General features: G+C 45.1%; 98 protein-coding genes, 4 tRNA genes, 1 pseudogene and 1 riboswitch (1 of these 104 running past the window's edge). Of the genes and pseudogenes, 65 read left to right on the forward strand and 38 right to left on the reverse strand.

The window, feature by feature from the left end; genetic code table 11:
• From TW81_RS19480 to TW81_RS18950, 5 genes and pseudogenes are all read left to right on the forward strand, one after another.
• The coding region (locus TW81_RS19480; RefSeq protein ID WP_239424263.1) for a transposase at window positions 1-235 on the forward strand (235 nt) is incomplete at its 5' end.
• Between the two features lie 241 nt (window positions 236-476).
• On the forward strand, window positions 477-710 hold the full coding sequence (locus TW81_RS19485; RefSeq protein WP_239424264.1) for a hypothetical protein: 234 nt from the start codon (window positions 477-479) through the stop codon (window positions 708-710).
• Between the two features lie 345 nt (window positions 711-1,055).
• On the forward strand, window positions 1,056-1,664 hold the full coding sequence (locus TW81_RS00685; protein WP_156980878.1) for a methylamine utilization protein: 609 nt from the start codon (window positions 1,056-1,058) through the stop codon (window positions 1,662-1,664).
• Window positions 1,661-4,024, forward strand: a complete 2,364-nt coding sequence (locus tag TW81_RS00690; RefSeq protein WP_045953807.1) for a bifunctional diguanylate cyclase/phosphodiesterase — start codon at window positions 1,661-1,663, stop codon at window positions 4,022-4,024. Before TW81_RS00685 ends, TW81_RS00690 begins: the two co-directional genes overlap by 4 nt.
• Before the next feature lie 59 nt (window positions 4,025-4,083).
• Window positions 4,084-4,664 (forward strand): annotated as a pseudogene (locus TW81_RS18950) (IS5 family transposase); the annotation flags it as partial.
• Here TW81_RS18950 and TW81_RS19595 read toward each other — a convergent pair.
• Both TW81_RS19595 and TW81_RS00695 read right to left on the reverse strand, forming a co-directional pair.
• A complete protein-coding gene (locus TW81_RS19595) occupies window positions 4,632-4,757 on the reverse strand; it encodes a hypothetical protein (protein ID WP_275041432.1) in 126 nt (41 codons plus the stop codon). The pseudogene TW81_RS18950 and the gene TW81_RS19595 overlap by 33 nt on opposite strands.
• A 165-nt stretch (window positions 4,758-4,922) precedes the next feature.
• Window positions 4,923-4,998 (reverse strand) — tRNA-Asn (locus TW81_RS00695).
• Between the two features lie 547 nt (window positions 4,999-5,545).
• Here TW81_RS00695 and uvrB point away from each other — a divergent pair.
• From uvrB to luxU, 3 genes are all read left to right on the forward strand, one after another.
• On the forward strand, window positions 5,546-7,576 hold the full coding sequence (uvrB, locus tag TW81_RS00700; RefSeq protein WP_045953808.1) for an excinuclease ABC subunit UvrB: 2,031 nt from the start codon (window positions 5,546-5,548) through the stop codon (window positions 7,574-7,576).
• A gap of 268 nt (window positions 7,577-7,844) precedes the next feature.
• A complete protein-coding gene (luxO, locus tag TW81_RS00705) occupies window positions 7,845-9,239 on the forward strand; it encodes a quorum-sensing sigma-54 dependent transcriptional regulator LuxO (RefSeq protein ID WP_045953809.1) in 1,395 nt (464 codons plus the stop codon).
• Window positions 9,239-9,580, forward strand: coding sequence for a quorum-sensing phosphorelay protein LuxU (luxU, locus tag TW81_RS00710; protein ID WP_045953810.1), 342 nt, complete (start codon window positions 9,239-9,241; stop codon window positions 9,578-9,580). Before luxO ends, luxU begins: the two co-directional genes overlap by 1 nt.
• Here luxU and TW81_RS00715 read toward each other — a convergent pair.
• Window positions 9,566-10,453 (reverse strand): YvcK family protein, encoded by an 888-nt coding sequence (locus TW81_RS00715; protein ID WP_045953811.1) that lies wholly within the window; start codon window positions 10,451-10,453, stop codon window positions 9,566-9,568. The genes luxU and TW81_RS00715 overlap by 15 nt on opposite strands.
• Before the next feature lie 167 nt (window positions 10,454-10,620).
• Window positions 10,621-10,756: riboswitch (molybdenum cofactor riboswitch) on the forward strand.
• Between TW81_RS00715 and moaA the strand changes: the two genes are divergently transcribed.
• The 5 genes from moaA to moaE all read left to right on the forward strand — a co-directional run bounded on the left by moaA (window position 10,745) and on the right by moaE (window position 13,518).
• On the forward strand, window positions 10,745-11,734 hold the full coding sequence (gene moaA, locus TW81_RS00720) for a GTP 3',8-cyclase MoaA (protein WP_045953812.1): 990 nt from the start codon (window positions 10,745-10,747) through the stop codon (window positions 11,732-11,734). (Overlaps the previous riboswitch by 12 nt.)
• A 73-nt stretch (window positions 11,735-11,807) precedes the next feature.
• Window positions 11,808-12,320 (forward strand): molybdenum cofactor biosynthesis protein B, encoded by a 513-nt coding sequence (moaB, locus tag TW81_RS00725; protein ID WP_004748419.1) that lies wholly within the window; start codon window positions 11,808-11,810, stop codon window positions 12,318-12,320.
• 15 nt (window positions 12,321-12,335) lie between these two features.
• Complete coding sequence (gene moaC, locus TW81_RS00730) at window positions 12,336-12,815, forward strand: cyclic pyranopterin monophosphate synthase MoaC (RefSeq protein WP_045953813.1); 480 nt, start codon at window positions 12,336-12,338, stop codon at window positions 12,813-12,815.
• Entirely contained in the window at window positions 12,812-13,057 is a 246-nt protein-coding gene (gene moaD / locus TW81_RS00735) for a molybdopterin synthase sulfur carrier subunit (RefSeq protein WP_045953814.1), read from the forward strand. The genes moaC and moaD overlap by 4 nt, the downstream gene beginning before the upstream one ends.
• A 2-nt stretch (window positions 13,058-13,059) precedes the next feature.
• Window positions 13,060-13,518: a molybdopterin synthase catalytic subunit MoaE gene (gene moaE, locus TW81_RS00740; RefSeq protein WP_045953815.1), complete on the forward strand. Its 459-nt coding sequence runs from the start codon at window positions 13,060-13,062 to the stop codon at window positions 13,516-13,518.
• Window positions 13,519-13,541: 23 nt separating this feature from the next.
• Here moaE and TW81_RS00745 read toward each other — a convergent pair whose 3' ends face one another.
• Window positions 13,542-14,519 carry a sensor domain-containing diguanylate cyclase gene (locus tag TW81_RS00745; RefSeq protein WP_045953816.1) on the reverse strand — a complete coding sequence of 326 codons (978 nt, stop codon included), beginning with the start codon at window positions 14,517-14,519 and terminating at the stop codon, window positions 13,542-13,544.
• A 276-nt stretch (window positions 14,520-14,795) separates the two neighbouring features.
• Here TW81_RS00745 and TW81_RS00750 point away from each other — a divergent pair, with 276 nt between their 5' ends.
• The 3 genes from TW81_RS00750 to udp all read left to right on the forward strand — a co-directional run bounded on the left by TW81_RS00750 (window position 14,796) and on the right by udp (window position 18,593).
• Window positions 14,796-15,212 carry a CBS domain-containing protein gene (locus TW81_RS00750; RefSeq protein ID WP_045953817.1) on the forward strand — a complete coding sequence of 139 codons (417 nt, stop codon included), beginning with the start codon at window positions 14,796-14,798 and terminating at the stop codon, window positions 15,210-15,212.
• An 80-nt stretch (window positions 15,213-15,292) separates the two neighbouring features.
• Complete coding sequence (locus TW81_RS00755) at window positions 15,293-17,593, forward strand: zinc/cadmium/mercury/lead-transporting ATPase (RefSeq protein WP_045953818.1); 2,301 nt, start codon at window positions 15,293-15,295, stop codon at window positions 17,591-17,593.
• 241 nt (window positions 17,594-17,834) lie between these two features.
• Complete coding sequence (gene udp / locus TW81_RS00760; RefSeq protein WP_045953819.1) at window positions 17,835-18,593, forward strand: uridine phosphorylase; 759 nt, start codon at window positions 17,835-17,837, stop codon at window positions 18,591-18,593.
• A gap of 77 nt (window positions 18,594-18,670) precedes the next feature.
• Here udp and TW81_RS00765 read toward each other — a convergent pair whose 3' ends face one another.
• The 4 genes from TW81_RS00765 to metG all read right to left on the reverse strand — a co-directional run bounded on the left by TW81_RS00765 (window position 18,671) and on the right by metG (window position 24,372).
• The gene (locus TW81_RS00765) at window positions 18,671-19,870 is read right to left on the reverse strand and encodes a type III PLP-dependent enzyme (protein WP_045953820.1); all 1,200 of its coding nucleotides are present in this window, start codon (window positions 19,868-19,870) and stop codon (window positions 18,671-18,673) included.
• Between the two features lie 321 nt (window positions 19,871-20,191).
• Window positions 20,192-21,004, reverse strand: coding sequence for a hypothetical protein (locus tag TW81_RS00770; protein WP_045953821.1), 813 nt, complete (start codon window positions 21,002-21,004; stop codon window positions 20,192-20,194).
• A gap of 168 nt (window positions 21,005-21,172) precedes the next feature.
• Window positions 21,173-22,141 (reverse strand): hypothetical protein, encoded by a 969-nt coding sequence (locus TW81_RS00775; protein ID WP_045953822.1) that lies wholly within the window; start codon window positions 22,139-22,141, stop codon window positions 21,173-21,175.
• Window positions 22,142-22,311: 170 nt separating this feature from the next.
• Window positions 22,312-24,372, reverse strand: coding sequence for a methionine--tRNA ligase (gene metG / locus TW81_RS00780; protein ID WP_045953823.1), 2,061 nt, complete (start codon window positions 24,370-24,372; stop codon window positions 22,312-22,314).
• A 156-nt stretch (window positions 24,373-24,528) separates the two neighbouring features.
• Here metG and apbC point away from each other — a divergent pair, with 156 nt between their 5' ends.
• The 3 genes from apbC (at window position 24,529) to TW81_RS00795 (ending at window position 28,793) form a co-directional block, all read left to right on the forward strand.
• Window positions 24,529-25,602: an iron-sulfur cluster carrier protein ApbC gene (apbC, locus tag TW81_RS00785; protein ID WP_045953824.1), complete on the forward strand. Its 1,074-nt coding sequence runs from the start codon at window positions 24,529-24,531 to the stop codon at window positions 25,600-25,602.
• Between the two features lie 248 nt (window positions 25,603-25,850).
• The gene (gene udk / locus TW81_RS00790; protein ID WP_045953825.1) at window positions 25,851-26,492 is read left to right on the forward strand and encodes a uridine kinase; all 642 of its coding nucleotides are present in this window, start codon (window positions 25,851-25,853) and stop codon (window positions 26,490-26,492) included.
• A gap of 153 nt (window positions 26,493-26,645) precedes the next feature.
• Window positions 26,646-28,793, forward strand: coding sequence for an AsmA family protein (locus TW81_RS00795; RefSeq protein ID WP_045953826.1), 2,148 nt, complete (start codon window positions 26,646-26,648; stop codon window positions 28,791-28,793).
• 100 nt (window positions 28,794-28,893) lie between these two features.
• On the opposite strand, the gene cobO is transcribed toward TW81_RS00795, so the two are convergent.
• Window positions 28,894-29,499: a cob(I)yrinic acid a,c-diamide adenosyltransferase gene (gene cobO / locus TW81_RS00800; RefSeq protein ID WP_045953827.1), complete on the reverse strand. Its 606-nt coding sequence runs from the start codon at window positions 29,497-29,499 to the stop codon at window positions 28,894-28,896.
• Window positions 29,500-29,606: 107 nt separating this feature from the next.
• On the opposite strand from cobO, the gene TW81_RS00805 reads away from it, so the two are divergent.
• Window positions 29,607-30,056: a low molecular weight protein-tyrosine-phosphatase gene (locus tag TW81_RS00805; protein WP_045953828.1), complete on the forward strand. Its 450-nt coding sequence runs from the start codon at window positions 29,607-29,609 to the stop codon at window positions 30,054-30,056.
• 25 nt (window positions 30,057-30,081) lie between these two features.
• On the opposite strand, the gene TW81_RS00810 is transcribed toward TW81_RS00805, so the two are convergent.
• From TW81_RS00810 to sodB, 3 genes are all read right to left on the reverse strand, one after another.
• Window positions 30,082-30,744 (reverse strand): SDR family oxidoreductase, encoded by a 663-nt coding sequence (locus TW81_RS00810; protein WP_045953829.1) that lies wholly within the window; start codon window positions 30,742-30,744, stop codon window positions 30,082-30,084.
• 203 nt (window positions 30,745-30,947) lie between these two features.
• Window positions 30,948-31,451 (reverse strand): VC2046/SO_2500 family protein, encoded by a 504-nt coding sequence (locus TW81_RS00815; RefSeq protein ID WP_045953830.1) that lies wholly within the window; start codon window positions 31,449-31,451, stop codon window positions 30,948-30,950.
• 134 nt (window positions 31,452-31,585) lie between these two features.
• Window positions 31,586-32,170 (reverse strand): superoxide dismutase [Fe], encoded by a 585-nt coding sequence (gene sodB, locus TW81_RS00820; protein WP_045953831.1) that lies wholly within the window; start codon window positions 32,168-32,170, stop codon window positions 31,586-31,588.
• 295 nt (window positions 32,171-32,465) lie between these two features.
• Here sodB and TW81_RS00825 point away from each other — a divergent pair, with 295 nt between their 5' ends.
• Together TW81_RS00825 and TW81_RS00830 are read left to right on the forward strand one after the other, a co-directional pair.
• Entirely contained in the window at window positions 32,466-32,804 is a 339-nt protein-coding gene (locus TW81_RS00825) for a Grx4 family monothiol glutaredoxin (RefSeq protein WP_045953832.1), read from the forward strand.
• 87 nt (window positions 32,805-32,891) lie between these two features.
• Window positions 32,892-34,847 carry a DNA topoisomerase III gene (locus TW81_RS00830; RefSeq protein WP_045953833.1) on the forward strand — a complete coding sequence of 652 codons (1,956 nt, stop codon included), beginning with the start codon at window positions 32,892-32,894 and terminating at the stop codon, window positions 34,845-34,847.
• On the opposite strand, the gene TW81_RS00835 is transcribed toward TW81_RS00830, so the two are convergent.
• The 8 genes from TW81_RS00835 to TW81_RS00870 form a co-directional block, all read right to left on the reverse strand.
• Window positions 34,844-35,839: a DUF3080 domain-containing protein gene (locus TW81_RS00835; protein WP_204243967.1), complete on the reverse strand. Its 996-nt coding sequence runs from the start codon at window positions 35,837-35,839 to the stop codon at window positions 34,844-34,846. The genes TW81_RS00830 and TW81_RS00835 overlap by 4 nt on opposite strands.
• Window positions 35,840-35,843: 4 nt before the next feature.
• Window positions 35,844-36,860: a LacI family DNA-binding transcriptional regulator gene (locus TW81_RS00840; RefSeq protein WP_045953834.1), complete on the reverse strand. Its 1,017-nt coding sequence runs from the start codon at window positions 36,858-36,860 to the stop codon at window positions 35,844-35,846.
• Window positions 36,861-36,988: 128 nt separating this feature from the next.
• Window positions 36,989-38,083, reverse strand: a complete 1,095-nt coding sequence (locus TW81_RS00845; protein ID WP_045953835.1) for an ABC transporter ATP-binding protein — start codon at window positions 38,081-38,083, stop codon at window positions 36,989-36,991.
• On the reverse strand, window positions 38,083-39,432 hold the full coding sequence (locus tag TW81_RS00850; RefSeq protein ID WP_045953836.1) for a GH1 family beta-glucosidase: 1,350 nt from the start codon (window positions 39,430-39,432) through the stop codon (window positions 38,083-38,085). The genes TW81_RS00845 and TW81_RS00850 overlap by 1 nt, the downstream gene beginning before the upstream one ends.
• Window positions 39,433-39,446: 14 nt before the next feature.
• Window positions 39,447-40,328 carry a carbohydrate ABC transporter permease gene (locus tag TW81_RS00855; protein WP_045953837.1) on the reverse strand — a complete coding sequence of 294 codons (882 nt, stop codon included), beginning with the start codon at window positions 40,326-40,328 and terminating at the stop codon, window positions 39,447-39,449.
• A 1-nt stretch (window position 40,329) separates the two neighbouring features.
• Entirely contained in the window at window positions 40,330-41,319 is a 990-nt protein-coding gene (locus tag TW81_RS00860; RefSeq protein ID WP_045953838.1) for a carbohydrate ABC transporter permease, read from the reverse strand.
• 61 nt (window positions 41,320-41,380) lie between these two features.
• On the reverse strand, window positions 41,381-42,625 hold the full coding sequence (locus tag TW81_RS00865; protein ID WP_045953839.1) for an extracellular solute-binding protein: 1,245 nt from the start codon (window positions 42,623-42,625) through the stop codon (window positions 41,381-41,383).
• 10 nt (window positions 42,626-42,635) lie between these two features.
• Window positions 42,636-43,643: a LacI family DNA-binding transcriptional regulator gene (locus tag TW81_RS00870; protein ID WP_045953840.1), complete on the reverse strand. Its 1,008-nt coding sequence runs from the start codon at window positions 43,641-43,643 to the stop codon at window positions 42,636-42,638.
• 797 nt (window positions 43,644-44,440) lie between these two features.
• Here TW81_RS00870 and TW81_RS00875 point away from each other — a divergent pair.
• The 5 genes from TW81_RS00875 to TW81_RS00895 all read left to right on the forward strand — a co-directional run bounded on the left by TW81_RS00875 (window position 44,441) and on the right by TW81_RS00895 (window position 50,885).
• Window positions 44,441-45,364 carry a histone deacetylase family protein gene (locus tag TW81_RS00875; RefSeq protein WP_045953841.1) on the forward strand — a complete coding sequence of 308 codons (924 nt, stop codon included), beginning with the start codon at window positions 44,441-44,443 and terminating at the stop codon, window positions 45,362-45,364.
• Window positions 45,365-45,374: 10 nt separating this feature from the next.
• A complete protein-coding gene (locus TW81_RS00880; RefSeq protein WP_045953842.1) occupies window positions 45,375-45,857 on the forward strand; it encodes an NUDIX domain-containing protein in 483 nt (160 codons plus the stop codon).
• A 127-nt stretch (window positions 45,858-45,984) separates the two neighbouring features.
• Entirely contained in the window at window positions 45,985-46,335 is a 351-nt protein-coding gene (locus TW81_RS00885; RefSeq protein WP_045953843.1) for an EF-hand domain-containing protein, read from the forward strand.
• A 126-nt stretch (window positions 46,336-46,461) separates the two neighbouring features.
• Window positions 46,462-47,784 carry an efflux RND transporter periplasmic adaptor subunit gene (locus tag TW81_RS00890; RefSeq protein ID WP_045953844.1) on the forward strand — a complete coding sequence of 441 codons (1,323 nt, stop codon included), beginning with the start codon at window positions 46,462-46,464 and terminating at the stop codon, window positions 47,782-47,784.
• Complete coding sequence (locus tag TW81_RS00895; protein ID WP_045953845.1) at window positions 47,781-50,885, forward strand: efflux RND transporter permease subunit; 3,105 nt, start codon at window positions 47,781-47,783, stop codon at window positions 50,883-50,885. The genes TW81_RS00890 and TW81_RS00895 overlap by 4 nt, the downstream gene beginning before the upstream one ends.
• Before the next feature lie 123 nt (window positions 50,886-51,008).
• Here the strand turns inward: TW81_RS00895 and TW81_RS00900 are convergent.
• From TW81_RS00900 to TW81_RS00920, 5 genes are all read right to left on the reverse strand, one after another.
• Window positions 51,009-51,099: transfer RNA gene (locus tag TW81_RS00900), tRNA-Ser, on the reverse strand.
• A 98-nt stretch (window positions 51,100-51,197) separates the two neighbouring features.
• Entirely contained in the window at window positions 51,198-53,489 is a 2,292-nt protein-coding gene (locus TW81_RS00905) for an EAL domain-containing protein (RefSeq protein ID WP_052706111.1), read from the reverse strand.
• 504 nt (window positions 53,490-53,993) lie between these two features.
• Window positions 53,994-54,070: transfer RNA gene (locus TW81_RS00910), tRNA-Pro, on the reverse strand.
• 55 nt (window positions 54,071-54,125) lie between these two features.
• Entirely contained in the window at window positions 54,126-55,931 is a 1,806-nt protein-coding gene (locus tag TW81_RS00915) for a DUF3413 domain-containing protein (protein ID WP_045953846.1), read from the reverse strand.
• 27 nt (window positions 55,932-55,958) lie between these two features.
• Window positions 55,959-56,183, reverse strand: a complete 225-nt coding sequence (locus TW81_RS00920; RefSeq protein WP_045953847.1) for a YejL family protein — start codon at window positions 56,181-56,183, stop codon at window positions 55,959-55,961.
• A gap of 84 nt (window positions 56,184-56,267) precedes the next feature.
• On the opposite strand from TW81_RS00920, the gene yejK reads away from it, so the two are divergent.
• Both yejK and TW81_RS00930 read left to right on the forward strand, forming a co-directional pair.
• A complete protein-coding gene (yejK, locus tag TW81_RS00925; protein ID WP_045953848.1) occupies window positions 56,268-57,269 on the forward strand; it encodes a nucleoid-associated protein YejK in 1,002 nt (333 codons plus the stop codon).
• 105 nt (window positions 57,270-57,374) lie between these two features.
• Window positions 57,375-58,652 (forward strand): Hpt domain-containing protein, encoded by a 1,278-nt coding sequence (locus tag TW81_RS00930; RefSeq protein WP_045953849.1) that lies wholly within the window; start codon window positions 57,375-57,377, stop codon window positions 58,650-58,652.
• A 76-nt stretch (window positions 58,653-58,728) separates the two neighbouring features.
• Here TW81_RS00930 and nhaC read toward each other — a convergent pair whose 3' ends face one another.
• A complete protein-coding gene (nhaC, locus tag TW81_RS00935) occupies window positions 58,729-60,171 on the reverse strand; it encodes a Na+/H+ antiporter NhaC (RefSeq protein ID WP_045953850.1) in 1,443 nt (480 codons plus the stop codon).
• A gap of 445 nt (window positions 60,172-60,616) precedes the next feature.
• Here nhaC and asd point away from each other — a divergent pair, with 445 nt between their 5' ends.
• Complete coding sequence (asd, locus tag TW81_RS00940) at window positions 60,617-61,729, forward strand: aspartate-semialdehyde dehydrogenase (protein WP_045953851.1); 1,113 nt, start codon at window positions 60,617-60,619, stop codon at window positions 61,727-61,729.
• Between the two features lie 78 nt (window positions 61,730-61,807).
• Here asd and TW81_RS00945 read toward each other — a convergent pair whose 3' ends face one another.
• The gene (locus TW81_RS00945) at window positions 61,808-62,803 is read right to left on the reverse strand and encodes a PstS family phosphate ABC transporter substrate-binding protein (RefSeq protein WP_045953852.1); all 996 of its coding nucleotides are present in this window, start codon (window positions 62,801-62,803) and stop codon (window positions 61,808-61,810) included.
• Window positions 62,804-62,938: 135 nt separating this feature from the next.
• On the opposite strand from TW81_RS00945, the gene TW81_RS00950 reads away from it, so the two are divergent.
• A complete protein-coding gene (locus TW81_RS00950) occupies window positions 62,939-65,017 on the forward strand; it encodes a putative bifunctional diguanylate cyclase/phosphodiesterase (RefSeq protein ID WP_239424265.1) in 2,079 nt (692 codons plus the stop codon).
• Here TW81_RS00950 and TW81_RS00955 read toward each other — a convergent pair.
• The gene (locus TW81_RS00955; RefSeq protein WP_045953854.1) at window positions 65,010-65,867 is read right to left on the reverse strand and encodes an ion transporter; all 858 of its coding nucleotides are present in this window, start codon (window positions 65,865-65,867) and stop codon (window positions 65,010-65,012) included. The genes TW81_RS00950 and TW81_RS00955 overlap by 8 nt on opposite strands.
• 49 nt (window positions 65,868-65,916) lie before the next feature.
• Window positions 65,917-66,555 carry a YchE family NAAT transporter gene (locus TW81_RS00960; protein WP_045953855.1) on the reverse strand — a complete coding sequence of 213 codons (639 nt, stop codon included), beginning with the start codon at window positions 66,553-66,555 and terminating at the stop codon, window positions 65,917-65,919.
• A 607-nt stretch (window positions 66,556-67,162) separates the two neighbouring features.
• On the opposite strand from TW81_RS00960, the gene adhE reads away from it, so the two are divergent.
• A complete protein-coding gene (gene adhE, locus TW81_RS00965; protein ID WP_045953856.1) occupies window positions 67,163-69,853 on the forward strand; it encodes a bifunctional acetaldehyde-CoA/alcohol dehydrogenase in 2,691 nt (896 codons plus the stop codon).
• 155 nt (window positions 69,854-70,008) lie between these two features.
• On the opposite strand, the gene minE is transcribed toward adhE, so the two are convergent.
• From minE to minC, 3 genes are read right to left on the reverse strand one after another with little or no spacing between them, the layout of a single operon-like run.
• Window positions 70,009-70,272: a cell division topological specificity factor MinE gene (gene minE, locus TW81_RS00970; protein ID WP_045953857.1), complete on the reverse strand. Its 264-nt coding sequence runs from the start codon at window positions 70,270-70,272 to the stop codon at window positions 70,009-70,011.
• Window positions 70,273-71,085, reverse strand: coding sequence for a septum site-determining protein MinD (gene minD, locus TW81_RS00975; protein ID WP_045953858.1), 813 nt, complete (start codon window positions 71,083-71,085; stop codon window positions 70,273-70,275).
• A gap of 18 nt (window positions 71,086-71,103) precedes the next feature.
• Window positions 71,104-71,766, reverse strand: a complete 663-nt coding sequence (gene minC / locus TW81_RS00980) for a septum site-determining protein MinC (protein ID WP_045953859.1) — start codon at window positions 71,764-71,766, stop codon at window positions 71,104-71,106.
• Between the two features lie 161 nt (window positions 71,767-71,927).
• On the opposite strand from minC, the gene TW81_RS00985 reads away from it, so the two are divergent.
• From TW81_RS00985 to TW81_RS00995, 3 genes are all read left to right on the forward strand, one after another.
• Window positions 71,928-72,215, forward strand: a complete 288-nt coding sequence (locus TW81_RS00985) for a YcgL domain-containing protein (protein WP_045953860.1) — start codon at window positions 71,928-71,930, stop codon at window positions 72,213-72,215.
• Window positions 72,216-72,258: 43 nt separating this feature from the next.
• Window positions 72,259-73,230, forward strand: a complete 972-nt coding sequence (locus TW81_RS00990) for a lytic murein transglycosylase (RefSeq protein WP_045953861.1) — start codon at window positions 72,259-72,261, stop codon at window positions 73,228-73,230.
• Window positions 73,231-73,354: 124 nt separating this feature from the next.
• A complete protein-coding gene (locus tag TW81_RS00995; RefSeq protein ID WP_045953862.1) occupies window positions 73,355-74,440 on the forward strand; it encodes a GGDEF domain-containing protein in 1,086 nt (361 codons plus the stop codon).
• 26 nt (window positions 74,441-74,466) lie between these two features.
• Here the strand turns inward: TW81_RS00995 and folD are convergent, their stop codons facing one another.
• Window positions 74,467-75,327 carry a bifunctional methylenetetrahydrofolate dehydrogenase/methenyltetrahydrofolate cyclohydrolase FolD gene (gene folD, locus TW81_RS01000; RefSeq protein ID WP_045953863.1) on the reverse strand — a complete coding sequence of 287 codons (861 nt, stop codon included), beginning with the start codon at window positions 75,325-75,327 and terminating at the stop codon, window positions 74,467-74,469.
• 201 nt (window positions 75,328-75,528) lie between these two features.
• Between folD and TW81_RS01005 the strand changes: the two genes are divergently transcribed.
• Both TW81_RS01005 and TW81_RS01010 read left to right on the forward strand, forming a co-directional pair.
• A tRNA-Arg gene (locus TW81_RS01005) sits at window positions 75,529-75,605 on the forward strand.
• 366 nt (window positions 75,606-75,971) lie between these two features.
• Window positions 75,972-76,580, forward strand: coding sequence for a DUF2913 family protein (locus TW81_RS01010; protein WP_045953864.1), 609 nt, complete (start codon window positions 75,972-75,974; stop codon window positions 76,578-76,580).
• A 79-nt stretch (window positions 76,581-76,659) separates the two neighbouring features.
• On the opposite strand, the gene TW81_RS01015 is transcribed toward TW81_RS01010, so the two are convergent.
• Window positions 76,660-78,657 (reverse strand): methyl-accepting chemotaxis protein, encoded by a 1,998-nt coding sequence (locus TW81_RS01015; RefSeq protein ID WP_045953865.1) that lies wholly within the window; start codon window positions 78,655-78,657, stop codon window positions 76,660-76,662.
• A 461-nt stretch (window positions 78,658-79,118) separates the two neighbouring features.
• On the opposite strand from TW81_RS01015, the gene TW81_RS01020 reads away from it, so the two are divergent.
• The 10 genes from TW81_RS01020 (at window position 79,119) to TW81_RS01065 (ending at window position 90,883) form a co-directional block, all read left to right on the forward strand.
• Window positions 79,119-80,585 carry a protein adenylyltransferase SelO gene (locus TW81_RS01020; RefSeq protein ID WP_045953866.1) on the forward strand — a complete coding sequence of 489 codons (1,467 nt, stop codon included), beginning with the start codon at window positions 79,119-79,121 and terminating at the stop codon, window positions 80,583-80,585.
• A 135-nt stretch (window positions 80,586-80,720) separates the two neighbouring features.
• Window positions 80,721-81,443, forward strand: a complete 723-nt coding sequence (locus TW81_RS01025) for a response regulator (RefSeq protein WP_045953867.1) — start codon at window positions 80,721-80,723, stop codon at window positions 81,441-81,443.
• The gene (locus tag TW81_RS01030; protein WP_045953868.1) at window positions 81,433-82,893 is read left to right on the forward strand and encodes an ATP-binding protein; all 1,461 of its coding nucleotides are present in this window, start codon (window positions 81,433-81,435) and stop codon (window positions 82,891-82,893) included. Before TW81_RS01025 ends, TW81_RS01030 begins: the two co-directional genes overlap by 11 nt.
• Before the next feature lie 143 nt (window positions 82,894-83,036).
• The gene (locus TW81_RS01035) at window positions 83,037-84,284 is read left to right on the forward strand and encodes an ABC transporter substrate-binding protein (RefSeq protein WP_045953869.1); all 1,248 of its coding nucleotides are present in this window, start codon (window positions 83,037-83,039) and stop codon (window positions 84,282-84,284) included.
• Between the two features lie 159 nt (window positions 84,285-84,443).
• A complete protein-coding gene (locus TW81_RS01040; RefSeq protein ID WP_045953870.1) occupies window positions 84,444-85,367 on the forward strand; it encodes a carbohydrate ABC transporter permease in 924 nt (307 codons plus the stop codon).
• The gene (locus tag TW81_RS01045; protein WP_045953871.1) at window positions 85,364-86,221 is read left to right on the forward strand and encodes a carbohydrate ABC transporter permease; all 858 of its coding nucleotides are present in this window, start codon (window positions 85,364-85,366) and stop codon (window positions 86,219-86,221) included. The genes TW81_RS01040 and TW81_RS01045 overlap by 4 nt, the downstream gene beginning before the upstream one ends.
• A 5-nt stretch (window positions 86,222-86,226) precedes the next feature.
• Window positions 86,227-87,342, forward strand: a complete 1,116-nt coding sequence (locus TW81_RS01050; protein ID WP_045953872.1) for an ABC transporter ATP-binding protein — start codon at window positions 86,227-86,229, stop codon at window positions 87,340-87,342.
• A gap of 429 nt (window positions 87,343-87,771) precedes the next feature.
• Entirely contained in the window at window positions 87,772-88,770 is a 999-nt protein-coding gene (locus TW81_RS01055) for a TRAP transporter substrate-binding protein (RefSeq protein ID WP_045953873.1), read from the forward strand.
• Window positions 88,771-88,828: 58 nt separating this feature from the next.
• The gene (locus TW81_RS01060; protein WP_045953874.1) at window positions 88,829-89,518 is read left to right on the forward strand and encodes a TRAP transporter small permease; all 690 of its coding nucleotides are present in this window, start codon (window positions 88,829-88,831) and stop codon (window positions 89,516-89,518) included.
• Window positions 89,519-89,521: 3 nt separating this feature from the next.
• Window positions 89,522-90,883 (forward strand): TRAP transporter large permease, encoded by a 1,362-nt coding sequence (locus TW81_RS01065; protein ID WP_045953875.1) that lies wholly within the window; start codon window positions 89,522-89,524, stop codon window positions 90,881-90,883.
• 60 nt (window positions 90,884-90,943) lie between these two features.
• Here the strand turns inward: TW81_RS01065 and TW81_RS01070 are convergent, their stop codons facing one another.
• Window positions 90,944-92,287 (reverse strand): sigma-54-dependent transcriptional regulator, encoded by a 1,344-nt coding sequence (locus tag TW81_RS01070; RefSeq protein WP_045953876.1) that lies wholly within the window; start codon window positions 92,285-92,287, stop codon window positions 90,944-90,946.
• 12 nt (window positions 92,288-92,299) lie between these two features.
• Entirely contained in the window at window positions 92,300-94,078 is a 1,779-nt protein-coding gene (locus TW81_RS01075; protein ID WP_045953877.1) for a sensor histidine kinase, read from the reverse strand.
• 504 nt (window positions 94,079-94,582) lie between these two features.
• On the opposite strand from TW81_RS01075, the gene tig reads away from it, so the two are divergent.
• From tig to pyrF, 13 genes are all read left to right on the forward strand, one after another.
• Window positions 94,583-95,887, forward strand: coding sequence for a trigger factor (tig, locus tag TW81_RS01080; protein ID WP_045953878.1), 1,305 nt, complete (start codon window positions 94,583-94,585; stop codon window positions 95,885-95,887).
• A 105-nt stretch (window positions 95,888-95,992) separates the two neighbouring features.
• Complete coding sequence (gene clpP, locus TW81_RS01085) at window positions 95,993-96,619, forward strand: ATP-dependent Clp endopeptidase proteolytic subunit ClpP (RefSeq protein WP_045953879.1); 627 nt, start codon at window positions 95,993-95,995, stop codon at window positions 96,617-96,619.
• Between the two features lie 88 nt (window positions 96,620-96,707).
• Entirely contained in the window at window positions 96,708-97,991 is a 1,284-nt protein-coding gene (gene clpX, locus TW81_RS01090; protein ID WP_045953880.1) for an ATP-dependent protease ATP-binding subunit ClpX, read from the forward strand.
• Window positions 97,992-98,120: 129 nt separating this feature from the next.
• On the forward strand, window positions 98,121-100,472 hold the full coding sequence (lon, locus tag TW81_RS01095) for an endopeptidase La (RefSeq protein ID WP_045953881.1): 2,352 nt from the start codon (window positions 98,121-98,123) through the stop codon (window positions 100,470-100,472).
• Between the two features lie 193 nt (window positions 100,473-100,665).
• The gene (locus TW81_RS01100) at window positions 100,666-100,938 is read left to right on the forward strand and encodes an HU family DNA-binding protein (protein WP_004414742.1); all 273 of its coding nucleotides are present in this window, start codon (window positions 100,666-100,668) and stop codon (window positions 100,936-100,938) included.
• Window positions 100,939-101,108: 170 nt separating this feature from the next.
• Window positions 101,109-102,965, forward strand: coding sequence for a peptidylprolyl isomerase (ppiD, locus tag TW81_RS01105; protein WP_045953882.1), 1,857 nt, complete (start codon window positions 101,109-101,111; stop codon window positions 102,963-102,965).
• A gap of 135 nt (window positions 102,966-103,100) precedes the next feature.
• Window positions 103,101-103,394, forward strand: coding sequence for a ComEA family DNA-binding protein (locus TW81_RS01110; protein ID WP_045953883.1), 294 nt, complete (start codon window positions 103,101-103,103; stop codon window positions 103,392-103,394).
• 135 nt (window positions 103,395-103,529) lie between these two features.
• On the forward strand, window positions 103,530-104,210 hold the full coding sequence (cmk, locus tag TW81_RS01115) for a (d)CMP kinase (protein ID WP_045953884.1): 681 nt from the start codon (window positions 103,530-103,532) through the stop codon (window positions 104,208-104,210).
• A gap of 102 nt (window positions 104,211-104,312) precedes the next feature.
• The gene (rpsA, locus tag TW81_RS01120) at window positions 104,313-105,983 is read left to right on the forward strand and encodes a 30S ribosomal protein S1 (protein WP_045953885.1); all 1,671 of its coding nucleotides are present in this window, start codon (window positions 104,313-104,315) and stop codon (window positions 105,981-105,983) included.
• A 210-nt stretch (window positions 105,984-106,193) separates the two neighbouring features.
• A complete protein-coding gene (ihfB, locus tag TW81_RS01125; RefSeq protein WP_045953886.1) occupies window positions 106,194-106,475 on the forward strand; it encodes an integration host factor subunit beta in 282 nt (93 codons plus the stop codon).
• A 141-nt stretch (window positions 106,476-106,616) separates the two neighbouring features.
• The gene (locus TW81_RS01130; protein ID WP_045953887.1) at window positions 106,617-106,895 is read left to right on the forward strand and encodes a LapA family protein; all 279 of its coding nucleotides are present in this window, start codon (window positions 106,617-106,619) and stop codon (window positions 106,893-106,895) included.
• A 27-nt stretch (window positions 106,896-106,922) separates the two neighbouring features.
• A complete protein-coding gene (lapB, locus tag TW81_RS01135; protein WP_045953888.1) occupies window positions 106,923-108,092 on the forward strand; it encodes a lipopolysaccharide assembly protein LapB in 1,170 nt (389 codons plus the stop codon).
• Between the two features lie 85 nt (window positions 108,093-108,177).
• Window positions 108,178-108,873, forward strand: a complete 696-nt coding sequence (gene pyrF / locus TW81_RS01140) for an orotidine-5'-phosphate decarboxylase (protein ID WP_045953917.1) — start codon at window positions 108,178-108,180, stop codon at window positions 108,871-108,873.
• Window positions 108,874-108,933: 60 nt separating this feature from the next.
• Here pyrF and miaE read toward each other — a convergent pair whose 3' ends face one another.
• Both miaE and TW81_RS01150 read right to left on the reverse strand, forming a co-directional pair.
• The gene (miaE, locus tag TW81_RS01145; RefSeq protein ID WP_045953889.1) at window positions 108,934-109,713 is read right to left on the reverse strand and encodes a tRNA isopentenyl-2-thiomethyl-A-37 hydroxylase MiaE; all 780 of its coding nucleotides are present in this window, start codon (window positions 109,711-109,713) and stop codon (window positions 108,934-108,936) included.
• A 72-nt stretch (window positions 109,714-109,785) separates the two neighbouring features.
• Entirely contained in the window at window positions 109,786-110,550 is a 765-nt protein-coding gene (locus TW81_RS01150) for a hypothetical protein (RefSeq protein ID WP_045953890.1), read from the reverse strand.
• Window positions 110,551-110,847: 297 nt separating this feature from the next.
• Between TW81_RS01150 and cysB the strand changes: the two genes are divergently transcribed.
• The 5 genes from cysB to TW81_RS01175 all read left to right on the forward strand — a co-directional run.
• Window positions 110,848-111,822 (forward strand): HTH-type transcriptional regulator CysB, encoded by a 975-nt coding sequence (cysB, locus tag TW81_RS01155; protein ID WP_045953891.1) that lies wholly within the window; start codon window positions 110,848-110,850, stop codon window positions 111,820-111,822.
• A gap of 45 nt (window positions 111,823-111,867) precedes the next feature.
• On the forward strand, window positions 111,868-113,061 hold the full coding sequence (locus TW81_RS01160) for a methyltransferase (RefSeq protein ID WP_045953892.1): 1,194 nt from the start codon (window positions 111,868-111,870) through the stop codon (window positions 113,059-113,061).
• A gap of 224 nt (window positions 113,062-113,285) precedes the next feature.
• The gene (locus tag TW81_RS01165; protein WP_045953893.1) at window positions 113,286-114,251 is read left to right on the forward strand and encodes an ABC transporter substrate-binding protein; all 966 of its coding nucleotides are present in this window, start codon (window positions 113,286-113,288) and stop codon (window positions 114,249-114,251) included.
• Window positions 114,252-114,323: 72 nt separating this feature from the next.
• Window positions 114,324-115,262 carry an ABC transporter permease gene (locus TW81_RS01170; protein ID WP_045953894.1) on the forward strand — a complete coding sequence of 313 codons (939 nt, stop codon included), beginning with the start codon at window positions 114,324-114,326 and terminating at the stop codon, window positions 115,260-115,262.
• Window positions 115,259-115,343: the beginning of an ABC transporter ATP-binding protein gene (locus tag TW81_RS01175; protein ID WP_045953895.1), read on the forward strand. The gene runs 710 nt beyond the window's last position; only the first 85 of its 795 coding nucleotides appear in the window; its start codon is at window positions 115,259-115,261; its stop codon lies beyond the right edge, outside the window. The genes TW81_RS01170 and TW81_RS01175 overlap by 4 nt, the downstream gene beginning before the upstream one ends.

Genomic DNA, 115,343 nt, shown 5'->3' on the forward strand with positions numbered 1-115,343 from the left:
AAATTTAGTTGACCATTACAAGCAGGACTTTGAACTGTTTTTGGAAGTGCTATCGAAAGTTTTCGAACAGTTTAATTGGGTGTTGCATAGCTACTGCTTAATGACCAATCACTATCACTTGTTGGTAGACACTCCAGACGGAAACTTGAGTAAAGGTATGCGGCAGCTAAATGGAGTGTATACCCAAAGATTTAATTGCAAACATCAGCGAGTAGGTCATTTATATCGAGGCTGATACAAAGCTGCCTTGGTTGATAATCCTGAAGAATGCCAATGGAGCAGCTGGCACACAATCATGGGTAAAAAAGAAGCACCAGAGTGGTTGGCAGTTAATCAAACATTGCTACTCTTTGATAGCCAACTAAGTAAAGCGAGACGAAAGTATCACGACTTTTACTTTCAGGTATAGGCAAAGCGTTGTGGGATAATCTTAAACAACAAGTTTTTTGGGTAGTGAAGATTTCATCAATAGCCATATGGAAAGTTCAAACGTGATAGAGGGTGATATTGCAGAAATTCCTGCAAAACAGCGTCGCCCAAATCCGTTGTCGCTACAGCAATATGCAATTAATGCGAGTACGCGAGATGAAGCGATAACGATGGCATTCGCGAGCGGTGGCTACACTCGAAGACAGTTAGGTGATTTCTTTGGGCTACACTATTCGCGAATTAGTCGGATAGTGGCAAAAGGCAAGACCTGGCCCCTCTGATGCTAGTGGGTTTGATCTTTATAATCAGATCGGGTTAACTATTTTAAATAGAGGGAGATATACTATCAGGAGCATAGCCCAGCAGAATATCAATGGAGCAGACTTTATTGTCTGTTAATAGCATATTCTTTCCATCATTTTCATACATGGATGGTTTGATTTTTTTTTTATAACTATTCTACAGTTATAGGCAGACATGTAATTGTAGGCAGAAAGAAAAACGACAAACAATCAAGATGTTTCATTAGATATCAGCGATATCAAGAATGTTGCGATTGGCCACTTCCCTAGTGGTAAAACGATTATTGGCTTGGCGATTGAGCCCTAATTCTTATGAGGTGCCCCTTGTACAAAACAAAATGGTGGTTATCGTTGCTCTGCTTCGCAGTTAGCACTGTACACGCCGCTGATATTCGAGTAGAAGTGCGAAAAACAACGGGAGAACCGTTAGAAAATGCGGTTGTATTTCTAAAGTCAGATCGATTAAAGAGCCAGCTAAAACCGTTGAGCAACGTCGAAATGGCGCAGAAACATCGTGCATTTGTTCCCGGAGTGCTTGTTATTACCAAAGGAACTGCAGTTGATTTCCCCAATCGCGACACTGTTCGCCACCATGTTTACTCTTTTTCTCCAGCGAAAACGTTTGAACTCAAGCTCTACAACGACAAACCTGAACAACCAATTGTCTTTGATCAAGCAGGTGTAGTTGAACTCGGTTGTAACATCCACGACAGTATGCTGGCTTGGATATTGGTGTCAGAGACACCAGTCTATACACAAACCAATCAACAAGGTGAGGCTATTTTTCCTGATCAAATACCAGAGCACTATGAGATTGATGTGTGGCATGCCAGCTTACCGTATAGCTCACCGTTTGTGACTTCAAGTGTGACCGTCGATGCACAGCCTGTTTCACTTAGTATGACTATACCAGACTCTGGAGAGAGATTGTGAGTCTAAACTGGGCATTTTTCAAAGAGAGTCTATCCAAACGATTTATTTTTATCACTTTATTACTGCTGATTACTGTGCAAGCCATCAGCTTTACTTTAGTTAATATCACCGTGGACAAGTCTGTTCGCGAGGAAATCAGACAGTCATTAGAAGTATCAAAACGCGTTTGGAATCAATTGCTGACACAATCTAATTCTATGTTACAAGAGAGTGCAGAAGTGCTCGCTTCCGACTTTGGTTTTCGCTCCGCCGTCGCCACTCAAGATCAAAGCACCATTGCCTCCGCTTTGTTAAATAACGCTCAGCGCATCAACGCTTCCATTGCCATTTTGATTGATGCCAACTGGCAGCTAAAAGCTGCTTCTTCCGAAGCTATTTTGTTTGACGACCCTTCGGTATATAAAGATATTATCCAACGTTTTGACGAGCAAAAAAACTTTCAACTGATGATGTACAACGGCAAACCGACCCAGTTCGTACTGGCTCCGGTACGTGCTCCGAGAGTGATCGGCTACGTTTTGCTGGGCTTCGATATTGACCAAGAACGCATCATACAAGCCAGCCAGCTATCGGGGGTTGAAATAGCCCTTATCTCTTCATCAACAGGGACGAAAACCATCAAAGTAGTCGCCAGTTCAGAGGCAATTGCTGACTATTTTCTCTCGCAAAACAATACAATAGCAACAGACGAACACTCACTCCAGGACATTGTGATCAATCAAGAGGTTTTCATCAGTGGGTTATTAAGCGAGCAAACCTCGACACAACATTGGATTCATGTTGTTTTCCTTGAATCTTTGCCAAAGGCCAGCGAGAAATTTAATCAACTTTCAACTCAATATCTGACCGTAAGTGGCGCTGGCATTATTATCTTCACTTTGGCCATATTCGCCTTGTCTCACCGAACTTTAAAACCGCTAATCGTCCTCACCGAAGCAACCACAGAACTAGAAAAGGGGAATTTCTCTTCCGATATTGAAGGCACGGATCGCCCCGATGAGATCGGACAACTCGCGAGAGGGTTCGAGCAAATGCGTACTAGCATAGAGGACCAGAGAGAGACCATCACTCAACTGGCTTACTTCGATCCCCTGACCTCATTGCCCAATCGTCTCAATTTTAAACAAACACTGAGCGAAGCAATGGCGTCTAACACATTTGGGCAAATTTCCGTTGTCACATTTAATCTCGATCGCTTTAAGCAAGTGAATGATGTGCTCGGCTATGAAGTGGGCGACCGGGTGCTCAAAACCGTTGCAGAGCGTTTAAGTGACGCAGCACACCTCCCCTCTGCTATGATGACGGCTCATGTCAGTGGTGATGAGTTTTCAGTGATGCTGAACACTTCCAGCCAGCCACCTTTTGAGGCAGCACAACAGCTTAGGCGCAGTTTGGACGAAGCGTTTGAAATCGATGGAACGCACATTGATCTCAGTGTATCCATCGGCATTGCGTCTTGGCCAAAGGATTCCGCCGATCCTGACTCTCTAATTCATGCTTCACAAGTTGCCATGTACGCGGCGAAATCGAAAAAAGAGCAGATCGTACTCTACGACCAAGCCTTGGTTGCGGCGGCTCCACAAAACTTATCACTGCTTTCTGAGCTGCGCCGCGCGGTACGAGAAAGTGAACTGCGTGTTTTCCTACAAGCCAAAGTAGATGCAGAATCCTCGCTAGTAGCCGCTGCTGAAGCCTTGATTCGTTGGCAGCATCCCAGTAAAGGCATGATCGCACCCTATCACTTTGTCCCCTTTGCTGAACAGACCGGTTTTGTGCGTGAAATTACTAAATGGGTGATGAGAGAAGTCATTAGCCAATGGCACCATGTGCAACCGCTGAGAGGGCAAATGATAATTTCGATTAACTTGTCGACTTGGGATCTCATGACAGGTCAGTTACCTGCTTTCCTTGATTCCCTTCTGAGCGAATTCAAGGTGCCAGCAGCGGGTATCTGTCTAGAAATCACCGAAAGCGCTATCATGGAAGATCCGAAGATCGCCCAACAAACCTTAAATGAGCTTGCCGAAATGGGTTTTCACCTTTCCATCGACGATTTTGGTACAGGTTATTCGTCACTTGGCTATCTGAAACAGCTACCCGTTAATGAGCTCAAAGTCGATAAATCTTTTGTCCTCAATATGATAGAGAACAACAACGACAGAATTATCGTCAGCTCCACCATTGAACTGGCGCACAATTTAGGGTTGCGTGTTGTCGCTGAGGGAGTGGAAACCCGAGAGTTGTTTGATACGCTAGCGGCTCTGCAATGCGATGAAGTCCAAGGTTACTACATCAACAAACCAATGCCGATGGAGGAGTTTGTCGCTTGGCGTGACAAGTGGTACTCCCTGCATACTTAACCGCACGATATGCACCGATATCAACCCTTGTCACAATGCCCAAAAGAAAAACTCAGCCTGCGCTTAATGCCACTGGTCTCAAGGTTTATGGCGAAGGTGAATGGAAGGTCAAGAAGTACGGTGCTGACGGAAGTGCAGAGTCTGGCGTAAGCTGCATATCGCAGTAGATACAAGCATCCAAGAACTAGTTGAAGCAGAGCTTATCTAACGTAACCGATGCTGAAGTGCTCCCCAATTGACTCAAGCAGACACGTAGTAAAATCATTGAGATATAAGATGATGGCGCTTATGACACAAGGATTTGCCATGATGCTTTACGGATCGTTCCGCTTATCCCGCCATGAGATGGGGCTGCCTTCTGGGAGCAGGGACGCAATTTAGCAGTAGGTTGTCAGAAGCTCTGCGGCTCCAACAAGAAGTGGAATAAGCGGTATGACTATCACAAGCATTCGCTATCAGAGACAGCAATGTATCGAGTGAAACTGTTGTTAGGTGGGAAATTAAGCCTGAGAACCTACAACGCTCAAGTTGGCGAGACTTACGCTAGGATCAAAGCGCTGAATAAGCTTACGGGTTAAGTATGCCAGAAACTCATAAGAATCAAGCACTATGGGACAGGCATGTCTTCTCTTTGAATTAAGCGACTAAGCCCATCAAAGAGTGTGTACTCTTTATCTTGTGGCTTAGCGTTAAAGATTTGCTTATCTGTTAAAGATTTAGTTGTTCTTGCCATGATTGATACACCGTAAATTGGAACATACGGACAATGTACCTATTTGTGTACCTAAACTTCTAAGCTAGTACTAGTCAGTAAAAGAAGTTAAGAGAATACAATCCCTTGAAATAGCTAGGTTTAGATACAAAAAAAGACGTCCTAGGACGTCTTTTTTCTGGAATTTGGCTCCCCCTGCGGGACTCGAACCTGCGACATACGGATTAACAGTCCGCCGTTCTACCAACTGAACTAAGGGGGAATTGCATTAAGCGAGGCGAATCTTAGCGAGCTGCTTAAGTAGTGTCAATACACTAAATGCGATTTCAATTAAAAAATGCACATAAAAAAAACTTTACTTTTCTGCAGCCCTTATCGAGTAAAGGGTAGGTTTACTTATCCACTAAAATTGTGGATAAGTGTGTGTGTTAAAATTGAGTAAGTCAGGAAAGTCTCAAAACCGAAATAATTGTCATGATCATGAAATTAGAATGATGGACTGTAACGTCTTGTAGCACAATGATTTGTCGGCTTCTTGATAATAAATGCAATAAAATGATGAGCACTTAAGAAAAGTGGTTCTAACGAAGTTTTCAGGAAAAATGTGTATAAGCTGTGAGTTGAATTGAGCTGATTTTAGAGGTAGATCTCTAGCAAGGCGAAAGATAGTATCAGGATTAACGGCAATGATCTAGCGTCTCTATGTCACTTTATGCAAAACAGTGATTAATTTTTTCGTTAAGACTTGAGGCTGTATACATATACAGTCACAATATAACCTCCTCCTCATGATGAGACAGAGTTGAAGTATGAGCAAAGTTTTTGATTTAGTATCTGATTATAAGCCTTCAGGCGATCAGCCAACGGCTATTGAGCAATTACTTGAAGGCCTAGATTCTGGCTTGGCGCACCAAACGCTACTCGGTGTAACAGGTTCAGGTAAGACTTTTACCTTGGCGAATGTCATTGCTAATGCGCAAAGACCTGCAATTTTATTGGCACCGAATAAAACTCTGGCAGCTCAGCTTTATGGGGAAATGAAATCTTTCTTTCCCAATAATGCCGTTGAGTACTTCGTCTCTTACTATGATTACTACCAACCGGAAGCTTATGTGCCGACCACTGATACGTTTATTGAAAAAGACGCGTCGGTGAATGCACATATTGAACAAATGCGCCTATCTGCTACTAAAGCGCTTCTAGAGCGTAAAGATGCGATTATTGTCGCCTCTGTTTCTGCAATCTACGGTCTGGGTGACCCTGAATCTTATTTACAAATGATGCTGCATATTCGCCGTGGAGATGTGATGGATCAGCGCGATATTTTGCGTCGACTCGCTGAGCTTCAATACAGTCGTAATGATGTGGCATTTGAGCGAGGGCAATTTCGAGTTCGCGGCGAGGTGATTGATATTTTCCCTGCAGAATCAGACCAAGACGCCGTGCGTATTGAAATGTTTGACGATGAGATTGATTGCATTAGTGTCTTTGATCCTTTGACTGGTGCTATCAAGCAGCGTGACTTAGCGCGTTACACCATCTATCCCAAAACACACTATGTTACGCCGCGAGAGCGAATTCTGGGTGCGATAGAAAATATCAAACTCGAGCTCGAAGTTCGTAAGAAGTATCTATTAGAAAACAATAAACTGCTTGAAGAACAACGTATTTCACAACGTACTCAGTTTGATATTGAGATGATGAACGAGCTGGGGTTCTGTTCAGGCATTGAAAACTATTCTCGCTACCTCAGTGGGCGTAATGAAGGTGAGCCGCCACCGACCTTGTTTGACTACCTACCTCATGATGGGTTGCTGATCATTGATGAGTCCCATGTAACGGTTCCCCAGATTGGCGCTATGTTCAAAGGTGATCGCTCGCGCAAAGAGACGCTGGTGGAATTTGGCTTCCGTCTGCCTTCTGCGCTCGATAACCGCCCACTCAAGTTTGAAGAATTTGAATCTCTTGCGCCGCAGACCATTTTTGTTTCTGCCACGCCGGGTAATTATGAGTTGGAAAAATCAGACGGTGAAGTCGCAGACCAAGTGGTTCGTCCGACAGGCCTACTTGATCCGGTGCTAGAAGTACGTCCTGTAGCCACTCAGGTAGATGATCTTCTCTCAGAGATACGCATTCGAGCAGCAAAAGATGAACGGGTATTGGTCACCACCTTGACCAAACGCATGGCGGAAGACTTAACCGAATATCTTACCGAGCATGACGTTAAAGTGCGTTATCTACACTCAGATATTGATACCGTGGAAAGGGTTGAGATTATTCGCGATTTGCGCCTAGGGGAATTTGACGTATTAGTTGGGATCAACCTGTTGCGAGAAGGTCTTGATATGCCAGAGGTTTCTTTAGTCGCTATTCTTGATGCGGATAAAGAAGGCTTCTTGCGCTCTGAGCGTTCGCTGATCCAGACCATAGGTCGTGCGGCACGTAATATCTCGGGCAAAGCGATTCTGTACGCGGACAGAATTACCAAATCGATGGAAAAAGCGATGGGTGAAACCAATCGCCGCCGCGAAAAGCAACAAGCTTACAATGAGAAAATGGGCATTGAGCCGCAAGCGTTGAAACGTAATATTAAAGATATTATGGAGCTCGGTGATATTACTAAGAGCAAGAAGCAACGGACGAGTAAAGCGGTACCTTTGTCCAAGGTCGCTGAGCCGTCACAAAGCTATGATGTGATGACACCTCAACAGCTAGACAAAGAAATAAGTAAACTTGAAGCGCAAATGTATCAGCATGCCCAAGATTTGGAGTTTGAGTTAGCGGCAGAGAAACGTGATCAAATTGATAAGCTACGTCAGCAGTTTATTGTTAACAGCTAGTGCTATTGTGTCAGACAGGCAGGTAAAAAAAAGCCAGCAGAAATAAGTTCTACTGGCTGTAATTTGTGAATACTAAATTCACTAACAACGTCAGTTGGCTAGGTGACCCATGAGGGTCAGTTAAAATTTTGCATATAGCATGCCAAGCGTTTTAGCAGAAAAACAGGCTGTTTTTGATCTTATTTGGCTAGGTATAGGCTTTTTATTTGCATAATGCAAAGCGCAATGCGATTATTTGTATAAATGCGACAAATGCCTTGGCTGGGTTATGCAATTTAATACACAAGAAAAAAACAGCAAATATTTGCTGATGGTTGAAGATACAGCATCGGTTGCGGCGTTGTATCGCTCCTACCTTACTCCTCTGCAAATTGATATCAATATCGTCGGCACTGGCCGTGATGCTATTGAGAGCCTCAATTTTAGAACGCCAGACCTAATCTTGCTCGACCTACGTCTTCCTGATATGACGGGGATGGATGTTTTGCACGCGGTAAAAGAAAAAAATCCCACGGTTCCGGTTATCTTTATGACCGCGCATGGTTCAATTGATACCGCAGTAGAGGCAATGCGTCATGGCGCACAAGACTTTCTAATTAAACCTTGTGAAGCTGACCGCCTGCGCGTAACCGTGAACAATGCGCTGCGCAAAGCAAGTAAGCTCAAGCTGGGAGGCGACAGCCCAGCCAGTCAGGGCTATCAAGGATTCATCGGCAGTAGCCAAACAATGCAAGCGGTCTATCGCACCATCGACTCTGCGGCGAGCAGTAAAGCTAGCATTTTTATCACAGGGGAAAGTGGTACGGGTAAAGAGGTGTGCGCAGAAGCAATCCATGCTACCAGTAAGCGCGGTGATAAGCCTTTTATCGCCATCAACTGCGCCGCAATTCCTAAAGATCTGATTGAGAGTGAGCTATTTGGTCACGTCAAAGGCGCGTTTACTGGTGCCGCGACAGATCGCCAAGGGGCAGCGGAATTGGCGGATGGTGGTACCTTATTCCTTGATGAATTGTGCGAAATGGATCTAGATTTGCAAACAAAGTTGCTGCGCTTCATTCAGACCGGGACCTTTCAAAAGGTAGGTTCGTCGAAGATGAAAAGCGTGGATGTGCGATTTGTCTGTGCCACCAACAAAGATCCCTGGACTGAAGTAGAGGAAGGCCGTTTTCGCGAAGATTTGTACTATCGTTTGTATGTTATCCCGCTTCATCTGCCGCCATTGCGCGAACGTGGTGACGATATCATTGAGATCGCGTACTCGCTGCTAGGGTTTATGTCTAAAGAAGAGGGCAAAGACTTCATACGTCTGGCTCCGGAAGTTGTCGATAGATTTTCTCGTTATGAATGGCCGGGCAACGTGCGCCAACTGCAAAATGTATTGCGTAATGTGGTTGTGCTTAATAATGGTCGTGAGATTGATTTAGCCATGTTGCCACCGCCGCTCAATCAGCCGCCAACAAATGATATTCGGCTGACGCGTCCACAAAATGAGACAGTCTCAGTTCATGAGATATTCCCTTTGTGGTTAACTGAAAAAAATGCCATTGAGCAAGCGATCAAAGCGTGTGATGGCAATATCCCTAAAGCGGCGGGCTACTTAGATGTCAGTCCTTCGACGATATACAGAAAGCTGCAAGCTTGGAATGCAAAGGAAGTGCAATAGTGGAACTATTAGATCAAAGTAAAATTGACCGATTAGCCGAAGAAATAGGGGCTGAGAATGTCCCGTTATTGCTTGAGATATTTTTGGGTGAATTGCAAACCTACATCACCAAGCTTTCTCAGTTGGAAGGTCAAGAGCAAGCTTTGTACCTAAAGGAAATTAGTCATGCGTTAAAAAGCAGCGCTGCCAGTTTTGGTGCAGAGGCGCTTAGAGCCCACTCTGCTGACGTCGATTCCAGTGCTAAATCGGGAGGAATGCTGGACTCCACTGACCATAAGCAGCAAATGTTATCTCTACTGAGCGATACTCAGCAGAGATACCAAGGTTTATACGACCAATAAACGCTCAATCGCCTGCTGAAGCTTCGCTCTGTCATGACGCCAGTCACGGTTAGGCGAAGCGAGCGGAGTTGTTACGCAATTCCAATCCGTCAATTCTGGGTGTGGTTCTTCGCCTAGAACAACATCAATCTTACGCCCTTGGCACGAGCGTTCACACCATTCCAGCTTTTCTTTTAGCGTCATTTTCCCTGCTGGGCCGTACTCGGGGGAAAGGTTTTCGACAAACACCAATTTTGCTGTGACATTGGTGGCGATGGCGCGTCCGACTTCGGCTAAAAGCAGTGGCGGCATAATACTGGTAAGAAAGCTGCCCGGTCCGAGCACGATAATGTCGGCTTGTTCAATCGCCATAACGCCTTCTTTGGTCGCAGGAACCTCGGGATCCAAATCGAGTCGAACCAGTTTCTCTAGCATCTCATCAACACTGGTTTCTCCTGTGACCCACTTACCGTTAGGTGCCAACGCTTTTAAATCGGAAGGGTGTTCAGACATAGGGATGATATTGACATCGACCTTGAGCATATTGCGAATCAGGTTGGTTGCATCTAACGGGCGAACCGAAAGGTTATCGAGCGCCGTTAGCATCAGGTTGCCTAGATTGTGACCGTCGAGTTCTCCGGCGCCTTTAAAGCGATATTCGAACATCATGGAGCTGATCGATGGGTCGGTGATCAACTGATTAATGCAGTTACGTGTATCACCCCAAGCAATACCGCCTTGGCAGTGTCTAATACGACCTGTCGAGCCGCCGTTATCTGTTGTCGCCACTATGCCAGTAGCGTTTGAGCCGAAATCTTTGAGTGCCGCAAGCATACGTCCCAGGCCGTGGCCTCCGCCAATCGCGACCACTTTATTGCTAGCGTAAATTGTCATGCTGAGCTTCTTTTTGTTCATAACCAACTACAATTTAGATTATTGCATTAACAACCAATACTCAATAATAGGTAAATTGGGCTCCAAGCACGATTTTTTCTCCAACAGGGTAGAATCACACACAGTTATTAAGTATTTTAGTCAGCAGCACTACCCGAATCGCTAGGTAGTTGCCATAACTCCGAGCTCTATAAGCTAAGTCGATAAAGATAAGCGTATAGAGCCAGTGACATGTTGTCACAAGGGCATATTTGGAAATGAGTATGCCTCCCGTGTTTGGAAAGGTGTTCCGTGGCGCAACAATTCGAAGATAGATTTCATCGCAAGTTCTATTACTTGCGACTTTCCGTTACAGACGTCTGTAACTTTAAATGCACATATTGTTTGCCTGATGGCTATAAGCCTTCTGGGCAAAAAAGCTCGTCTTTTTTATCTCTACCGGAGATCAAACGTGTCGTGCGAGCGTTTGCCGATTGTGGTACCTCTAAGGTACGTATTACGGGTGGTGAACCCACTTTACGCAAAGATTTCAACGAGATTGTCCACAGCGTCGCTGCAACCCAAGGTATCGAAAAAGTCGCCACAACGACCAACGGCTACCGGATGGAAAAACAAGTGGCTGGCTGGAAGGACGCTGGACTCACTCACATTAATGTCAGTGTAGATAGCCTTGACCCAAGAATGTTTTATCAGATCACGGGTGAAAACAAATTTACTCAGGTGATGGCGGGCATCGACCGTGCATTCGAAGTGGGCTATGAGCAGGTTAAAGTCAATGTCGTATTGATGAAAGACCTTAACTCTCACGAGTTACCCGCTTTCCTTAACTGGATTAAAGATAGACCCATTCAGTTGCGTTTTATTGAGCTGATGCAAACCGGAGAGATGGACGATTTGTTTCAACGCCACCATGTATCAGGCGTGGCGATTCGTAATCAGTTGATTGCTAACGGCTGGTTATTGAAAGTTCGTAACAAAAATGACGGGCCAGCTCAGGTGTTTGTTCATCCGGATTACCAAGGTGAGATCGGTTTGATCATGCCGTATGAAAAGGATTTTTGTGAAAGCTGTAACCGTTTACGTGTCTCGGCCAAAGGTAAGCTGCATCTATGTTTATTCGGTGAACATGGTGTGGAGTTGCGCGATTTGCTCCAACAAGACGAACAAGAATCCGCACTGATCGAACGTATTCAACAACAGCTGCAAACCAAATCGGTGAGCCACTTCCTTCATGATGGCAACTCAGGTATGACACCGCATTTGGCATCCATTGGCGGCTAATTTCAATTTTTCAATTAATCTTGCTTAGCGCTTGTTAAGCCAGGATAAGACTTTGACAACTATAGGTGAACAAATGGGTCACGCAGAAAGCAAATTTCAACCAGCAAATATCGCAGTTTTAACCGTTTCAGATACTCGTACAGAAGAGAATGACACGTCAGGTGGTTACCTAGTTGAAAACGCAAAAGAAGCGGGTCATAACATTGTTGATAAGAAAATCGTTATTGATGATATGTACAAAATTCGTGCGATCGTTTCACAATGGATTGCCGATGAAAATGTCCAAGCCGTGATGATCACTGGTGGGACGGGTTTTACCTCACGCGATAGTACGCCTGAAGCACTAAAACCGTTATTCGACAAAGAAGTTGAAGGCTTTGGTGAGCTGTTCCGCATGGTCTCTTATGAAGAAATTGGTACCTCTACGATTCAATCGCGTGCGATTGCGGGTTTTGCTAATCATACGGTGATCTTTGCCATGCCGGGCTCGACGGGCGCTTGCCGCACTGGTTGGACGAAGATCATCAAGCAACAGCTAGATGCCAGCCACCGCCCATGTAACTTTATGCCTCATTTAGCCGTTTAAGCCCAGGAGTCGTTGATGAGCGAATTTACTCATATCAATGCTTCGGGTGAAGCGAACATGGTCGATGTGTCTGCCAAAGCTGAAACCGTCCGTGAAGCTCGCGCTGAAGCTTTTGTGCACATGGCTCCTGAAACACTCGCTTTGATCGTCTCTGGCTCTCATCACAAAGGCGATGTGTTTGCCACCGCTAGAATTGCGGGAATTCAAGCAGCGAAGAAAACATGGGATTTGATTCCGCTATGCCATCCATTACTGCTATCAAAAGTAGAAGTGCAGCTTGAAGCGATCGAAGCTGAAAACATGGTGCGTATCGAATCGGTCTGCAAGCTGGCGGGTAAAACTGGGGTAGAAATGGAAGCCTTGACGGCAGCTTCTGTTGCGGCGTTAACGATTTACGATATGTGCAAAGCCGTGCAAAAAGATATGGTCATTGGTCAGGTGCGTTTGTTGGAAAAAACGGGCGGCAAGTCGGGTCATTTTAAGGTGGAGTCATGATAAAAGTTCTGTTTTTTGCCCAAACTCGTGAGCTAGTTGGAACCGACGAAATAGATCTACAAGGTGATTTCGATAGCGTAGAAGCTGTGCGCAGCCATCTTGCTCTGCAGCCGGGAAAGTGGGATCTCGCATTAGAGCCAGGAAAACTACTGGCAGCGGTTAACCAATCGATAGTGCCTCTGACTCATCCCGTTCAGTCTGGTGATGAGGTGGCGTTTTTCCCTCCGGTTACAGGTGGCTAAATATGGATAAACGCGTTTCAGTCCAGTTTGAAGACTTCTCTGTCGGTGCCGAATATGATGCGCTTGCACACGGGACATCCGCGGGCGCTGTGGTCACATTTACCGGTAAAGTCCGTGATATGAACCTTGGGGACAACGTTATCGGCCTTTCTCTGGAACATTACCCGGGAATGACAGAGAAAGCGCTCATTGAGATTTGTGGTGAGGCACAGCAGCGCTGGCCTTTGCTGAGTATTCGAGTCATCCATCGTGTTGGCGAGCTGGACATTGGCGATCAAATTGTTTTCGTTGGTGTGTCGAGTGCACATCGAGGCGCAGCATTTGAAGCGTGTGAATTTGTTATGGATTACCTCAAGACCAAGGCGCCATTTTGGAAAAAGGAGCGAACGACAGAGGCGGTTCGCTGGGTAGACTCTAGAGATTCCGATGCTAAGGCTGCCGAGCGCTGGCATAATAAATAACGCCAAATTCAGATAAAGCGCCTTTAATCAGGCGCTTTTCCATTTTCACTGAGTTGGTGAATCGATCCTCTCTGTCGCCCCTTGGCGTTGAATAGTGCTTTATCTGCGATGGAAATAAATTTTTCGGCATCCATCTCTTGCGGAACAATGCGGCAGTGTTGAATGCCGATGGTAATTGAAAGCAGCTCCCCGACCGTCGATGAGGGATGGGGGATAGCAAGCTGTCTGACTTGCTCTTGGAGTGTTTGAGCATGGGCTAAACTTTCCGACTCAGTTACGTTTGGTATAAAGACTAAGAACTCATCGCCACCATAACGAAAGCATAAGTCATCACCTTTGGCCCAGGTTCGAATCGCATGGCTGAGAGTTTTAAGAATTTCATCGCCCTGCAAATGGCCAAAATGGTCGTTGTATTCTTTAAAACAATCAATATCGATCATCAGTACCGCTGAACCAATCAGCTTTAGTTTTGCTACTTCAATTGCTTCGGGGAGCAGAACATCGAGCGCATAGCGATTGTATATTTGCGTTAGGTGGTCAATATAAGTCAGACGCTCTAGTTCGATCTGTTGAACAGCTAACTTGTCCAAAGCAAGTTTAAATTCAGTAATATTTCTTACTGTCCAAAGCACAAGCGAAGTATTCGGAAGCGGGATAACCAGCGCGCTGAAATGCTGTACTTGCTGTGGACCTTCTGTCCCTTCAAAACATGGCAACTCTTTTGGGTCAAGAGCGTATTCAAGTTCTGCTGCGGTTTGACTGTCTATTACATCTACGATGACCTGACTAAACCAAATCGCTTTGTCTGACGGAAGTACTTGATATTGATTTAAACCAATGACAGCAGCAGGATCGTGATGGCGTTTTCTATCTCTTCCGCCCCATGCTTCAACATAAGTGCCAGACTTATCTATTAGAAATGTAGGTTCAGGTAGTGACTCAAACACCACGTGCATCAAATCTGGATTGTTGGCGATCTCGGTGGAAAAGGTAGAGTTCACGTCTTATCCCCACAATAAGCGTTGTAATTATTAATAGTTTAGACAGTTAATCTTGGAACGCACATCACCAAAACGTGAAAGGCGATAATAGCGTGATACAAGTCGCTGATTGAGTGGTCAATACTGAAAATTTTCCATATGGAGATAACGGCCACTACTAAGAAACGTGATAGGTAACGTCTATTGTAAAAATTGTTGTTTTCCATTTAGTAAAATCAAGAAATTAGACAACAATTACAATATATGCAGACAAGCTTGCACGTTAAGGAGACACAGATGGAATCGTTGAAAGTAAAAGATTATATGACATTGCAAGCGGTAACCTTTACGCCTGAAATGTCATTGAGCGCAGCGCTCGATAAGGTGATGAACTCTAAGTATCTTGGTGGTCCAGTGCTTAATGATAAAAAGGAAGTGATTGGTTTCCTGTCGGGACAAGATCTACTCGATAAGTTGATTAATGTCAGTTATTACTGCCAAGACAGCCACATCGTTGCCGATTGTATGCACCCAGAAGTGCTTTCCGTCAGCCCAGAGACCTCGATAATAGAGCTAGCGGAGATGATGAAAGTAGGTAAACCAAAAGTATACCCGGTCATCGACTCTGGAAAACTGGTTGGTATTATTACTCGTCGAGACGTTCTGCGCGCGATTGGCAAAAATATTGAGGCTTGCTTTAAGCACGCAGTTTAGTCTCTAGGCAAAAAAACGTTTGACCTTGGACTTAGCTCCAAGGTTTAAACTTTAAGTGTACATTTAATGGAGATACGTCTATGTGCACTAAACATCAAGCTTGCCGTTCAAACAAAGTGGCAGTAAACCCTTCCCAAGCACACTCTTGTGCCAATCCAAAAATCTCAACCATCAAAGTGGCTGGGGCCGAAAGTCCTGCGTCGACAGGCTGCAGCTCTGACAATTGCATTAGTGGTACCGATCCATCAGATGAAGAGGGTGAGCCCAGTTCGCCTACTCGTTATAGCCACAGTTGGAAAATTGAAGGGATGGATTGCCCATCCTGCGCAAAAAAAATCGAAACCGCGGTTAATCGGATTGATGGTGTCGTTGATGCTAAGGTGGTTTTTGCTACCGAAAAGCTGATGATAACCACCAACAGTGACCACATCGGCCAAATTGTCGAGCAAACCATTGTCGATACTGGTTTCAAATTCATCAGTGCTCGTTCAAATACCTCACCACCAGCCTCTAATGGTTGGAAGTTGGTGCTGCAACAGAATGTTCAAATTATTGCTATAGCGTTGGCTATGGCAGTCGCGGCGTTAATCAAACCTGTCTCACCGCAAATCAGTGAGTGGATTTTTGCTGTTACTTGTTTAGCGGGCTTGTTGCCGATTGCTAAAAAAGCGATCACGCTTGCTCGGTCAGGGACGCCGTTTGCCATAGAAACATTAATGAGTGTCGCCGCACTAGGAGCACTATATTTAGGGGAAACCGTTGAAGCCGCGATGGTGCTACTGCTGTTTCTGATTGGTGAACGATTGGAAGCGTTTGCTGCATCACGAGCGCGAAGTGGGGTGCAGGCTTTAATGGCGTTGGTGCCTGAAAACGCCATCAAAATTGTCGATGGTCAACGTGTTCAAGTGTCTGCCAGCGAGCTTAAGCCGGGTGATGTTATCGAAGCGTCGCCGGGAGCGCGATTGCCTGCAGATGGCCAACTTTTAGATAAAATGGCGAGCTTTGATGAGAGTGCTTTGACTGGTGAGTCGATTCCTGTCGAACGTGTTCAAAATGACTCAGTGATTGCCGGTGCGGTGGTTGTTGATAAGGTGGTGCGGATAACGATTACCTCAAAACAAGGTGAAAACGCGATAGATCGGATTCTCCATATGATCGAACAAGCGGAATCTCGCAAAGCCCCCTTAGAGCGCTTTCTCGACAAATTCAGCCGTTGGTACACGCCAATCATGATGTTGGTGTCGTTATTGGTGATTATCACGCCACCACTTCTATTTGCTCAGCCGTGGGAGACTTGGGTCTATCGTGGATTGGCCCTACTTTTAATTGCTTGTCCTTGCGCTCTGGTTATTTCTACTCCGGCTGCGATTACCTCAGGACTTGCCGCTGCCGCACGCAGAGGTGCATTGATCAAAGGCGGTGCAGCGTTAGAGCAGTTAGGCAAGGTGGATACCATCGCATTTGATAAAACAGGCACTTTGACCAAAGGCAAACCGCAAGTCACAGATGTCATTGCTTTATCGGGTTGGAGCGAGAGCCTCTTATTGGGAAAAATGGCGGCGATTGAACTTGGCTCTAGTCACCCTTTGGCCGAATCTTTGCTCTACAAAGCCAAACAATCTGGCATTGAAATTGTTGAAGCGCAAGATAAGCAGGCTCTGGTCGGCATCGGAGTGCGTGGTGTCGTGGCTGGTGTTGAATATCAGGTCTGTGCACCGAGTAAAGCGCCAGTTGTGCTCTCCGCCGCGCTAATTGAGCAGATAGAACAGCTCGAAGGCGAAGGAAAAACCGTGGTGATTGCGATTGAAGCACAGCGAACCGTTATTGGTATTGTTGCGTGGCAAGATACATTGCGTGACGATTCATCTCAGGCTGTAAAAGCACTTACATCGCTAGGGATTCGCTCAATCATGCTGACAGGGGATAACCCACGCAGCGCACTTGCCATCAGCTCAATGATCGGCATCGACTATAAAGCGGGCTTACTTCCCCAAGATAAAGTCAGTTATGTCGAACAGCTTTCGCAAACTGGTCACGTCGCTATGGTTGGAGATGGTATTAATGATGCACCAGCGATGAAAGCGTCGAGTATCGGTATTGCGATGGGTGGAGGTACGGATGTCGCCTTAGAAACCGCCGACGCAGCGATTACTCACAATCGACTTATTGAGTTAGCTGGCATGATTGAGCTATCTCGTGCCACTCTGGCGAATATTCGCCAAAACATCGCATTAGCCTTAGGGTTAAAAGGCGTATTCTTGGTGACAAGTTTATTGGGAGTGACTGGGCTGTGGGTGGCCGTGTTAGCCGACAGTGGCGCAACGGCAATTGTTACCCTGAATGCACTGAGGCTACTCAAGTTTGAGCCAAAAAAAGAGTGATATTTGTGGTTCCATATATTGATGTTGGGGCTATTATTTATGCAACTAATGTATCTTGATTGCTTTTTATGTGATTAGAATCTAATTTAAGTGCAAGTTTTAATTTTGTTGCTAACAATGTTGTGATTGATATCACTATAAGCTAATGAGAAGTTGGTTAGAGTATATCTTGTACCCGATAAATTTATAGAGCGTATAGGTCAATGTCTCGACCCAACTGCGCCACAATAAGGAGCCCCCTATGTCTCAAGCTGTATTCCATCTTGGTGTTACTGAATCTGATCTAGCTGGCGCGACACTCGCGATTATTCCTGGTGACCCAGCTCGTGTTCAAAAAATTGCCGAAGAGATGGAGAACCCTGTTTTCCTTGCAAGCCATCGTGAATACACGCTTTACCGTGCAGAACTTGATGGCAAACCTGTTGTCGTTTGTTCAACAGGTATTGGTGGTCCTTCAACCTCTATCGCCGTTGAAGAACTTGCACAGCTTGGTGTACGTACTTTCTTACGTGTTGGTACGACAGGCGCGATTCAACCGCACGTAAATGTGGGAGATATGATTGTATCGACTGGCTCTGTGCGTTTAGACGGCGCGAGCCTGCATTTTGCGCCAATGGAATTCCCAGCTGTGGCAGATTTTGAAGTGGCAACAGCAATGAAAGCGGCAGTAGAAGAGTCTGGAGCAACTGTCCACATGGGGGTTACCGCATCAAGTGATACCTTCTACCCAGGACAAGAGCGTTACGACACATTCTCTGGTCGAGTAGTAAAACGCTTCCAGGGTTCAATGAAAGAGTGGCAAGAGATGGGTGTTCTCAACTTCGAAATGGAGTCTGCGACCCTATTAACTATGTGTGCCAGCTCTGGCCTTAAAGCAGGCTGTGTCGCTGGGGTAATTATCAACCGCACGCAAAAAGAGATCCCAGATCACTCGACACTGAAAGAGACAGAAGCTCGTTCAATTAAAGTGGTGGTTGAAGCTGCGCGTAAAATGCTGTAGCACGTTATAGAGAGTGAATCTTAAGCCTCACATGGACATGTGAGGCTTTTTTATTGCGGTTTATTCGGAGTGCTATGTCAGCCGATTAATCTTTCTTGAGCGATGTTTTGATGGTTAATCAAAACGGTTTGGGCACGCTTGAAGAAGTTAAAGTCTGTTGCGGTCGCACTGGTGTAGGCGCCCATCATACGTCCAACCACTAAGTCACCGTTGTTTAATTTAGGCAACATAATGTTTTCGGCGATGACGTCAATGCTGTCGCAGGTTGGACCAGCTAAAACGCTAGGTAACCACTCTCCCTCTTTATTGAGGGTGGTTAGTGGGTATTTTGCATCATCGAACATCAAGCCACTGAAAGAGCCATAGATACCATCGTCGAGGTAGTACCAAATCTGTCCATCACGCTCGGCTTGTCCCATCACTGACGCCACACTTGTCATTGCCTCTGCAACGATAAAACGACCCGGTTCAGCAATCACTTGAACGGTTTCAGGTAACTGGCTCAATGCTTGATTGATCGGCTGGCAAAATAGCTCGATCGGCATTACCTGTGAGTTGTAGCTAACAGGGAAGCCACCACCAATATCAAGGGTACTCAAGGCTGGCAGATTGCGCTCAACGACCTGTTGCATTACATCGCGGCAAGTCTCAATTGCATCAACATACTTCTGTGGGTTCATTGTCTGAGAACCAACATGGAACGATAGCCCCTTAATATGGATGTTCCAAGTTTTCGCTTGAGCAATCAGTTCAAGTGCCTGTTGTGGTGAACAACCGAACTTTTTCGACAGGTCAGCAAAGGCCTCTGAGTTACGAAAACTCAGGCGAACCAGTAGCTCAACTTCATCCCGATAAGCAATAAACTTTTCCAGTTCATTGATGTTATCAACTACGAATACTTTGCAGCCATAGGCTAATGCATCGCGAATATCACGGTCGCGCTTAATTGGGTGGGTGTGAATGGTACGTTCAGCAGGTACGCCTTGCTCTGCGACTAGCTCTACTTCACCACTGGTTGCCAAGTCAAAGCTCGCACCTTCTGCCAAAAGTGTTTGTACTACGGCTGGGTGTGGTAACGGCTTGAGCGCAAAATGAAGTGTTACGTTCGGCAGTGCACGACTCAAAGCTTGATACTGTTGGCGAATAACATCGCAGTCGAGCAGTAGCAGCGGCGCGCCAAATTGGTCAACCGAGGTTTGGATAAGTTGTGACTCTTGTGCGGATAGTGCGCTAGAAGAGTATGATTGAAAATCAAGTACAGAGTGAGCAATAGCCATGGCCAATCTCCAACAAATTTAAGGCACGTTTTATCGCATAGGGGTAAAACGTGGAGCGTCAAAAAATGCGCAATGCGCAGTCAAAGTCACTCTTGGATAGTTGCTCTATCGCCTTGCCACAAAACTGCTGTGATGTACTCGGATTGGCTATCATCAAGAAGCGGGATGATAGTAAAAGCATCAATCTCTGCAATCAATAGTTAAGTAGGTAAAAGGAAGTGAAAAATTTTTGTCGTCACGATAGGTGATTTTTGTCTGGTGCTGATGGCTAGATTAGCAGGGAAAATAAGGGCTAACACCTGTGATGTTAGCCCTTTATGGTTAGCCAAATGCTATCTTAGGTAACGGCTGGTAAAGACTCTCCGTCATATCCGACAACATCTGGTCATAGACTTGCGAAATGATGAGAGAGATATCGGTTGTTAACTGGTACAGCTCTTCACTTGTCCATTGGATCTCTTGGCTAGCATTAATTTCAGTCAGGGCGTGCATCGCCTTGGAGCTGGTTGGAGAGGCGACCGAGAGCGGGCTAATCAAAGACAACTGATTGAGTTTACGTCTGGTTTTGTCGCAATAGTACTTCACTCTCAGCATGCCTTCTGGATAGTGCAGATCTTGAATAGAGATCCTGAGCTGAGTGAGCACTTCCATGCTATCTAGCACTTGTTGCCAATTCATATGGTATTCATCACTGACGTCTTCACGCCCCGACTCAATTAGCCAAGCAATCGCAATCTCATCCATTAAAAACATACAGTGGCGAATGGTTTTTCCATGCACGACTTGATTGCGAGCAACCGTTCTTTGATCCCACTCTTTGTGCAGCTTTTTCAGCTTTAGTTGCAAAATACGATACATAGGTTTGTTCTCGAACTGCGCGTTGGCAATCAGTTCATTTGAACGTTCCATCATGATGTCATAGCTCTCTTCGAGCTTGTTGTGGTGAAGATTAGCTTGTTGGCTGATCAATGCTTGATGAGTGAGCGCACGGTGTTGACGACAAAGCAAAAGTATCTGGCGCAGCAGCACCAAGATTTCAAACTTTCTCTCTAAACCCGTATGACGCTTTTTGGAGAAATAAAATAGTGTCGATAGTACGACAAACGAAATGATCAATGAAAAGAGCACAAACATAACCAACTCCTTGTTATGGATTACCTATAAAGTGGTAGAGCAGGTTTGGTGCCAAAAATAATTTATATAAATTTCAATTGGTTATGTATTTTAACTCTCAGTGATGTGAACCTATTTGGTGCACAAAGCACTGAAAGTGTGAGTTTGATAACAAATTCTCTGAGAGCGTTACTGATCCAGTGTTGTACCTCTGTAGGGTAATAAGGACATAAACTGCGAAGCATCAAGGCCATGTCTGCTTAGATCTGCGCCGGTTTCTTTTGCGGAGGCTCGTAAGTTTTCTGTCACGTTGACATAATTATTTAAACAACGGCTAAGTTGACGTAGTGAAGAAAACAGCTTGGTAACTCGTTGTTCAAGCTGATCTTTAGTCAATAATGGTCTATCTGGATATGCTTGATAATCCAGATCTTGTAAAAAGTATCCATACTGCGCTATACCATTTACGCTATAGCCGCCGATAGTTTCTTTGGTTGGCTGTGAAACTCCTAAGTTTTTTGATACCAAATAGTTATTGATGTGGTTTAATGTCGCCTCGATATCTTGGTCCGCTTTTTCGTCTATCAGGCGGTTGACTATCTGTATCACATGCATAGAGATAGTTGGAGAGTCGTAGTATTCAAAAACGTTTGTGTCACGTGAAGTGGCATTTCTCATCGCCCAGCGCTGGTAACCATTGGAGCCATATTGTTCAAAGTTCTGGATAATCTGCTTTTTATCTTCGGTAAATTTCGCGCATATTGCTTGCTGCCCAGAAACCATCTCCATTATGTCGGTAATGTTTTTTAAGATGATTTTGGCCTCATTGTATGCGGCACAACTATAGGCCAGTTGCTCTGAAGTAAGCTCAGTGTGGGTATCTACATTGGCGTTTATACACTTCTGAGTTTTTTCCTGATAGCGTTCTAGTGGCGTACTCGTAAACTCTAATACTGTATGAGTGGCGCTTGTCGTTGCAATTAATAGTGCTAAGTTCTCGGAGTAATTCTTGGTTAAGTCTTGCTCGGCATTGCTTTGAAATGAGGTAGTGATGAGAGTTAAGCTTAAAACAATTCCCTTGAGTGGAATTAGCGATAGAAGCTGTTTCAAATTTGAAATGTTAATCGATTGGCGCAATGCCGAGATGTAAGAGTCCATATAAAATTCAACAGTAGTTGGGTAATTGTGTGATATGTCAATAGTAAGTGATGGAAGGCCTTAAAGCTATAACACTAGACAATACATTGTGGTGGTTTGAGTACTGCTTATTGATTGGAAATAAAAAACCCTGCAGATTAGAGCAGGGCTTTCGAGTACAGCGGTAAAGCTTACATCACTCGCATACCTGGCTGAGCGCCTTCGTGCGGCTCAAGAATCCATAGCTCGCTGCCACCAGGGCCAGCAGCTAGGATCATGCCTTCCGACATACCAAATTTCATCTTACGAGGTTTTAGGTTAGCTACCATGACAGTTAGCTTGCCTTCCAAGTCTTCTGGTTTGTACGCCGACTTAATGCCTGAGAATACCTGACGTGTTTCACCGCCGATATCAAGCTGGAATTTAAGCAGTTTGTTGGCTTTTGGCACTTCTTCACAAGAGATGATACGTGCGATACGCATATCCACTGCGGCGAACGCATCGAACTCAATCTCGTCTGCGATTGGATCTTTGTCTAGCTCAGTTTGGCTTGCTTGGTTCTTGGCGGCTTCTGCTGCTTCTTTGGCGGCAACTTCAGCCGCTGCGTCTTCTTTAGACGCTTCAACCATAGCTTCAACTTTCTTAGGATCGATGCGGTTGAATAGCGCTTTGAACTTAGTGATTTCGTGACCGGTTAGTGGTGCGGCGATACCTTCCCAAGTGAGTTCTTCGTTTAAGAACGCTTCAGTACGTGCCGCAAGCTCTGGCATCACTGGTTTGAGGTAAGTAATGAGCACGCGGAATAGGTTGATACCCACAGAGCAGATGTCTTGCAGCTCTTGGTCTTTACCTTCTTCTTTGGCGACAACCCAAGGTGCTTTTTCATCAACGTATTGGTTTGCCTTGTCTGCTAGTGCAGTGATTTCGCGGATTGCACGACCAAATTCACGCGTTTCATACAGCTCTGCGATGCGATCTGCAGCTGCAATGAATTCGTTGTATAGCTCAGGCTCAGCGAAGTTAGCCGATAGCTTACCTTCGAAGCGCTTAGAGATGAAACCAGCGTTACGAGAAGCTAGGTTGACAATCTTGTTAACGACGTCGGCGTTTACTCGTTGAGTGAAGTCTTCAAGGTTAAGGTCTAGGTCATCAATACGGCTGTTTAGCTTGGCAGCGTAGTAGTAGCGCAGACATTCAGGATCTAGGTGGTCAAGGTAGGTCGCCGCCTTAATGAAGGTGCCCTTAGACTTAGACATTTTCGCGCCGTTTACGGTTACGTAGCCGTGGACAAATACGTTGTCTGGCTTACGGAACCCCGCGCCTTCTAGCATTGCAGGCCAGAATAGCGAGTGGAAGTAGACAATATCTTTACCGATGAAGTGGTAGAGTTCAGTCGTGCTGTCTTTTTTCCAGTATTCGTCAAAATCTAGGTCGTCACGCTTGCCACATAAGTTTTTAAATGAACCCATGTAGCCGATCGGCGCGTCAAGCCAAACGTAGAAGAATTTGTCTTTCTCACCTGGGATCTCAAAACCAAAGTAAGGTGCATCGCGCGAGATATCCCATTGTTGCAGACCAGACTCAAACCACTCTTGCATCTTGTTGGCTGTTTCAGCTTGCAGTGAGCCAGAGCGAGTCCATTCTTTCAACATGCTTTCAAACTGAGGCAAGTCAAAGAAGAAGTGCTCAGAATCTTTCATTACTGGGGTTGCGCCAGAAACCGCCGATTTAGGATTGATCAGTTCAGTTGGGCTGTATGTCTCACCACAGTTGTCACAGTTGTCGCCGTATTGGTCTTCCGACTTACACTTAGGACAAGTTCCTTTGACGAAACGATCAGGTAAGAACATCTCTTTTTCAGGGTCGAACAACTGGGAAATTGTACGGCTAGAGATAAAGCCGTTTTTCTTCAGCTCAAGATAGATATGAGAAGCCAGCTCACGGTTCTCTTCTGAATGTGTGCTGTGGTAGTTGTCAAAGCTAATATCGAAACCAGCGAAGTCTTTTTGGTGCTCTTCACTGACTGCAGCGATCATCTCTTCTGGTGTAATTCCCATCTGCTGTGCTTTTAGCATGATTGGTGTGCCGTGAGCATCGTCAGCACAGATGAAGTTTACAGTGTTGCCACGCAGGCGTTGGTAGCGAACCCAGATGTCAGCTTGAATGTGCTCAAGCATATGACCTAGGTGAATCGAACCGTTAGCGTACGGAAGGGCACAAGTGACCAAAAGTTTTCTTGGATTAGTCGCCATACTTAATATTCGCTTCTCAGGTGTATAAAAAAATAGAGACTAATACTACCTTATCCCACCAGTGACTCCAAGGTGTGAACGAGTCGATTACCTTAGTTTTTTCGGGGTTCAGTATACCTTAGGGGAGTGTTACGATTAGATGCGTAAGGAGGACCTATGCGTCAATTCACTTCAAAGCAAGATTTCTGTGATTGGTTGAACCAATTTGAACATCCAAGCCTAGCCCCAGACTGGGCATCTTCAGCGAACATAGTTTCTGTTGAAGCTAGCTTGTTTAAAATTGAAATTCCTTTTGCAGCCAATAGGTTGAATCAGGCGTTATCCGATTGGATTAAGGCCGCTCAGGACAAAGGAGAAGTAGCGACTTTTTCTTATCAAATAGACATCGCAACGAAAGCTTTGCAAACCCACGTTTCGACAAGTGTCACTGGTGTAAAAAACGTTATCGCGGTGACATCTGCCAAAGGCGGCGTGGGTAAATCGACAACATCGGTCAATTTGGCGTTGGCGTTGGCACAGTCTGGTGCGAAAGTAGGGCTACTAGATGCTGATATTTACGGTCCTTCCGTTCCGCTTATGCTTGGGCAAACTGATGCTCAACCCGAAGTACGTGACAATAAATGGATGCAACCGATCAAAGCGCATGGGATTTACACCCATTCAATCGGCTATCTAGTTTCTAAAGATGAAGCGGCTATTTGGCGTGGGCCTATGGCAGCAAAAGCGCTTGCCCAGTTGCTTAACGAAACCGAGTGGCCAGAGCTTGATTACTTGGTAGTCGATATGCCTCCGGGTACTGGCGATATTCAGTTAACGTTAGCGCAGCAAGTACCAGTGACTGGCGCTGTGATTGTCACCACACCACAAGATTTGGCGTTGGCCGATGCACGTAAAGGTGCAGCCATGTTTAACAAGGTTGATGTTCCTGTGGTGGGGGTTGTTGAGAATATGAGTTACCACATTTGTAGTCACTGTGGTGAGAAAGAACATATCTTTGGCGCTGGTGGTGCAGAGAAAATGTCGAGTGAATACGGCCTCGACCTATTGGCTCAGATTCCATTGCATATTCAAATGCGGGAAGACATCGACAATGGCAAGCCGACCGTTGCCGCAAGACCCGAATCGCAACATGCACAGCAATACCTCGCTTTGGCGGAGGCGGTGAGTTCAAGACTCTACTGGCGAGGTAAGGTCAAACCCGATTCAATCCAGTTTACCATGGTCAATTAAGCATCGTGTTTCATTTGATTTAGAGCGCTTAAATGGCGCTCTTTTCTATTCTTATTTAGCGTAATCGATTGCGTTGAAATCATTTATTCCATTTAAGTCGATCTCGACAATAGCGACTAGCCACCAAGGGGCGAACTCCCTATAATCAGGCGGTTTATCTAAATTTATACTAATGCACAGAGCTCAACTTGAGGGGCACTGCTAGTATTAGCATATGACACCAATCTAAATCATCGGGTGCAAGAATAATGTCTGATAATAATCAATGCGTCATCGTAGGTATTGCTGGCGCGTCTGCTTCTGGAAAAAGTTTAATCGCGAGCACTATTTACAATGAACTTCGTGAAAAAGTGGGCGATCATCAAATTGGTGTGATTACGGAAGATTGCTACTACAACGATCAAAGCCATCTCAGCATGGAAGAGCGTGTAAAAACCAACTATGACCACCCAAGCGCACTAGACCATGATCTATTGTGCGATCATCTAGAGCAACTGGTTAAGGGACAAGCCGTAGAAGTACCTGAGTACAGTTATACCGAGCATACTCGTACTGAAAATACGACAACGCTAACGCCTAAGAAAGTCATTATTCTGGAAGGTATCCTGCTTCTGACTGACCCACGTCTGCGTGATCTAATGCATGCGACGGTATTTATGGATACGCCACTGGATATCTGCCTACTGCGCCGTGTAAAACGCGATGTAGAAGAGCGCGGTCGTACAATGGAGTCGGTGCTTAAGCAATATCAGAAAACGGTTCGCCCGATGTTTATGCAGTTTATTGAACCATCAAAGCAGTATGCAGACATTATTGTGCCTCGCGGTGGTAAAAACCGTATCGCAATTGACGTATTAAAAGCACACATTGCAAAACTTTTGAAATCTTAACGTTGAAACGCGCTTAAGGCTTTATTTTTTATGAGATAAGTGGCACTTTTAGTGCCACTTTCTTTTTATGGTCGCCCTAAAAAATTTACCTGATCATTTATACTTGGAGTTAACCCTGTTATTTGGGTGACTCGCCAAGCAAGGATAATGCTGATGAAGAAACTGCTCCTAATCGTGGCAATCCCAGTGGTTGCTGTTCTCGGTGCGTTGATCGCACTGGTTACTTTAGTTAACCCTAACCAATTTAAGCCATTGATCGTAGAACAAGCGAAAACCCATACCGGGCTCGATCTTGTGATTGAAGGTGATATCAGTTGGCAATTCTTTCCTTCGATTGGCTTTGAATTAGGCCAAACCGAATTACGCAACCCCCAAGGTTTTGAGCAGCTTAATATGTTTAAAGTCGATTCGGTGGGGATCGATGTTTCAGTGATGCCATTGTTTAGCCAACAGCTAGAAATTGGCAACGTGACGCTTGATGGCGCGGCATTCTCGCTTGAAACCTTGCAAGATGGCACGAAAAACATTGATGCGTTAACCAAAGCGCAAACAGCCCAAGCGGATGCAACCTCAACAGGTGAGAAGCCAGAGTCGGCGACACAACCAAAAACAGAGGCTGTGACTACGTCTGAGGACAGTGGCTCGGCTTGGACAATCAATCTTGCAGGGGTCACTATCTCGAATGCCTCGGTTGAAATTCAAGATAAACAAGCGGGCGCCTTTACCAAGCTCTATGATGTGTCCTTGAATCTCTCTGAGTTTGCCGTGGATACATGGACAAAAGCAGACTTTGCCGCAAAAGGCGAAAGCAACCAACAAAAGTTCACAGCAAAAGGTGAAGCCGAATTTAAATTGGCACAAGGCTTTACCCACTATGCACTACGCAATATTAACCTTGATGCGACCTTTAATGATCCGGCCACCAAAATCGACAGTGCCAAAATTAGCTTAGCCACGTTTGAGTTTAATAAAGCCAACGCGTTAACTTATGCCGTGCTAGGTAATGCGGCTGGGTTAGATCTCGATATGAAAGGTTCAGCATCGCTTCAGGTTGATGAGGCGATCAGCAAAGTGCTAATGAATCAGTTAGTGTTAGATGCAACATTTAAAGGTACATCATTGCCTCAGTCGCCGATGAAGGTAGACATGGCCTCTGATCTCTCCTTTGATCTGACCAAAAATCACTTAAGCTTTGTGCTTGAAAAGCTGACGGCAAACGCATTGGCTTTCGACGGTAAGGCTGACGTTACTTTAGGTGATATTCCTAAGGTGCGTTTTGCACTGCACAGTCCAAATATCGACCTAGATGAATTTTTAGGTGTTGAGCAATCGACGGCAAGTGATACAGCACCAACTTCTACACCGAGCGAAACCAAACCGCAAAAGCCATCTCAGACATCACCAAAGAAACCTGCAGAGGAAGTTGAACCTGACCTTTCCGCATTGAAAACCTTGGATGTCAAAGGTGATATCGCGATTGATAAGTTTAAAGCCAGCAATGCCAAGATGCAGAATGTCAAAGCGAGTTTCTCGGTCAACCGTGGTATTGCAGAACTCACCTCCTTTACTTCGAATCTCTACCAAGGATCGATCAGCGCTACAGCGCGCTTAGATGCGCGCAAAACACCAGCAAGCTATACCGCTGTAAAACATATCAAAGGGGTAAAAGTTCAGCCGCTACTTATTGATGTAGCGAGCAACGATAAGTTGGAAGGAACGGGTAACATTGATGTCGATATCAAAGGCAGCAGCCTAACACCTACGGGTATTCAGAAAAACCTAGTCGGTGCGGTGGTGATAAATTTTGCCGATGGTGCGGTTAACGGTATTAACGTCGCACAACTCATTCGTGAAAATTACGCCAAAATCAAAGGCGAAAAAGTGGCGGGTAGCAATGAAGTTCAGAAAACCGACTTTAGTGCGATGAAAGCAACCCTTAAATTGAATAAAGGCAACGTCTCAACCAATGATTTGCAAATGCAATCACCGCTACTACGCATTCGTGGTAACGGCAGTGCGAATTACATCAATGAGACCGTCGATTTTACTGTCAGCACGTCGATTGTCGGTTCTCTGCAAGGGCAGGGAGGTAAAGATATTGATGAACTGAAAGATGTCACCATTCCTATCAATATTTCTGGCGCTTGGGCTGAACCTAAATTCAAATTGGTCTTCGATGACGTGCTAAAACAGAAAGCGCAAAAAGAGATTGATCGTGGCGTTGAGAAACTAACGGACAAAATCAAAGACGAAGATACCAAGAAAGCGGTAGACGGATTATTGAAAGGCTTATTTAATTAATGTTGCTACTGTGAATAAACCCAAAAACGCGCCGAATGAGGCGCGTTTTTTCTTTGTGACTTAGCGGTTTAGCAGTGCTAAGAGCAAGACTGGTGATTGATTACCAATCAACGCCTTTGAGCGCTTTTACACCGGACTCAAAAGCGTGCTTAACGTTCTTCACTTCCGATACCGTGTCTGCCATTTCAATTAACGTGCGATGAGCCGCGCGTCCAGTAATCACAACAGATTGCATTTTAGGGCGGTTATTGAGCGCTGTTACTACCTCGTCAAGGTCGATGTAACCGTAGCTCACCATATACGTTAGCTCATCAAACAGAATGACATCAATCGAGTCATCATTGAGCATACGCTTACATTGTTGCCAAACAAGCTGTGCGGCTTGGGTATCTGACTCTTTATTTTGTGTTTCCCATGTAAATCCAGTCGCCATGACTTGGAATTCTACGCCAAGCTTCTCTAACAAGTTACGCTCACCGTTGTCCCAAGTGCCTTTAATAAATTGAGCAACGGAACACTTGAGGCCATGACCAACAGCACGTGCGATGGTGCCAAAGCCAGAGGTTGATTTACCTTTGCCGTTGCCAGTAATCACCAGCAATAGCCCTTTTTCTTCTTGAGCTGCCGCGACTTTTGCATCAACTTGCTCTTTCACTTTTTGCTGTCTCGCTTTGTGACGGGCTTCTTTATTGGTTTCAGAGGTCACGGTAAATCCTTTTTTATTAAACAAATCTGTGACTATCATAGCCTATTCAGAAAGTAGCAAAAACCTATGATTTCTATGGGCAAGCAAGGAAAAAGGCCAGGTAAGAGATGAATAAAATATTGGTTGTGTGTATGGGCAACATCTGCCGCTCTCCAACGGGTGAGGCTGTTTTGCGAGCAAAGTCAGAGCAACTTGGTATTCCAGTTGAGGTTGATTCAGCAGGTACGATTGGTTATCACCAAGGGAACCCGCCAGACCTAAGAGCAAAGGAAGCGGGAGAGCGTCGAGGCTACTCATTTAAAGGGATTCGCTCGCGCAAAGTGGCCAGTCACGACTTTGAGGAGTTTGATTTAATTCTAGCCGCCGACCGAGCGAACTTAGCCGATTTGATTGCTCAGTGCCCCGTGCATTTACAACATAAGATTAAATTGTATCTTGAATTTGCCAGCTCTGACTATGATGAAATTCCCGATCCATACTATGGTGGCGATAGTGGTTTTGAGCTGGTGCTCGATCTTATCGAAGAGGCGTCAGAAAAGGTATTGAAATCCTTGTGAGCTTGAGTGATGGTAAGTCATTTTATTACGCTGCCATCACTCGACCACTAAAGTAATCATTCGACACGATATATTCGGTATTGCGGATCAGTTCATCTTGAACTTCTGCCCAGTGGGAATGGTCATGTGCAATGGCGGGAACCACACCTCCAACGCGAATATTGAATGGTGTGAGTTCTTTTGCCCAGCTTTGGGTAAAGCCAGCCACCATAGAGGTTGCGTTGTCAAAACCAGATAAGTCTTGGTACTCAGGGTGAGAGATTACATTGACGATTACGCCATTTTTCTTTTCTTCACGCATCCTTTCTGCTGTCGCTTGACCGAAGCTAAATAACGTTGCCGCCATCAATGACAATCTTTGCGTAAAGACATCACTGCCTTGATGATCGAAAATGTTCGGCATCGCTTCCGCTGTTAGCGTATTGATCAAAACGTCGGGGGAGCGTTTGATCGTTTGATCGATGAATGCGAACAGATGCTGGATTGAGCTGAGCGAGTGGTCATCAATCGGGCACTGATAGACGGTATCTGATATCGCCTGACACAACTGATAGGTTTGCGTAAGTTGTGGTGTTTTTTTATCGCACAATACCAAGGTCGCACCGAGCGATGCAAAGTGATAGGCCAGTGTACTGCCGATTTGGGAACCCGAAGATGTCACTAAAATAACAGCATTTTTTATATCCATTAACTTACCCCCATAAGCAATGCATGCTCAAAAAGATGTCCACATAGCATGGTAGATTAGCTGTGTCTTAGTTGTGAATAACGTCAAATAACTCTTCGCTCAGTATGACAATGTTTGATTATTTGGTGTCATTCACATTATGTGGGTCAATTGTTTAGCAAGTTCTAAAAATAAGACATTAAAATGTGATCAATGACGATCATTTAGGCCTGAGCTTGGATCTGGAAGGTGCGTTGAGCTTTGATCAGCTGGTTATAAAGATCGATCGGCATCAGCTCTTTGGGCTCTTTTTCGCCCATCGCTCGGCGTTGGTGACCTGATAGGTTGTGGTAGACCTCTTCTGGTAGGTCATGGGTATCTTCGGGCATATAGCTTAATGCGTCTGGAACAAGATAGTGACTGAGCTTTGTACTTACCAGACCAGCACTATGGAACAGCGAAGCTTGCTGTGCTGAAACTTCGTAGGAGCTTTGATCCGATCTCAGTTGCTGAGGTTGTTGAAGTTCAAACCTTTTACGTAGCGCTTGTTCACTGTTATCAACTTCATCGATCTTTTCTAGCGGGGTGTTGTCGCGTACATCATCGGAAAACATCGACAAAATTAGGGCAAAGTCAGCTCTGCGTCCTTCGTGCACGGCATTGCTAATGCCCGTGCCAAACTGAAGCTCGCTGATAATGGCTGCTTTGTCTAAAGTATGAATGTGCATGATGTTCCTCGTATGTTGCTTTTATAGCGACTTAAAAACGAGAAACTTTAGGAATATCCTGATTTGAAAAAGAAAAAAGCCAGCGATTTGCTGGCTTTTTAAGCGACTAAATTTTAAATCCTAGGGGAAAAGGATTATTTAGCTAGGTTTTCTGCAACGAAGTCCCAGTTAACTAGTGCCCAGAAACCATTCATGTAGTCTGGACGAACGTTACGGTAATCGATGTAGTAAGCGTGTTCCCATAGGTCAACAGTTAGAAGTGGAGTCGTACCTTCTTCTGTTAGCGGGGTTGCAGCGTTAGAAGTGTTAACGATCTCTAGTGAGCCGTCCGCTTTCTTAACCAACCAAGTCCAAGAAGAACCGAAGTTGTTGATTGCTGCATCTGTGAATTTTGCTTTGAACTCTTCGAAAGAACCGAAAGCGGCGTTGATTGCGTCAGCAACTGCACCTGTTGGTTCACCACCAGCGTTAGGCGCTAGACAGTGCCAGTAGAACGTGTGGTTCCAGATTTGTGCTGCGTTGTTGAATACACCACCAGTAGAAGTCTTGATGATGTCTTCTAGAGATTTGCCTTCGAACTCAGTGCCAGGGATAAGACCGTTTAGCTTAACAACGTAAGTGTTGTGGTGCTTACCGTGGTGGAAATCTAGAGTTTCAGCTGAGATATGTGGTTCTAGTGCGTCTTTCGCGTAAGGAAGAGCTGGTAGTTCAAATGCCATTGCTCGATTCTCCATTTATATGAAAGGGTTGCCCCTCTCGATTGCTTCCAGTGTTATCTATTATTGATGGTTCACGTGTCGTCAACCATGCTCAATTTGCTGACTTGCGCTATAGTTTAGCAAGTTTTTACTTTATTAAAAGCTTGGTCTTGTTATTTCTATATGAAATTTTTCTATTAACTTCATCTCTAAAATCGTTTTAGGGCTATAACCATACACATAATAGGCTTTTTATTCTGTGCTAATGGTTTAGAATGTGGGGAATATTTGCCGTAACTCCATTAATGAGGAAGCAATGGAAACTATCGATAAAATCAAACAGCAAATCGCAGAAAACTCGATCCTTCTTTACATGAAAGGTTCACCAAAACTACCTAGCTGCGGTTTCTCATCACAAGCAGCACAAGCGTTAATGGCTTGTGGCGAAAAATTTGCTTACGTAGATATTCTGCAAAATCCAGACATTCGTGCCGAGCTTCCGGCTTACGCACAGTGGCCAACCTTCCCTCAATTATGGGTTGAAGGTGAACTGATCGGTGGTTGTGACATTATCATCGAGATGTTCCAAAAAGGTGAACTTCAGCCACTCGTTAAAGAAGCGGCTGCACGCACTGAAGGCGGCGAAGACGCTTAAAACACTGTTTAAATTTACAGTTTTTCTTGATTTATAAGGGCCACATTCGATAATGTGGCCCTTATTGTATCCAGCCAGTTTTACGTTATGTCTCGTCTGTTTATTGCCGAAAAGCCTAGTTTAGGCCGTGCTATCGCCGCAGCGCTCCCTGGGCCAAAGAAAAACGATCAAGGCTTTATTCGCTGTGGCAACGGTGATGTGGTCACTTGGTGTATTGGTCATTTACTTGAGCAAGTTGAGCCAGATGCTTATGACGAGCGCTACAAAAAGTGGAATCTCGCCGATTTACCTATCGTTCCAGAGCAGTGGCAACTAAAGCCGCGCAAGTCAGCCAGCAAGCAGCTCACCGTAGTAAGAAAGCTACTTAAAGAGTCCAATCAAATTGTCCACGCCGGAGACCCTGATAGAGAAGGGCAATTGCTGGTGGATGAAGTACTGGATTACTGTAAGGTGAGTAAAAGCAAAAAAGAAGCCGTGCAACGTTTGTTGATTAGCGACTTAAACCTCCCCGCTGTTAAACGAGCGCTGAGTCAAATGCGCAGCAATCGCGATTTTATCCCTTTATCGGTTTCTGCTTTAGCCCGATCTCGCGCAGATTGGTTGTATGGTATGAACATGTCTCGTGCTTACACCTTGCTGGGGCAAAAGGCTGGCTATCAAGGTGTATTGTCTGTGGGTCGAGTGCAAACCCCCGTGCTTGGTTTGGTCGTTAGGCGTGATGAAGAGATCGAAAACTTTGTTCCGCGTGACTATTTTACCCTCCATGCTCTTATTCCATATCAAGATGGCGCTAAACAGTTTGATATCCGGGCTCGTTGGAAACCGAGCGAGGCGTGCAAGCCGTGGCAAGATGAAGAAGGTCGGGTGCTTAACCGTAAGTTGGTGGAAAATGTTGCCAATCGGATTGCCAATCAACCAGCCACTGTCGTTGAATCAGAGCAGAAGCAGACCAAGCAATCTGCACCTTTGCCTTATTCATTATCTGCCTTGCAAATTGATGCCGCCAAGCGTTTTGGTATGAGTGCGCAACAAGTGTTAGATACTTGTCAGTCATTGTATGAAAAGCATAAATTGATCACCTATCCGCGCTCCGACTGTCGTTATCTTCCGCAAGAGCATTACGCTCAGGCGAGCAGTGTTTGTGATGCGATTGGTAATAACGCCAAAGAACTCAATAATGCGGTTGGCGGAGCGAACCTGAGCCTCAAGTCGAAAGCGTGGAACGATAAAAAAGTCGATGCACACCATGCGATTATCCCCACTCCAAAAAAGGCGGCTGTGAACGGCCTGTCAGGTAACGAGATGAAAATCTATCAACAGATTGCCCGTCAGTACCTGATGCAGTTTTACCCAGCCGCGGTGTATGCCGAAGCCAAATTGGTGTTTGATATTGCAGGTGGCACTTTTATTGCCAAAGGTCGACAACTGGTTTCTGCTGGCTGGAAAGCATTGATGGGCAAAGCTGATGAAGAAGAGAGCGGTGTCGATACCGTTCCTCCCTTGCCTGAAGGAAGCACGCTGACCTGCCGCGAAGGCGAGATAAAAGATCGCAAAACCGAGCCGCCAAAACACTTTACAGAAGCCACCCTTCTGCAAGCCATGACAGGTATCGCGCGCTTTGTTGAAGATAAAGAACTGAAAAAAATCTTAAAAGAGACCGATGGACTGGGCACCGAAGCCACTCGTGCGGGTATTCTTGATACCCTGTTTAAAAGGCAGCTACTCCAGCGCCAAGCTAAGTCGATTTTAAGCACACCAGCGGGTAGAGGCTTGATTCACGCCTTGCCAACTGAGTCGACCTATCCTGACATGACCGCCAATTGGGAACATCAACTGCAGGGGATGGCTGAGCGTAATCAAGCTTATCAACCTTTTATGCAGGCGCTTCAACAACGTATTGATGGATTAATGACTCAAGTTCGCAGCGGAGACGTACCCGAATCACTGCGTCATCTGCCTAAAGTGGAACGCCCAGCATATAAGCGTAAAAAGGGTAGTTATGGTAAAAAAACGTCAGCAAAACCTAGGCAAAAGCGCCCTTAACCCACTTGGCGCCCACAGCGTTTAAACAGTGATTGCCAGTAATCGACGTGGCGACGAATTGCTTGGCGAAAGGCGAGATGATTTTGTTCCAATGGATAGACATAGGCATGGATACTTGGCTGTGGTGCAAACAGGGTTAAGTTTGTCGCCAGAGTTTGATAGTAGCTGTCGAGCTGAGCCATATAGGGTTGTACTCTGCCAATATATTGCTGCTCGAAGACATTGTTCAAATAGCGAAACTTGGTTTTGTCTCGATTTTCTGCGCAGATGATTTGTTGGTCGTGGACAAGTAGTTGGCGAGTCACTTGGTTTAACTGATGAGTGGCTTGAGCAAGAGAGTAGTTTAGTTTGCCGACAAACGGCTGCTTTTCTAAGATTTCCTGTACTTGCGCTGTTTCTTTTCCTTTATTTTCAAACGCTAAACTCAGTGTGGTCAGCGCCTGATTGATCACCGTTGCTGTTTGTCCAAGATCGGAGTCAAGCCACTGGCTACCCTTTAACTGCTGCTGCATTGCGTTACTAGCGTAGATGAGGTTCCACTGATGGAGGTGAAGTTGAGCCTGTTTTTGCTGCTTAATCTCGGTCAGTTTGATTTTGAGATCTTGTTCAATCGCATCGCTTTGTATACAGCGAGAAAGCCCCTCTAACACCGCACGCTGATAATCGTAATTACGAAACTCATCCTCCACCTTGCCAAGCACAGAGTTTTTCTCGGCAATAAGATGGAATAATCCACACTGTCTGAGTTGATAGCTATCGAGTAGTCCAATAGAAATCGGTGGAATCTCGATAAACAGTTCACGTTTACGGGCTAGGTCGATATAGCTGTTCGCAGTCGCTTCCACTAGCGGCGCTTGTTGCACTCTCGCCACACGGGTGAGGTAGTCATCGAATACGCCACTAGGCGTGGTATCCGTACAGGCGATGAGTAGTAAGGATGATAAAATAATCACCACTTTTTCAGACGAGAAACCTCTTTTTTCCAGCATCATAATTTTAGCGAAAAATGGATTTGGTCGACTGCCTGACAATCAATTCAATTGGTGGAAGACGGGCTTGGTGGCGATTCCCACTCAGCAGATTGAGAATTGATTCTGCACATACCACGCCGACCTCTTCCACAGGTTGGCGCATCGTTGTCAGCGCTGGCGTAAAGTAATAGGAGGTAGGCAAATCATCAAAACCCACCACTGATACATCTTCAGGTACACGATATCCATGGTCATGGAGAGCTTTAATTACACCATATGCAGTTTGATCATTAGAAGCAAAAATCGCACTAAAGTGACTTTTAGATTCAATCAGTTGTTTGGTTAACTCGTAACCACTCTGACTGCTAAAGTCTCCCTGTTTGATCAGTTTTGGCTGAATCTTTATGCCCGCTTCTTGTAAGGCATTTTTGTAGCCGACAAATCTGGCGACCGCATCGGGTTGATTTAATAGTCCCTTGATATGAGCAATATTGAGATGACCTTGCTGGAGCAGATGAAGCGTGGCCATATAACCACCGAGAACATTGTCGATATTAATACAACGAATGTTTTCACCGATGACATCGTAGCCAACCGCGACGACAGGAATGGTTTTAGCGTACTCGTGGATTTGCGATTCAGTTAGGCTCCCCGTGACTATGATGACGCCATCGACATTGCTTTTCGCTAAGTAATCTAGGGCATGAGACTCAAGTTTATTTTTCCAATGACCCGTGGCGATAACCAAAGAGTAGCCTTGCCCATTCAAGACCTTTTCCATGTCATTCAGGATACGGCTGGTATGTGGGCTTTCTGGATTCTGAACCAACACGCCAATTGTCATTGAACGGGTATTGTGGCCCTGATTCATGCTGTAATTCGGTTGGTATCCAAGAGATTTAATTGCCAGCTCAATGCGGGTGCTTTTCTCATCTGATACATAAGTGGTTCGATTGAGAAAGCGAGAAACCGTACTCGGAGAGACGTTTGCTAATTTAGCAACATCATAAATTGACGGAGATTTGTTTTTTCTTGATTTCATTAAAAATAAAACCAGTGTCAGCTAAGTGTTTCACATAAAAAGAGTGTATATGAGATCGACTGAGCGGTGAAGCCAATGAGAACCCGAACAGCAAGCTGACGTGTATCCACGCCAGCTTGCGCTAAGGGTTAGAAGTTCGCTAAAGAGTTTTCACTCAGCGCATCGAAGAGGTGAATAGCATCTAAGTCTAAATAGAGTGTTAACTCACTGACATCCACTTCTGCAGCCTGTGTTTCGACCATTAATGGTTGTCCGGCGATTTCTGTTTTGAGTAGGATGCTGGCGCCAAGCAACTCTTTATCTTTAATTTTAACCGGTAACGGAATTACTCGGTTATGATCGACCTGTTCTGCCCGCAAATGAATGTCGGTAGGTCTAACGCCAAAATGTAACGCTAGGTTCTTGGACGCGTGGGCATGGAAACGCTCCGGCAGTGGAATACGCACGTCACCGAGTTCAATCTGCCAATTATCATTTTCACCTATCAATTGTGCATCAAGCATGTTCATTGATGGGTTACCGATAAACTGAGCAACAAATTTGTTGGCAGGGCGCTGAAATACTTCTGTTGGTGTACCAACTTGGGCGACATAGCCATCTTTAAGAATGACAATGCGATCTGCGAGTGTCATTGCTTCAATTTGATCGTGAGTCACGTAGATGGTGGTGGTTTTCAATTCACGATGAAGCTGCTTAATTTCTTCGCGCATTGTTCCGCGGAGTTTTGCATCTAAATTTGACAGCGGTTCATCAAACAAGAAGACCTTTGGCGTTCGAACCATAGCGCGCCCCATAGCCACACGTTGACGTTGTCCACCAGACAACTCTTTAGGCTTGCGATCAAGCAGAGGATCCAGTTCCAACATTTTGGCTGCTTTGCGTACTTCGCTGTCAATCTTGTCTTTGGCCATGCCTTTCAGTTTCAAAGCGAAGGCGATATTTTCGTAAACCGTCATGTGCGGGTAGAGTGCATAGCTTTGAAACACCATTGCTAAGTCTCTGTCTTTGGCATCGACTTTGTTCATTAGCTTGTCACCAACAAGAATCTCACCAGCGGTAATGCTCTCAAGACCCGCTAACATGCGTAAGGTGGTCGATTTACCACACCCCGATGGTCCTAGGAATACCACAAACTCGCCGTCGTTAACGGTAAAGTCGAAATGTTTTACAACTTCAACGTCGTCGTAAGACTTCTTAATATTTTTGAATTCCACCTTAGCCATTACTGATTCTCCTCTCTGCGTTCAAGTAGCATATTGCGATAAGCGAGGGCACTTTGCTTCAGTGTTCGTTTTTGGGTCTGGTAATCGACGTGAACAATGCCAAAACGCTGTTTGTAACCATAAGCCCATTCAAAGTTGTCCATCAAACTCCATGCGAAGTAACCGTCAACTTTCACGCCAGCCTTGATAGCTGCATCTAATGCCTCAAGGTGAGTTTGGAAATACATCACGCGTTGTTGGTCGTTGACTTCACCGTTCACACAGTTGTCTTCACCCGCTGCTCCGTTTTCTGTGATGTAGAGCGGTGGCAGGTTGTCATAACGTTCATTCAGACGTAGCAATAAATCGGTCAGGGCTTGAGGGTAGATTTCCCAACCAATGAAGGTATGTTCATTGGTTGGTTGTGGTACCTCTTGGATATCGCCGTTTTCATCAAATCGTACGACGCAACGGGTATAAAAATTGATGCCAATGAAGTCTAAATCGCTGCGAATAATATCGAGGTCACCTTCTAAGATCATGGGCATATTGTGGGATTGGCGATCTAGGACAGCCTGAGGGTATTCACCTTTTAGCACCGGATCCATGAACCAATGAAAACCTTCCGCATCAGAATATTCAGCGGCTGCGATATCACTGTCATTGAGTGGGTACGCTGGCGTAGCATTGAATACACATCCATGCATGGAGTTTGGTGCGTTTTTGCGTAAATGCGGCATGGCTAAACCGTGGGCAAGCATCAGGTGGTGCGCAGATAAGAACCCTTCTCTCTCTCCCTTGATTCCTGGTGCGTGAATTCCCCAACGATAACCTAGGTATGATGCACAGAATGGTTCGTTCAATGTGGCGTATGAATCAATTTTGTCGCCGAAGTATTCGCTAACCACTTGGGCGTAATATTCAAACTTGTAGGCCGTTTCGCGGTTGAGCCAGCCACCTTTGTCTTCTAAGTATTGTGGTAAGTCCCAGTGATATAAGGTTACAAACACTTTCAGGCCACGTGCGTGGCACTCATCAATGATTTGTTCGTAAAACTTCAGCCCTTCTTCATTGACTTGACCATCATGAGGAACGATTCTTGGCCAAGCCATTGATAGTCGATACGCATCGACACCCAGCCCTTGAATCATCTCAATGTCTTGCTGCCAAAGGTGGAAATGGTCGCACGCTACGTCACCGTTATCGGCGTTGTCAACGGCACCTGGTTTGTTGCAAAAAGTATCCCAAATGGAAGGGGTACGCCCGCCAAGTTGAGCTCCACCCTCAATTTGATAAGAGGAGGTAGCGACACCAAATAAGAACTCTGGGCGACGTAATTTTGAATCTGATGGAAGTTGAAATTTATTCATTGTTATAAACCTTTTTAGCCTTTAACTGCGCCTGACGTCAGGCCGCTAATCATTTGTTTAGATGCAAATAGATAAGTGATCACCAGTGGGAGAATAGAGATCGTCGTACCAAGCATGACAGCCCCCCAAGGTGTGTTTGGAATGCCTTGTACACTGCGCAGTGCTTGCGTAATGACATAGTTTTCTGGTGTCGTTAGTACAACCAAAGGCTGCATAAACATGTTCCAGAAAAACACAAACTGTACGATAGCAAGCGTTGCCAACGCCGGTTTCATCAGTGGCAGAACGACACTCCAGTATGTTCTGAATTCACCTGCTCCATCGAGTTTAGCAGCTTCTAGCAGCTCTTTTGGCACCGAGGCCACCACGTGTTGACGCATTAAGAAAATGCCAAACGGTGTAGTGGTGAAAGGCAGCCACACCGCGAGATGGTTATCGAGCAAACCAAGGAATTTGACGATCATGAAATACGGGATAAGGCTCAACACCGGAGGGATCATCATTGAACCAACCAACATGCCAAATAGCAGGGTCTTACCTTTAAATTTGTAGACCGCGAAAGCGTATCCACCCATGCTACAAAACAGCAGCGAAATGGTGGTGCCCAGAAAAGCAATGTAGATAGAGTTAAACATCGCCTGCCAGAAAGGCATAATTTCTAATAGCTTGGCATAGTTGATTGCTAAGCTGTCTCCGATGGCAAAGCTGATGCCAGAACCAAAAATCTCTGTTCTGTCGCGTGTGGATAACAATGCCGACCATAGAAATGGAAATACGGTCATAATGGCAGATACAATCAGCACTACTGCGAGTAAGGCCATCAATAGCTTAGTCAATAGCTCAACGCTACGTTCACTTGGTTTCCAACGAGGAGAAGTCATAGAGTTAGTTGTCATCTTATTGTTCTCCTAAGCCTTTTTTACCAAAGAAGATGAATTGAATAGCAGTACAACCGGCTATCAGCATAAATAGCAGCCATGAAATAGCCGATGCTGTGCCCATTTCTAACCACTCCCAACCCACTTTGTAGAGGTACATAGAAATCGTTAAACCTGATTGACCCGTACCACCAGTACCACGCGTTAGAACAAATGGCTCTTCAAAGAGCTGCAGATTACCTATGATGGTCATAGTGACAGCAAAGAAAATAAATGGGCGAATCATCGGTAGTGAAATGCTCCAGAAACGTCGCCACGCATTGGCACCATCCATACGAGCGGCTTCGAGAATATCTTTCGGAATCGTCATTAAGCCTGTGGTGTAGAGCACAAGGTTGAAACCCGTGTATTTCCAAAACACCATAATCGCGATTGAAGGTTTGACTAAAGTAGCATCATCTAACCAACGAATAGGTTGGTAGTCATTGACCCAAGAGAACGCCCAGCCCAATAGCGAGCTATCTGCTAATGCGATTAAGCTTTGGTTTATGATCCCTGAGTTTGGTGAATACATGTTGAAGAAAATCAGCGATGCAGCGACCGTTGAAGTAATAAATGGTAGAAAGTACGCCGATGTTAACCAGTGGCGGAAACGGTCACCGAGTGAAACTAAAATATAGGCGACAGGTAGCGCGACAAGGTGTTGAGCGACACCCGAAGTGATAGCAAGCCAAAGCGTATTTTTTAGTGAGCGCCAAAGCCAAGGGTCAGTTAGGGCAATATAGTAGTTTTCTAGCCCAACGTAATCCATTGCACCTAGTCCTTCGACTGGGTTCCACTCGTGAAATGACAAATAGATAGAAAAGAGTAGTGGGAAGATCCCAAATACAGAAAAAATAATCAAAAACGGCAGCAGGAACCCATACGGTGTAAGCGCTTTCAAACTCAGGCGAGAAAAAAGGCTTTCTTGTTGTGAATTATCCATAACCTTGCTCGCGGTATGATTCATAGTAACGACCTCTAGTCAGGAAGGCGTAACCGCCTTCCTTTCTTACCAAACAAGTAACCAATTAAAGATTGCGAGTACGACGTTTAATCATGCGCTCGGCTTCTTTCAGGGCAGTCTTAATGTCTTTTCCTTCATCAAGAACTTCCATTAGAGCATTCTCCAAAATGATGGAACGAGCGACGTGATCACCTTTAGCTGGAGCGACTGGCTTGATGTTTTTCGCAACATCAGCAAACAATAAGCGTGCTTTTTGTCCGCCTAAGAATGGCACTTCTTTTTGGAATAAGGCGTCATCGTATGTTGTAGTATTGGCTGGGAAGGCCGCGATAGTTTCAAAGTGTTTTAGCTGGATGTCTCTGCGTGTTGTCATGTACTCAATCAGTTTCCATGCTTCATCTTGATGTTGTGACTGAGTTGGAATAGACAGGAATGAACCGCCCCAGCTGCCATAGATTCCATCTGGTAAGTGAGAAACGCCCCATTTACCTGCAGTTTCAGGTGCAATCCAGTTGTTCAAATGGCCTAGCAGCCAAGCCCCAGAAAGTTGGGTCGCAAACGTGCCATTTCGGAAGCCTTCATACCATTCGTTAGACCAAGCTAGAATGCGGGCATCTAAGCCTTTATCACGAATTTCTTTCGCTACTTCAAATGCATGAACAAAACGCTCTGAAGTCACCACAGGCTCACCTTTGGCATCAAAGTAGAGGCCTTCACCTTCTGGGACGGTAGTGAAGATGATTGCTTGAGCCACGTCAGCCGCCGAGGCAATGAGGTAAACATCTTTTTTCTTGAGTTCTTCACCTGCTTTGATGTACGAATCCCAGTCTGTAATGGCTTGCTTGACATCAACACCTGCATTTTCAAAGACGTCCGTGCGGTAGTACATTACACCTGGACCTAAGTCGACTGGCATACCGTAGATGTCGCCGTCTGAACCTTTCCCTTGCGCCCACGCGTATGGTGCAAAGCTTTCTGCGTATTTATCTGCACCATATTGCTCAGATAGGTTTACCAGTCCGCCAGATGCGACAAAAGGACCAATCTTCTCAACATCAACAACAATAACGTCGCCAGCGCCTGAACCTGTCGCTAGGTTGGTTGTTAGCTTAGTGTGGTGGTCACCATGGTTATTCATTAGGTAATCGACTTTAATCCCTGTCTCTTTTTCGAAATCAGGCAGTATCACTTTTAAACTGCTGTCGAAATCTGGAAAACCATCAAAGCGAATATTGGTATCAGCAGCATTAACTGTTGTCGCCATTCCAAGTGCGGTAACAGTGGCAATTGTTAGGGTTTTGAGTTTCATCTTATTGTCCTTAATTGACTTTATTTAGTTGTTTTACTGAACTTCTTGGCACTAGGGTAGGTGACAGTCTGAAGTTCACATCTCGCTTGCTTTTGTTGAGAATTTGAATGACCAGTTGAACTGCTTCGGCACTCATTTGCTCAATAGGGAAATTGACTGTAGTAAGAGGTGGCGTGATATATCGAGCAAATAAAATATCATCGAACCCAATTAATGAAATTTGCTCAGGAACTTGAATTTCGTGCTCTTTCAATACCTCAAAGGCGCCGAAAGCCATGTGATCATTGCAGGCAAATACGGCGGTGAATGGGTGCTGTCGCTTAAGGAGTTTTTGCATCGCACTGACTCCTGATTCTTCGGTAAAACCGGCCTCTGCAACCAATGCTTCGTCGAACATGATTCCCGCCTTTTCAATGGCTTTGCGGTAACCCTGCAGACGCCCCCGCGCATCAGATTTGTCCAGAGGGCCGGTGATACACGCGATGTTGCGATGCCCCATTCGCAACAAGTATTCGGTAGCCAGTTGACCACCGAATTCGTTATCTATTTCAATACAGTTTTGCGCCAGCTCCGGAATGAACCGATTGACCAGAACCAGTGCGACACCTTTGTTTTCGAGATCGGTTAAGTAGTCATCGGTGAGGTGCTGAGTATGGAGTATCATGGCATCTACTCGTCGCCCAAGTAAAAATTCAACCGACTCGCGCTGGCCTTGTTCAGTGTTCGAACCTGCCGTGACGACTACGTGGTAACCCAAACGACGCAGCTTTTCTTCTAGGTTGTGTAAAATGCCTGAATAAAATGGACCGCCTAGCTCAGGAACAATGATGCCAATGCTGCCTGTACGGCTAGATGCGAGAGCCTGTGCAATCGAATTTGGTCGGTAGCCAAGTACCTGAATCGCTTTTTCAACTTTGAGCTTCTTGTCATGGCTAACACGACTAGTGCCATTGATAACGCGCGATACAGTTGCTTGTGAAACACCTGCATATTCAGATACATCTTTGATGGTTGCCACTCAACACCTCTACAACGAGTTCGCTAGTTTCGTATTAGTAATTTGATTCGAAACCGCTTTCATGAGGCCATTATTAGAGATCTGAACTCTTGGTTACGTGAGAGTGGTCACACTCAAATTAGCGCTAAGTTACCTGAATTATTAAAGGATGAAGCAGTATGCAGTTTGATATTGTCTTATGAAACCGTTTCACAGAGTGGTTATTTTGTATACTCTTAGGTTCGCTATTTATACTAATCAAGATAAGTAAGTGTTCAGATAATTGCGCAGGGGAAATTGCTTGGAGCAAGGCATAGATTGCAGCCCGCTAGTTGGCCTACCTACAAAGTTTTTAGCGACGCCATCAGTCGGTAAAAATAAAAAAGAGCCGCTTGATGCGGCTCAATGAAGCTGGAGTTAATTTAATACTGCTAGCGCAATGCTGCCTTTCGCTAGCAAAAAATTGAAAAGTATTAGTGGTTACCACCAAGCTTCGAACATGGCACCCAGCGCGACAGTATCTGCCGTTACCGTTGTTGTACTTGGCCCTTTTGTCTCTACATCACGTAAAAGTATTTGATTCTGTATGCGTTAAATCAGGCAATTTTGAAAGATTTCATAATAGTGAAAGGTTTCATAATAGTGAAAGGTTTCAGTTTGATTCCGATTTTGTTCTCAAGCTAAGTCCGCAATATGATTGAAGTTATCAATGACTGGTGGAGAGTGCTTAGTATAAGAAGCACTCTCGTCGCCAGTGTGTTTTTCACTACACTCACAAACTGGTACTCTATCGGCAACTATGTTTACGTTGCTCAGTTATGATCCCGCTCATTTACCATCCTATCTATTCTCAGTTGCCTTTACCCGAAGGGCATCGTTATCCGATCAATAAATACCGTCTCTTGTTTGAAGCGATAGAAGAATTACGCAGTTTTGATCCTGTGTGGCAACGTACTTTTGACTACATCAAGCCCGCTCCCTTGGGGTTAGAGGAAGTCAATCAGGTGCACTGTCCTGACTATATCCAACAGTTAACCAGCGGACTGCTAGCGGCGCCTAAGATGCGTCGAATTGGATTTCCTTGGAGCGAAGCCTTGATTCAGCGCACGTTAACGTCGGCTGGTGGGACATGCGAAACCGTTCATCAAGCGGCTGAACAGGGCATTGCAATCCATTTGAGTGGCGGCTATCACCACGCTCATCGTGACTTTGGCAGTGGCTTTTGTTTGGTGAATGATTTGGTATTGGCAGCAAAGAGAGCGTTGACGCTAGAGGGCATAGACAAGGTTTTGATTGTCGACAGCGATGTGCATCACGGAGATGGCACCGCAACCTTGTGCGATGGCGACCCTTCGATAGTGACGCTCTCTTTCCATTGCGATAAAAATTTTCCAGCGCGTAAACCAGACTCTGATCTCGATGTGCCACTGGCAAGAGAGACGCAAGACGAAGAATTTATGCTGGCCTTCACAAGTGTGGTCGAGATGGCGGTGAATCTGCATCAACCGGATATAATTATCTATGATGCTGGGGTCGATATTCACCAAGATGATGAGCTGGGTTACCTCAATGTTTCTAGCGATTGCATCTATGCAAGGGACGTGTTTATGTTTCAACTTGCCAAGCGACAGCAATTGCCTATCGCTTGCGTGGTGGGTGGCGGTTATCGTAGTCAGCATCAAGACCTAGTCCCGATTCATATGCAACTCATTCGGGCAGCGCTCCATGTTTTTGGAAGTTAAAGGATAAGTTATGCAACATCGAATTCGTGCCGCAGGGATAGTGATAAAAGAAGGCGCCATGTTATTACTTAAAGTTAAAGACTTTAGTGGTGAATATTGGATTCCACCCGGTGGCGGAATGGAAGCGGAAGACAGAAGTTCGAAAGCATGCGTTAAGCGAGAATTTAAAGAAGAAGCTGGCATTGATGTTCAGGTTGGGGAACTGATTTGTGTACGAGAGTTTTTCGAAACTCAAAGCCAACGTTACAACGCTGAGTTTTTCTATCTGATCGACGGTTTCTTAGGCACACCACATTTGGGGAATTTGTCGGGGTTAAATGACGAGGGCTATATTCAGTCGGTTCAATGGGTGCCTATTCCCCAATTGCCAGATCTGAGGATTTATCCCCCACAACTCAAAAATAAACTGATCGATTTGATTGAAGCTGAACGTTTTTCCACCCATTTAGGCAGCTATATTCAAGGGCACAATGAAGATATAGATCAACTTTGATCTAGCAATAATTCGTACCACGTGACGTGACTAAGCATTGCTTCTTTACACTCCTTTACATCACATGACGTTACCTTACTTATATTAGTATATTCTTAAGTAGTGGAGCAAAGAGAAGGAAAACGTCATGAAAATCAAAAGCACGATAATTGCCTTACTCGGTATCGTTATCGCCTTCGGAGTAGTGGCTGGCGGAATGAAAAAAGGCATGAACAACAATATGTCGCGTCCAGCATTTTCACAGTTTGATCTGGATGGTGATGGCAAGATAACCGAAGCCGAGTTCAATCAAGCACGCTCAGAGCGTATTGCCCAGCGAGCGGAAGAGGGGCGTACGTTAAAAAATATCAATCAAAGCCAAAGTTTTGCTTCGTTAGATAGCAACGCGGATGGCGCTATCTCTCAACAAGAGTTTAACGCTCATCAAGGCTTGGCGAACCCCAAAAATACTATGGGCAAAGGCAAAAACAATCAATAGCTCAATTCAATCAGGCCTCCATTTGTGAGGCCTGACTTATTTTTAGATCAAAGAAGCAAACACGCTTATGTTGGTGTGCTAATTTTTAATTAAGTTAAAGCTAATATACATGGTGAGGGAATCGCTATGACTAGGTATAGCAGGTTACAAAGGGCTCTGTTTATTCCTCCTGTCTTGTTGGGCATCGTGTTATTGGTCGTGGCACCGGGAATGAAGGCCGAACCGCCTAAAGCGAGTACTACTGCGGCTAAAAAGGTGGTCCGGGTGCTGAAAGTTGAGCCACGAAATATCCAACCTTCAGCCATCGGATATGGGCATACCGAACCCGCTCAAGACTGGCAAGCGCAGTCCGAACTCGACGGCGCAGTTGTATGGGTTTCTGAGCAATACAAAACGGGCACCATTATTCGTAAAGACAGCGAAATCCTCAGAATCGATCCTGCCTCTTATCAACTCACCATTGCCCGCTTGCAGGCAGAGCTTGAAGTGCTAACGCTGACCAGCCAAGCCATTATCGATTCTCTCAAGATTGCAGAGAAAGAGTTTCAGGTACAACAGTCTGAATATGCCCGATCAATCAAATTGAGTGAGACAGGGCATATCTCCAAAACAGAGAAAGACCGTGCGACTAAAGACTTACTCAGTAGCCAGCAACAGCTCCAGACTCAAAAAAACCAGCTGGCGATTAATCAAGCGCAACAGAAGGTATTACAAACGGAACTTGCGCTTGCAAACCGTGATCTTGAACAAACCATGATTAAAGCGCCGTTTGATATTCGTATTGTCGAAACCTTGGTTGGGCTTGCTGAGTATGTCAACAAGGGGGAGTTGCTGTTCAAAGCGGATGGCATCGATGCCGTCGAGGTCCGTGCGCAGTTTCCGCTTGGTAAAATGCGCCCACTAAGAAACTCCAATCGTTTAGACTCGCTTGACGAAGATGTGCATAGCAACTTGAGCGCGACAGTAGAACTCCAGGCTGGCGATAAAGTGATCACTTGGCCTGCCGAGGTCAGCCGCTCCGGCGGTGAAATCGATGCCCAGACTCAAAGCCAAAGCCTGGTTGCACAAGTCAATCAGCCCTATCAGCAAGCCATTCCCGGAGCGAAACCGCCGCTAATTCGTGGGACTTTCGTTAAAGTCACGATTAAAGCACCGATGATGGAGCAACAAGTCTTGCTACCGATAAACGCCATTCATGACGGTAAAGTTTACACTGTCTCTGAAGGTAAACTGAAAAGCAAACCTGTCAGGATTGATTTCGTCCAAGGGCAAGTTGCGGTGATCAAATCTGGCGTGGAATTCGGTGATGTGGTTGTACTAAGTAAGCTTTCACCCGCCGTTGAGGGGATGGCTTTACAACCGCAACCGGATGAGAAAATCGGCCTTTGGTTGGATACGCTGAGCGGATTTAAAGCCGCAAACGCGATTCAGAAAGAGGGCAAATTATGATCGCTTTTTTTGCCCGGCACGCCACTGGCGCTAATGTCCTGATGATGGCGGTACTGCTGTTAGGGGCTTTTGCCTTGCCCAAACTGCAGAAAGACACTTTTCCGCTGACGCCGACCAAAAATATTGAGGTTCGGATCGTCTATCCGGGTGCGTCGCCTTTTGAGATGATGGAAGAAGTGTGTTACCCGTTGGAAGATTCTCTCGATAAGCTGAGTGGAATTAAAGAGTTAAGCTGTGATGCCCGAGAGAATTTGGTCATCGCCAATGTGGAAATTGGCGATGATGAAGACATCGACACCTTAACTAGCGATATTCAGCAGCAGGTTAACGCAATCAATGATTTTCCGGATCGGGTTGAGCAGATCACGGTGTCGAAACTGGACCGGGTGGCAACGGTGGCCAGTGTTGCTATTACCGGCAATATGTCAGACAGGGACTTATATCTTTACGCCCAACAAATTAAGCACAAGCTAAAAGAGAGCCCACTGATCGCGCAGGTGACCGTGAGCGGTTTTGCGGATCAAGAAATAGAGATTCGCGTGTCACAGTGGAAGTTGCAACAGTACGGTCTGAGTGTGTCTGACTTGTCCAATCTGGTACAACAGCAAAGTATCAGCACTCCTGCTGGTGTATTTAGTAATGACTTGGAAGAGATCAGTGTCCGCTTCGACCACTTAGGCAGCAGCGTCAGAGACTTCGAAAATATCGTGATTAAATCCAGTGAGGCGGGGACTCAGGTTCGCCTCGGTGATGTTGCCGTTATTCAACAGAAGTTCACTACCAATGAAAATCAAATCCTGTTCAATGGTCAGCGTGCCGCTTTGCTTCAGGTGTCCAAAACGCAATTTCAAGATACCTTAACGGTCAAAGATGCGATCGTCAGCATCGTTGAAAAAGAACAGGCGAAAGCCCCTGAAGGCGTCGCTTTAACCATCACCCAAGATTCCAGCACCAATATTATTGAGCGTTTGAGAATTCTCACCAGCAATGGTGTGCAGGGATTAGCACTGGCGTTTTTGATGTTGTGGGCGTTCTTTAATATTCGCTTTAGCTTTTGGGTCACTATGGGGCTGCCGGTTTCATTCCTTGGTGCCATTTTTGCGATACAACTTCTCGGTTATACCCTGAATATGATGACGCTGGTCGGGTTGATTGTTGCGATTGGTTTGCTAATGGACGACTCGTTGATCATTGCAGAAAACATCGCCGCCAAGAGGCAACAAGGGCTACCCGTGTTTGACGCTGCAGTTGAAGGCACCAAGCAAGTCTTGCCAGGTGTGATTGCATCGTTTGCTACCACCATCATGGTGATAGGGCCGCTGATGTTTCTCACAGGCAATATGGGCGAAGTACTACGCTATATTCCTATCGTGTTATTGATTACGTTGCTTGTTAGTCTGGTAGAAGCTTTCTTGATCTTGCCCTCTCACTTGGCGCACAGCCATACGGAGTTTCGCTCCAATCCAATACGAGATAAATTCATTACTGGGTTTGAAAGCATCAGAGATAGATTCTTTGTGCCAGTGAGTGTCAAGGCGATGAATACACCTTATCTTTCACTAGGGATATTGGTGATGGTGGTGATGATTTCAACCGCTTCCATTTCGTCAGGCTGGCTGAAATTCAAAGCCATGCCTGCCTTGGAAAGTGATGTGCTTCAGGCGCGTATCTTACTCCCTCAAGGCAGTTTACTGAGCCAGACAGAGGCGGTGGTGGAGAAGGTTTCAAACGCGCTTGATGAACTCAACCAAGAATACGCAGAGAAATACCCAAGCTCACAACCTTTGGTCGCGAGCACCACCATCATGTTCAGCTCAAATGTTGATGCCAATGAATCGGGGCCGCACATGGCAACCGTCAGTGCCGATCTACTGCCAGCGCAGTTTAGGCAGCAGAGCATTAAAGATCTGATCCAAGATTGGAAACAAAAAGTAGGCCCTACTGCCGATGTGGTTTCACTCAAGTTTACCGATAAAGAACGCGGTATCGCTGGTAATGGCATTGATATTCGAGTTCAGGGTGAGTCGTTAGAACAGCTCAATCAAGTCAGCCGCTCGCTTGTGAAATGGTTGAAAGGATTTGACGGTGTTTATAACCTCTCCACCGACCTGCGTGAGGGCAGAACCGAATTCCACGTCAACCTTAAAGATGAAGCGGGCGTGATGGGCGTGAATGCTTCCAACATTGCTCAAACGCTGCGCAGCGCGGTAAAAGGCAGTACTGATCTGACGGTTTTCCAACAAGGCGAGCTGGTGGATATTAGTGTGAGATTGGATGAGTTTACGCACCAAGCTAGCCTGTATGAGTTGAATAATTTGATGGTGACGGCAGGCAATGGAACCCTTGTTCCGCTATCAAGTGTGGCGACCTTTGACAGAAAGCAAGCCTTCTCGCGAATTCACCGTATTAATGGGATGAACACTGTGGTTGTGCAAGGCAATATCGATACTCGTGTTGCCAATGCGCGCGAAATCATGCTGCAGTTCAATAGTGAATTTGTTCCGCAAATTCAACAGAAATTCCCAGAGGTCAGTTTTGTTTCTCAAGGTCAGGATAAAGAAAGCTCAGATACAGGCTCTTCACTAGCAACCTTCTTTGCGCTTGGCGTGGTGGGGATCTATCTTATCTTGGTGTTCCTGTTCCAAAGTTACACTCAACCTATCGCTGTGCTACTGGCGATACCGATGGGCTGGATTGGTGTGGTATGGGGGCACTTGGGCATGGGGTTCGATTTGACCATTCCAAGCTTGGTGGGCTTCGCAACCTTGGCGGGTATCGTCGTCAACGACAACATTTTGTTGGTCAATTTTATTAAGCAGAACATCGCCCAAGGCGAGCGTTTGATCGATGCGTGTAAAGTGGCGGTGCGTGATCGATTCAGAGCAATATTTATTACCTCGTTAACCACTTTTGCCGGCTTGCTTCCACTGTTAACCGAAACCAGTACGCAGGCGCAATTTCTGATCCCGTTAATTGCCAGTATTGCGTTTGGCTTAGTCTCGGCCACGTTGCTCGCGTCAATTGTTGTGCCTTGTGTGCTGCTTATTTTGGACGATTTAAAGTTAACTCATTTTACAAGATCTGAGCGAATTTCAGTTTGATTTTTAGGTAACTAAAGGTGAGGAAGAGGATGCAAACTGAGCACTTGGTTAAGCATACAATGATTTTTATCTGCATTAGAAACGAAAAAAGCCGTTGATAATCAACGGCTTTTTTACTGAAAGTGGCGGAGAGATAGGGATTTGAACCCTAGATACGCTATTAACGTATGCCGGTTTTCAAGACCGGTGCTTTCAACCACTCAGCCATCTCTCCGTATGGGCGCAATAATAATGGCCTTGATTGTGTTTGTAAACCCTTGATTGAACTGATTGAACGCTTTGTGAGCGAATTGTCTAAGTTTTCTGTTCGTCTCAGTTGCTGTTAACTAGTTGCTGATTTGATCTAGAGCCTAACCACTGCAATAGCTGCTCTTCAGGCATCGGCTTAGCAAATAGAAACCCTTGATAAATGTGGCAACCTAACGCCTCAAGCTTTTGAGCTTGCTGCTCGGTTTCGACACCCTCTGCAATCACATCGACGTTAATGCTCTGTCCAATAGAGATAATGGTATCGGTGAGTGGGGAAGACGTCTGAGCTTGAAGCTCGTCTATGAAGGCCTTATCAATTTTTAACACATCAATAGGTAAATCGCGTAGATAAGCGAGTGACGAATAGCCAGTACCAAAATCATCTAACGCAACTTTAATTCCATTCTTATTGAGATAAATCAGTTTGGTTTTGGCATCTTCCACATCGCGCAATACCGCAGTTTCAGTCAACTCTAGCATTATGCTTTGCGGGTTAATGTTCCACTGTTGGATTTTAGCCAAAATGTACTCTGCAAAATTAGGCAAAGCGAACTGCCACGCAGAAATATTGATAGAAAGGTGTTGAATATTGTCTCTATGAGTGTGCTCGATGCTTGCAAGGAATCTTAAAGATTCATCAAGCACCCACTCTCCTATTGGGTGTATTAGCCCCGTTTCTTCCGCTAACGGGATAAAGTCGGCAGGGGATACAAAACCCAATTCAGGATCATGCCAACGCAGTAGTGCTTCCGCGCCGTACACTTGTTGGCTGGAGGTAACCTGAGGTTGATAGTAGAGCGACAGTCGATTCGCGCCGATGGCTTTTTTTAGTGCAGACTGAATGTTTAACTTTTCTATCGCCGCGGTTTGCATTTCTGGCTTGTACATAACACTGCAGTTACGCCCGCTGTTCTTGGCTTTGTATAACGCAAGCTCAGTAAAGCGCATCATATCGAGAACGGTTGATGATTCAGCCACAACTTGCGCCACGCCAATGCTTAGATTGATATCAATAAGATGGTCACCCATCACGATTGGCTCGTCAAAAACATCCAGAAGCTGTTTATCGAATTGACCGTCATAGGCGTCTGAGACTATGAGAAACTCATCACCTCCGACTCGCGCAACGAATTGATTTGGTGAAATAAATTCACTCAGTTTGCGGCCAATCACACGAAGTAAGTCATCGCCAATGTCGTGACCAAGTGCATCATTGATGGTCTTGAAATGGTCTAAGTCGAGGAAATAGAGACAGATTGTATCCTTAGCGTGTCTGGGATTATCTATTTTATTTTGTAAATATTCATAGGCTTGGGCTCTATTGGGCAAGCGCGTCAAATAGTCCTCATAGGCCATAGATCTCACTTTACGTAATGCGATATCACGCTGGATTTCAGCGCTGGCACGTGCGGAAAAGATTTCTACGATATGTTTGATTTGTTTAGATGTTTTCCTTGGTTTGGTATCGAGCACGACAAACAAGCCGATCGGAGTGTCATGATCGTTGAGAATCGGTGCGCCGATATAGCTTTGGATATGCATATCTTCAAGCAGATGATCGGACGGAAACAGGGCTTGCACGCCTTCGGGGAACTGACAGATCTCATTGGCCATCACATTTTCACATGGCGTATCTTTGAGTGAATACGAGAAGTTGTCCGCTACGACACCATTGACACACACCGCTTTGGTGGAAATGGTTTCCTTATCTTGACTAAGTAGGCCAATAAAACAGTACTTTGCACCAATAATATCGGATAGATGTGTGACGAGCTGTTGATAAAAATGGTGGCCTGATTCGTAGGTAACGCCTTTTGCTATCGCTTCTAACGAAGCCTGATATTTTACGACTAATCGGTTTTGTGCTCGTAAGTCTTTTTGCAGTAAAAAGCTCATAAAAATAATGAAGGCAGTAAACACAAAACCAACCACATAGACACTTTCTAGCTCACCGCGGTCGATCTGTGAGCCCATATAACCAGCGATGACAATCAGCAGGGCAAATATGCCAAAGCCAATAGTAAAACTGTCTAGCTTGGCTTTTAAGAAGTGGAATAACGAGTAAAACACCCATCCAAGGTAGACATAGGTAAAACCATGAAATATATACCCTAAAGGTGAAGGCTCTGCACGGATGAGCGAAGCATTAAAACCCAGCACGTCAAAATGATGTAGATAGGCGGGTTCAACGAATCGAACCGAGTAGTCTGATATGAGGTTTAGTACTAAAACGAGTAAAGAGTAGCCGCAGATAAAGTAGTACAGTTTTCGGTTTGGTCGCTGAGTATAGCTGGAAACAACGGCAAAGAAAGCGACGTAGAGAAAGCACAAAGCACTTACTTGTAGTTTTATCATCACAACGGAGTGAGCAAGGTTTGTGCTACTGAAATAGAGATATGAGAATAGTTGATAGAAGAATATGCTTAACGCTAAAAACGAACATGAAAAATAGAGCGTTCGTCTGCTTTGGGAAAAGGCGATAGCGAAAAAATGGAAGCTAGCAAAAATGAGAACGCCACAACTTAGCCAGAAAGCCGACTCAACTATCAAAATATGACCTTTATTTCAGTGAGAGCGATAACCTACATTCTAATACAAGATTAGATATTTTTCGTGAGACGTGTCCAAGAGGTTGCGCATAGGTTTATAAAATGTTGTCAATTTGCGGCGCAAAACGATTTAAAGCGAATTATCAGTGAATTGCTTTATGGACAGGTCAATGTATAGGGAGTGTATAAAAGGAGATTTACATAATGTGTGGCAACACGTTAAGCCAGCTAAAGGGGAAATCAGAGCACATTAACGTATGGAATCGTAAGTAAGCAAAAAGAGAGCCGAAGCTCTCTTTTCTAGGTGTAATGGTCGGACTGACAAGATTTGAACTTGCGACCCCCGACACCCCATGACGGTGCGCTACCAAGCTGCGCTACAGTCCGATGCCTGTTAATTTAATCGTAAATCATCGGCAGGTCAATGCAATAACACTATGATTTAGTTACTTTTTGCATAAAATCGTTGCAATTCAGTTAAACCTTGCATCAACACAGGAAGCGTTGGGTTCTCATCTTTCAGGCGTTGATAGTTAGCGTCGTACAATTTGTAGTTACCAAATTTATCAATCACTGTCGTGTCTTTGGTGGTAATCAATGCCAGTTCACGAGAATCACCAGCCAAAATCCAGCGACGTTTACGTTCATCAAATAGATTTCGACCACTGCTAAAGTCTGTCGGATTAGACGAGACGCCGAGTAAATCTTGCATGAGCGTGACCGACATATCTAAGTGACTGGTTCTATGCTGGTATTCTGCGGCCAATTTACCAGGCCAGTGAATAACCATAGGTACTTTTAGCTGATACTGGCTGTAGTTTGTGTTTGAGCCCCAACTGTTTGTTTGAGTTTCGTTGAACTCTGTTGCATGGTTGGAGGTGATAACAATCACTGTTGAACTGTCGAGCCCTAGCTCTGTCACTTGTTGCAGCAGTTGGTTGAGCTCAGTATCGGCTTGAGCGACCGATTTTTGGTAGCCCGATTTGAGCTTTTCTTCTGTTGAACGTTGTTTATTGCCTTGATTGAAACTACTAAAGTTATCGACTGTCGTGAGTTCGACATAGCTAAACCAAGGTTTTTTGCTCTGTTGCTTAACCCATTCACTCCAAGCTTCAATCGCTTGATGATCAGCCGATTTAGCATCATTGAAGGCAATGCCGTTGAAATTCATACCACGGAACACCGTTTCACCGTATAAAGGCTCATCGAAGTTATCAGCGCTGAATAAGCCAAACTGGTACTGTTTGTCGAGCAACGTATCAATGATAATTGGCTTAGAACCTTGAGTTTTGATACTGCTTGCGTAACTACTTGGTAAACCATAGAACAGACCAAAAATACCAAACGAGTCGTTGCTTGAGCTGTAATGATTAGTGAAATTTAAGTTATCTTGAGCAAAGGCATAGGTAGCGGGCATCGTTTGCTCGGTCAGCATATCTGCTCTGAGATTGTTGACACTGACAACTAAAATATTCAGTGAGTTAGCACGGCGGTTAAATTCAATTTTTTCCAGTGGATAACGCACTAGTTCTGTGCTGTCTTGGCTCTGTTCTAAGCGCTTAAGGTACTCATCGCGATCCAGTAATCCGTGTCTTTCCATAAATGACTTAGCCGTCATTGGATAAGATAATGGGAAGTTTGCGCGCTGAGCCGTAATTGAGTTGTAGAAATAAGCATCCGCCCAGACGTAAATCAGATGGCTAGCAATAAAACTGACGAAAAACAGCGCCGCTAATGGTCGGCCAACATGTTTGTGAGAGAGTTTGCGTTGTTTGCGCCATACCCACTCTGATAGAGCCAGTTGCAGCAAGAAGATCAACGGTAAAACAATAAATAGATGTTGTAGGTCAACGGTGATCGCAGAGCTTTCATCACTGAACAGTACCTCCCATACGACGGGAGTCAGGTGTAAATTAATGGTCTGATAGGCCTGAGTATCGACTAAGAGAATCGTCAGACCAAGGGTAGCAAAACAGACCGCCACCAACCGGAACAGTTTTCGTGACGGTATGATAAAGGTGAGAGGAAAGAGAACTAACAGGTATAACGCGAATACCAAAAAGCCAAAATGACCAACCCAAGAGATCATCAAATAGAATTGACCAAGTAGCGTTTCCGGCCACGGTGACTGAGAGATATAACGGGTTCCGATCAGCATTGCCGCGATGATGTTGAAAAAGGCAAACCAATGCCCCCATCCCACTAAACGCGATACGCGTTCGCCGTATGTGTTTCCGTTATCGACCATGTATGTGTTCTATGTCCGTTATTATTCTTAATGTTTTTTGTCTTCAACTGAAGAAACAAGCGCTTCTGCAAATTTTTCAGCAATTGCTTTGCGTTGTGAAGCGGCAACGTCTTGATTTAAGACATTGGTTGCGATATTTCCAGCAATCATTAACGCAAGCTCCGGGCCAGCAGAATGTTTTTCAAGTACTGCAGCTACTTCTGCAAGAATTTGTTCTACTTTTGCGTCGCTGTATTTAGATGTAATCGGCATAAAGACTCTAATGATGATAGTAAAGCGGCTTATGATAACCTACAATGCCACGCAACTGAAACCTACGCAGTGATAAATTTCATCATGAGCCTTCATCTATCAAACGTTATCCTACATCAATTACAGAAAAACGATGCAGATGAACTAGTTGTTAATTTCCGTTCTGAGTCTCTATCTAACGACACTTCGACCGAAAACCTAGTTGCCGAGCTTCATCGTGTGTTCAACTCAAAAGCTGGTAAAGGCTTTGGTTCTTTTACATCAGACAGTGAATTTCACAACTGGTTGCAAGAGTTGCGTCAGGGAAATCAAAACTTTTATGATTTTTCGCAGTTAAGTGCCAATCGTCTCAAAGATGAGCTATCCAAATACCCCTTTGCTGACGAAGGTATTTTGGTGATTGCTGAGTATCAATCGCTTGCGACGGACTATTTATTTGTGGCAATTGTCCCGTCAAACCAGAGCCTCAAAGTGACAGAAGGTCTCGACATTAGCGCAACCGACTATTTAGATCTGAGTAAAATGGATATTGCCGCGCGTATCGATTTGACCAGCTTTGAAACCGATAAAGATTCCAACCGTTATCTCGCTTACATTAAAGGTCGAGTTGGGCGTAAAGTGGCGGACTTTTTCCTCGATTTTCTGCAAGCAGAAGTGGGCTTAGATACTAAAGTACAAAACCAAGTCCTGATGCAGGCGGTTGAAGACTTTTGTGCGGACTCTAAACTCGAAAAAGAAGAAGCGATCAGTTACAAAAAACAAGTGGCTGACTATTGTAATGAGCAGATTAAGTCTGGTGATGAAGTTCAAGTTCGCGAGTTGTCAGGGGAGTTGCCACCTTCTCACGATGGAACGAGCTTTCTCGATTACACGCAAGAACAAGGTTACCAATTGGAAGAGAGCTTCCCGGGTGATCGCGCTGCAGTGCGTAAGTTGACTAAGTATGTCGGTGCCGGCGGTGGTCTCAATGTTAGCTTTGATAGTTTGCTGCTGGGCGAGCGTATTTTTTACGATCCAGAGACAGACACGTTAACTATCAAGGGAACACCACCGAATCTTCGCGATCAGTTAACCAGAAACAAATAGTCACTCAAATATCGGATAAACTGCAACATTTTTGCAGTTTATCCTCCCTTTCTGTTTGATAGTGTATATGCTTGTAATACTAGGAATTTATCAACAGGTAAGGGCATGTACGGCAAAACGCTGAAACTTGGATTGGCATTGTTTGCGATATGGTCAGTGAGTATCGCAGCAATCACCCTCAGCTACCGTTCAACAGAAGCAACCAAAGAGCATATATATGAGTTAGGTAGCAGTGTCGACGCGCTACGCGATTCATTCTTTTTCAAAGCTTCATATCATACTCAAATGAGTGATTCTCAGGCACTGAAACTCCAGCTTATCTATGCGCTTCGCCTGCAACTTGAAGCTGACTACCCACATCATTGGCTAATGCCAGACATCCACCGTTTACTTTTTACTACAGACCGTTTTATTGAACTGTCGCAAGTCTACCTCGATAACAACTTAGATTTACTTAGCCTTGTGCAACATATAGGTGCGATGCGACAGCGTTATCAGGATCTGGCGGTCAACTCACTTTATCTTCGTTTAAGTTCCAATGTGTTAGAAGCGGTATTTGGCAACAGCAGCACCAGTCCACAGGTCTATCGAGATCTGGACAATGTCTATTCCCAATCAAATGAACTGCTTGAAAAAGAACGACGTGATTTGCAACAAACTCTTGCTCAAGTCTCTGCGGTATTAGGTGGATACGCACAAGGGCGATACATCGTTGATAAACTACAAAATCACAATGTCTATGAGCAAATAGATGTGCTAAGAGGGGAGTTTGACCAGCTACTGATACGTCATAATATCGCAGCTCTAATTGTGACTCTGTTTGCCCTTAGCGGCTTTGTGCTGCTGCTTTATTCCGCGAGTAGACGCGATCTTGTCTCACCACAAAATCAATCCGAGCCTACAGCCGACAGTCCAGCACCCGAAGGGGAACCTGTGCAGCATGAGGAACATCCTAAAGTAACAGAAGAGCTTGAGGTGGTACCGGAAAACAATCCGGAGCAAGAGGCAGCGACTGAGGTAGAGAGCGAAGTGACGGAAATTGACTTTGACAAGATGCTGGAGTCGTTAAATAACGATATGGAATCGGTATGTATGTTGCTTGCAGTGTTTATAGAAGATCATACCGGAGACGCAGATAAAATCGGGCAACTCATCGAACATTCGCCAGAAGACGCCCAACGCAAGGCCCACAGTTTGAAAGGCGTTGGAGGCAACCTAGCCGCCAGCAAACTTAGGGCAGCAGCGACCAAGGTGGAAATTGCGATTAAAGAGACCAATAGTGTCGATGCAGAGCTACTTGATGAGTTGAAGATACATTTAGCACGCGCAATAGAGGAAGCTAAAGTCTTTTTAAATGAGCACAATAGCATAGAAAGCCACTAATAGTGGTGATGTCAGTGATGCGTCTTGTACCGTTAATGGCAAACAAGCGCCTTTATGCAGACGCTTCTTGGTTGGCTTAGAGTGAAGCTGTTTGCCTAGTCAGTTCAGCTTCGTTGTCCATTGACTCGTTACTCGTGATTGGTTCGCATTTGTCTACAAACCAACCTAGATAAGAAGTCACTATGGTCACTATGATACAAACGAAGCTCAGCCACATAAATGGCGCGTACGAGAGCGTTGCTACACCAAGAATGCTGGCCATATAGATACCGTTGTCACTCCAAGGCACCATACCTGAAGTTAATGTCCCGCCAAATTCAGCATTGCGCGATAAGTTCTTACGTTGATAGCCTAAACGATCATAGTTCTTAGCGCATATTTTCGGCGTTAAGATCAAAGATACGTACATCGCGGAGCCAAATACATTGCCCATAAAGGCCGTGCCGATAGTGCTGGTTGCCAGAGATCCAGCACTTTGGACACGACGTTCAAATAATTTGGCAATAGTCTCTAAAACTCCCACTTTATCCAGTAAGCCACCGAAACCGAGACCGAAGACGATGACTGCTACTGAGCCGAGCATCGACGACATACCTCCTCTGTTAAGAATTGAATCGATAAAGTTAACCCCAGACTCGATTTCAAACGGCGCCCAAGCGGTATTGAATGCTTGTAGAAAGTTGATGTCCTGAATCATTACTGCCCATACCACACCGAGCAAAGAACCAAAACTGATCACAGGAAAAGAAGGCATTCGCATCGCAAGAAGGGCAAGCACTATGATGACAGGTACAAATGAGTACGGTGTGATGTAAAACTGCTCTTCCATGGCTTGGATGACGGATTGAACCTGAGTCATATCGACGTTACCCGCATAATGGAAACCAAATCCGGTGAACATGATGCCAGTAATGACGTAACTAATTAAAGCAATAGGTAGCATGCCTTTGATGTGTTCGACCACTTCAACATTCGACATCGATGAGGCCAAAATCACCGAATCTGACAAAGGGGACATTTTATCGCCAAAGTAACAGCCCGACAGCACTGCACCTGCTGTAATAGGCGCGGGGACACCTAAACCCTGACCGATCCCCATCATTGCAATGCCAGCGGTACCCGCTGCGCCCCAAGAAGTACCTGTCGCAAGCGCGGTGAGAGAGCAGATGATCATGGTGGCTAAAAGAAAAATCGAAGGATGGATGGCTTTTAGCCCATAGTAGATGATTGTTGGCACGATGCCACCAGAGATCCAAGTACCAACGAGTGCGCCTACCGCCAGTAAAATCAGCACCGCGGCCAAACCATTTGATATGCCATTGAGGGCGGCGGCCTCTAAATCTTTATATTGGTGGCCTAGGCGGATACCAAGCACCATGATGATAAACCAACCTATGTATAAGGCGAGTTGAATCGGCAAGTCGAGTTTGGCGGTAAATGAAAATGCCATTAACAAGAATAAACCAAGGGAGACGGCAACCTGCGCTAAGTTAGGTAAGCGGGGAGTATGTTGTGTCATACGGGGCCTCTTTATTTTTATTTATTAACACAAACAGTGGTACGGACCGTTTGCCAAGGAGGATAAATCCCATATTTGGGAGGTCGTGTACTGTACATTATTTGGATTAATATTTCGATTATTTGTCATTTTGTATTCGTTATAACTATTTATTGGTTTGTTTTTGGTTAAATATTTTTACTAAGTTAGGGTGATGTTGTCTGGTGTATAACGAGATGTGATGTTTGTGTGGCACGTTGTTATTGTCGTTGCTTTACTGTGGATGTTTTGTGTTTGCCAAAATAACAACGGGTGAAAAATGATACAAAACAGGGCTTTTAAGCGAAATTGGCAAAACTCGAGATAAAAGTTACACATTTGACGTAATTTTCACTTGAGATTTTGCTGTGAAAATTGAATATTGATGTATTCCCTTTTTTAAAATTGAATACACGGAGAGTTGAGAATGAGAGTAGGTTTAGTCGGTTGGCGTGGCATGGTTGGTTCTGTATTAATGCAGCGTATGGTTGAAGAGAAAGACTTTGACCTCATTGAACCGGTATTTTACAGCACGTCTCAGGTCGGTATTCCGGCGCCAAACTTAGGCAAAGATGCAGGTATGCTACAAGATGCTTTCGACATTGAAAGCTTAAAGCAGTTGGATGCTGTCATTACCTGTCAAGGTGGTAGCTACACGGAAAAGGTTTATCCGGCGTTACGTCAAGCAGGTTGGAAAGGTTACTGGATTGACGCTGCTTCAACTCTGCGTATGGCTCAAGATTCGATTATCACGCTAGACCCAGTTAACTTAAGTCAAATTCAGCAAGGTATTCACGCTGGAACCAACACGTTTGTTGGCGGTAACTGTACGGTCAGCTTAATGCTTATGGGCTTGGGCGGCCTATTTGAGAAAGGTCTGGTGGAGTGGACCAGCGCAATGACTTACCAAGCCGCATCAGGTGCAGGCGCGCAAAATATGCGTGAGCTGATTTCTCAGATGGGCGTCATTAATGACTCAGTGAGTTCAGAACTTGCAAATCCTTCAAGCTCGATCTTAGATATCGATAAAAAAGTCGCTGATACCATGCGTAGCGGTTCTTTCCCTACTGATAAATTTGGTGTTCCTCTGGCGGGATCGTTGATCCCGTGGATTGATGTTAAGCGTGACAACGGCCAAAGCAAAGAAGAGTGGAAAGCAGGCGTTGAAGCGAATAAGATCCTTGGCTTCCAGGATGCTCCAGTGCCAATTGATGGTACGTGTGTGCGTATTGGCGCAATGCGTTGTCACTCACAAGCATTGACCATCAAACTAAAACAAAATGTGCCGATGGATGAGATCGAAGAGATGATCGCGACTCACAATGATTGGGTTAAAGTCATTCCAAACGACCGTGATATTACGGCTCAAGAACTGACGCCAGCTAAAGTAACGGGGACGCTTTCGGTTCCAGTTGGCCGTCTACGTAAGATGGCAATGGGAGATGATTTCCTCAATGCATTTACCGTGGGTGACCAATTACTGTGGGGTGCTGCAGAGCCACTACGTCGTACGCTGCGTATTATCCTTGCTGAAAAATAGTAATTATCTCCATGAAAAAGCGCCCTTTGGCGCTTTTTTTATTGCTTGAGCAAACAAAGACTCGAGCGGTTTATCGTTCTACCTCTGGTACAAGAAGCGCTCGAAATTGGCACTTAAATCGTCGCTATTAAATACCGAACCTGTTTTACCTTGTAGCAGTATACTTCTCGCCACGGTATACATATCTGGCGAAAGCGGAATATAGCCTGATTTGGTGACACTATGACTGATGTTGTTCTGCTTGAGATAGAGACTCAGAAAGCGCCTTAGAGATTCACGATTTTCTAAAGAGTGTTTATTGACATAAATGAACAAAGGACGAGATAGAGCGCTGTAACGACCATCGGTGACATTTTTTACACTGGGTAACACCGCATCACTATCGCCATCTGCAATCGCTACGGCTTTGAGCTTGTTCTGGTTTTTGGTGTAGTAGGCAAAGCCTAGAAAAGCGAGCGCATTCTGATCAGCCGCCACTTCCGCTACCATAGCCGTATCATCTTCATTTTCCATATAGTCTCTCCTGCTAGCTGCCTTATCAAGCACGACATTGACAAAATAATCGTATGTCCCTGAATCAGGGCCAGGGCCGTGAAGTTTTAATGTATAGGGCGGATAAGCGTGATTGACTTTGTCCCAACTGGTGATCTGTTGTTCAGAGCTTGAGCGCCAGATTAAATTGAGCTCCTCAAGTGACAATGCATCGAGCCAGCTATTCTGTTTATTGACTACCACAGTGATGGCATCCAGCGCCACTGGGAGTTCAAGAAACTCGATACCATTGGCTTTGCACAGCGACTTTTCACTCTCTTTGATCGGGCGGGATGCATTAGAAATGTCTGTGCGGCCACGACAAAACTTTCGAAATCCCCCCCCAGTTCCTGTGATGCCTACCACCACTTGCGTCTGGGTGCCTTCGGCGAGCATAAACTGTTGTGCGACTTGATGAGTGATGGGGTAAACCGTGCTAGAACCCTCGATCTTGATTAAATCTTTTGCTCCTGCGTTACAAGAGGCAGAAGCAATCATTAACCAAGCTAGTCCATGAGCTAGAGTTTGAGAGAATTTGAGCATGTTGGCCGCAGTAAAATGGATTCGTCATCGATGATTAGGCACAGAAAACTAATGCATCTCTGTTATCTGAGCAACCAGCTCAGGATAAATTTCATCAAATCTTAATAACTAGAATGAATCAGCAACAGATTCATATTGTTGACACAATTACTGAATATCCTCCTTGCTCTTAAATTCAATGAACACTTTGTCAGCTATTTGACCAACTTATTTTTTATGAAGCGCAAGTTCCTTTTCACCTCCATACTCGCCACATTAGTTATCGCCATCACCTCGGTCTTGGTCTCTCAATCTACTCATCTTCTGGTTAAGAAATCACCGCTTGCTGAGGCAGCGGCAGAAATCAAAGTTAACGGTACGCTCGCGTATCTGTGGTTCGATGAAATTATGTCAGGTGATACTGCGCAATCAATTCAAGAAGTTTGGTACTACTTAGAAATAGCAGATTGGCATGTTGTTGCCCTGCTAGAAGGCGGCGAAAGTATTATGGGCAGCTACCAGCCAGTGCAAGACCCAGAGATAAGAAAACGCCTTATTGCGTTACGTGAAATGTTGGCTGAATTTCGCGTCAATGCTGAAGCTAATTACCAATATGTACTTTCCGATCGCGCACTAGCAGTCAACTCAGTGCGTCGTGATGAGCAGTTTTTAGAATTTGCCAGTAAAGCTGATGAAATCCAACGCGTTATTAAGGCGAGCTATGAGGCTGGGATCAAGAGCTACACCAACACCAGTATCTCTCTGATCATTGCGGTCATCGTGATTGCCGCGTATTCGATCCGTTTGCAGCACAAGCATGAGAAAAGTCGTGACTCATTGCTCAAATCGCTCACTGATGCCAAGAATGATATCGAAGAGAAAAACACCCAACTGCACAACCAAGCTTATTTTGACTCGTTAACTGATTTGCCAAACCGTAGTTTATTTTTGGATCGACTCAATCAATCGATATTAAACGCTGAGCGCTCGAAAAAGTCTTTTGCGCTGTTATTTATTGATCTTGACCACTTTAAAGATATTAACGACCAATATGGTCATGACATTGGCGATCAGCTACTTAAACAGGTAGCAAAACGTATCAATCAGTGCATTCGTGTCACGGATTTGTCAGCGCGGTTTAGTGGTGACGAATTTGTGGTGGTACTTGGTCATTTAAATGATGTCAGCAGTGCCATCAGCGTTGCCAATAAAATTGCCTCTAAGCTGACTCACTCTCTATCGCAGCCTTTTCAGTTAAATAATGTCAGTGCTTACGTTTCCGCCAGTATTGGTATTTCTATCTATCCTGAAGACAGCGCAACACAAGATACCTTGATTCGTTATGCCGATAACGCCATGTATCATGCCAAAGCGATGGGTAAGAATAACTTCCAATTTTATTCTAAAGAGCTCAACCGTATTGCGATGTCGCAAAAGCAAACAGAAAATGAACTGGCGATTGCGATAGAGCGTGATGAGTTCGAGTTGCATTATTTACCTAAATGGAACCTCCAAACGGAGCAAATTGAAGGCGTCGAGGCTTTGGTTCGTTGGAATAATCCACACAAAGGCTTGCTCTACCCCAATGATTTTATCCCAGTGGCAGAGTCGACAGGCCAGATCCGTTTGCTTGATTTGTTAATTGCCCGCAAAGCGCTCGCGCAGCAGAAGAGATGGATAGAGCAAGGAGTAGAGTTGGGGATTGTCGGGATCAATATCTCTGCCAGCAGTCTTAAACATCCAGACTTTTTTGCTCGTCTCAAGCAGATTATTGTCCAGTCGGGTGTCGCGAGCAACAAGCTGGAAATTGAGATCACCGAAACCGTGATGGTTGAGAACATCGAAGTCGCTCAGGTGATTTTTTCTGAGTTGAAGCACCTGGGTGTGCGCATCGCCCTCGACGATTTTGGCACGGGTTTCTCTTCACTCTCATATCTCAAAGACTTTGACTTTCAAACCATCAAAATCGATCGCAGTTTTGTGATGGATTACGCTACAAACAACACCTCCTCGGTGCTGCTAAAGTCGATTATTCAATTGGGTAGAGAGCTCGGAGTTTCTGTGGTTGCCGAAGGGGTAGAAACACAACAGCACCAGCAAGACCTGTTGGCAATGGGCTGTACGATTGGTCAGGGTTTCTATCTGAGCAAACCTTTGCCAGCGAGTGCCTTAGTCGAGCAGTTATTTCCGAGATCTGCAGATAGCAATGTTGTGCGGCTGCATCTCGCTACTTAGAACGGCCTTGTTCATCAACCGAGACAACACGCTTATCGGGGTCGGCTAACTGGCTACCGCAGTGTTTACAAAATAGTGCATCGGATTCGTGCCCTGAGCGGGAACAGTTTGGGCACTTAACCAGAGATTTGTGTGAGTTCATCTCTTGATGCAACTCCGCGGTAATAATTCCGGTCGGTACGGCTAGAATCGAATAACCCAACAACATGGTTATCGCGGCGATACCTTTGCCGAGGGCCGTTTGTGGAACGAGATCGCCATAGCCGACAGTGGTAATGGTTACAATGGCCCAGTAAATACTTTGCGGAATGCTGGTAAAGCCGTTTTTAGGCCCTTCTATCACGTAGATCAGTGCGCCAAATATCGTCACTAATATGGCTACGGTGCTAAAGAAAATGAAGATTTTTCTTCTTGCCATCAGCAAAGAGCGCAGCAGCAGGTTGGAATCTTGCAGGTAGCGAACCAGTTTCAGAATGCGGAAAATTCGCATGATTCGCAGGGCTCGGATGACACCCATAAACGTCGCAGCAGGAAAGAAAAAGGCGAGGTAAGTAGGCAGTATCGCCAGCAAGTCAATTACGCCATAAAAGCTTTTCGCGTAAGCCGTGGGCTTGGGCGAGCAATAAAGCCGTAGAAGGTACTCAATCGTGAATAGGGCGGTGAAGGTATATTCTAAGTATCGGAGCTGAATACCCCAATTGGCGTTGACGGAAGGAACTGACTCGAAAACCAATACTGCCAGCGATGCCAATATTGCCGCGATAAGGGTAATGTCGAATGCGCGTCCAGCTTTGGTATGAGTACCAAAGATCACTATGTAGAGATGATGCTGTAAAGAATGTCTAGTCATGATAGAGCGAAATGGTAACGGGTCACTCTATCATACTCGATAATTTACATTAGGCTAACCCGGGAAATAGGTTACGCAGACCATTGGCGATGAACTCGATGCCCAGAGCCCCAAGAATCAAACCCATAATACGTGTGATCACGTTAATCCCCGTCTGGCCTAAGAAGCGTACGATCAACGGAGCGGAGCGGAATAGTAACCAAGTACACAGTGCAAACACGACAATCGTAGCTATGATGCCAACGGTATCAAATGCACCAGGGTAGCGTGAACCATAAACTATGGTAGAGCTGATCGCACCTGGTCCTGCCATCAAAGGCATGGCTAATGGCACCACACCAATTTGCTCACGGCTAACATATTCAGATCGTTCCTGCTTGTTTTGTTTATCTTCACCCAACTTACCGCTCATCATCGAAAAAGCAATACTCAGAAGTAGCAATCCGCCTGCCACACGAAACGAATCGAGTGAGATGCTAAACATATCAAGTAGCATCTGGCCCGCTAAAAGCGAAACAACCAAGATTATTGCCACGGCTAAGTTCGCTGTGATAGCGGTTTTGTTCTTTTCTTCTTGGGTCATATGACCGGTCAAAGAAACGAACACAGGCATAATGCCGACAGGGTTAACTGCAGCAACTAAGCCGAGAAAAAACTGCAAAAATATCGCGATTTCGAACGAATGCATTCGGTTTGCCTACACTATGTCAATAGGGTTGAAATTACATGCGAAATATAGTCGAAATTTTACCCTTGAACGAATGAAAAAAACTAAAGTCAAATCAAGTTCATTACTGAGAAAATCTTATTATTGAACAATACGTAAATATTAATGACACAGTTTGTTACGTAGAATACAGGTGAAGATTTGCGCATTAACATAAACGTTAACATTCGCACATTTTAAATAGAAATTGAGAGTAACTATAGAGAGAAACATCGCTTCGCATATACTCTTAGTAGCACAAATTTTATGGATTACATGTAAGTGTGTGGTCAAGAAATGAAACTTTTTTACACAATAAGGTTATTCGTCAAATTAATTGGTTTATTTTTATTAAAAAATATCAATTATGTTTTGTGACTTAAGTTTAATAAATTCATGTGGTTACAAAGGATTTTGAGATTGCAGTACCACTTAGTAGGTAAATAGTTTTTCAGAACTGATCTGGGTCAATTTTTTTCACAACCTGAAATAATATACTCAGTCCTGAAAGCAATTTACTAAGATCTCTGCTTCAACATTCACAGTGACCTTACTAAAAAGTTTTTAATATTTATTTAGGAGATTCACTATGCCTGTAACGAATATGGCTGAACTAGATGCAATGGTAGCTCGCGTTAAAGCGGCTCAAGCAGAGTTTGCTACTTTCTCTCAAGAGAAAGTTGACGCAATCTTCCGTGCAGCGTCTCTAGCAGCTAACCACGCTCGTATCCCACTAGCACAGCAAGCGGTTGCAGAGTCTGGCATGGGTATTGTTGAAGATAAGGTTATCAAAAACCACTTTGCTTCAGAATTTATCTACAACAAATACAAGGACGAAAAAACCTGTGGCATCCTAGAAGAGGATGACAACCTAGGTACTATGACTATCGCAGAGCCTGTAGGTATCATCTGTGGTATCGTCCCAACAACTAACCCAACTTCTACTGCGATTTTCAAATCTCTAATTTCTCTAAAAACTCGTAACGGCATCATTTTCTCGCCACACCCACGTGCGAAGAACTCAACTAACGATGCAGCGAAACTGGTTCTAGATGCAGCAGTAGCAGCAGGTGCTCCAAAAGACATCATCGGTTGGATCGACCAACCATCTGTTGAACTTTCTAACGCGCTTATGAAGCACGACGACATCGCTCTTATCCTCGCAACTGGCGGTCCAGGCATGGTTAAAGCTGCTTACTCTTCTGGTAAGCCAGCAATCGGTGTAGGTGCAGGTAACGTTCCTGTGGTTATTGATGAAACTGCTGACATCAAACGTGCAGTTGCGTCTATCCTAATGTCTAAAACATTCGATAACGGCGTAGTATGTGCTTCTGAGCAAGCCGCTATCGTTGTTGACTCTGTATACGATGAAGTTAAAGAGCGTTTCGCATCTCACAAAGCTTACGTTCTAAACAAAGCAGAAGCTGAGAAAGTACGTAAAGTACTGCTTATCGAAGGTGCACTAAACGCGAAAATCGTAGGTCAACCAGCTGCAGCTATCGCTGAAATGGCAGGTGTTAAAGTACCAGCGGACACTAAAGTGCTTGTTGGTGAAGGTCTAGGTAAAGTTTCTTACGACGACGCATTTGCTCACGAGAAACTATCTCCAACTCTAGGTCTATTCCGTGCTGACGACTTCGAAGATGCAGTCGCTCAAGCGGTAACTATGGTTGAAATTGGTGGTATCGGCCACACATCTGGTCTTTACACTAACCAAGATGTTAACGCAGACCGCATTCGTTACTTCGGTGACAAGCTTAAAACAGCTCGTATCCTAATTAACATTCCGACTACTCACGGTGGTATCGGTGACTTGTACAACTTCAACGTTGCACCTTCTCTAACGCTAGGTTGTGGTTCTTGGGGTGGTAACTCTATCTCTGAGAACGTAGGTCCTAAACACCTTATCAACAAGAAAACTGTAGCGAAGCGAGCTGAAAACATGTTGTGGCATAAACTACCTAAGTCAATCTACTTCCGTCGCGGTAGCCTTCCAATTGCTCTTGGCGACCTAGAAGGTAAGAAACGTGCATTCCTAGTAACTGACCGTTTCCTATTTAACAACGGTTACGCAGATGAAGTAGTAAGCCTACTGAAAGCTCAAGGTATGGAAGTGCAAACATTCTTTGATGTAGAAGCGGATCCAACTCTATCTGTTGTAGAGAAAGGCGCTGAAGCAATGAAGAGCTTCCAACCAGACGTAATCCTAGCGCTAGGTGGTGGTTCACCAATGGATGCGGCTAAGATCATGTGGGTAATGTACGAGCACCCAGATACACACTTTGCTGAACTAGCAATGCGCTTTATGGACATTCGTAAACGTATCTACAAGTTCCCTAAAATGGGCCAAAAAGCTGAGCTTGTTTGTATCACTACTACTTCAGGTACGGGTTCAGAAGTTACACCATTCGCGGTTGTTACTGATGACAAGACTGGCGCTAAGTACCCACTAGCGGACTACGAAATCACGCCAAACATGGCTATCGTTGATGCTAACCTAGTAATGAACATGCCTAAGTCTCTAACAGCGTTCGGTGGTTACGATGCCGTGACCCACGCTCTAGAAGCTTACGTATCAGTTCTAGCGAACGAATACTCTGACGGTCAGGCTCTACAAGCACTTAAGATGCTTAAAGAGTACCTACCATCAAGCTACGCAAACGGTGCAAATGACCCAATCGCTCGTGAGAAAGTACACAACGCTGCAACTATCGCAGGTGTTGCATTCGCAAACGCATTCCTAGGTGTTTGTCACTCAATGGCGCACAAGATTGGTGCTGAGTTCCACTTGCCACACGGCCTTGCGAACGCACTACTAATCTCTAACGTGGTACGTTACAACGCGAACGACAACCCAACTAAACAGACTGCGTTCTCTCAATACGACCGTCCACAAGCACGTCGTCGTTACGCTGAAGTAGCTGACCACCTAGGCCTAAGCCAAGCTGGTGACCGTACAGCTCAGAAGATTGAACGTCTACTAGCATGGTTGGATGAGCTAAAAGTGAACCTAGACATTCCAATGTCTATCCAAGCAGCAGGTGTTGCTGAGTCTGATTTCGTAGCGAAACTAGATGAGCTAGCGGTAGAAGCGTTCGATGACCAATGTACTGGTGCGAACCCACGTTACCCTCTAATCAGCGAGCTGAAAGAAGTGCTACTTGCTTCTTACTACGGTAAAGCATTCGTTGAAGGTGAAACTTTCGAAGGTACGACTGTTATTAAGAAGAAAGCAGACCAAGAAGCGCCAAAAGCAAAAAAAGCTAAAGCTGAAGCGTAATATAGTTGAGCTAGAGATAGGTTTTCGCTAGCACGAAACCTACTAATCGGGAAAAGAACAAGCCTCAGTCGTATGACTGGGGCTTTTTTTCATTGCGCGTAAGTTAGGTTAAAGCAGATAAAAGAAAACCCTCGAATGAGGGTTTTCAGAGCGTATTATTTTTCGTCATCCGGCAGCTTAACGTTGAGCTCCAACACCGAAATGTCGTCATCTTTGTGTTCAAACGTTAGGTCAACCATCGAAGGATCAATCGCGACGTATTTACTGATCACTTTGAGGATGTCTTCCTTAAGTTGTGGTAGATACGAAGGTGCTGGATCATCTTGGCTTCGGCGTTCAGCAACAATAATTTGTAATCGCTCTTTGGCTAAATTCGCCGAGCTTTTTTTCTGTGGACGGAAAAACTCAAGTAGTGACATTTAGCCTCCGAATAGTCGTTTAAAGATGCCTTTCTTCTGTTCAGTCAGGAAGCGGAAATCCACTTGCTCACCAAGCAGGCGTTCAACGGTGTCGTTGTAGGCCATTCCAGCATCAGACTGCTCATCAAAAATTACTGGTACACCTTTGTTAGACGCATTGAGAACCGCTTGGCTCTCTGGAATAACCCCAAGTAACCCTATGTGTAGAATTTCTTCAACGTCTTCAACGCTGAGCATTTCACCTTGATTAACACGAGCTGGATTGTAGCGAGTTAACAACAGATGTTGTTTAACAGGCTCTAAACCTTCTTCGGCGCGGCGAGACTTTGAATCTAGGATGCCAAGAATACGGTCAGAATCACGCACTGACGAAACTTCAGGGTTGGTGGTTACAATCGCTTCATCAGCAAAGTATAGCGCCATTAGCGCACCTTGCTCGATGCCCGCTGGTGAGTCGCAGATAACAAAATCAAATCCCATTTCGTCCAACTCGTCTAGGACACGACGTACGCCTTCTTTTGTCAGCGCATCTTTATCGCGCGTTTGAGACGCGGGCAGAATGAACAGGTTTTCAGTACGTTTGTCTTTGATCATCGCTTGGTTTAGCGTAGCTTCGCCGTTAATGACGTTGACGAAGTCATAAACGACGCGGCGTTCACAACCCATGATCAAATCTAGGTTACGCAGACCGATATCGAAATCGATCACTGCGGTTTTTTTTCCTTTTACAGCAAGGCCTGAAGCGATCGCAGCGCTAGAAGTGGTTTTACCCACTCCACCTTTACCTGATGTGACAACAATAACGCGTGCCATTATGTGTTCCTTATTAGATTAGATCGTTAACAACTCAAACTTGAGTGAGTCGTCATTCAAACTGAACATAACTTTTTGTTGCCAGAACTCGTCGGCGAATTGCTCGGTAAGCCAATAATGGCCGGCAATCGACATAAGTTCGGCATTGAGCTTATTACAGATGATAACTGCACCGGTGTTACCGCTTGCACCAGCGATTGCGCGGCCGCGTAACGTACCATGAATATGAATAGAACCATCTGCAATGACCTCAGCCCCTTCGCTGACGTGATTGAGCACCACGAGATCACTGTCTTTGGCATAAATTTGTTGGCCTGAGCGAACTGGTGTGCGAACAATTTTTGTTGGTGCCATTTTAGCGGGAGCTTGTGTCGGAGACTTACTCGCTGACATAACGGCAAACCTAGCGTCTGATGCTAGGTTCTGTGTGCGCTTGTCTTTGCATCCGGTAATACCAACAGGAATCATGCCAGCTTGGGAAATACCTTCTTTTAGTCTCATAAAGTCAATATCACCATCGACTTTTGAAATATTAATGACAACGGGCGCGTGGGCAAAAAACGCTGGCGCTTGTTCTACCTTTTCTTGTAGAAAATGAATAGTTTTGTCGACATTGTTGTCAGAAAGGTGCAAAACTGACAAAGTAAAGCTACTGCCTTTTAGGTCTGGAGTGTGTGACATCTTTTACTTACAACCTCTTAAGGGCGTTGCCTGAGACTAGGGGTCTCATGTTATATTCCCAGAATAAGCACAGCAAGTTATCTTGCGCTCAATTGAGTGTTTTGCTCTCAAAAATAGCGAAACATTGACGTTCAATGAATTAAACAGACAAAAGGCTTTCCATGCTTTGTGCAATTTACAAAAGTTCTAAAAAAGAAGGGACTTACCTATACATTCCGAAAAAGGATGATTTTTCACAAGTTCCTGACACTTTAATGCAGATGTTTGGCAAACCTATTATGGTTATGGTGGTGAAACTGGACGGACGTACACTGGCACAAGTGGATGTCGAAAAGGTCAAACAGTCGCTTAAAGATGATGGTTTTTTCCTCCAAGTTCCGCCGCCACCCAAAAACCTACTCGATGAATATAAAGAGCAAAAACAAGCTCGTCAGCAATCTGAAGAATAAATAATAATTAGATTGCTGGATTCAGTTGCTCAAGGAGGGCAATGTGAGAAAACTACTGTCAGTCGTTCTGGGAATAACACTTGCCACTTCAAGCTACGCTAATGAAGTGGCCTTTGAACAATATATTGAAGGCTTGAAGCAAGAGGCTCGAACTAGAGGTATTTCAGAGCAGGTCATCAATCAAGCTTTTGAAAATGTTACCCACAAACCAAGAGCGGTAACGGCGGATAAAAACCAGCCGGAAAAGAAACTGACTCTAGATGAATACATTCCTCGTGCGGTGCCGGATTGGAAGGTCAATCAAGCGAAATCGCTTTACGAAAAACATTATCAAGAGCTGAGTCGTATTGGTGAAAAATACGGTGTACAGCCACGTTTTATTGTTGCGTTGTGGGGAGTTGAGAGCAACTTCGGTAAGTTCACCGGAAATTATTCAGTGATTGATGCTTTATCGACACTGGCTTTTGATGGTCGCCGCGAGGCTTTCTTCCGCAGCGAAGCGATGGCAGCGCTACAAATTTTGCAAGAAGGGCATATCTCTGTCGAAGATTTTAAGGGCTCTTGGGCAGGTGCGATGGGGCAATGCCAGTTCATGCCTAGCTCGTTTCTCTCTTTTGCCGCGGATGGTAGCGGTGATGGAAAGAAAGATATCTGGAACACGGAAGCAGATGTCTTTGCGTCGGCAGCTAACTATCTCAGCCAGTCGGGTTGGAACGACAAGTTTACCTGGGGGCGTCAAGTCAAGTTACCTAAAGGCTTTGATACCAGCATCCAAGGCCGCGATGAAGCAAAAGCGAAATACCTTCAGGATTGGAGTCAGATGGGTATTACCCGTTACGACGGGCGTCCGCTACCTAAATTAGATAACGACATCAAGGCATGGTTGATTGCTCCGGATGATGCAAATGGCCGAGTCTATCTGGTCTACAATAACTACAATGTATTAATGAAATGGAACCGGTCTTACTATTTTGCTTTGGCTGTTTCACATCTCGCGGATAAAATTGTGATGTAAACATGATGTCTTGCTGAAAAAATGAGCGTTTGGTCGTTCCCTTTTTCTTAATCATTCTACTCACACATGAGACAATACGGCATGTGTGAGATAGGTTATTGTCAAAGGTTCGCCTAGGGAAAAGATGAACGTTCATCATTTTGTTGCTGATAAATTGTCAGAAGTCGTACTCATGAAGCACAAGCGTCAGTTAATGATGGTACGTGTTCTTGCAGTTTGTGGCGTTACGTTTTTATCTGCTTTTGCTGTTTATAGTTTCTATCGGCAAGCCATTGTTCTGGGAGTGATTCTTAGTGCTTACTCTATTGCCGGGATAATCAGTACAAGGCTGGTTCACCTTGGGCGTCCAAGCGGTATTCATGGCTTAACATTTATTGTCTACTCTTTATGCGTCTATTTAGTGTTTACTGGTGGCTATCAAGGCACAGGTAGCATATGGGCGTACCCCTTATCGGCTATTGGCATTTTTATCAATCCTTTCTCTAGAGGGGTTGCGTTTTCGATTGTGAACCTGATTACGCTCAGTGTACTGCTGGGCACCGAGTTCACGCAGTATGATTACTCAGCAGCCTTGAGTTTTCGACTTATACTCACTCTAATGGCACTGTCTGTGATGTGTCATATCGTCGTGTACTTTCAATCGAAAATGGACGATTACATCCTGAAAATGGATGAGGAGGGAATCCAAGAACTTGCTTATATGGATTCTCTGACCATGCTTGCCAATCGCGCTAGTTTTCTTTCTGTTCTGTCCCATGTTGCGATTGGAAAAGAGCCTAAACGCCGGGCAATCATCTATTGTGATCTGGATAATTTTAAAGCGGTCAATGACCGATATGGTCACGATATGGGTGATATTGTGCTGAGCGAATTTGCTCTTCGCTTGAAGCAATTGATCCAGCAAGAGTTAGGCGAGCGCGTACAAAAATATGATGTTGCCCGTCTTGGTGGGGATGAATTCGCGGTCTTTGTACGTGATGTAAAGGACGGTGATGAAGTGCTGAATATCGGCAAGCAAGTGATAGCGTTATTTGAACAACAACAGATTGAATCACTTAACGAGATTGACGTTGAGGTTAATGTCAGTGTCGGCATTGCGTTTGAATCAACGGCAGAAGGGTTGCGTGAAAGCTTGAAGACGGCAGACAAGGCTATGTACCAGGCCAAAAAAGCTGGGCAAGGAAAGTTAAGTGTTATTGAAGAAAAATGAGCGACTTAAGCCGCTCATTTTATTTTCTACTTCTTGGTGTGGAACTGTTCACAAGCCAGCATAGTGTTTTCAATCAAGCTTGCCACTGTCATTGGGCCGACACCACCCGGTACAGGCGTGATGAAGCTAGCATTCTCTTTCGCTTTGTCGTACTCAACATCACCAACAAGTTTACCTGATTCTAGGCGGTTGATACCGACATCAACCACAATAGCGCCCTGTTTAATCCAGTTACCCGGAATAAAGTTTGGTTTACCAACCGCAACAACAACGATGTCTGCTTGGCGGATATGACTTTCTAAATCTTTGGTAAAACGATGGCAGGTGGTGGTGGTGCATCCTGCAAGCAGTAGCTCAAGAGTCATCGGGCGGCCAACAATATTGGAAGCACCAACGATAACGGCATGCTTGCCACGCAAAGCAATGTTGTAGCGTTCAAGTAGCGTAATTATGCCTTTCGGTGTGCATGAACGTAACTTTGGAATGCGTTGCGCCAAACGGCCGACGTTATAAGGGTGGAAACCATCAACATCTTTTTCTGGATGAATACGTTCGAGTACGTGGGTGGTGTCGATACCAGCAGGGAGAGGTAATTGCACCAAAATGCCGTCAATCTCACTGTCATCATTAAGCTCATCAATAAGAGCGAGCAGTTCTTCTTCAGTGCTGGTGGCAGGAAGATCAAACGATTTAGAGACAAAGCCGACTTCTTCACAAGCACGACGTTTACTGCCGACGTAAACTTGAGAGGCGGGATCTTCCCCGACAAGTACAACCGCTAGGCCTGGCGCGCGTAATCCTGCTTCTTTACGAGCTTTCACTCGGGCTGCTACTTCTGAGCGAACCGTTTGGGAAATAAGAGTTCCATCAATATTTTGAGCAGTCATGACTTTCCTTTGATAACAGTGGCGAATAATTTGCAGCGCATTGTCGCAAATTATTTGATGAACATCTATAAGCAAACGTTTGCTTCGTGGTGTTTTTAAGCAAAATAGTATTCAGTGACCTTTTTTTAGTCAGTCAGATCATAATGTTACTAAAAGCTCTTGTTTTAAGAATATGAACTCGTATAATCCTTTCCCTATAGCGCGCCCTTAGCTCAGCTGGATAGAGCACGTCCCTTCTAAGGATGTGGTCGTAGGTTCGAATCCTACAGGGCGTGCCATTTATTCTTAAAACCCGACAACTCAAAAAGTTGTCGGGTTTTTGCGTTTTTGTTGAAGTGAAAAATGTTCTATAGCGACCAAGTTGAATTGGTTAAAGAACGGTTTGTTATCAGTGTGGTAATAGTGATTGCCAACCTACGTAAACAAGCTCCTATGCACTCCAAAGTGGAACAAATTCAACATCAGAAACGGATTTGTGAGCAACGTTTTCAACAGGTCGCACATGCGTAATGAATCCAATTGCTTGCATAATAAGCGGGCATAGATTGTTTACTGTACTTACGCAATGGTTTTCGGTAGCATGACGTTCCTTTAATAAAATCGAATAGACTAAGCTTGAGCTTGGCACCTTACGTTCAGAGTACATGCGCAGTATCCATACCAAAATTAAACCTGAATTCGAACCGTTATTAGCGGAGCTCGCACTTCATGCTTTGTTGCACTTGCGCACCAATCATACTGCCAACGCGTTACACCAGAAATCACGTTCTCAAATTAACGATGTACTTTCCGCTTGGCTGAATAAAGCTGCGAGCAGCAAAAAGTACAAACCATTTAAAAAGAAAGTGAAAGCCTTAGTTAGCCATGCGCGTGCTCAGCGGCTCGACATGGAATCTATGTTAGGGAACTTATTGACGCCAGTCGCAGGGGACGAGTTACCACATCTTGATAGCTTTCTTTTGTTGGTTAATACGTTAGAAAAAGAGCTTAATACAACGGTTCTTGTCTCACGTCCTGAATCGGTAGACCTGCAACACAATAGCAAGGGGTGTTTATTGTGTGTGCTTTCACCAGACCTTAACGCACACTTTAACAATCGCAATCGTCTTGTCGCGAATATTTCAATGCTGTTTCGTGGTACTCACGGGGAAAAGCATACTTTCCTACGCACTATTTATTCATCTTCACTGTTTGATCACAGTATAGAATTTGAAGACGGTGAATTCGTTCGAATTACGCTCTCGCTGCGCTAACAACAAATATGACCTTAGTGTCGTCTGTTGAAGTCGTATAGATGTGATTGTCTAGACGACACCAAGGGTATTTTAGTGGTTAAGCGAGTTTAAACTTCTGCAGTTGGTCGTTCACTTCACTCACTTCTTGTCGGTAGCTGATCACGATATGATTCATCTTATCAGCAAGTTGGCCTGTATTTTGGGCAATTTCAGTCAATACATCGACATCCAAATCGACCGCTTCACTGGCTTTAGATTGTTCCACCGTTGAATTGGCAATACTGGTGATGTGTTCATTGACCGTCTCGATCAAAACCTCGAGTTGAGAAACGCTATTGGTCACTTCAGAGACTGAGTTGAATGTCGAGTCCGTCGCCTCGCGGCTCTTGTGCATATTGCTTACCGCAGTTTGGGTGTTATTGGTAATGTTAGATAACAGTTGCGAGATATGCTCTGTTGCATCTTTGCTGCGTTGAGCCAGATCTCTCACCTCAGATGACACGACCGCAAACCCACGGCCATGCTCACCCGCACGTGCTGCTTCTATCGCCGCGTTAAGGGCTAGCAAGTTAGTCTGCTCCGAAATGCCATTGATGGTGTCTACAATCTTACTCACGCTCAACGCGTCTTGCTCAAGTTGGAGCATACACTCTTGCGTTTGTTCAATTTGGCTAACTAACGCTTTGACAATCTCGTAGGAATCTTGGCTCTGCTTCTGACAAGTTAACACCTTGTTTGTCATTTGCTCAGTTTCTTCCAACGCTCGTTCAGAAGAAGAGGCGATTTCCAGACTGGACTGAGAAAGCTCTGTCATTGCGGCAGCAATATTGCTGCATTTGTCTGAGGTTGCGCGGCTGCTATCACCCAAATCATTCGCACCTTTAACCATTTGGTCGAGTCTTTGGTTGCTATGATCGTTGGTTTCGGTCACGTTGAGCAACAGGTGCTTAATACTTGCCACCAAGCCGTTGACGCTGAGAGAAATTTGCGACAATTCATTTTTTCCATCTGATTGCAGTGTCATGCTTAGGTCATTAGATTGAGACATGTTGGACAAATCACGGGTTAGCTGGCCGACTCGGTTCTTGAGGCTAGTCAGGCTCATGATCAAACCACCGACTAATATCACCCCTAGACATACGATTGCGGCGAGCATAATGCTTAGCTGCCATTGCGCCGAACGAGCTTGGCTTGTGACCGCGTCAGACATAGTAGCCGCTAACTGGTTACGAATGCTGTTAACTAGCTTAATTCTTTCCGTGGCTAAGCCAAACCATTCTAAAGCGGAAGGGCCTTGTAAGCTGTCTAATTGATTTTTTTGGTCTAAATACTGGTCTTGAATCGCGGTGACTTGCTGCCAGGTTGGGGTGTCTTTGGCCGCTTTTAGCTGAGCTAAAAATTCAGCAGGCATGGCCAGTGTCGCGATACGTTCTGCGTATTGACCTGAGTTAATATAGTTTTCAATCGCTGTATATTGACCCATTGAGGAACTCTTGCGAGCAAAAGCGCCGTTTAATGCCCCACGAACCTGCCCAGCGCGCTCTTTGATGATCATCACTGAATTCAGAGAGCTACCAAGGCGACTCACTTCAGGACTGTTCACTCCAGAAACCAACAGCAACGCGTTATCAATCGCTAATTGATTGAGGTTTGAGTAATAGGCGAATGGTGAGCGAGTGGGGGCTAATTGGTCAACCTGACTCCGAACCTGGTTGATATCGGTGAGTTGGGCATTGACGGATTGCTTTAGTCTGTTGGTGATATCTGCCGCTATGTACTGAGGCTGAAAAGCGTTGAATGCCGCGATATGCTGATCGGCAATAGTACGCTGCGCTTTGAGCTTAGCAACTTGTTCTTGTGCGCCTTTGCTGCCCAATACACCCGCGGTTAAGCCACGTTCGACAGCAAGGTTATGGGCCAGATTGTCAGAGAGTAAAGTCAACTCGATGATCTCTTGTTCTATATTGGCTTGTGACACTGCGCTCTTCTGATTAATCGCCACTTCTACAGCCATTAATAAAGCCAGTACTAAGGGGACGCCGGCAAGGGCAGTAAAGATATGGTGCAGCGAAAAGCGTTTCATAACCGATCGCATATGGGCCTCCTGACATCAGACTTATAATTTTGATTTACTGAGCATAGCCGAAATCAATATGCAATTAAGTGATGTAGGCATATTTGTGCAACTAAGTTCATTTATAAATAGGTAAAAAGAAATTAAATCCCCGTTTGTCATAAAAAATTAATCTAAGTATGCATTGAGAAAGTTGTCAATTTTCATCATATTGTAATGACTATGTAACAAAATGGAGAATGCCTATGCAGCACCAAGAGATGATCCAACCATCAAACTTTGGCGTGATCAGCCGTACTTGTTTATTTTCACTTATCGCAATATGCAGTGTGTTTGTTATTCTTTAACGATATCGACATGAAGGTATGCCTTGATGTGTAAGTAACTACTTACTTTTATTGGTGTTCATCAAGGCACCCTCTAGCTATCATCATGACGCTGTGTTAGTTTCCCTCCTAGCTAACATTGTTAATGGTGTGTATATGTCTTCACCCTGTTTATTCTCCCGTCGTTTCGCCGCTCTTCCGCAAGCATTTTATTCTTATGTCACCCCTCAACCGTTAGACAACACACGCTGGGTCGTCTGGAATAGTGAACTTGCCTGTCAGTTTGAGCTCCCGAGCAACGCGCCGAATGGAGAACTGAAGCAGATTTTATCTGGTGAGCAAATATCACAAGACGCTCCGCCACTTGCAATGAAATACGCTGGCCACCAGTTTGGCGCATACAATCCAGACTTAGGTGATGGTCGCGGTGTGTTATTGGGTGAATTGACCAACCAAACAAACGATGTGTTTGATTTGCATCTGAAAGGGGCGGGATTAACACCATATTCTCGAATGGGCGATGGGCGAGCGGTTTTGCGCTCGACGATCCGCGAATATCTGTGTAGTGAAGCAATGGCAGGATTAGGCATTCCAACCACACGGTCGTTGGGGATGCTGGTTAGTGACACGCCAGTTTACCGAGAGAAGTGCGAGCAGGGCGCGCTATTGCTACGTCTCGCGCGCAGTCATATTCGCTTCGGCCATTTTGAGCATTTCTTTTACACCAATCAACTGACGCATCTCCAGCAATTAGCCGATAAGGTTATCGAGTGGTATTGGCCAGACTGTTTGGAGTCTGAAAAGCCTTACTTGAGGATGTTCGAACATATTGTCAGTCGCACAGCAGAGATGATCGCCCAATGGCAGGCGTGTGGATTTGCTCACGGGGTGATGAACACTGATAACATGTCTATTATCGGAGAGACGTTTGACTACGGACCGTTTGGCTTCCTTGATGATTACGAGCCGGGGTATATCTGCAACCATTCCGATTACCAAGGTCGATATGCCTTTGACCAACAACCCCGCATTGCCTTATGGAACTTATCGGCTCTGGCACATAGTCTGTCGCCGTTGATTGAACGAGAGGATCTTGAGGCAAGTTTGGCGAACTTTGAACCTTTGTTGGTGAAAACCTTCAGTCGGCTGATGCGACAGAAGCTTGGCTTATACAACAAACAAAAAGTAGATACTCAACTTTTTTCGGCGATGTTTGAACTGCTGCATCAACATCAGATTGACTACACGCGATTTATGCGTGAATTATCATCGGTTGATCAAGGTGGGATAAATGGTGTACTCGACTTGTTCATTGACCGAGCAGAAGCCAGTCATTGGCTTGAGCAATATTTGGCGCGTTGTGAGCAAGAGGTCGATGAAACGGGCCACCAAGTCTCTTGTCAAGCTCGCTGTGAAAAAATGCGTCAAGTGAACCCCAAATACATCTTACGCAACTATCTTGCGCAGATCGCGATTGATAAAGCTGAGCAAGGGGATTTTAGTGAAGTGCAAACACTGGCCGAGCTGCTTAAACGTCCATTTGATGAGCAGGCTGAAATGAGCGCCTATGCCAATCTGCCCCCTGACTGGGGTAAAAAAATGGAAATTAGTTGTTCTTCTTAGTGCTATTCAATGGTTTGTTAATAAGATGTGATTTGTGTCCGCAAGAGGTTCAAATTCTTTAGATTCTTCCTGCATCAGTTGCAAGAGAAGTGATTAAACTCGCACTATTAATTTAGCGTACTAATGGGTAGTAATATGTCAGCTAAGATTCTCGTTGTCGATGATGATCAAGAAATTTGTGAATTGTTGGAAGAGTATCTGACCAAACAAGGGTATCAGGTCTCCGCCGTCAATGATGGCGAGCAGATGAAGGCTTATATTGAGCAGCAAGGATACCCTGAACTTATCTTATTGGATGTGATGTTACCCGGTGATGATGGATTTGCTTTATGTCAGCAAGTTCGTCGTTATTCTTCAGTACCCATTATCATGCTGACAGCCGTCTCCGATGATACCGACCAAATTATCGGCTTAGAGATTGGAGCCGATGATTACATTGCCAAGCCATTCAATCCCCGCCACCTCAATGCGCGTATTAAAGCGGTGTTGCGCCGTGTCAAAGTCGCGGATGACATTCCTGCCAGCGCCAATGCAAAGTCGATTATCTTCGGTGATTGGCAACTTGATCCTCTGGCGCATCGCATTACCCATTTAGAGAATCATCAAACCCATGATTTGTCGGGCAGTGACTTTGCGTTGTTGATGCTGTTTCTCAAGCGGCCTAATGAAGTGCTGGATAGAGACACCATCTCTTTCGCCACTCGTGGACGTGAGGCTTTGCCGTTTGAACGGGGGATCGATGTACAATTGAGTCGTTTAAGGCAGCGCTTGGGTGATAGCGCAAGATTTCCTCATTATATTAAAACGATGCGTGGCAATGGGTATTTACTAGCGGTGCCAGTGAGCTATGAAAACTAAATTGTTCGGTTGGGTGCGCCAATTTAAACCCAACTCATTAGTGAGCCGAACACTTGGTTTAACACTGTTAGCCGTGATTCTAGCTCAAGGGGTCGCAACCAGCATTTGGTACACGGAATCTAAACATAAAGAGTTAGCCGGGATCCGTGATGCGTCTGAGAGCATGGCCAATATGTTTGCCTCTACGGTGACATTTTTTCAATCTTTGCCTGTTCGCTATCGACATATTGTGCTTGACCAGATCCGCAATATGGGCGGAACGCGTTTTTTCGTCTCATTTAACAAAGAACAATTAATTGTCGACCCCATTGACGACACACCACTAAAGCTGGCGTCTATTGAAGCGATTGAGCGGGTACTTGGCAATAAATTGCGTAAGGCAGAAAGCATTTCGGTTGATTTTTCGCATCCAGATAATTTGCGCTTGCTAAAAAATGATATTTACCTCAATGATCTGCCTAAATCATGGGCGCACCATACTCTTACTTTGAACCCGATTGACCCGCCTATTCTGGTGGTGCAAATTGAGTTAGCGAACCGTGAGTGGCTATACATTGCAGCGCTGCTCCCAGCGCCTTATGTCACTTTGGATGACACCTTGATTGGGCGTGAGCAGATCCTATTTCTTATCTTTTCTACATCGATCCTACTCGTTTTAACTTACCTATTGGTGCGCCGCCAAGTAAAACCACTTAAGCGCTTAGCGAGAGCCGCCAATGAAATGAGTATGGATATTGACCAAGCACCGCTGCAAGAAGAGGGCGCAAGTGAGCTGATCACGGCAACACGAGCGTTTAACCGTATGCAGCAGAGGATTCGGCGTTATGTGGCTGATCGCGAACATCTTTTTTCCGCAATTTCCCATGATCTTAAAACACCAATTACCCGCTTAAGACTGCGCGCTGAACTGTTAGAAAGTGACACCAAACGTGAGAAATTCAACCGCGATCTCGATGAGCTAGAAATGATGGTCAAAGGGGCGCTGCAGTGTGTGCGTGATACCGATTTGCACGAAAATAATGCCTACATCGACTTAAACGACATGATTCAAAGCGTTGCCGAGCCCTTTAATCAGTACCAAACACGTGTGGAGTTTAGACCTCATGATATTGATCCTATCGTCGGTAAACCTCTCGCGATTAAACGGGTGCTGAGCAATTTGATTGAAAATGCGGTCAAGTATGGTCAACTGGCGGAGGTTGAAGTCATCATCAATGAAGAGTGGATTACGGTAGTGATTTGCGATCATGGCCCCGGGATACCACAAGATAAGCTTGAGGCGGTGTTTGAGCCTTACTATAGGTTAGCCAACGACGCAGATGGACATGGTTTAGGCTTGGGAATATGCCGTAATATTCTTCACGGGCATGGTGGAGATCTCATTATTGATAACTTGCCAACCGGAGGCTTAAGGGCGCAAGTCTTTATCCCACCTAGTCTTGAGGTTTAATGTAACACAATTGTTACATAGGTATTACTGTTTGTTTCAAACAAAAATTTCCAATTGGATAGACTCTTTATCGAACAAGCAAGAACGCTTGGGGCCATTAAGCAGTTGGCCTGAATGTCTAATCCGATACATGGAAGATAATAATGAAACTTAATAAAACCCTACTTACCCTCTCTCTACTTTCTGCTGCTAATTTTGCTCATGCTGGTGAAGTTGAAGTACTTCACTGGTGGACTGCTGGCGGTGAAGCAAAATCTGCTGCAGTGCTGAAAGAAATGCTAGAACAACAGAATCATACTTGGAAAGATTTTGCGGTTGCTGGTGGCGGCGGTGAGTCTGCGATGACAGTACTCAAAACTCGTGCTGTATCGGGCAATCCTCCTTCGGCAGCACAAATCAAAGGTCACGATATTCAAGAGTGGGGCGGTCTTGGCTTCCTAACTTCGCTAGACAGCACGGCAACACAAGAACACTGGGACGAAATCCTGCCTTCTGTTGTAACCAAAGTAATGAAGTTTGATGGTGATTACGTGGCGGTTCCAGTTAACGTACACCGTGTAAACTGGCTATGGGCTAACCCTGAAGTGTTGAAAAAAGCTGGCGTAGAACTACCAACGACGATGGATGAGTTCTTTGCCGCGGCAGACAAAATTAAAGCAGCAGGCTTCGTTCCTCTAGCGCATGGCGGTCAACCATGGCAAGACGCAACGGTATTTGAAGCGGTTGCCCTTGATGTGCTAGGCAGCGAAGACTACAACAAAGCATTCGTAGACCTTGATATGGATGTGCTAGCGGGTGACAAGATGGTTGAAGTCTTCACTAAGTTTAAGAAGATTCATGATTACATCGACGCAAACTCGCCAGGTCGTGACTGGAACGTAGCAACGTCTATGGTTATTAATGGTGAAGCAGCGATGCAAATCATGGGTGACTGGGCGAAAGGTGAGTTTACCGCTGCAGGCAAGATGCCAGGTAAAGACTACATTTGTGCACCGGCTCCGGGTACCAATGGTCAATTTACATTCAACATCGACAGCTTTGCTTTCTTTGAGTTAAGCAATAAAGATAACCAAAAAGCTCAGCAAGATCTTGCGCGCACCATCCTAACTAAAGACTTCCAAGAAGTGTTCAACCTCAACAAAGGTTCGATCCCAGTGCGTCTAGATATGGATATGTCAAAGTTTGACCAATGTGCATTGGATTCAATGGCAACCTTCAAAGCGAGTGCGAAATCAGGTGACCTAGTACCAAGTATGGCTCACGGTCTAGCGACGACGAGCTACGCACAAGGTGCTATCTATGATGTTGTGACTAACTTCTTCAATGATGACAACGCAGATCCGAAACAAGCAGCACAAAAACTTGCGAAAGCAGTAAAAGCGGCAATCTAACGCAAGTTGTACCAACTTAGAGTAAGTCACGGCTCATTGACTAACTAGGTTGGTATCTAACACCCCTAAAGGGCGTTCAGGCTTGTGGGGAGCCTGTACGCCCTTTCCTCTATTACCGGTCAGAATTTTGGCTGGTGTGTTATAACGTAAGGACTCGTTATGGAGCATGTTGTAAATCGGTACGAAAAGAAGTCGTTAAAAAAGGTCAGTTTGGCCGACCGACTTCAGCAGTGGCTACCGAAAATCGTTCTTGCACCGACCGTTCTGGTAACCGTGGTATGTATCTATGGTTATATTTTCTGGACCGCGGCGCTTTCAATGACTAACTCACGTTTTCTGCCTAGTTTTAACTTTGTTGGCTTTGCCCAATACGAAAAGCTGATGGAAAACGACCGTTGGATTACCTCTATTTCTAACCTTGGCATCTTTGGCTTGCTGTTTATGCTGGTCGCGATTGGCTTAGGTGTTGGTCTAGCGATTCTGCTTGATCAAAATATCCGTCAGGAAGGTGCAATACGCACTATCTATCTTTACCCGATGGCGCTCTCTTTTATCGTAACAGGTACCGCGTGGAAATGGATTCTTAACCCAGGTCTAGGTATCGAAAAATTGATGCAAGATTGGGGCTTCACAGACTTTAAATTCGACTGGTTGGTCGACTCCGATATGTCGGTATATACCTTAGTGATCGCGGCGGTGTGGCAATCATCAGGTTTCGTGATGGCGATGTTCTTAGCTGGCTTACGCGGTATTGACTCGTCGATCATTAAGGCGGCGCAAATTGATGGTGCAAACCTTCCGACTATCTATTGGCGTATCATCATGCCGTGTTTAAGACCGGTATTTTTCAGCGCGGTTATTATTACTTCTCATATTGCGATTAAGAGCTTCGACTTGGTGACCGCAATGACAGCCGGTGGCCCAGGTTATTCGTCTGACTTACCAGCGTTGTTCATGTACGCACACTCATTTACACGTGGTCAAATTGGCTTAGGTGCAGCCAGTGCGATGATGATGCTAGCAGGTATCTTGGCGATTCTTGTTCCATATCTATATTCAGAATTAAGGGAGAAAAAATCATGATGCGTAGTGTGAATTTCTCTCGACTATTTATCTACTCGACCTTGGTATTCTTCTGTTTAGTTTACCTTATGCCTTTGTTTGTTATGGTGATTACTTCATTTAAAACCTTGCCAGATATCAAGGCAGGTAACTTGATGAGTTTGCCAACCCAATGGGTATTTGATGCTTGGTACAAAGCTTGGGACAGTGCTTGTACCGGTGTTAAGTGTGAAGGTGTGAAAGGCTTCTTCTGGAACTCGTTCCAAATGGTGATACCTGCAGTGGCTATTTCCACGTTACTGGGTGCATTCAATGGTTACGTTGTGACCAAGTGGCAATTCCGTGGCTCGAACCTCTTCTTCAGCCTATTGCTGTTTGGTTGTTTTATCCCGTTTCAAGTTGTTCTTCTGCCAATGGCGACGGTACTGGGTAAGCTAGGTTTAGCCAACACGACGACGGGTCTGGTCATTGTCCATGTTATCTATGGTATGGCCTTTACCACTCTATTTTTCCGCAACTTTTACATCAGTATTCCAGATGAACTGGTGAAAGCGGCAAAATTGGATGGAGCAGGGTTCTTCACTATCTTCTTTAAAATTCTATTGCCGATTTCGACACCTATCATCATGGTGACCGTTATTTGGCAGTTTACGGCAATTTGGAATGACTTCTTATTTGGCGTGGTGTATTCAGGCTCAGAGACTCAGCCTATCACAGTGGCACTGAATAACTTGGTCAACACCAGTACCGGAGTGAAAGAGTACAACGTTGACATGGCAGCGGCGATCATTGCGGCGCTACCAACATTGCTCGTTTATGTATTAGCAGGGAAATATTTCGTTCGTGGCCTGACGGCTGGATCGGTAAAAGGATAATTATCATGGCAACACTAGAACTTAAACAAATCCGTAAAACCTATCCGAAAGCGGAACAAGAAACACTCAAAGGCATTGATATCAACATCGACTCTGGTGAGTTTCTGATTTTGGTAGGCCCTTCGGGGTGTGGTAAATCTACCTTGATGAATACCATTGCGGGGCTTGAAAACATTAGCTCAGGCGAGATTGTTATCGATGGTAACGATGTGTCTGATGTTGAACCAAAAGACCGTGATATTGCGATGGTGTTCCAATCGTATGCCCTATACCCGAACATGACGGTGCGCGGCAATATCGAGTTTGGTCTCAAGATCCGTAAAATGCCGAAGCAAGAGATTGATGCCGAAGTCGAGCGTGTTGCGGCCATGCTGCAAATCGACCACCTACTGGAAAGAAAGCCTTCTCAGTTGTCGGGTGGTCAGCGCCAGCGTGTGGCAATGGGCCGCGCTTTGGCTCGCAGACCGAAACTCTATTTGTTTGATGAACCTTTGTCGAACCTAGACGCTAAGTTGCGTGTCGAAATGCGTCATCAAATCAAACGTCTTCACCAGCAGCTCAATACGACAATTGTCTATGTAACCCATGATCAGATTGAAGCAATGACTCTAGCCGATCGTATCGCTGTGATGAAAGATGGCGAACTGCAGCAGCTAGGGACGCCGCAAGAGATCTACAATAAGCCAAACAACATGTTTGTCGCTGGCTTTATGGGTTCACCATCGATGAACTTTATCAAGACCATGGTAGATTTGGATGAACAGGATAAGCCAGTGATCAAGGTTAAAGGTAGTAATGGTCAAGAGCACCATATCAATCTGCCAGCTTCTATGCGTGAGCAAGATGGCAAAGAAGTGGTGATTGGGCTGCGTCCGGAGCATATCACTGACAGCGAAAACCAAGAGTCTGATGCGACAACCCAACTTGATTTGATGCTAGAGGTCTTAGAGCCAACAGGCCCAGATACGATTGCGATGATTAAGGTCAATGAGCAAGAAGTCGCTTGCCGACTATCGCCTGAGTTTGATGTCACGGCGGGGCAAATCGCACCGTTGCACTTTGATTTGTCAAAAGCGGTCTTCTTTGATGCCGCTACCGAGCAGCGTATTGAGTTTCACTAAGCTGCAAATTAATAGGCATCTTGGTTAGTCACTATCGAAGAAGTGGACTAAGCTTATTGTTATAGCATGAAGTGAGTTCATGCGGTGTGAGTAGAGGTGGGCAATCATGTCTCCTTATTGCTCACCTCATCTCTAGTAACGAAAATGGCAGCTTATTAAGCTGCCATTTGTTTTTTGCGGTTTGTTTTTATCATTTTGCATTCTTATTAAATATGTGTAAATTCACCCGTATTGTAATTTCTAATGGGTGGAATCCCACCCGTTTTCAATTAGCTAAAGTAAATCTAACGACTTTTTCTTTAATTGGTTATCTATAACTTATTGAAATAATGCAATTAAATTCGTTTTCTAAATATTGGCTTGGTTATTGCCCTTGTAAGGTTATCAACACCCAGTGATGGGGTTGTTCATTTAACAAGGAGAACGATAATGCTAAAGCCTTTAACCCTACTATCTGCTGCCATTCTTGCCGTCACCAGTTTCAATGCTGCTGCGAACTGTGATCCGGGTGAAACCGTGATTAAGTTCAGCCACGTAACCAACACAGACAAGCATCCTAAAGGCATTGCAGCCTCGTTATTGGAAAAGCGTGTCAATGAAGAGATGAATGGCAAAGCGTGTATGCAGGTATTCCCAAACTCTACTCTGTATGACGATGATAAAGTGCTCGAAGCTATGCTCAATGGCGATGTTCAACTGGCTGCTCCATCACTGTCTAAGTTTGAAAAGTTCACCAAAAAATTCCGCATCTTCGATCTACCATTCCTATTTGATGATGTTGACGCTGTTGACCGCTTTCAAAACTCTGATGCTGGTGAAAAACTGAAAAATGCAATGAACCGCCGTGGTATCAGAGGCCTAGAGTTTTGGCATAACGGTATGAAGCAAATCTCTGCCAGCAAGCCATTGATGCATCCTGAAGATGCAAAAGGTCTTAAGTTCCGCGTTCAGGCGTCAGATGTGCTCGTCGCTCAGTTCGAGCAGCTTGGTGCAAACCCGCAAAAAATGTCGTTCGCAGAGGTCTACGGCGGCTTACAAACCAAAGTTATCGATGGTCAGGAGAACACTTGGTCGAATATCTACGGTAAGAAGTTCTTTGAAGTACAAGACGGCATTACAGAAACGAATCACGGCATTCTTGATTACCTAGTAGTGACATCAACTAAGTGGTGGGATGGTCTTCCTGCTGATGTACGCGGTCAATTAGCGACGATCCTTCAAGAAGTGACTCAGACGCGTAATGCTGAATCTAACCGTGTAGAGCAGCAGAACAAACAGTACGTTATTGAAGCGGGTGGCGTGGTTCGTGAACTGACACCAGAGCAGCGTCAAGAGTGGGTAACTGCACTTAAACCTGTTTGGAATAAGTTTGAGAAAGATATTGGCTCAGACCTAATCAATGCAGCGTTATCTGCAAACCAAAAATAACCAGCGATGGCTCCCGTAATGCGGGAGCCCAATTCACCTGATTCGAGTGATGTATTACATGGAACAGTCATTTTTTGCGAAGGTCGGACAGTTTACCGACAAGGTTGAAGAAACCTTGATTGCTTTCTTCCTCGGTACGATGACGATGCTGACTTTTATCAACGTCGTCATGCGTTACCTATTCAACGACAATATTCTCTGGGCGCTTGAACTTACCGTGTTCCTCTTTGCTTGGATGGTATTGGTAGGCGCTTCATATGGCGTGAAAAAACATTTTCATATTGGCGTCGACGTAGTGATTAACATGGCGCCTGAACGTCTTCGAAAAGTTTATGCTCTGATCGCGGTGGCTTGTTGCTTAACATTTTCAATTTTACTTCTGGTCGGATCGTGGAACTACTGGTACCCGTTTGCCACTGAGCGCGCTTGGTATGAGACCGATGATATTCCAATGCCAGAAATTTTACAGTTTATGTCAGATTGGCTTAATGAAGGCGAGCGCTACGAAAAAATCCCCCGCTTTATTCCCTATATGGCGCTGCCAGTTGGCATGGCACTGCTGACATTCCGTTTTGCGCAAATCGCGTATCAAATTTTAACTGGCAAGCTCGACAGAATGATTGCTGGCCACGAGGCGGAAGATGAACTTGAAGCGTTAAAAGAAGAACTTAAAGACGCAGATGAGGCGATGGAACCGAAATCAGGCGCTGACAATAGCCAAGATAACAATAAGAGCAAGGAGAGCTAACACATGGATATTTTATTGTTATTCTTGATGGTGATTGGCTTTATGCTCATCGGTGTGCCGATTGCTGTTTCGCTCGGTCTATCCAGTATTCTATTTTTGATGTGGCACTCAGACGCGTCTTTAGCGTCAGTCGCACAAACTCTATTCAATGCATTTGAAGGCCACTACACCTTATTGGCGATTCCGTTCTTTATTCTTGCGTCTAGCTTTATGTCTACGGGCGGTGTGGCTAAGCGCATTATCCGCTTTGCGATTGCTATGGTCGGTTGGTTCCGTGGCGGTCTTGCCATGGCGTCTGTAGTCGCGTGTATGATGTTTGCTGCTTTGTCTGGTTCATCGCCTGCGACCGTTGTCGCCATCGGTAGTATTGTTATTGCTGGCATGATCAAAAATGGCTACTCGAAAGACTTTGCTGCTGGGGTTATTTGTAACGCAGGTACTTTAGGTATTTTGATTCCACCTTCAATCGTCATGGTCGTATATGCAGCCGCAACGGATGTGTCAGTGGGGCGTATGTTCCTTGGTGGTGTTATCCCGGGCCTGCTAGCGGGTTTAATGCTGATGATCGCCATCTATATTGCAGCTCGAGTCAAGAACTTACCTAAGCAGCCTTTTGTCGGCTGGGGAGAGGCGCTTAAAGCGGCCAAAGATGCAAGTTGGGGATTACTGCTGGTAGTGATTATTCTAGGCGGTATCTATGGTGGTATCTTCACACCAACAGAAGCTGCTGCGGTGGCTGCCGTCTATGCTTTTCTGATTGCAAACTTTATCTACAAAGATATGGGCCCATTTGCCGACAAGAAAAACACCAAACCTGCACTGGTTAAAGTGGTGCAAGCCTTTGTCCATAAAGATACTCAAGACACGCTTTTTGAAGCCGGCAAGCTGACGATTATGCTGCTGTTCATCATAGCTAACGCCCTGATCTTAAAGCACGTGTTAACGGAAGAGCGCATCCCGCAAATGATCACCGAATCCATGTTGTCGGCTGGTTTGGGACCAATCACTTTCTTGATTGTGGTTAACGTCTTGTTGCTCATTGGCGGTCAGTTTATGGAGCCATCTGGTCTGTTGATCATTGTCGCGCCTTTGGTGTTCCCTATTGCTATTGCGCTCGGTATTGATCCGATTCACCTTGGTATCATGATGGTGGTGAACATGGAGATCGGTATGATTACACCTCCGGTTGGGTTGAACTTATTCGTTACGGCTGGTGTAGCGAAGATGTCAATGATGCAGGTGGTCAAAGCCGCACTGCCTTGGGTGGCGGTGATGTTCTTGTTCTTGATTATTGTTACTTACGTACCTTGGGTATCAACCTGGTTACCAACGACCTTAATGGGGCCAGAGATTATAACTAAGTAACTGCGCTTTATATAAAAAGCCCCACACGACTTGGTGTGGGGCTTTACTCATTTCTCGGCGTTAATCGCTTTTATAGTTGCTTTTATCTAAGCCATATTTCTGCATTTTGTCATAGAGCGTTTTACGCGCTAACTGCAAGTGATCCATTGTCTTCTTGATGCTGCCTTCACACTGATTCAGTGCTTGTTCAATGATGCTTTTCTCAAATTCGGCCACTTGCTTCGCTAATCCTAGTTCGCGGTCACTGCTTTCTCCTTGGCTATCAAATTGAGTTAATCGTCCCAGCAACACAAAACGCTCGGCTGCATTTCTTAGTTCGCGGACGTTACCTGGCCAGTCGTGGCTCATCAATTGATGAATTTGCTGAGATTCTATTGCGGGTGCTGATTTGCCATAACGCGCGGCCGCAACCAGAAGAAAATGGTGGAACAGGGTTGGTATGTCTTCTTTGCGCTGCCTTAATGGTGGTAAATCAAGCGTGACGACATTAAGTCGATAGTAGAGATCTTCGCGAAAAGTCCCTTCTTCAGATGCGCGTTTAAGATCCACTTTTGTTGCCGCGATAACGCGTATATCAATCGGAATGAGCTCGTTCGATCCGACTCTCTCAATGACACGTTCTTGCAGTACTCGCAATAGACGGATTTGAGCTTGCAGCGGCATAGACTCAATTTCGTCTAAAAACAGCGTCCCGCCCTGCGCGTGCTCAAATTTACCAACTCGCTTGCTATCAGCACCGGTGAACGCGCCTTTCTCATGACCATAGAGCTCACTCTCAATCAAATTTTCTGGTACCGCACCACAGTTGATGGCAACGAAGTTGTTATCACGGCGTGGGCTTTGTTCGTGAATGGAACGGGCGAAAAGCTCTTTACCAGTACCGGTTTCACCAAACAACAAGATGTCAGCACTGGTATCGGCGATATGCACTATCGTATCGCGTAACGCTTGAATGGATGGGGTGTCACCAATGATTCTTGGCCCAAGCGCCTGACTGGCTTTAAGGCTGCGTTTGAGTTCTTGGTTTTCAAGGGTTAAGTCGCGTTTTTCTAACGCTCTACGTGTGGTATCAATCAATCTATCGAGTGGAAAAGGCTTTTCAATAAAGTCATAGGCGCCATTTCTCAGTGCGTTGACCGCCATAGAAATATCACCATGGCCAGTGATGAGTATCACAGGAATATTGGCATCTTGATGCAAGATACTCGACAGTATGTTTTCACCAGACAAACCGGGTAGGCATATATCGGTAATGACCACCTTAGGTAAGCCATCTTGTTTAATCGCGATCAGTGCCTCTTCTGCACTGGCAAAAAAGCGTGCAGAGATCTCTTCAAGCTCAAAACTCTGTTCAATGGCCAGTCGAATATCGCTTTCATCATCAATAAAGATTACGTCGTACATCTGCATTCCTTATTATGTTTTTATCGGCAGTGTGATAGTAAATCGCGCTCCGCCTAGTGGGGATTGCGCAACCGTAAGTGTGCCATTCATTGCTTGCGTGATCTGCTGTGAAATCGATAGTCCCAATCCTAAGCCATTTTTCTTGGTGGTATAGAATGGCTCGAACAAAGATTGCTGCTTATCACGATCAATGCCTGGGCCGTTATCGTCGACAAGGATAGCTATCCGCTGCTCGGTAATGACAGTAGAAATAGTGACTAGCTTTTGTTGCTGTTGTTCAACCGCTTGAATCGCATTGGTCATTAGATTGATCAGTACCTGTTCAAACTGAATCGGATTAAGCTCCACCTTAGGCAGATTGGGCTGTAGGTCGGTGTCGAGAGTCACCAGTTTTGCTTTGAATTGGGGGGCAAGCAGTTCTTTGGCCGCCATGACCAGCGGAGCAACATCGACCAGACTGACATCGTTGCTGTCACTTTTTCTTGCGAATGAGCGCAATTGGTTACTGATCTTCGCCATACGGTCGGTCAGGTTAGAGATACGAGACAAGTTGTCATCGACACGATCATACTTCTCCCTTTGCAGAAAACGGCGGCCATTTTCTGCGAAGCTGCGTATCGCGGCCAGTGGGTTATTTAGTTCATGGCTGATGCTTGCTGACATCTGGCCTAACACGGCTAATTTGGCTGCTTGAATAAGTTCATCTTGGGTTTGGCGTAGGGCAAATTCGGTTTTGCTCCGTTCATGGACTTCGGCTTGCAGCTCGGAAGTACGTTCCATGACTAAAAACTCCAGCTTTTGCTTCGCTTCTGATTGCAATTGCTCAAACTGACGTTTTTTAAGATGGCGTTGGTTGACTAACTGCAACGACAAATAAACGATGACGAATAACAAGGTGATCACTAAGCCAAAACTGAGTGTCGACCATAGCAAGGTTGTTTTCGGGGTCAAAACGCGCAAAGTGAGCTGATGTTTATCGAGCGCGCGAGATGACACCAAATACGAATTCTCGAACCCAGTGGCACGCGGATGGCTGAGCTCCGTATGGGGTTTTGAAATATCGCCGACGAGACCAAATGAACGTATCGGAGAGTCGAGATACTGGCGGCTGTTAAGAATATCTTGTCGGTCTGACTCTGAAAGAGGCGTTAAAGCTTTAAATAGCCACTCATCATTGCTCGACATAAAAATCACGTTGTAGTGATCGGTGGCGACGAAAATGTTGGTTCTATTTTGCCAATTGGCTTCAATTGCATTGAGATCCATTTTTATCACTATCACCCCGATAATTTCGGCCGCATAAGTGACAGGATAAGAGAAATAATAGCCGCGCTGCTTAGAGCTTGAACCAAGGGCAAAATATTGACTTGGTTGGCCTTGAATCGCATCGGAAAAGTACGGTCGCCACGCGTAGTTTCGCCCAATAAATGAGCGGTCGAGATTCCAGTTACTCGACGCTATGGTATTGCCATATTCATCAAGCAAATAGGCATCGGTCGATTGGATGATTTCGTTTACCTGTTCTAAATAGCGATTAGTCAGTTCGATTTGAGCACTGTTGCGCGGAGACTGCAGGGCGGCTATAAGTTCTGAATCTTTGGCGATCAATTGAGGAAGATGGGTATATTTATCTAATTTGCTTGAGATAAATTCAGCAAATCGTTCAAGTTGCTCTTCGTGAATTGAAAACTGACGACTCTCGCTCGAGTTCCAAATCCAGCTTGATCCCAAAATGACGGTGAACAGGTAAATTATCAGCAGATAATACTTACCGCGTCTGAACGTTAACATCCCCATTCCTGTCCTCTGAATTAGTCCTCCTTAGCCTAAAGGTTTTTGTTACAAATGTGTGTGTCCAACAGAGTAATCTGAGCGATAAAACCGGACGTAGATCGTGTTTTGATCTTAAATTGAAAAAAAACATTAGTTTCTCTTGAAAAAGGCATTAATGTCCCCATTTCTTGAATCAAAGACAGCTTTATTGCTGCTTTTTTTAGCAGTTAAGTGAGTTTTTAGGGTTATCCCGTAGTGATCGAGGTGATTGGCTCGACAGCTATCGATCTGCTCGGTAGAATGCTGCGTCTAAATTTTAATCCTGAGGCTAATCGGAGATACCTTTACCGACTTCAATTCGTCAGAATCTACGTTGAAAGGATATCGCTAATTAGTCCGATAATTGAGCTACTCGATTTACAAGAGTACTCATAGAGTACAAACAAGGATGGGCTTTTTCTTTCAGTTACAGAAAGGGCACATACGCTCAGTTATCTGAGCCAGTTTTGAGGTTATTGAATAATGCAAGTTACTGTTGAAACGCTAGAGGGCCTAGAGCGCCGTCTAAACATTACTGTTCCTGCGGCAAACATCGAAGATGCTGTTACTGCGGAACTACGCAACATCGCAAAAAACCGTCGTTTCGATGGTTTCCGTAAAGGCAAAGTGCCTCTAAAAATGGTTGCGCAGATGTACGGCAAAGCAGTACGTCAAGACGTAATGGGTGAAGTTATGCAACGCCATTTCATCGAAGCGATCGTTAAAGAAAAAATCAACCCAGCAGGCGCACCAACTTTTGCTCCAGTTGAGACAAAAGAAGGCGCAGACCTAGTATTCAACGCAACTTTTGAAGTTTACCCTGAAGTTGAGCTAAAAGGCCTAGAGAACATCACTGTTGAAAAACCAACAACTGACGTTCAAGACGCTGACGTTGAAGAGATGATCGAAACTCTACGTAAGCAACAAGCTGGTTGGGTTGAAGTAGAAGAAGCGGCTGAAGAAGGCAAGCGTGCTACTATCGATTTCGTTGGTTCTATCGATGGTGAAGAGTTTGAAGGCGGTAAAGCTGAAAACTTCCCACTAGAAATGGGCGCAGGTCGTATGATCCCTGGTTTCGAAGATGGTATCGCAGGTAAGACTGCTGGTATGGAATTCGAAATCGACGTAACTTTCCCAGAAGATTACCACGCAGAAAACCTAAAAGGTAAAGCGGCTAAGTTCGCAATCAAAGTAAACAAAGTTGAAGCACGTGAGCTTCCTGAACTAAACGACGAGTTCGTTGCTAAGTTCGGTGTTGCTGAAGGTGGTGTTGACGCACTTAAAGCTGAAGTTCGTAAGAACATGGAGCGTGAGCTTAAGCAAGCTGTTAAGAACCGCATCAAAGAGCAAGCGATTGACGGTCTTGTGAAAGAAAACGAAATTGATGTACCTGCTGCACTGATTGATCAAGAGATCGGTACTCTACGTCAGCAAGCTGCACAACGTTTCGGCGGTAACCCAGAAGCGGCTGCACAACTTCCACGTGAACTATTTGAAGAGCAAGCGAAGCGTCGCGTAGTTGTTGGTCTTCTACTTGGTGAAGTGATCAAGTCTGAAGAGCTAAAAGCTGACGATGAGAAAGTGAAAACACTTATCGAAGAGATGGCGACAGCATACGAAGATCCAGCAGAAGTTGTTGCTTACTACGAGCAAAACGAGCAAATGATGAACAACATGCGTAACGTTGCTCTAGAAGAGCAAGCGATCGACGCAATCATCGCTAAAGCTCAGGTTTCTGAAAAAGAAGTTAGCTTCAATGAGCTAATGAACCAGCAGCCAGCAGCGTAACAAGCAATATAGTGTTGACAAGGTTGACTTAGCGTTAACTATTCTGCTAACAATGGTCCGTATGATATGTATCATCCGGGCCATTTATTTTAGGGACATAAGAATATGAGTTACCAAGAAAAAAATGCAATGTCACCAATCCTAAACGCGCTAGTACCTATGGTGGTTGAGCAAACTTCCCGTGGTGAGCGTTCTTACGATATTTATTCTCGTTTGCTAAAAGAACGTATCATCTTTCTGACTGGCCAGGTAGAAGACCAGATGGCTAACCTAGTCGTGGCTCAGCTGCTTTTCCTAGAATCAGAAAATCCAGATAAAGATATTTTCCTTTACATCAACTCACCAGGTGGTAGCGTAACGGCTGGTATGTCGATCTACGATACCATGCAATACATTAAGCCTAACGTGAGTACCGTGTGTATGGGGCAAGCTTGCTCTATGGGGGCCTTCCTTCTTGCTGGAGGCGCGCCAGGTAAGCGTCATGTATTGCCAAACTCACGTGTGATGATTCACCAACCATTAGGTGGTTTCCAAGGTCAAGCATCGGACATCCAAATCCACGCGCAAGAAATTCTAACGATTAAGCAGAAGCTAAACAAACTGCTTGCTGAGCACACAGGCCAGCCACTAGAAATCATTGAACGTGATACTGACCGCGATAACTTTATGTCTGCGGATCAAGCAGTAGAGTACGGTTTGGTTGACTCGGTTTTGACTCATCACAAAGAGTAATACCATATCGCCAAAAGATGCAGGCGAAATTTGGTCAAAATTGATATAAACTCAATGCAAGAGAGTAAAGCTAATAAGAGGTTAGCGAATGACAGATAAAAGCAAAGAGAGCGGTAGTAGTAAGCTTCTTTACTGCTCTTTCTGCGGCAAGAGCCAGCACGAAGTTCGCAAGCTAATCGCTGGTCCGTCAGTTTACATTTGTGATGAATGTGTCGACTTATGTAATGACATCATCCGCGAAGAAATTAAAGATGTTCTGCCGAAGAAACAATCGGAAGCACTGCCAGTGCCAAGAGAAATTCGTGAACACCTTGACGATTATGTGATTGGCCAAGATTACGCTAAGAAAGTGTTAGCCGTAGCCGTTTATAACCACTATAAGCGTTTACGTAACGGCGACACCACCAGTGAGGGTGTCGAGCTTGGTAAGAGTAACATTCTACTGATTGGTCCGACGGGTAGTGGCAAAACGCTGCTTGCTGAGACGCTAGCACGTTTCCTTGATGTACCGTTCACTATGGCAGATGCGACAACGCTAACCGAAGCGGGTTACGTTGGTGAAGATGTAGAAAACATCATCCAGAAGCTACTACAGAAATGTGATTATGACGTAGCGAAAGCCGAACGCGGCATTGTATACATCGACGAAATTGACAAGATTTCTCGTAAAGCTGAGAACCCTTCAATTACTCGTGACGTATCGGGTGAAGGCGTTCAACAAGCGCTACTAAAGCTGATCGAAGGTACGGTTGCCTCGGTTCCACCTCAAGGTGGTCGTAAGCATCCACAACAAGAGTTCCTCCAAGTAGATACATCTAAGATTCTATTTATTTGTGGTGGTGCTTTTGCTGGACTAGACAAAGTGATTGAGCAACGTGTCGCAACTGGTACTGGTATCGGTTTTGGTGCAGATATTCGTTCTAAAAACGAAACGCGCACTATCGGCGAGTTGTTCTCTCAGGTCGAGCCAGAAGATTTGGTCAAATACGGTTTAATCCCTGAGTTCATTGGTCGTCTTCCTGTGACAACGACACTAACTGAGCTGGATGAAGATGCGTTAATTCAAATCTTGTGTGAACCAAAAAATGCACTGACCAAGCAATATGCAGCACTGTTTGAGCTTGAAGATACAGAGCTAGAGTTCCGTGAAGATGCGCTACGTGCTATCGCGAAGAAAGCGATGGAGCGTAAGACGGGGGCTCGTGGTTTACGTTCAATTCTTGAAGGCGTGCTGCTTGAGACCATGTATGAATTGCCATCCATGGAAGATGTCAGCAAGGTTGTGATTGATGAGTCGGTCATTAAGGGTGAATCTGAGCCGCTGCTTATTTACAGCAACTCAGACAACCAAGCGGCTGGTGCAGAATCATAATCTGAATCACAGAAAATCATGTACGAAAAAAGGGGGTAATCAATTACCTCCTTTTTTTTATTCTTTCATTGAATCCAACCAATTAGCCCCCATATACTGCTCATAGGACAAAGCGGAAGAGAGAAGAATATGAACTTGGAACGTTCCGAACGTATCGAGATCCCCGTACTACCTCTACGAGATGTAGTCGTTTACCCGCATATGGTAATTCCATTGTTTGTTGGCCGTGAAAAATCGATTGCGTGCTTAGAAGCTGCAATGGATCACAACAAGCAAGTATTGTTGGTAGCGCAAAAAGAAGCGGATACTGACGAGCCAACGCAAACAGACTTGTTTGAAGTGGGTACCGTAGCGACCATCCTGCAATTGCTCAAACTACCAGACGGCACAGTAAAAGTGTTGGTAGAAGGTCAGCAGCGCGCGAAAATTAATCATTTTATTGAAAACGACTTTTTCTACGCAGACGCAGAGTATCTCACCACCGCAGAGTTGGATGAGCGTGAACAAGAAGTGGTCGTGCGCAGTGCGATTAACCAGTTTGAAGGCTTCATTAAACTGAACAAAAAAATTCCGCCTGAAGTGCTCACTTCACTGAATGGAATTGATGACGCGGCGCGTTTAGCGGATACCATTGCAGCACATATGCCGCTCAAACTGGCTGAAAAGCAAAACGTGTTAGAAATTTTGGACGTCACAGAACGTTTAGAGTTCCTTATGGGGCAGATGGAGTCCGAAATCGACTTGCTTCAAGTTGAAAAGCGAATTCGTACACGCGTTAAAAAGCAGATGGAAAAATCGCAACGCGAGTATTATCTGAATGAGCAAATGAAAGCGATTCAGAAAGAGCTAGGCGAAAGCGAAGATGGTGTTGACGAGTTTGAAACGTTAAAGCAGAAGATCGTTGATTCGAAAATGCCGCAGGAAGCTCGCGAGAAGACGGAGCAAGAGCTACAAAAGCTGAAAATGATGTCTCCTATGTCGGCAGAAGCGACGGTTGTTCGTGGCTACATCGACTGGATGCTTGGGGTCCCTTGGGCCAAGCGTACTAAGGTAAAGAAAAACTTAGCTAAAGCAGAAGAAATTCTTAACGAAGATCACTACGGTTTAGAACGAGTCAAAGAACGTATTCTTGAGTACTTAGCGGTGCAAAACCGGATTAACAAGCTTAAAGGTCCTATCTTGTGCCTTGTTGGTCCTCCAGGTGTGGGTAAAACGTCACTTGGTCGCTCTATTGCTGCAGCAACAGGGCGTCAGTACACGCGTATGGCACTCGGCGGCGTGCGTGACGAAGCGGAAATCCGCGGCCACCGTCGTACTTACATCGGTTCTATGCCAGGTAAGCTTATCCAGAAAATGTCAAAAGTGGGCGTGAAAAACCCGTTATTCCTTTTGGATGAAATCGACAAAATGTCTTCTGACATGCGTGGTGATCCGTCATCGGCTTTGTTAGAGGTGCTAGACCCAGAACAAAATAACGCCTTTAACGACCACTATTTGGAAGTTGATTACGATTTATCTGACGTCATGTTTGTCGCAACGTCGAACTCAATGAACATTCCTGGCCCATTGCTAGACCGTATGGAAGTAATTCGTTTATCTGGTTACACAGAAGACGAAAAGCTTAACATCGCTAAACGTCACCTAGTTGATAAGCAGATTAAGCGCAATGGCTTGAAAGTTGGCGAAATTGAAATCGAAGATTCTGCCATCATCGGTATTATCCGTTACTACACTCGTGAAGCGGGCGTTCGTAGCCTAGAGCGTGAAATTTCTAAGATCTGTCGTAAAGCGGTGAAGAACATCCTTCTCGATAACGACATCAAGAGTGTCACGGTCAGCATGGACAACCTTAAAGAGTATTTAGGTGTTCAACGATTTGATTACGGTAAAGCTGATGACAGCAATCGCATTGGTCAGGTTACAGGTTTAGCTTGGACTGAAGTGGGTGGTGACCTACTCACCATTGAAACCCAGTCAATGCCAGGCAAAGGTAAGCTGACTCAAACCGGTTCTCTGGGCGATGTGATGCAAGAATCGATTCAGGCGGCGATGACAGTGGTACGCTCACGTGCAGAAAAACTGGGCATAAACCCGGACTTTTACGAGAAGCGTGATATCCACGTCCATGTTCCTGAAGGCGCAACACCAAAAGATGGTCCTAGTGCGGGTATCGCGATGTGTACTGCGCTTGTCTCTAGCTTAACCGGTAATCCGGTCAAAGCTGAGGTCGCCATGACGGGTGAAATCACTTTGCGCGGCGAAGTGTTACCTATCGGTGGATTGAAAGAGAAGTTGCTTGCTGCACACCGTGGTGGCATCAAAACGGTGTTGATTCCGAAAGACAATGAACGTGATCTAGAAGAAATTCCAGATAATGTTATTGCAGATCTGAAGGTTATTCCGGTGCAATGGATCGATGAAGTATTGAAAGTCGCGCTAGAAAAAGAGCCGTCAGGTGTCGAGTTTGCAGCCGTAAAATAGTGATGTGCAGCAAAAATAAGTAAAAGATTACGCTGATAAGCACAAAAAGGCTTGTCAGCGTTTTTTTTGGGAGCTAACGTTAGCCACTGCAGCTTCAAGCCTTGTCATATAAGGGTTTGTAGCTAAATTGAAATGAAATGGAACGTAAAGCTACCGACAAAAATAAAATCAGGTGGCACAAAGGGGAATCACAGTGAATAAAACACAATTAGTAGAAAAAATTGCAGAAAATGCAGATCTATCAAAAGCGTCAGCTGGTCGTGCTCTTGACGCATTCATCGAAGCAGTAGGCGACACGCTACAGTCTGGTGACCAAGTCGCTCTAGTGGGCTTCGGTACATTCAGCGTACGTACTCGTGCAGCGCGCACAGGTCGTAACCCTAAGACTGGTGAAGAGATCCAAATCGCAGAAGCAAAAGTACCAGCATTCAAAGCGGGTAAAGCTCTGAAAGATTCTTGCAACTAATCAAAAATTCGCCAGTTAGGCGGTTTTTTTAGAACCTTTTTAAATTATGCGCATCATACTGATGCGCATTTCTTTTTCTGGTATTATCGCGCTATTCAATTTTTATTTTAATCACGTGTATTGTGTTGGTATGAACCCAGCATGGTGCATAAGCGGAGAGTAGTTTAAGTATGATGGACCGATTGCGCGAAGGCGTTAATAGCATCGCGGTTAAAATTATCCTAGGACTTATCATCCTATCTTTCGTATTCGCTGGTGTTGGTAGCTATATTGTTGGTGGCTCAAATAACTCAGCAGCGAAAGTAGGCAATGTTGAAATTGGTCGTGGTGAGTTTGAACAGGCTTACCAAAATGAGCGTAATCGTATGCAAGCGCAACTTGGCGATTATTTCTCTAATCTATTGGCTGACCCAAGCTATGTAGAGACTTTCCGTAAATCTGTATTAGATCGTATGGTCAACGATCTGCTTCTCGAGCAGCATGCAGAATCACTTGGTCTAAGAGTGAGTGATACGCAAGTACGTACCTTGATTTTGGAAATGCCTCAGTTTCAGGTAGACGGCAAGTTTGACCAAGAAATTTACCAAGTGGCACTTCGCCGTGCTGGATTTTCTGCGGAAAGTTTTGCTGAATACCTACGTCGCGATCTTGTACGTAACCAATTATTGAGCGCAATTCAAGGCAGCGACTTCTCCTTGCCTGGTGAAGTAGAAGCACAAAGCAAGCTGTTGACTCAGACTCGTGATATCAAAAAAGTGACATTGTCGTTGGCTGATTTCGCAGCGAAAGCCGAACTGTCTGAAGACGAAATTAACGATTACTATCAGCAAAACTCCGAGCGCTATACTCGCCCTGAACAGGTAAAAGTGGCATACATTGAGCTGTCGGCGCAACAGCTTAAACAAGGTATCGAAATTTCAGACGAGCAGGCTCAGCAGTACTATCAAGAGCATCTCGATAAGTATTCTTCTGAAGAGCAACGTCGAGTTAGCCATATTCTTGTCGAAGGTGACGATGAAGCTAAGGCTCAAGCGATTCTTGATGAACTCAATTCAGGCGCTGACTTTGCCTCACTAGCAGAAGAGAAGTCAGATGACTTTGGTAGCGCTTCTGAGGGTGGTTCCCTTGGCTGGATTGAACGCGATGTTATGGATCCAAGTTTTGAAGACGCGGCGTTCGCCTTAACGACGGTAGGTGAAATAACCGGTTTGGTAAAATCTGAATTTGGTTACCATATTATCAAGCTTGATGAGCTACAAAGCTCCGTTGCTAAACCATTCCAAGAGGTTGCAGCTGACATTAAACAAGAGTTGGCAGACCAGCAAGCTGTTGATCAATTCTACGAATTGCAAAGCGAACTAGAGAAGGTGGCATTTGAATACCCAGATTCTCTTGATGATGCTGCGAAGGTAATCGATGCTCAGATTCAGACTACCGATTTTATCTCTCAACAAAACGCGCCAGAGTTGCTTAAAACACCGGCGGTGCTGCAAGCGCTTACTAGCCCTGAAGTCAAAGAAGATGGTTTGAATTCAGAGGTGATTGAAGTCGCTCCAGAACATGTTGTTGTCGTTCGTGTTGAGGATAGCCGCAATGAAACCGTACTACCCCTTGAAGAAGTGCGCAGTCAAGTGACAAGTGCATTAGCAAACGTCAAAGGAGAGCAAAGCGCAATTGAGCTGGCTAATAACCTTGTCGATGAGCTTAAACAGGGTAAGCTGGATCTTCTTAACCAAAGTGGCCTAGCGTTTGGTGATATTGAAACACTGGATCGCAGTTCACCGCTTGCCGACGTTGTATTCTCAATGGTCAAACCAGCACAAGGTGAAGCGGCGTTCGCACAAGCGAAGGATCTAAATGGGGATGTGGTAGTGGTGGAGTTAACTAACGTTGCTTCTGAGTTTGACCCACAATACAACCAGCAAATTGGTTCGCAACTGTCGCAAGTGAACGCGCAACAAGATTTATCAGGTCTGGTCAGCATTCTACGCAAGACGATAGATATTGAATACTATGTGACGCAATAACAGTTAATTATGTAACTGACACATAACTTAAAACGGACTGCTTCTGCAGTCCGTTTTGTTTTGTTATTGTTAGAGATGGGATGAGTAACGAAAATTAGTATGCTGACTATGCCATTGAACAACAAGGAAGCCAGTATGCTAAAACAACTGTTACTTATTATGGTGCTGATATGTATCGCGCCAGTCTCTTATGCCGAAGATTCGACCGCAGATCCTAAATATGCAGGGATCGAAATTACCGTCAATATCAATACTGCTAGTGCGCAAGAACTTGCTGATTTGTTGACTGGTATTGGTATTAAAAAGGCTGAGGCGATTGTGGAGTATCGGCAAGAACACGGTAAGTTTGACAGCGCCGAGTCACTCACTAAAGTCAAAGGGATTGGACCATCATTGGTAAGCAAAAATCAATCTCGAATCCAGCTGTAACAGAGCGCGTTTAGCGCTCTTTTTTTGATTTTCTCTTAATCCCGCCTAGAACCTATAGCTGTTTCCCCCTATAATTTCTCGCCGAATTAAGGTCAAGGCACTTAGCGTTGATCTACAACCAATACGGAGTAAAACATGTCGTCTCATACACCGGTTGTGACCGTTGATGGACCGAGTGGTGCGGGTAAGGGCACTCTATGTATGCTGTTAGCAAACAAGCTAGGTTTCAATCTACTAGACTCTGGAGCGATTTATCGTGTGCTGGCACTCGCCGCAATTCACCATGGTGTGGATTTAGAATCAGAAGATGCGCTGGTTCCTCTGGCGACTCACCTTGATGTCCAGTTTGTTGCCGAGGGTGACTTAGTGAAAGTGATTCTTGAAGGTGAAGATGTCTCTCGTGAACTTCGTAAAGAAGAAACCGGTATGGCCGCTTCAAAAGTTGCAGCCTTACCTAGAGTTCGCGAAGCTCTGTTACGTCGTCAGCGTGCTTTCTCGGAAGGTAAAGGCTTGATTGCCGATGGCCGTGATATGGGTACGGTTGTTTTTCCGCAAGCAGAAGTGAAAATTTTCTTAGATGCGAGTGCGGAGGAACGCGCGCACCGACGCCTGAAACAGTTGCAAGGCAAAGGGTTAGATGTTAAATTTGACGACCTTTTGAGCGAGATCCAAGAGCGAGACGATCGAGATCGTAATCGCCCTGTGGCGCCGTTGCGTCCAGCGGAAGACGCGCTTTTGCTAGATTCTACCACCATGAGTATCGACGAAGTGGTAGAAAAAGCACTACAATATATCGAATCGAAGCTAGTCGCTTAGGCGGCTAGGTAAGAGCGTTGGTCGCAAGGATGATGACCGGCGAAGCTAATAACCCCATGCGGTAGGATACCCGTGGACGTTTAATTTATTGAAGATTAAATAATGACTGAATCTTTTGCTCAACTCTTTGAAGAGTTTCTAAACGAAACTGAATTCCAACAAGGCAGTATCGTTAAAGGTACTGTAGTAGCTATCGAGAACGGTTTCGTTCTTGTTGATGCTGGTCTTAAGTCTGAATCTGCTATCCCTGCTGAACAGTTCAAGAACGCTGCTGGCGAACTTGAAGTTGAAGTTGGCGCTGAAGTAGACGTAGCTCTAGACGCTGTTGAAGATGGTTTCGGTGAAACTCAACTTTCTCGTGAGAAAGCGAAGCGTCACGAAGCTTGGATCGTACTTGAGAAAGCTTGTGAAGAAGCTGAAACTGTTGTTGGTATCATCAACGGTAAAGTTAAAGGTGGTTTCACTGTTGAACTAAACGGTATCCGTGCCTTCCTTCCTGGGTCACTAGTAGACGTACGTCCTATCCGTGACACTGCTCACCTAGAAAACAAAGAGCTAGAGTTCAAAGTTATCAAACTTGACCAGAAGCGTAACAACGTAGTTGTATCTCGTCGTGCAGTAATCGAGTCTGAGAACAGCGTTGAGCGTGATGAGCTTCTAGAAACTCTACAAGAAGGCGCAGAAGTTAAAGGTATCGTTAAGAACCTTACTGACTACGGTGCGTTCGTAGACCTAGGCGGCGTTGACGGCCTACTACACATCACTGACATGGCTTGGAAGCGCGTTAAGCACCCTTCTGAGATCGTTAACGTTGGTGACGAGATCCAAGTTAAAGTTCTTAAGTTTGACCGTGACCGTACTCGCGTATCACTAGGTCTTAAGCAACTAGGCGAAGATCCATGGGTAGCTATCGCTAAGCGTTACCCAGAAGGTCACAAACTATCTGGTCGCGTTACTAACCTAACTGACTACGGCTGTTTCGTTGAAATCGAAGAAGGCGTTGAAGGTCTAGTACACGTTTCTGAAATGGATTGGACTAACAAGAACATCCACCCATCTAAAGTTGTTAATGTTGGCGACGAAGTTGAGGTTATGGTTCTTGAAATCGACGAAGAGCGTCGTCGTATCTCTCTAGGCCTAAAACAGTGTAAAGCTAACCCATGGCAATCTTTCGCTGAAGCGCAAGCTAAAGGCGACAAAGTTACTGGTAAGATCAAGTCTATCACTGACTTCGGTATCTTCATCGGTCTAGAAGGCGGTATCGATGGTCTTGTTCACCTATCTGACATTTCTTGGAATGTTGCAGGCGAAGAAGCGGTACGTGAGTACAAGAAAGGCGACGAAATCTCTGCAGTTGTTCTAGCAGTAGATGCAGAGCGTGAGCGTATTTCTCTAGGCGTTAAGCAAATGGAAAACGACCCATTCAATGCTTACGTAGCTGAGAAGAAGAAAGGTGTACTTGTTAACGGTACTGTAACTGCAGTAGACGCTAAAGGTGCAACTATCGAGCTTGAAGAAGGCGTAGAAGGTTACATCCGCGCATCTGAAGTTTCTCGTGACCGCGTAGAAGACGCTACTCTAATCCTAAGCGCTGGTGACAGTGTTGAAGCTAAGTTCACAGGTGTAGACCGTAAGAACCGCGTAATCAACCTATCTATCAAAGCTAAAGACGAAGCTGAAGAGCAAGAAGCAATGGCTACACTGAACAAAGCAGACGATGCTTCATTCGGTAACGCTATGGCTGACGCATTCAAAGCAGCTAAAGGCGAATAATTAAATCGCTTTTAAGAAAAAGGGGCCGAAAGGCTCCTTTTTTATGTTCAAATGTTAGTTAGTGGTAATACCAATCTCTTCAAAGTGTTCTAAAAAAGCAATTTTTCATTACACATATTGCTCATTTATTGTCTAAAATTGAAAGCAAGTGTTTGTTGGAACTGGTATTACTTACTATAATAAGTGATAAATTACTCTACGAGGGCAACTATGACTAAGTCTGAATTGATTGAAAGACTGTGCGCCGAGCAAACGCACCTTTCAGCGAAAGAGATAGAAGATGCTGTAAAAGATATTTTAGAGCATATGGCGTCAACACTTGAAAGTGGCGACAGGATCGAGATTCGTGGCTTTGGTAGCTTCTCTCTTCATTTCCGTGAGCCTCGTATTGGTCGTAACCCTAAAACGGGTGATAAAGTGGAATTGGAAGGCAAATATGTTCCACACTTCAAACCGGGCAAAGAGTTGCGTGAGCGCGTGAATATCGGCTAGATATTTACAACAGACTGATAAAAAAGCGGCATACAAAGCGTATGCCGCTTTTTTATCAATGGAATTACAGAGATAACCATGGTTTGTTGGTAGCTTTTACTGCATAATCGTAACGGCGGAACTTCTCTTAGGTGATGGACTATGAAAATTATAAAAATCGTTCTTGTACTGGCCCTATTTTTAATTGCATTGGCATTAGGCTCTCAGAATCAAGCTGTCGTTAATTTTAATTACCTTATCGCACAAGGTGACTTCCACCTTTCTACATTACTTGGCGGTGTATTTATCTGTGGTTTTGCAATTGCATGGCTCATCTTTGGTAGCCTACACCTAAAATCTAAGCTTCAAGTTCGCAAATTAAAAAAGAAACTCAACAAGCTTTCTCCTGCCGTCACTGAAGCCAATCAAGGTAAAGCTTAAAGCTGTAGATAGGTAGGCTGTTACTCGATGTTAGAAATTCTCTTCTTGTTATTGCCGATAGCCGCAGCATACGGCTGGTATATGGGTAATCGAAGTGCCCAGCAAGACAAGCAGAAACAATCCAACCAAATATCACGTCAGTATGTGACGGGTTTGAACCTTCTATTATCAGACCAGTCTGATAAGGCGGTCGATCACTTTATCGAACTGCTTCAAGTTGACAACGAAACGATCGATACTCACCTCGCACTTGGTAATCTGTTCCGTTCACGTGGCGAGGTTGATCGCGCTATTCGTATTCACCAAAATCTTATATCTCGTTCTGGGCTCACCATCGAGCAAAAAAACATCGCGTTGCAGCAGTTAGCTAAAGACTACATGGCGTCTGGTTTTCTTGACCGTGCTGAGAAAATTTTTGAGCAGTTGGTTGATGAGCCTGAACACCGCGAAGCCGCTTTGCAGCAACTGGTTGCGATTTACCAACAGACTCGAGAGTGGAACAAAGCCATTCACTATGCGACCTTGCTGGTCAAGATGGGACGCAAGCGCATGAGTGGCAGCATTGCTCATTTTTGGTGTGAATTGGCGATGCAAGAAAAGGCAGATGGTCATCATGCTCAGGCAATCCAGAATTTTAAGCGTGCCTTATCTGAAGACCCAAAATGTGTCCGCGCCAGTATCGCTTTAGGTAAGCTTTATCTTGATGATGAAGATTACAAAAATACTATCAAGTATATGGAGATGGTATTAGACCAAGATAGTGACTTCATCAGCGAAGTTTTGCCCACCTTAGCAGAGTGCTATCACCACCTTGATCAAGAAGATGAATTACTCAATTTTTTACGCCAGTGTATCGTCAATAAAGCTGGTGTTTCAGCAGAGCTTATGTTGGCTCAGTTGGTGGCTCAGCATGATGGTGCTGGTGCAGCGCAAGAGCTTTTAACCAGACAGCTGGTTAAAAACCCGACCATGAAAGGCTTTTACCGTTTGATGGACTATCATTTAGCAGAAGCGGAAGAAGGGCGTGCCAAAGCGAGCCTTGGCACACTGCAGAAGTTGGTGGGGGAGCAGTTAAAAGTCAAACCTCATTACCGATGTCGTAAATGTGGTTTTTCAACCCATTCAATGTATTGGCATTGTCCTTCCTGCAAAGGGTGGGGAACCATTAAGCCAATTCGAGGCTTGGATGGTGAATGATTTCCATATGGGGTAATCCCATAACAAAATGGCAGCGGCTATCCCGCTGCTTTTTTTCGATTTTATAAGTAAGTTAGGAGATGAAATGATCGACCAAAAAGTAATCGTGGCACTTGATTATGATAACCAAGCTGATGCACTCGCTTTTGTTGATAGAATCGACCCAAGTTCATGCCGATTAAAAGTTGGCAAAGAGATGTTTACCCTATTTGGTCCTGATTTCGTTAAACAACTTCACCAACGCGGTTTTTCAGTCTTCCTTGACCTTAAGTTCCATGATATCCCTAACACCTGTTCTAAAGCCGTTCGTGCAGCTGCTGAACTTGGCGTGTGGATGGTTAATGTCCATGCGAGTGGTGGCGAACGTATGATGGTTGCTTCACGTGAGATTCTTGAGCCTTACGGTAAAGACCGACCATTATTGATTGGTGTTACCGTATTGACCAGTATGGAGCAGAGTGATTTAGCAGGCATTGGTTTAAATATTCAGCCGCAAGAACAAGTGATTCGTCTTGCTAATCTAACTAAAAACTCGGGTCTAGACGGTGTGGTATGTTCCGCTCAAGAGGCTTCTCTGCTTAAGAATGAGCTAGGTCGAGAATTCAAGTTAGTGACGCCGGGTATTCGTCCGGTAGGTGCTGCGGTTGGCGATCAGAAACGTATTATGATGCCAGTTGAAGCGATTCAGGCGGGTTCAGATTATTTGGTCATTGGCCGCCCGATCACCCAAGCTGCAGATCCTGCATCAGTATTGGCAGAAATCAACGCAACGTTGGCGTAATCATCGATTCAAATAACAAGGCCAGCCATATCATGGCTGGTCTTTTTTATTTGTACTAGCTTAAGCGACAAGTTCGGGAATACCGCTGTGGAATTTGAAGTCATCGTCTGGTGTAGAAATAAGTTCAGCTTCGATTTTGCCGAAATACTCGATACGTTCAGTGATATCTTTACCGGCTATATCTTCAGCCAGCGTTAAGTAGTCTTGATAATGGCGAGCTTCTGAACGCAAAAGAGAGACGTAGAACTTAGCAATGTCGTCTTCCATATGAGGAGCAAGCATAGCAAAGCGCTCACAAGAACGAGCTTCGATGTAAGCGCCAATGATTAACTTGTCGATCAGAGTCTGCGGCTCATGAGTGGCCATGTGAGAGATCAAGCCTTTGGCATAACGACTTGCGGGCACTGGCTCGTAGTTAATTCCTCGGTTATCCATGATCTCCAATACTTGATAAAAGTGATGGAGCTCCTCTTTAATCAACAGCACCATTTTATCAATCAGGTCTTGGCTATATGGCGAGTTAGATTTAGCCATGATCGCTTTGGAGATACTACTCTTACCCTTTAGTGTTGCTAAATTACCTTCCTTTCTATACGCAAAGTCTTCGTAAGGTTTAAACCAATCCAGCAAGCTATGCGCGCTTTCTTTGTCGACTGCGTATTTGCGAATCAGGTACATCGCCGATTGGCCAGCTTTCAGCTCACATAACAAGTGGTCAATCAGGACTACCTTTAAGTTCTCGGGATTGCTTGCTTCTTCAACCCATTGTTCTGGTGTTGGACATTGCAAAAAGGCATTGATGGGCGCGAGTAAGCTCTGGTATTGGTCAAGTTCTTTCATCTTCATTTATAAAGCTAGATTAAAAAGAAAAGGCCGCAATCGCGACCTTTGAATACGTTTGGTGGCAGTATATTACCACTTTTTCTTTTCGCCAAAGAGTGCTTCCATGTCATCTTTACGCTGATTCTCTTCGAATTGATGAAGTTCTTCGGCATTGCGATTTTGCCTTTTCAACTCGAGCTCATCGTACATGGTCTGTAACTTCTCTCTAGCTTGCGCTGAATAGTTATCGCTTCTTGTACTCAATGCATCCAAACCTTTCTTAAGCAACTGAATAGCAGTACCTGGTTGGCCGCGAATGATAGCGTCGTTAGAACGCTTAATAACGTTTTCGATGTTGATGCGAATCTGGATTGTCTCTAAACGCGCATTCTCTGCCACATAAGCTTGAGTCTCAAAACGCCCCTTGTTGTGTTCGCTACGAATCGTATCGCGCAGGCGTTTTACGAGTTTAAGCATTACAATCGCTTGCTTATCACTGGTTGGGACTTTAAAACTCGCGCTTTCGCCTTCGTTAAAGTTGTCTTGAGTTTGTTTGATTTGTTGCTTTACGTGCGCGACTCTTTGCTCTAATTGCTTATTTTTAGGATCGAGTTCATGCATGCTCTGCAGTGCATCTAAAATACGGGTATTAAGACACATCAAGAGATCTTTGCTGTAAGGCATATGGTGGGCATGTCCTATCAGATCTTCTGTTGCGTCGATGATCTGCAGGTAGCGTGTACTTTCCTGTTTTCGTGCCGTTTCAGCTTTCACTTTATACTGCAGCATAATGTTATAGCCAAGGATCAAGACGAGTAAGATGGCAACTAACGCTATGATTAAACCAATATTCATAAATTCCGTATCTTAATATTTTTTGGTGGCTAGCAGATAAGCATACACGATTCCGCTAAGCTACTGCATCTCTTTTGTATTATCGCCTAATTGATAAATTTTATTAATCAAAACCCTGATTGCAAACCTTATTCTGAGTAATTGATTGCAAAACGGACAATCAAGTGTGCGGCATTGGTCTTTTCCCGACCTTAATAACGATTGGACTATCAATTTAAATCTATTGGCGTTATAACTAAATATTATAAACTATATTTGCTCACTATGGGGCGTTGATAAGGGATTGCGAGGTCGAGAATGAAATTACAACAATTGAAGTATATTGTTGAGGTCGTTAACCATAATCTAAATGTATCAGCAACCGCAGAGAGCTTATACACTTCGCAGCCAGGTATCAGTAAACAGGTTCGCCTGTTGGAAGATGAGCTGGGTATTCAAATCTTCGAGCGTAGTGGTAAACACTTAACCCAAGTCACGGGTGCGGGCGAAGATATTATCCGCATATCACAGGAAATCTTAGCTCGAGTAGAAAGCATCAAAGCGGTGGCAGGTGAGCATACTCATCCTGAAATGGGCACCTTAAATATCTCGACCACTCATACCCAAGCCCGTTACGCACTACCTGATGTGATTAAGGGATTCACTACCCGTTATCCAAAAGTCTCTTTGCACATGCACCAGGGTACGCCGTCACAAATGTCGGAAGCGATTGCTAAAGGAACGGCAAACTTCGCTATCGCCACCGAGGCCCTACACCTTTATCAAGATGCGATTATGCTACCGTGTTACCACTGGAACCGCTCTATTGTGGTGCCTAAATCGCATCCATTGGCACAAAAAGAGAAGGTGACGATTCAAGATCTGGCTAGCTATCCTTTGGTGACTTATGTGTTCGGATTTACAGGTCGTTCAGAGCTTGATACTGCGTTTAATAAATACGGCCTGACGCCAAGAGTTGTGTTTACTGCAACCGATGCTGATGTGATTAAAACGTACGTGCGGATGGGAATTGGCGTGGGCGTGATTGCAAGTATGGCTATCGACCAAGAGCAAGATACCGATCTGGTCGCGATTGATGCGAGTCATATTTTCGGTGCAAGTACCACAAGCATTGGCTTTAGACGAGGCACATTCCTACGCTCCTACATGTTTGATTTTATGGAGCGATTTGCCCCGCACCTAACACGCCCGGTTGTGGAACAAGCGTTGTCGCTTAAATCCAATGCTGAAATCGAAGAGATGTTTAAAGATATCGACCTTCCAGTTCGCTAGCATCGCAGATGACTTCCTTCTAAAATGCACGCTTAGGGGGAAGTCATGTTAAACCAATTCCAATCTCTCGATCGATTCCTGATCGAACATCAAGCCTATTGGCGCTTTGAGCCTTTCTTTGATTCTGTTCAGCCAGACTTGCTTTGGCATGAAGTGAATCCAGATCTTTGCCAGTGGTTAGAGTCTCTTTCCCCACAGCAAATCAGCGCATATAAACAAAATAACAAGGCGTTAGTCGACGATATGGCCGACCATCTCTCTTGCATTCGCGCTATTGAAACGTGGACAACGATTGCGCAAAGCCAAAGAGTCGGCTTGACTCTCCCTCGTGGTGTCGACAATGGTGTGCCGGGCCGTAAACTTGAGCAGATTCTTGCTATGGGTGAAACGGTTATTGGTGATCATCATGGCAGGGAATGGCTTGAGTGGTGTTCAGGGAAAGGCTTTCTCGGCAGAATTCTTGCCAGTCATACTCAGCAAAAAGTGACAAGCTTTGAATATCAGCAAACGCTCTGTGAGTCAGGACAGAAAGAAGCCGATAGACAAGGTCTCGCTATGCATTTCGTCCAAGGCGATGCGCTGAGCGAGCAAGCCAGTCAAGCTTTCCATAGTGAGCAACACGCTGTAGCGCTCCATGCTTGTGGAGATCTGCATGTGTCTCTGATTCAGCATGCGACAAAGAAAAAGCTTCCCGCGATTACCTTGTCCCCGTGTTGTTATCACTTAGTGAGTAGCGAACATTATCAGGCTTTATCGAAGCTTGGTCAGGCGTCAGATTTGGCTTTGACCCGACAAGAATTAAGAATTCCGCTTCAAGAAACCGTGACTGGGGGAGAAAGGGTTAAACGCCATCGCATTGAAGAGATGACTTTCCGCTTGGGATTTGATCTATTACTCAGAGATGTGACGGGCAACCAAGTTTACCAACCTGTGCCTAGCATCAAAAAATCGGCTCTAGCACTAGGTTTTGAAGCGTTCTGCCGTTGGGCGAGTGAGCAAAAGGGGGTAGGGCTACCTCGTTTAGATTATGCTCATTATGAGCAATTAGGCTCAACGAGATATTGGCAGATGGAACGGATGAGCTTAGTACAGCAACCATTTCGTCGAGCTTTAGAAATTTGGTTGGTTATTGATAAAGCGCTTTACCTGCAAGAGCGAGGTTATCAAGTCACGCTATCTGAGTTTTGTTGCCGTGATACAACACCTCGCAACCTGCTGATTCATGCTGTGAAACGTTAAACAGCAACCAGTCTCTCCTTTTGTTGCTCCAATGTTAAAAGTTGCTTTTCTTTTGAACAGCATGTTGGTAATAATATTGATGTGCGCATGAAATGTGCGATAACAACAATACTAAACAATCCCTTACACAACATTATTGCTTATACCGAATCCCATAAAGGTGCTTAGCCGCAACTTTAAAGTTTCGACTGCCAACGGAATTGGTATTACATCAAGGAGTTAAGATGAAAGCAGCAAAAGTTATTGCGACCGCTCTACTCACAGGTGTCACGTTACTCTCATCGACAAATGTTCTGGCGAAAACCGCTAAGGTCGCGGTGTCGCAAATTGTCGAACATCCAGCATTAGATGCGGCTCGACAAGGCTTGATTGACGGCCTAAAAGCGAAAGGTTATGAGCAAGGAAAGAACCTCGAATTTGATTACAAAACAGCGCAAGGTAACCCTGCTATCGCGGTGCAAATTGCCCGTCAATATGTAGGTGAACAACCAGACGTATTAGTTGGTATTGCCACCCCAACTGCGCAAGCATTAGTGTCAGCAACACGCTCAATTCCTGTCGTTTTTACCGCGGTAACCGACCCAGTTGGTGCAAAGTTGGTTAAACAACTTGAGCAACCAGGTAAAAACGTAACGGGTCTTTCGGACCTATCGCCAGTAAGCCAGCACGTTGAATTGATCAAAGAAATTTTGCCAAATGCTAAATCTATTGGTGTTGTGTTCAACCCAGGTGAAGCAAACGCCGTTACTCTTGTTGAGCTACTGAAACAGAGCGCAGCAGAGCAAGGTATCCAAGTGATTGAAGCAACAGCATTAAAAAGTGCCGATGTTCAATCTGCTACTCAGGCTATTGCCGCTAAATCAGATGTGCTCTATGCACCAACAGATAACACAGTTGCGAGTGCGATTGAAGGCATGATCGTTGCTGCAAACCAAGCAAAAACCCCTGTTTTCGGCGGTGCGACCTCTTATGTTGAGAAAGGTGCTATCGCGAGTTTAGGCTTTGATTACTACCAAGTTGGTGTTCAAACTGCCGATTATGTTGCTGCTATCCTAGAAGGGAAAGCGCCAGGTTCACTGGACGTTAAAGTGGCCAAAGGCTCAGATCTTGTCGTCAGTAAGAGTGCAGCAACTAAACTTGGCGTTTCGATTCCTCAATCTGTTCTAGATCGTGCTACTAGCGTGAAATAAGAGTTTGCCTCAAGCGTGTAGATAAACTGCATGCTTGAGGCACTTTGTACTCAGGCAGAAAAGGGAGTTGGTATGTCTGCTTTTGCTTTTTTTGGCGCTCTAGAGATTGGCTTACTGTATGGGTTGGTCGCTTTAGGCGTATATCTCACCTTCCGTGTTCTAGATTTCCCCGATCTTAGTGTTGATGGCAGCTTTCCAATGGGAGCAGCCGTAGCCGCGACGGCAATTGTGTCAGGAATCAATCCGTGGATTGCCACTTTCATGGCGATTATAGCGGGTGCTGCAACTGGTTGGGTGACCGCATTTCTAGCCGTGCGTTGTGGCATCTTACATCTGCTGGCGTCGATTCTGACCATGATTGCCGCGTTTTCGATCAACATACGCATTATGGGTAGGCCGAATGTGGCGCTGTTAGGCGAAGAAACTATTCTCACACCGTTCGAGACTATAGGCGATCCTATGTTGATCCGACCATTGGTGGTTGGGATATTGGTGCTGATCTCAGGTTGGCTTGTCGTCAGGCTGCTTAACAGTGATTTCGGCTTGGGTCTTAGAGCAACCGGTGTTAACGCGCGTATGGTCGCGGCACAAGGCGCAAGTACTGCTTTTTACACCTATTTCGGATTGGCACTCTCCAATGGCTTTGTTGGTTTTGCCGGCGCTCTGTTTGCCCAGACCAACAGTTTCGCAGATGTGACTTCAGGTGTTGGTACCATAGTAGTTGGCCTAGCCGCGGTGATCTTAGGGCAAACGCTAATTCCGGGTAGAAAAATTTGGGTGGCCGTTGTGGCTGTGGTCGTCGGTTCTGTGCTCTACCGTTTAGCGGTCGCGTTTGCACTCAGTACTGGGATGTTTGGGCTACAAGCGTCAGACCTTAATCTCGTAACGGCGGTATTAGTTGCAGCAGCGCTTATTGCACCGAAGATTAAAGGAAACCTCAAAGCAAAAAAGCGTAGTGCTCCTGCTCAAAACAAACCTAGGCAGGAAAAAGAGTCAGGAGAAGTAGCATGATTCGTTTAGAAGATATCCAAGTGACTTTTAACCCCGGCACTATTCTTGAAAATAGGGCATTAAGAGGGGTCGACCTAGAAG

This window comes from Vibrio galatheae, assembly GCF_000967545.1.
Classification (GTDB): Bacteria; Pseudomonadota; Gammaproteobacteria; order Enterobacterales; family Vibrionaceae; genus Vibrio; species Vibrio galatheae.

What these genes read in the sequence shown, in the direction of transcription:
- TW81_RS19485 (WP_239424264.1), top strand. Translation starts at nt 477, where the DNA reads ATGGAAAGTTCAAACGTGATAGAGGGTGATATTGCAGAAATTCCTGCA.
- TW81_RS19595 (WP_275041432.1), bottom strand. Translation starts at nt 4,757, where the DNA reads ATGGCAAGAACAACTAAATCTTTAACAGATAAGCAAATCTTTAACGCT.
- uvrB (WP_045953808.1), top strand. Translation starts at nt 5,546, where the DNA reads ATGAGCAAAGTTTTTGATTTAGTATCTGATTATAAGCCTTCAGGCGAT.
- luxO (WP_045953809.1), top strand. Translation starts at nt 7,845, where the DNA reads ATGCAATTTAATACACAAGAAAAAAACAGCAAATATTTGCTGATGGTT.
- TW81_RS00715 (WP_045953811.1), bottom strand. Translation starts at nt 10,453, where the DNA reads ATGACAATTTACGCTAGCAATAAAGTGGTCGCGATTGGCGGAGGCCAC.
- moaB (WP_004748419.1), top strand. Translation starts at nt 11,808, where the DNA reads ATGGGTCACGCAGAAAGCAAATTTCAACCAGCAAATATCGCAGTTTTA.
- moaC (WP_045953813.1), top strand. Translation starts at nt 12,336, where the DNA reads ATGAGCGAATTTACTCATATCAATGCTTCGGGTGAAGCGAACATGGTC.
- moaD (WP_045953814.1), top strand. Translation starts at nt 12,812, where the DNA reads ATGATAAAAGTTCTGTTTTTTGCCCAAACTCGTGAGCTAGTTGGAACC.
- moaE (WP_045953815.1), top strand. Translation starts at nt 13,060, where the DNA reads ATGGATAAACGCGTTTCAGTCCAGTTTGAAGACTTCTCTGTCGGTGCC.
- TW81_RS00750 (WP_045953817.1), top strand. Translation starts at nt 14,796, where the DNA reads ATGGAATCGTTGAAAGTAAAAGATTATATGACATTGCAAGCGGTAACC.
- TW81_RS00755 (WP_045953818.1), top strand. Translation starts at nt 15,293, where the DNA reads ATGTGCACTAAACATCAAGCTTGCCGTTCAAACAAAGTGGCAGTAAAC.
- udp (WP_045953819.1), top strand. Translation starts at nt 17,835, where the DNA reads ATGTCTCAAGCTGTATTCCATCTTGGTGTTACTGAATCTGATCTAGCT.
- TW81_RS00765 (WP_045953820.1), bottom strand. Translation starts at nt 19,870, where the DNA reads ATGGCTATTGCTCACTCTGTACTTGATTTTCAATCATACTCTTCTAGC.
- TW81_RS00770 (WP_045953821.1), bottom strand. Translation starts at nt 21,004, where the DNA reads ATGTTTGTGCTCTTTTCATTGATCATTTCGTTTGTCGTACTATCGACA.
- TW81_RS00775 (WP_045953822.1), bottom strand. Translation starts at nt 22,141, where the DNA reads ATGGACTCTTACATCTCGGCATTGCGCCAATCGATTAACATTTCAAAT.
- metG (WP_045953823.1), bottom strand. Translation starts at nt 24,372, where the DNA reads ATGGCGACTAATCCAAGAAAACTTTTGGTCACTTGTGCCCTTCCGTAC.
- apbC (WP_045953824.1), top strand. Translation starts at nt 24,529, where the DNA reads ATGCGTCAATTCACTTCAAAGCAAGATTTCTGTGATTGGTTGAACCAA.
- udk (WP_045953825.1), top strand. Translation starts at nt 25,851, where the DNA reads ATGTCTGATAATAATCAATGCGTCATCGTAGGTATTGCTGGCGCGTCT.
- TW81_RS00795 (WP_045953826.1), top strand. Translation starts at nt 26,646, where the DNA reads ATGAAGAAACTGCTCCTAATCGTGGCAATCCCAGTGGTTGCTGTTCTC.
- TW81_RS00805 (WP_045953828.1), top strand. Translation starts at nt 29,607, where the DNA reads ATGAATAAAATATTGGTTGTGTGTATGGGCAACATCTGCCGCTCTCCA.
- TW81_RS00810 (WP_045953829.1), bottom strand. Translation starts at nt 30,744, where the DNA reads ATGGATATAAAAAATGCTGTTATTTTAGTGACATCTTCGGGTTCCCAA.
- TW81_RS00815 (WP_045953830.1), bottom strand. Translation starts at nt 31,451, where the DNA reads ATGCACATTCATACTTTAGACAAAGCAGCCATTATCAGCGAGCTTCAG.
- sodB (WP_045953831.1), bottom strand. Translation starts at nt 32,170, where the DNA reads ATGGCATTTGAACTACCAGCTCTTCCTTACGCGAAAGACGCACTAGAA.
- TW81_RS00825 (WP_045953832.1), top strand. Translation starts at nt 32,466, where the DNA reads ATGGAAACTATCGATAAAATCAAACAGCAAATCGCAGAAAACTCGATC.
- TW81_RS00830 (WP_045953833.1), top strand. Translation starts at nt 32,892, where the DNA reads ATGTCTCGTCTGTTTATTGCCGAAAAGCCTAGTTTAGGCCGTGCTATC.
- TW81_RS00835 (WP_204243967.1), bottom strand. Translation starts at nt 35,839, where the DNA reads ATGATGCTGGAAAAAAGAGGTTTCTCGTCTGAAAAAGTGGTGATTATT.
- TW81_RS00840 (WP_045953834.1), bottom strand. Translation starts at nt 36,860, where the DNA reads ATGAAATCAAGAAAAAACAAATCTCCGTCAATTTATGATGTTGCTAAA.
- TW81_RS00845 (WP_045953835.1), bottom strand. Translation starts at nt 38,083, where the DNA reads ATGGCTAAGGTGGAATTCAAAAATATTAAGAAGTCTTACGACGACGTT.
- TW81_RS00850 (WP_045953836.1), bottom strand. Translation starts at nt 39,432, where the DNA reads ATGAATAAATTTCAACTTCCATCAGATTCAAAATTACGTCGCCCAGAG.
- TW81_RS00855 (WP_045953837.1), bottom strand. Translation starts at nt 40,328, where the DNA reads ATGACAACTAACTCTATGACTTCTCCTCGTTGGAAACCAAGTGAACGT.
- TW81_RS00860 (WP_045953838.1), bottom strand. Translation starts at nt 41,319, where the DNA reads ATGAATCATACCGCGAGCAAGGTTATGGATAATTCACAACAAGAAAGC.
- TW81_RS00865 (WP_045953839.1), bottom strand. Translation starts at nt 42,625, where the DNA reads ATGAAACTCAAAACCCTAACAATTGCCACTGTTACCGCACTTGGAATG.
- TW81_RS00875 (WP_045953841.1), top strand. Translation starts at nt 44,441, where the DNA reads ATGATCCCGCTCATTTACCATCCTATCTATTCTCAGTTGCCTTTACCC.
- TW81_RS00880 (WP_045953842.1), top strand. Translation starts at nt 45,375, where the DNA reads ATGCAACATCGAATTCGTGCCGCAGGGATAGTGATAAAAGAAGGCGCC.
- TW81_RS00885 (WP_045953843.1), top strand. Translation starts at nt 45,985, where the DNA reads ATGAAAATCAAAAGCACGATAATTGCCTTACTCGGTATCGTTATCGCC.
- TW81_RS00890 (WP_045953844.1), top strand. Translation starts at nt 46,462, where the DNA reads ATGACTAGGTATAGCAGGTTACAAAGGGCTCTGTTTATTCCTCCTGTC.
- TW81_RS00895 (WP_045953845.1), top strand. Translation starts at nt 47,781, where the DNA reads ATGATCGCTTTTTTTGCCCGGCACGCCACTGGCGCTAATGTCCTGATG.
- TW81_RS00905 (WP_052706111.1), bottom strand. Translation starts at nt 53,489, where the DNA reads ATGATAAAACTACAAGTAAGTGCTTTGTGCTTTCTCTACGTCGCTTTC.
- TW81_RS00915 (WP_045953846.1), bottom strand. Translation starts at nt 55,931, where the DNA reads ATGGTCGATAACGGAAACACATACGGCGAACGCGTATCGCGTTTAGTG.
- TW81_RS00920 (WP_045953847.1), bottom strand. Translation starts at nt 56,183, where the DNA reads ATGCCGATTACATCTAAATACAGCGACGCAAAAGTAGAACAAATTCTT.
- yejK (WP_045953848.1), top strand. Translation starts at nt 56,268, where the DNA reads ATGAGCCTTCATCTATCAAACGTTATCCTACATCAATTACAGAAAAAC.
- TW81_RS00930 (WP_045953849.1), top strand. Translation starts at nt 57,375, where the DNA reads ATGTACGGCAAAACGCTGAAACTTGGATTGGCATTGTTTGCGATATGG.
- nhaC (WP_045953850.1), bottom strand. Translation starts at nt 60,171, where the DNA reads ATGACACAACATACTCCCCGCTTACCTAACTTAGCGCAGGTTGCCGTC.
- asd (WP_045953851.1), top strand. Translation starts at nt 60,617, where the DNA reads ATGAGAGTAGGTTTAGTCGGTTGGCGTGGCATGGTTGGTTCTGTATTA.
- TW81_RS00945 (WP_045953852.1), bottom strand. Translation starts at nt 62,803, where the DNA reads ATGCTCAAATTCTCTCAAACTCTAGCTCATGGACTAGCTTGGTTAATG.
- TW81_RS00955 (WP_045953854.1), bottom strand. Translation starts at nt 65,867, where the DNA reads ATGACTAGACATTCTTTACAGCATCATCTCTACATAGTGATCTTTGGT.
- TW81_RS00960 (WP_045953855.1), bottom strand. Translation starts at nt 66,555, where the DNA reads ATGCATTCGTTCGAAATCGCGATATTTTTGCAGTTTTTTCTCGGCTTA.
- adhE (WP_045953856.1), top strand. Translation starts at nt 67,163, where the DNA reads ATGCCTGTAACGAATATGGCTGAACTAGATGCAATGGTAGCTCGCGTT.
- minE (WP_045953857.1), bottom strand. Translation starts at nt 70,272, where the DNA reads ATGTCACTACTTGAGTTTTTCCGTCCACAGAAAAAAAGCTCGGCGAAT.
- minD (WP_045953858.1), bottom strand. Translation starts at nt 71,085, where the DNA reads ATGGCACGCGTTATTGTTGTCACATCAGGTAAAGGTGGAGTGGGTAAA.
- minC (WP_045953859.1), bottom strand. Translation starts at nt 71,766, where the DNA reads ATGTCACACACTCCAGACCTAAAAGGCAGTAGCTTTACTTTGTCAGTT.
- TW81_RS00985 (WP_045953860.1), top strand. Translation starts at nt 71,928, where the DNA reads ATGCTTTGTGCAATTTACAAAAGTTCTAAAAAAGAAGGGACTTACCTA.
- TW81_RS00995 (WP_045953862.1), top strand. Translation starts at nt 73,355, where the DNA reads ATGAACGTTCATCATTTTGTTGCTGATAAATTGTCAGAAGTCGTACTC.
- folD (WP_045953863.1), bottom strand. Translation starts at nt 75,327, where the DNA reads ATGACTGCTCAAAATATTGATGGAACTCTTATTTCCCAAACGGTTCGC.
- TW81_RS01010 (WP_045953864.1), top strand. Translation starts at nt 75,972, where the DNA reads ATGCGCAGTATCCATACCAAAATTAAACCTGAATTCGAACCGTTATTA.
- TW81_RS01015 (WP_045953865.1), bottom strand. Translation starts at nt 78,657, where the DNA reads ATGCGATCGGTTATGAAACGCTTTTCGCTGCACCATATCTTTACTGCC.
- TW81_RS01020 (WP_045953866.1), top strand. Translation starts at nt 79,119, where the DNA reads ATGTCTTCACCCTGTTTATTCTCCCGTCGTTTCGCCGCTCTTCCGCAA.
- TW81_RS01025 (WP_045953867.1), top strand. Translation starts at nt 80,721, where the DNA reads ATGTCAGCTAAGATTCTCGTTGTCGATGATGATCAAGAAATTTGTGAA.
- TW81_RS01030 (WP_045953868.1), top strand. Translation starts at nt 81,433, where the DNA reads ATGAAAACTAAATTGTTCGGTTGGGTGCGCCAATTTAAACCCAACTCA.
- TW81_RS01035 (WP_045953869.1), top strand. Translation starts at nt 83,037, where the DNA reads ATGAAACTTAATAAAACCCTACTTACCCTCTCTCTACTTTCTGCTGCT.
- TW81_RS01040 (WP_045953870.1), top strand. Translation starts at nt 84,444, where the DNA reads ATGGAGCATGTTGTAAATCGGTACGAAAAGAAGTCGTTAAAAAAGGTC.
- TW81_RS01045 (WP_045953871.1), top strand. Translation starts at nt 85,364, where the DNA reads ATGATGCGTAGTGTGAATTTCTCTCGACTATTTATCTACTCGACCTTG.
- TW81_RS01050 (WP_045953872.1), top strand. Translation starts at nt 86,227, where the DNA reads ATGGCAACACTAGAACTTAAACAAATCCGTAAAACCTATCCGAAAGCG.
- TW81_RS01055 (WP_045953873.1), top strand. Translation starts at nt 87,772, where the DNA reads ATGCTAAAGCCTTTAACCCTACTATCTGCTGCCATTCTTGCCGTCACC.
- TW81_RS01060 (WP_045953874.1), top strand. Translation starts at nt 88,829, where the DNA reads ATGGAACAGTCATTTTTTGCGAAGGTCGGACAGTTTACCGACAAGGTT.
- TW81_RS01065 (WP_045953875.1), top strand. Translation starts at nt 89,522, where the DNA reads ATGGATATTTTATTGTTATTCTTGATGGTGATTGGCTTTATGCTCATC.
- TW81_RS01070 (WP_045953876.1), bottom strand. Translation starts at nt 92,287, where the DNA reads ATGTACGACGTAATCTTTATTGATGATGAAAGCGATATTCGACTGGCC.
- TW81_RS01075 (WP_045953877.1), bottom strand. Translation starts at nt 94,078, where the DNA reads ATGTTAACGTTCAGACGCGGTAAGTATTATCTGCTGATAATTTACCTG.
- tig (WP_045953878.1), top strand. Translation starts at nt 94,583, where the DNA reads ATGCAAGTTACTGTTGAAACGCTAGAGGGCCTAGAGCGCCGTCTAAAC.
- clpP (WP_045953879.1), top strand. Translation starts at nt 95,993, where the DNA reads ATGAGTTACCAAGAAAAAAATGCAATGTCACCAATCCTAAACGCGCTA.
- clpX (WP_045953880.1), top strand. Translation starts at nt 96,708, where the DNA reads ATGACAGATAAAAGCAAAGAGAGCGGTAGTAGTAAGCTTCTTTACTGC.
- lon (WP_045953881.1), top strand. Translation starts at nt 98,121, where the DNA reads ATGAACTTGGAACGTTCCGAACGTATCGAGATCCCCGTACTACCTCTA.
- ppiD (WP_045953882.1), top strand. Translation starts at nt 101,109, where the DNA reads ATGATGGACCGATTGCGCGAAGGCGTTAATAGCATCGCGGTTAAAATT.
- TW81_RS01110 (WP_045953883.1), top strand. Translation starts at nt 103,101, where the DNA reads ATGCTAAAACAACTGTTACTTATTATGGTGCTGATATGTATCGCGCCA.
- cmk (WP_045953884.1), top strand. Translation starts at nt 103,530, where the DNA reads ATGTCGTCTCATACACCGGTTGTGACCGTTGATGGACCGAGTGGTGCG.
- rpsA (WP_045953885.1), top strand. Translation starts at nt 104,313, where the DNA reads ATGACTGAATCTTTTGCTCAACTCTTTGAAGAGTTTCTAAACGAAACT.
- ihfB (WP_045953886.1), top strand. Translation starts at nt 106,194, where the DNA reads ATGACTAAGTCTGAATTGATTGAAAGACTGTGCGCCGAGCAAACGCAC.
- TW81_RS01130 (WP_045953887.1), top strand. Translation starts at nt 106,617, where the DNA reads ATGAAAATTATAAAAATCGTTCTTGTACTGGCCCTATTTTTAATTGCA.
- lapB (WP_045953888.1), top strand. Translation starts at nt 106,923, where the DNA reads ATGTTAGAAATTCTCTTCTTGTTATTGCCGATAGCCGCAGCATACGGC.
- pyrF (WP_045953917.1), top strand. Translation starts at nt 108,178, where the DNA reads ATGATCGACCAAAAAGTAATCGTGGCACTTGATTATGATAACCAAGCT.
- miaE (WP_045953889.1), bottom strand. Translation starts at nt 109,713, where the DNA reads ATGAAAGAACTTGACCAATACCAGAGCTTACTCGCGCCCATCAATGCC.
- TW81_RS01150 (WP_045953890.1), bottom strand. Translation starts at nt 110,550, where the DNA reads ATGAATATTGGTTTAATCATAGCGTTAGTTGCCATCTTACTCGTCTTG.
- cysB (WP_045953891.1), top strand. Translation starts at nt 110,848, where the DNA reads ATGAAATTACAACAATTGAAGTATATTGTTGAGGTCGTTAACCATAAT.
- TW81_RS01160 (WP_045953892.1), top strand. Translation starts at nt 111,868, where the DNA reads ATGTTAAACCAATTCCAATCTCTCGATCGATTCCTGATCGAACATCAA.
- TW81_RS01165 (WP_045953893.1), top strand. Translation starts at nt 113,286, where the DNA reads ATGAAAGCAGCAAAAGTTATTGCGACCGCTCTACTCACAGGTGTCACG.
- TW81_RS01170 (WP_045953894.1), top strand. Translation starts at nt 114,324, where the DNA reads ATGTCTGCTTTTGCTTTTTTTGGCGCTCTAGAGATTGGCTTACTGTAT.